Annotated in this window: 104 protein-coding genes and 1 tRNA gene (2 of these 105 cut by a window edge); 52 read left to right on the top strand and 53 right to left on the bottom strand. The window is 71.7% G+C overall.

Annotated features, from left to right (window positions below):
• The 3 genes from QBL25_RS10505 to QBL25_RS10495 all read right to left on the bottom strand — a co-directional run.
• On the bottom strand, positions 1-717 hold the 5' portion of the coding sequence (locus QBL25_RS10505) for an MFS transporter (RefSeq protein WP_409062605.1). 537 nt of this gene lie to the left of the window's left edge; the window shows 717 of its 1,254 coding nt (coding positions 1-717); the start codon lies at positions 715-717; the stop codon falls past the left edge of the window.
• 131 nt (positions 718-848) lie between these two features.
• Positions 849-2,177: an erythromycin esterase family protein gene (locus QBL25_RS10500; protein ID WP_409056748.1), complete on the bottom strand. Its 1,329-nt coding sequence runs from the start codon at positions 2,175-2,177 to the stop codon at positions 849-851.
• A gap of 128 nt (positions 2,178-2,305) precedes the next feature.
• Positions 2,306-3,574 (bottom strand): exo-beta-N-acetylmuramidase NamZ domain-containing protein, encoded by a 1,269-nt coding sequence (locus QBL25_RS10495; RefSeq protein WP_409056747.1) that lies wholly within the window; start codon positions 3,572-3,574, stop codon positions 2,306-2,308.
• A gap of 167 nt (positions 3,575-3,741) precedes the next feature.
• Between QBL25_RS10495 and QBL25_RS10490 the strand changes: the two genes are divergently transcribed.
• The 3 genes from QBL25_RS10490 to QBL25_RS10480 are packed head-to-tail and all read left to right on the top strand — an operon-like array spanning position 3,742 to position 6,843.
• The gene (locus tag QBL25_RS10490; protein WP_409062604.1) at positions 3,742-4,509 is read left to right on the top strand and encodes an SDR family NAD(P)-dependent oxidoreductase; all 768 of its coding nucleotides are present in this window, start codon (positions 3,742-3,744) and stop codon (positions 4,507-4,509) included.
• Entirely contained in the window at positions 4,506-6,224 is a 1,719-nt protein-coding gene (locus tag QBL25_RS10485) for a class I adenylate-forming enzyme family protein (RefSeq protein WP_409056746.1), read from the top strand. Before QBL25_RS10490 ends, QBL25_RS10485 begins: the two co-directional genes overlap by 4 nt.
• 25 nt (positions 6,225-6,249) lie before the next feature.
• The gene (locus QBL25_RS10480; protein ID WP_361834050.1) at positions 6,250-6,843 is read left to right on the top strand and encodes a TetR/AcrR family transcriptional regulator; all 594 of its coding nucleotides are present in this window, start codon (positions 6,250-6,252) and stop codon (positions 6,841-6,843) included.
• Between the two features lie 27 nt (positions 6,844-6,870).
• Here QBL25_RS10480 and QBL25_RS10475 read toward each other — a convergent pair whose 3' ends face one another.
• The 3 genes from QBL25_RS10475 to QBL25_RS10465 form a co-directional block, all read right to left on the bottom strand.
• Entirely contained in the window at positions 6,871-8,094 is a 1,224-nt protein-coding gene (locus QBL25_RS10475; protein ID WP_409056745.1) for an acyl-CoA dehydrogenase family protein, read from the bottom strand.
• A gap of 7 nt (positions 8,095-8,101) precedes the next feature.
• On the bottom strand, positions 8,102-9,136 hold the full coding sequence (locus QBL25_RS10470) for a phosphotransferase family protein (RefSeq protein ID WP_409056744.1): 1,035 nt from the start codon (positions 9,134-9,136) through the stop codon (positions 8,102-8,104).
• Positions 9,137-9,362: 226 nt separating this feature from the next.
• A complete protein-coding gene (locus QBL25_RS10465) occupies positions 9,363-9,659 on the bottom strand; it encodes a hypothetical protein (RefSeq protein ID WP_409056743.1) in 297 nt (98 codons plus the stop codon).
• A 134-nt stretch (positions 9,660-9,793) separates the two neighbouring features.
• Between QBL25_RS10465 and QBL25_RS10460 the strand changes: the two genes are divergently transcribed.
• Entirely contained in the window at positions 9,794-10,750 is a 957-nt protein-coding gene (locus QBL25_RS10460; protein ID WP_409056742.1) for an NADP-dependent oxidoreductase, read from the top strand.
• Positions 10,751-10,814: 64 nt separating this feature from the next.
• Here QBL25_RS10460 and QBL25_RS10455 read toward each other — a convergent pair whose 3' ends face one another.
• From QBL25_RS10455 to QBL25_RS10435, 5 genes are read right to left on the bottom strand one after another with little or no spacing between them, the layout of a single operon-like run.
• Positions 10,815-11,159, bottom strand: coding sequence for a DUF202 domain-containing protein (locus QBL25_RS10455; protein ID WP_409056741.1), 345 nt, complete (start codon positions 11,157-11,159; stop codon positions 10,815-10,817).
• On the bottom strand, positions 11,156-11,548 hold the full coding sequence (locus QBL25_RS10450) for a YidH family protein (RefSeq protein ID WP_409056740.1): 393 nt from the start codon (positions 11,546-11,548) through the stop codon (positions 11,156-11,158). The genes QBL25_RS10455 and QBL25_RS10450 overlap by 4 nt, the downstream gene beginning before the upstream one ends.
• A 20-nt stretch (positions 11,549-11,568) precedes the next feature.
• Positions 11,569-12,105, bottom strand: coding sequence for an NUDIX hydrolase (locus tag QBL25_RS10445; protein WP_409056739.1), 537 nt, complete (start codon positions 12,103-12,105; stop codon positions 11,569-11,571).
• A gap of 49 nt (positions 12,106-12,154) precedes the next feature.
• The gene (locus QBL25_RS10440; protein WP_409056738.1) at positions 12,155-12,934 is read right to left on the bottom strand and encodes a glucose 1-dehydrogenase; all 780 of its coding nucleotides are present in this window, start codon (positions 12,932-12,934) and stop codon (positions 12,155-12,157) included.
• The gene (locus QBL25_RS10435; RefSeq protein WP_409056737.1) at positions 12,931-13,602 is read right to left on the bottom strand and encodes a TetR/AcrR family transcriptional regulator; all 672 of its coding nucleotides are present in this window, start codon (positions 13,600-13,602) and stop codon (positions 12,931-12,933) included. Before QBL25_RS10435 ends, QBL25_RS10440 begins: the two co-directional genes overlap by 4 nt.
• 151 nt (positions 13,603-13,753) lie before the next feature.
• On the opposite strand from QBL25_RS10435, the gene QBL25_RS10430 reads away from it, so the two are divergent.
• The 5 genes from QBL25_RS10430 (at position 13,754) to QBL25_RS10410 (ending at position 19,577) form a co-directional block, all read left to right on the top strand.
• The gene (locus tag QBL25_RS10430) at positions 13,754-15,409 is read left to right on the top strand and encodes an FAD-binding dehydrogenase (protein WP_409056736.1); all 1,656 of its coding nucleotides are present in this window, start codon (positions 13,754-13,756) and stop codon (positions 15,407-15,409) included.
• A 210-nt stretch (positions 15,410-15,619) separates the two neighbouring features.
• Complete coding sequence (locus tag QBL25_RS10425) at positions 15,620-16,579, top strand: hypothetical protein (RefSeq protein WP_409056735.1); 960 nt, start codon at positions 15,620-15,622, stop codon at positions 16,577-16,579.
• A 42-nt stretch (positions 16,580-16,621) separates the two neighbouring features.
• Positions 16,622-18,187, top strand: a complete 1,566-nt coding sequence (locus QBL25_RS10420) for an APC family permease (protein ID WP_409056734.1) — start codon at positions 16,622-16,624, stop codon at positions 18,185-18,187.
• Between the two features lie 141 nt (positions 18,188-18,328).
• Positions 18,329-18,994 carry a molybdopterin-dependent oxidoreductase gene (locus tag QBL25_RS10415; RefSeq protein ID WP_409062603.1) on the top strand — a complete coding sequence of 222 codons (666 nt, stop codon included), beginning with the start codon at positions 18,329-18,331 and terminating at the stop codon, positions 18,992-18,994.
• Entirely contained in the window at positions 18,966-19,577 is a 612-nt protein-coding gene (locus tag QBL25_RS10410) for a cytochrome b/b6 domain-containing protein (RefSeq protein ID WP_409056733.1), read from the top strand. Before QBL25_RS10415 ends, QBL25_RS10410 begins: the two co-directional genes overlap by 29 nt.
• 156 nt (positions 19,578-19,733) lie before the next feature.
• Here the strand turns inward: QBL25_RS10410 and QBL25_RS10405 are convergent, their stop codons facing one another.
• Both QBL25_RS10405 and QBL25_RS10400 read right to left on the bottom strand, forming a co-directional pair.
• Positions 19,734-21,131, bottom strand: coding sequence for a gluconate:H+ symporter (locus tag QBL25_RS10405; protein WP_409056732.1), 1,398 nt, complete (start codon positions 21,129-21,131; stop codon positions 19,734-19,736).
• Between the two features lie 51 nt (positions 21,132-21,182).
• The gene (locus QBL25_RS10400; RefSeq protein ID WP_409056731.1) at positions 21,183-21,692 is read right to left on the bottom strand and encodes a gluconokinase; all 510 of its coding nucleotides are present in this window, start codon (positions 21,690-21,692) and stop codon (positions 21,183-21,185) included.
• 169 nt (positions 21,693-21,861) lie between these two features.
• On the opposite strand from QBL25_RS10400, the gene QBL25_RS10395 reads away from it, so the two are divergent.
• The 4 genes from QBL25_RS10395 to QBL25_RS10380 all read left to right on the top strand — a co-directional run bounded on the left by QBL25_RS10395 (position 21,862) and on the right by QBL25_RS10380 (position 27,623).
• The gene (locus QBL25_RS10395; RefSeq protein ID WP_409056730.1) at positions 21,862-22,563 is read left to right on the top strand and encodes a FadR/GntR family transcriptional regulator; all 702 of its coding nucleotides are present in this window, start codon (positions 21,862-21,864) and stop codon (positions 22,561-22,563) included.
• A gap of 111 nt (positions 22,564-22,674) precedes the next feature.
• The gene (locus QBL25_RS10390; protein ID WP_409056729.1) at positions 22,675-23,076 is read left to right on the top strand and encodes a YchJ family protein; all 402 of its coding nucleotides are present in this window, start codon (positions 22,675-22,677) and stop codon (positions 23,074-23,076) included.
• A gap of 280 nt (positions 23,077-23,356) precedes the next feature.
• Positions 23,357-26,233: a peroxidase family protein gene (locus QBL25_RS10385; RefSeq protein WP_409056728.1), complete on the top strand. Its 2,877-nt coding sequence runs from the start codon at positions 23,357-23,359 to the stop codon at positions 26,231-26,233.
• Entirely contained in the window at positions 26,220-27,623 is a 1,404-nt protein-coding gene (locus QBL25_RS10380; RefSeq protein WP_409056727.1) for a hypothetical protein, read from the top strand. The genes QBL25_RS10385 and QBL25_RS10380 overlap by 14 nt, the downstream gene beginning before the upstream one ends.
• Positions 27,624-27,709: 86 nt before the next feature.
• On the opposite strand, the gene QBL25_RS10375 is transcribed toward QBL25_RS10380, so the two are convergent.
• Positions 27,710-27,794: transfer RNA gene (locus tag QBL25_RS10375), tRNA-Leu, on the bottom strand.
• Between the two features lie 262 nt (positions 27,795-28,056).
• On the opposite strand from QBL25_RS10375, the gene QBL25_RS10370 reads away from it, so the two are divergent.
• The 3 genes from QBL25_RS10370 (at position 28,057) to QBL25_RS10360 (ending at position 30,654) form a co-directional block, all read left to right on the top strand.
• Positions 28,057-29,328, top strand: coding sequence for a M20/M25/M40 family metallo-hydrolase (locus QBL25_RS10370; protein WP_409062602.1), 1,272 nt, complete (start codon positions 28,057-28,059; stop codon positions 29,326-29,328).
• A gap of 184 nt (positions 29,329-29,512) precedes the next feature.
• Positions 29,513-29,746: a chaplin ChpH gene (gene chpH / locus QBL25_RS10365; protein WP_371530112.1), complete on the top strand. Its 234-nt coding sequence runs from the start codon at positions 29,513-29,515 to the stop codon at positions 29,744-29,746.
• 140 nt (positions 29,747-29,886) lie between these two features.
• Positions 29,887-30,654 carry a chaplin family protein gene (locus tag QBL25_RS10360; RefSeq protein ID WP_409056726.1) on the top strand — a complete coding sequence of 256 codons (768 nt, stop codon included), beginning with the start codon at positions 29,887-29,889 and terminating at the stop codon, positions 30,652-30,654.
• 106 nt (positions 30,655-30,760) lie between these two features.
• Here QBL25_RS10360 and QBL25_RS10355 read toward each other — a convergent pair whose 3' ends face one another.
• A complete protein-coding gene (locus QBL25_RS10355; RefSeq protein ID WP_055544534.1) occupies positions 30,761-30,949 on the bottom strand; it encodes a DUF5703 family protein in 189 nt (62 codons plus the stop codon).
• 47 nt (positions 30,950-30,996) lie between these two features.
• On the opposite strand from QBL25_RS10355, the gene QBL25_RS10350 reads away from it, so the two are divergent.
• Positions 30,997-31,812 carry a hypothetical protein gene (locus tag QBL25_RS10350; RefSeq protein ID WP_409056725.1) on the top strand — a complete coding sequence of 272 codons (816 nt, stop codon included), beginning with the start codon at positions 30,997-30,999 and terminating at the stop codon, positions 31,810-31,812.
• 89 nt (positions 31,813-31,901) lie between these two features.
• On the opposite strand, the gene QBL25_RS10345 is transcribed toward QBL25_RS10350, so the two are convergent.
• Together QBL25_RS10345 and QBL25_RS10340 are read right to left on the bottom strand one after the other, a co-directional pair.
• On the bottom strand, positions 31,902-34,244 hold the full coding sequence (locus QBL25_RS10345) for a helix-hairpin-helix domain-containing protein (protein ID WP_409056724.1): 2,343 nt from the start codon (positions 34,242-34,244) through the stop codon (positions 31,902-31,904).
• A complete protein-coding gene (locus QBL25_RS10340) occupies positions 34,241-35,221 on the bottom strand; it encodes an aldo/keto reductase (protein ID WP_409056723.1) in 981 nt (326 codons plus the stop codon). Before QBL25_RS10340 ends, QBL25_RS10345 begins: the two co-directional genes overlap by 4 nt.
• Before the next feature lie 199 nt (positions 35,222-35,420).
• On the opposite strand from QBL25_RS10340, the gene QBL25_RS10335 reads away from it, so the two are divergent.
• Positions 35,421-36,470: an LLM class F420-dependent oxidoreductase gene (locus tag QBL25_RS10335; RefSeq protein ID WP_409056722.1), complete on the top strand. Its 1,050-nt coding sequence runs from the start codon at positions 35,421-35,423 to the stop codon at positions 36,468-36,470.
• A 224-nt stretch (positions 36,471-36,694) separates the two neighbouring features.
• Positions 36,695-37,483: a ferritin-like domain-containing protein gene (locus QBL25_RS10330; RefSeq protein WP_409056721.1), complete on the top strand. Its 789-nt coding sequence runs from the start codon at positions 36,695-36,697 to the stop codon at positions 37,481-37,483.
• A 21-nt stretch (positions 37,484-37,504) separates the two neighbouring features.
• On the opposite strand, the gene corA is transcribed toward QBL25_RS10330, so the two are convergent.
• Positions 37,505-38,503, bottom strand: a complete 999-nt coding sequence (corA, locus tag QBL25_RS10325) for a magnesium/cobalt transporter CorA (protein WP_409056720.1) — start codon at positions 38,501-38,503, stop codon at positions 37,505-37,507.
• Positions 38,504-38,565: 62 nt separating this feature from the next.
• Here corA and QBL25_RS10320 point away from each other — a divergent pair, with 62 nt between their 5' ends.
• The 4 genes from QBL25_RS10320 (at position 38,566) to mshC (ending at position 42,118) form a co-directional block, all read left to right on the top strand.
• Positions 38,566-39,252, top strand: a complete 687-nt coding sequence (locus tag QBL25_RS10320) for a histidine phosphatase family protein (RefSeq protein ID WP_409056719.1) — start codon at positions 38,566-38,568, stop codon at positions 39,250-39,252.
• A gap of 81 nt (positions 39,253-39,333) precedes the next feature.
• Positions 39,334-39,924: a DUF3090 domain-containing protein gene (locus tag QBL25_RS10315; protein ID WP_409056718.1), complete on the top strand. Its 591-nt coding sequence runs from the start codon at positions 39,334-39,336 to the stop codon at positions 39,922-39,924.
• On the top strand, positions 39,888-40,745 hold the full coding sequence (locus QBL25_RS10310) for an SCO1664 family protein (RefSeq protein WP_409056717.1): 858 nt from the start codon (positions 39,888-39,890) through the stop codon (positions 40,743-40,745). Before QBL25_RS10315 ends, QBL25_RS10310 begins: the two co-directional genes overlap by 37 nt.
• 143 nt (positions 40,746-40,888) lie before the next feature.
• A complete protein-coding gene (mshC, locus tag QBL25_RS10305) occupies positions 40,889-42,118 on the top strand; it encodes a cysteine--1-D-myo-inosityl 2-amino-2-deoxy-alpha-D-glucopyranoside ligase (protein ID WP_409056716.1) in 1,230 nt (409 codons plus the stop codon).
• A 141-nt stretch (positions 42,119-42,259) separates the two neighbouring features.
• On the opposite strand, the gene QBL25_RS10300 is transcribed toward mshC, so the two are convergent.
• The 3 genes from QBL25_RS10300 to QBL25_RS10290 all read right to left on the bottom strand — a co-directional run bounded on the left by QBL25_RS10300 (position 42,260) and on the right by QBL25_RS10290 (position 46,121).
• On the bottom strand, positions 42,260-44,050 hold the full coding sequence (locus tag QBL25_RS10300; RefSeq protein ID WP_409056715.1) for a S8 family peptidase: 1,791 nt from the start codon (positions 44,048-44,050) through the stop codon (positions 42,260-42,262).
• 212 nt (positions 44,051-44,262) lie between these two features.
• On the bottom strand, positions 44,263-45,309 hold the full coding sequence (locus tag QBL25_RS10295) for a PAC2 family protein (RefSeq protein WP_409056714.1): 1,047 nt from the start codon (positions 45,307-45,309) through the stop codon (positions 44,263-44,265).
• A gap of 140 nt (positions 45,310-45,449) precedes the next feature.
• The gene (locus tag QBL25_RS10290; protein WP_409056713.1) at positions 45,450-46,121 is read right to left on the bottom strand and encodes a FadR/GntR family transcriptional regulator; all 672 of its coding nucleotides are present in this window, start codon (positions 46,119-46,121) and stop codon (positions 45,450-45,452) included.
• A 193-nt stretch (positions 46,122-46,314) separates the two neighbouring features.
• Here QBL25_RS10290 and QBL25_RS10285 point away from each other — a divergent pair, with 193 nt between their 5' ends.
• On the top strand, positions 46,315-46,857 hold the full coding sequence (locus tag QBL25_RS10285) for a MarR family winged helix-turn-helix transcriptional regulator (RefSeq protein WP_409056712.1): 543 nt from the start codon (positions 46,315-46,317) through the stop codon (positions 46,855-46,857).
• 73 nt (positions 46,858-46,930) lie between these two features.
• On the opposite strand, the gene QBL25_RS10280 is transcribed toward QBL25_RS10285, so the two are convergent.
• The 11 genes from QBL25_RS10280 to QBL25_RS10230 form a co-directional block, all read right to left on the bottom strand.
• The gene (locus tag QBL25_RS10280) at positions 46,931-47,950 is read right to left on the bottom strand and encodes a Rieske 2Fe-2S domain-containing protein (RefSeq protein ID WP_409056711.1); all 1,020 of its coding nucleotides are present in this window, start codon (positions 47,948-47,950) and stop codon (positions 46,931-46,933) included.
• 5 nt (positions 47,951-47,955) lie between these two features.
• A complete protein-coding gene (locus QBL25_RS10275; protein WP_409056710.1) occupies positions 47,956-48,180 on the bottom strand; it encodes a recombinase-like helix-turn-helix domain-containing protein in 225 nt (74 codons plus the stop codon).
• A gap of 79 nt (positions 48,181-48,259) precedes the next feature.
• A complete protein-coding gene (locus tag QBL25_RS10270; protein ID WP_409056709.1) occupies positions 48,260-49,201 on the bottom strand; it encodes a PDR/VanB family oxidoreductase in 942 nt (313 codons plus the stop codon).
• A gap of 70 nt (positions 49,202-49,271) precedes the next feature.
• The gene (locus QBL25_RS10265; protein ID WP_409056708.1) at positions 49,272-50,960 is read right to left on the bottom strand and encodes a thiamine pyrophosphate-binding protein; all 1,689 of its coding nucleotides are present in this window, start codon (positions 50,958-50,960) and stop codon (positions 49,272-49,274) included.
• 11 nt (positions 50,961-50,971) lie between these two features.
• Positions 50,972-51,757 (bottom strand): SDR family oxidoreductase, encoded by a 786-nt coding sequence (locus QBL25_RS10260; protein ID WP_409056707.1) that lies wholly within the window; start codon positions 51,755-51,757, stop codon positions 50,972-50,974.
• 19 nt (positions 51,758-51,776) lie between these two features.
• Positions 51,777-52,535: an SDR family oxidoreductase gene (locus tag QBL25_RS10255; RefSeq protein ID WP_409056706.1), complete on the bottom strand. Its 759-nt coding sequence runs from the start codon at positions 52,533-52,535 to the stop codon at positions 51,777-51,779.
• On the bottom strand, positions 52,528-53,049 hold the full coding sequence (locus tag QBL25_RS10250; protein WP_409056705.1) for a cupin domain-containing protein: 522 nt from the start codon (positions 53,047-53,049) through the stop codon (positions 52,528-52,530). Before QBL25_RS10250 ends, QBL25_RS10255 begins: the two co-directional genes overlap by 8 nt.
• Positions 53,040-53,840, bottom strand: a complete 801-nt coding sequence (locus tag QBL25_RS10245) for an alpha/beta fold hydrolase (protein WP_409056704.1) — start codon at positions 53,838-53,840, stop codon at positions 53,040-53,042. The genes QBL25_RS10250 and QBL25_RS10245 overlap by 10 nt, the downstream gene beginning before the upstream one ends.
• Entirely contained in the window at positions 53,837-54,634 is a 798-nt protein-coding gene (locus QBL25_RS10240; RefSeq protein WP_409056703.1) for an aspartate dehydrogenase domain-containing protein, read from the bottom strand. The genes QBL25_RS10245 and QBL25_RS10240 overlap by 4 nt, the downstream gene beginning before the upstream one ends.
• Positions 54,631-55,599, bottom strand: coding sequence for a VOC family protein (locus tag QBL25_RS10235; protein WP_409056702.1), 969 nt, complete (start codon positions 55,597-55,599; stop codon positions 54,631-54,633). Before QBL25_RS10235 ends, QBL25_RS10240 begins: the two co-directional genes overlap by 4 nt.
• 47 nt (positions 55,600-55,646) lie before the next feature.
• The gene (locus tag QBL25_RS10230) at positions 55,647-57,134 is read right to left on the bottom strand and encodes an aldehyde dehydrogenase family protein (protein WP_409056701.1); all 1,488 of its coding nucleotides are present in this window, start codon (positions 57,132-57,134) and stop codon (positions 55,647-55,649) included.
• Between the two features lie 329 nt (positions 57,135-57,463).
• Here QBL25_RS10230 and QBL25_RS10225 point away from each other — a divergent pair, with 329 nt between their 5' ends.
• Positions 57,464-58,843 (top strand): MFS transporter, encoded by a 1,380-nt coding sequence (locus QBL25_RS10225; protein ID WP_409056700.1) that lies wholly within the window; start codon positions 57,464-57,466, stop codon positions 58,841-58,843.
• A gap of 206 nt (positions 58,844-59,049) precedes the next feature.
• On the opposite strand, the gene QBL25_RS10220 is transcribed toward QBL25_RS10225, so the two are convergent.
• Genes QBL25_RS10220 through QBL25_RS10185 form a run of 8 tightly spaced genes read right to left on the bottom strand, consistent with a single transcriptional unit; the run spans position 59,050 to position 67,236 of the window.
• Positions 59,050-59,805 carry a ferredoxin reductase gene (locus QBL25_RS10220; protein ID WP_409056699.1) on the bottom strand — a complete coding sequence of 252 codons (756 nt, stop codon included), beginning with the start codon at positions 59,803-59,805 and terminating at the stop codon, positions 59,050-59,052.
• Positions 59,798-60,409 carry a sulfite oxidase-like oxidoreductase gene (locus QBL25_RS10215; RefSeq protein ID WP_409062601.1) on the bottom strand — a complete coding sequence of 204 codons (612 nt, stop codon included), beginning with the start codon at positions 60,407-60,409 and terminating at the stop codon, positions 59,798-59,800. Before QBL25_RS10215 ends, QBL25_RS10220 begins: the two co-directional genes overlap by 8 nt.
• Before the next feature lie 2 nt (positions 60,410-60,411).
• Complete coding sequence (locus QBL25_RS10210; RefSeq protein ID WP_409056698.1) at positions 60,412-61,800, bottom strand: amidohydrolase; 1,389 nt, start codon at positions 61,798-61,800, stop codon at positions 60,412-60,414.
• Positions 61,801-61,839: 39 nt separating this feature from the next.
• Positions 61,840-62,613, bottom strand: coding sequence for a nucleoside phosphorylase (locus QBL25_RS10205; RefSeq protein WP_409056697.1), 774 nt, complete (start codon positions 62,611-62,613; stop codon positions 61,840-61,842).
• Entirely contained in the window at positions 62,610-63,515 is a 906-nt protein-coding gene (locus QBL25_RS10200) for an ABC transporter permease (protein ID WP_409056696.1), read from the bottom strand. Before QBL25_RS10200 ends, QBL25_RS10205 begins: the two co-directional genes overlap by 4 nt.
• Positions 63,512-64,618 carry an ABC transporter permease gene (locus QBL25_RS10195; RefSeq protein ID WP_409056695.1) on the bottom strand — a complete coding sequence of 369 codons (1,107 nt, stop codon included), beginning with the start codon at positions 64,616-64,618 and terminating at the stop codon, positions 63,512-63,514. The genes QBL25_RS10200 and QBL25_RS10195 overlap by 4 nt, the downstream gene beginning before the upstream one ends.
• Position 64,619: 1 nt before the next feature.
• Positions 64,620-66,194 (bottom strand): ABC transporter ATP-binding protein, encoded by a 1,575-nt coding sequence (locus QBL25_RS10190; protein ID WP_409056694.1) that lies wholly within the window; start codon positions 66,192-66,194, stop codon positions 64,620-64,622.
• On the bottom strand, positions 66,178-67,236 hold the full coding sequence (locus QBL25_RS10185; protein WP_409056693.1) for a BMP family ABC transporter substrate-binding protein: 1,059 nt from the start codon (positions 67,234-67,236) through the stop codon (positions 66,178-66,180). Before QBL25_RS10185 ends, QBL25_RS10190 begins: the two co-directional genes overlap by 17 nt.
• Positions 67,237-67,597: 361 nt before the next feature.
• Here QBL25_RS10185 and mtnA point away from each other — a divergent pair, with 361 nt between their 5' ends.
• Complete coding sequence (gene mtnA, locus QBL25_RS10180; protein ID WP_409056692.1) at positions 67,598-68,656, top strand: S-methyl-5-thioribose-1-phosphate isomerase; 1,059 nt, start codon at positions 67,598-67,600, stop codon at positions 68,654-68,656.
• Between the two features lie 50 nt (positions 68,657-68,706).
• On the opposite strand, the gene mtnB is transcribed toward mtnA, so the two are convergent.
• The 8 genes from mtnB to QBL25_RS10140 form a co-directional block, all read right to left on the bottom strand.
• The gene (gene mtnB / locus QBL25_RS10175) at positions 68,707-69,321 is read right to left on the bottom strand and encodes a methylthioribulose 1-phosphate dehydratase (RefSeq protein WP_409056691.1); all 615 of its coding nucleotides are present in this window, start codon (positions 69,319-69,321) and stop codon (positions 68,707-68,709) included.
• On the bottom strand, positions 69,318-70,058 hold the full coding sequence (gene mtnC, locus QBL25_RS10170; protein WP_409056690.1) for an acireductone synthase: 741 nt from the start codon (positions 70,056-70,058) through the stop codon (positions 69,318-69,320). The genes mtnB and mtnC overlap by 4 nt, the downstream gene beginning before the upstream one ends.
• A complete protein-coding gene (locus tag QBL25_RS10165) occupies positions 70,055-70,639 on the bottom strand; it encodes a 1,2-dihydroxy-3-keto-5-methylthiopentene dioxygenase (protein ID WP_409056689.1) in 585 nt (194 codons plus the stop codon). Before QBL25_RS10165 ends, mtnC begins: the two co-directional genes overlap by 4 nt.
• A 71-nt stretch (positions 70,640-70,710) precedes the next feature.
• Positions 70,711-71,775 (bottom strand): LLM class flavin-dependent oxidoreductase, encoded by a 1,065-nt coding sequence (locus QBL25_RS10160; protein ID WP_409056688.1) that lies wholly within the window; start codon positions 71,773-71,775, stop codon positions 70,711-70,713.
• Between the two features lie 116 nt (positions 71,776-71,891).
• Positions 71,892-73,499 (bottom strand): FAD-dependent oxidoreductase, encoded by a 1,608-nt coding sequence (locus QBL25_RS10155; protein WP_409056687.1) that lies wholly within the window; start codon positions 73,497-73,499, stop codon positions 71,892-71,894.
• 5 nt (positions 73,500-73,504) lie between these two features.
• Positions 73,505-75,049: a glycerol kinase GlpK gene (gene glpK / locus QBL25_RS10150; protein WP_409056686.1), complete on the bottom strand. Its 1,545-nt coding sequence runs from the start codon at positions 75,047-75,049 to the stop codon at positions 73,505-73,507.
• Between the two features lie 61 nt (positions 75,050-75,110).
• Complete coding sequence (locus QBL25_RS10145) at positions 75,111-75,902, bottom strand: MIP/aquaporin family protein (protein WP_409056685.1); 792 nt, start codon at positions 75,900-75,902, stop codon at positions 75,111-75,113.
• A gap of 330 nt (positions 75,903-76,232) precedes the next feature.
• On the bottom strand, positions 76,233-76,997 hold the full coding sequence (locus tag QBL25_RS10140; protein WP_409056684.1) for an IclR family transcriptional regulator: 765 nt from the start codon (positions 76,995-76,997) through the stop codon (positions 76,233-76,235).
• A 303-nt stretch (positions 76,998-77,300) separates the two neighbouring features.
• Between QBL25_RS10140 and metH the strand changes: the two genes are divergently transcribed.
• From metH to QBL25_RS10120, 4 genes are all read left to right on the top strand, one after another.
• Positions 77,301-80,828 (top strand): methionine synthase, encoded by a 3,528-nt coding sequence (gene metH / locus QBL25_RS10135; RefSeq protein ID WP_409056683.1) that lies wholly within the window; start codon positions 77,301-77,303, stop codon positions 80,826-80,828.
• 98 nt (positions 80,829-80,926) lie between these two features.
• Positions 80,927-81,628 carry an HAD-IA family hydrolase gene (locus QBL25_RS10130; protein ID WP_409056682.1) on the top strand — a complete coding sequence of 234 codons (702 nt, stop codon included), beginning with the start codon at positions 80,927-80,929 and terminating at the stop codon, positions 81,626-81,628.
• A gap of 321 nt (positions 81,629-81,949) precedes the next feature.
• A complete protein-coding gene (locus tag QBL25_RS10125) occupies positions 81,950-83,557 on the top strand; it encodes an ABC transporter substrate-binding protein (protein ID WP_409056681.1) in 1,608 nt (535 codons plus the stop codon).
• A 70-nt stretch (positions 83,558-83,627) separates the two neighbouring features.
• A complete protein-coding gene (locus QBL25_RS10120; RefSeq protein WP_409056680.1) occupies positions 83,628-85,214 on the top strand; it encodes an ABC transporter substrate-binding protein in 1,587 nt (528 codons plus the stop codon).
• Positions 85,215-85,295: 81 nt separating this feature from the next.
• Here QBL25_RS10120 and QBL25_RS10115 read toward each other — a convergent pair whose 3' ends face one another.
• Both QBL25_RS10115 and QBL25_RS10110 read right to left on the bottom strand, forming a co-directional pair.
• On the bottom strand, positions 85,296-85,967 hold the full coding sequence (locus QBL25_RS10115; protein ID WP_135332738.1) for a response regulator transcription factor: 672 nt from the start codon (positions 85,965-85,967) through the stop codon (positions 85,296-85,298).
• A gap of 14 nt (positions 85,968-85,981) precedes the next feature.
• Positions 85,982-86,863: a RecB family exonuclease gene (locus QBL25_RS10110; protein WP_409056679.1), complete on the bottom strand. Its 882-nt coding sequence runs from the start codon at positions 86,861-86,863 to the stop codon at positions 85,982-85,984.
• A 128-nt stretch (positions 86,864-86,991) separates the two neighbouring features.
• Between QBL25_RS10110 and QBL25_RS10105 the strand changes: the two genes are divergently transcribed.
• The 3 genes from QBL25_RS10105 to QBL25_RS10095 all read left to right on the top strand — a co-directional run bounded on the left by QBL25_RS10105 (position 86,992) and on the right by QBL25_RS10095 (position 90,253).
• Positions 86,992-88,515: a site-2 protease family protein gene (locus QBL25_RS10105; protein ID WP_409056678.1), complete on the top strand. Its 1,524-nt coding sequence runs from the start codon at positions 86,992-86,994 to the stop codon at positions 88,513-88,515.
• Positions 88,516-88,562: 47 nt separating this feature from the next.
• The gene (locus QBL25_RS10100) at positions 88,563-89,474 is read left to right on the top strand and encodes a tRNA (adenine-N1)-methyltransferase (protein ID WP_409056677.1); all 912 of its coding nucleotides are present in this window, start codon (positions 88,563-88,565) and stop codon (positions 89,472-89,474) included.
• Positions 89,475-89,674: 200 nt separating this feature from the next.
• Positions 89,675-90,253, top strand: coding sequence for a hypothetical protein (locus QBL25_RS10095; RefSeq protein WP_409056676.1), 579 nt, complete (start codon positions 89,675-89,677; stop codon positions 90,251-90,253).
• A 91-nt stretch (positions 90,254-90,344) separates the two neighbouring features.
• On the opposite strand, the gene QBL25_RS10090 is transcribed toward QBL25_RS10095, so the two are convergent.
• Positions 90,345-90,659, bottom strand: a complete 315-nt coding sequence (locus QBL25_RS10090) for a ferredoxin (protein WP_409056675.1) — start codon at positions 90,657-90,659, stop codon at positions 90,345-90,347.
• 254 nt (positions 90,660-90,913) lie between these two features.
• Here QBL25_RS10090 and arc point away from each other — a divergent pair, with 254 nt between their 5' ends.
• From arc to prcA, 5 genes are all read left to right on the top strand, one after another.
• On the top strand, positions 90,914-92,680 hold the full coding sequence (gene arc, locus QBL25_RS10085) for a proteasome ATPase (protein WP_409056674.1): 1,767 nt from the start codon (positions 90,914-90,916) through the stop codon (positions 92,678-92,680).
• Between the two features lie 213 nt (positions 92,681-92,893).
• A complete protein-coding gene (gene dop / locus QBL25_RS10080) occupies positions 92,894-94,405 on the top strand; it encodes a depupylase/deamidase Dop (protein WP_409056673.1) in 1,512 nt (503 codons plus the stop codon).
• A 124-nt stretch (positions 94,406-94,529) separates the two neighbouring features.
• A complete protein-coding gene (locus QBL25_RS10075) occupies positions 94,530-94,748 on the top strand; it encodes a ubiquitin-like protein Pup (RefSeq protein ID WP_249590985.1) in 219 nt (72 codons plus the stop codon).
• Positions 94,749-95,029: 281 nt separating this feature from the next.
• Positions 95,030-95,875: a proteasome subunit beta gene (gene prcB / locus QBL25_RS10070; RefSeq protein ID WP_409056672.1), complete on the top strand. Its 846-nt coding sequence runs from the start codon at positions 95,030-95,032 to the stop codon at positions 95,873-95,875.
• A 53-nt stretch (positions 95,876-95,928) separates the two neighbouring features.
• A complete protein-coding gene (gene prcA, locus QBL25_RS10065) occupies positions 95,929-96,705 on the top strand; it encodes a proteasome subunit alpha (RefSeq protein ID WP_409056671.1) in 777 nt (258 codons plus the stop codon).
• Between the two features lie 69 nt (positions 96,706-96,774).
• Here the strand turns inward: prcA and QBL25_RS10060 are convergent, their stop codons facing one another.
• On the bottom strand, positions 96,775-97,800 hold the full coding sequence (locus QBL25_RS10060) for a LacI family DNA-binding transcriptional regulator (RefSeq protein WP_409056670.1): 1,026 nt from the start codon (positions 97,798-97,800) through the stop codon (positions 96,775-96,777).
• Positions 97,801-97,932: 132 nt separating this feature from the next.
• Between QBL25_RS10060 and QBL25_RS10055 the strand changes: the two genes are divergently transcribed.
• From QBL25_RS10055 to QBL25_RS10000, 12 genes are all read left to right on the top strand, one after another.
• Complete coding sequence (locus QBL25_RS10055; protein ID WP_409056669.1) at positions 97,933-99,192, top strand: MFS transporter; 1,260 nt, start codon at positions 97,933-97,935, stop codon at positions 99,190-99,192.
• 9 nt (positions 99,193-99,201) lie between these two features.
• Positions 99,202-100,563, top strand: coding sequence for a Pup--protein ligase (pafA, locus tag QBL25_RS10050; RefSeq protein ID WP_135334215.1), 1,362 nt, complete (start codon positions 99,202-99,204; stop codon positions 100,561-100,563).
• Positions 100,564-100,693: 130 nt separating this feature from the next.
• The gene (locus tag QBL25_RS10045; protein WP_409062600.1) at positions 100,694-101,695 is read left to right on the top strand and encodes an FKBP-type peptidyl-prolyl cis-trans isomerase; all 1,002 of its coding nucleotides are present in this window, start codon (positions 100,694-100,696) and stop codon (positions 101,693-101,695) included.
• 43 nt (positions 101,696-101,738) lie between these two features.
• A complete protein-coding gene (locus tag QBL25_RS10040; protein ID WP_409056668.1) occupies positions 101,739-102,113 on the top strand; it encodes an FKBP-type peptidyl-prolyl cis-trans isomerase in 375 nt (124 codons plus the stop codon).
• A gap of 138 nt (positions 102,114-102,251) precedes the next feature.
• Positions 102,252-103,205 (top strand): helix-turn-helix transcriptional regulator, encoded by a 954-nt coding sequence (locus tag QBL25_RS10035; RefSeq protein WP_409056667.1) that lies wholly within the window; start codon positions 102,252-102,254, stop codon positions 103,203-103,205.
• A 14-nt stretch (positions 103,206-103,219) separates the two neighbouring features.
• Positions 103,220-104,209, top strand: a complete 990-nt coding sequence (locus QBL25_RS10030) for a helix-turn-helix transcriptional regulator (RefSeq protein ID WP_409056666.1) — start codon at positions 103,220-103,222, stop codon at positions 104,207-104,209.
• On the top strand, positions 104,206-104,472 hold the full coding sequence (locus tag QBL25_RS10025; protein WP_409056665.1) for a hypothetical protein: 267 nt from the start codon (positions 104,206-104,208) through the stop codon (positions 104,470-104,472). Before QBL25_RS10030 ends, QBL25_RS10025 begins: the two co-directional genes overlap by 4 nt.
• Positions 104,473-104,481: 9 nt before the next feature.
• On the top strand, positions 104,482-104,679 hold the full coding sequence (locus QBL25_RS10020; protein WP_409056664.1) for a hypothetical protein: 198 nt from the start codon (positions 104,482-104,484) through the stop codon (positions 104,677-104,679).
• Between the two features lie 249 nt (positions 104,680-104,928).
• Complete coding sequence (gene tatA / locus QBL25_RS10015) at positions 104,929-105,222, top strand: Sec-independent protein translocase subunit TatA (RefSeq protein ID WP_409056663.1); 294 nt, start codon at positions 104,929-104,931, stop codon at positions 105,220-105,222.
• 47 nt (positions 105,223-105,269) lie between these two features.
• Positions 105,270-106,241 (top strand): twin-arginine translocase subunit TatC, encoded by a 972-nt coding sequence (tatC, locus tag QBL25_RS10010; protein WP_409056662.1) that lies wholly within the window; start codon positions 105,270-105,272, stop codon positions 106,239-106,241.
• 42 nt (positions 106,242-106,283) lie between these two features.
• A complete protein-coding gene (locus QBL25_RS10005) occupies positions 106,284-107,192 on the top strand; it encodes a diacylglycerol kinase (RefSeq protein ID WP_409056661.1) in 909 nt (302 codons plus the stop codon).
• A gap of 52 nt (positions 107,193-107,244) precedes the next feature.
• Positions 107,245-110,055: a DEAD/DEAH box helicase gene (locus tag QBL25_RS10000; RefSeq protein ID WP_409056660.1), complete on the top strand. Its 2,811-nt coding sequence runs from the start codon at positions 107,245-107,247 to the stop codon at positions 110,053-110,055.
• A 143-nt stretch (positions 110,056-110,198) separates the two neighbouring features.
• Here QBL25_RS10000 and QBL25_RS09995 read toward each other — a convergent pair whose 3' ends face one another.
• Positions 110,199-111,299, bottom strand: coding sequence for an LLM class flavin-dependent oxidoreductase (locus QBL25_RS09995; protein WP_409056659.1), 1,101 nt, complete (start codon positions 111,297-111,299; stop codon positions 110,199-110,201).
• Between the two features lie 491 nt (positions 111,300-111,790).
• Here QBL25_RS09995 and QBL25_RS09990 point away from each other — a divergent pair, with 491 nt between their 5' ends.
• Together QBL25_RS09990 and QBL25_RS09985 are read left to right on the top strand one after the other, a co-directional pair.
• Positions 111,791-113,428 (top strand): ATP-binding protein, encoded by a 1,638-nt coding sequence (locus QBL25_RS09990; RefSeq protein WP_409056658.1) that lies wholly within the window; start codon positions 111,791-111,793, stop codon positions 113,426-113,428.
• A protein-coding gene (locus QBL25_RS09985) for a roadblock/LC7 domain-containing protein (RefSeq protein WP_361834221.1) crosses the window boundary here: on the top strand, positions 113,425-113,527 show its beginning. The gene runs 305 nt beyond the window's last position; the window shows 103 of its 408 coding nt (coding positions 1-103); its start codon is at positions 113,425-113,427; its stop codon lies off the right edge, out of view. Before QBL25_RS09990 ends, QBL25_RS09985 begins: the two co-directional genes overlap by 4 nt.

The following is a 113,527-nucleotide window of genomic DNA, read 5'->3' as shown; positions in this document are numbered from 1 at the left end:
GATCATCCCGCCCGCGCCGAGCAGCAGTTCGCGGGGGTGGCGCCGCAGCACGTCGAGGGCGGGGACCTTGCTGGCCTCCCGCGCGTCCATGACCTTCGCGAAGACCGGTGTCTCGCTGATGCGCAGCCGGACGAAGAGACCGACGCCGACCAGCAGGAAGGAGAGCAGGAACGGCACGCGCCAGCCCCAGGACCTGAACGCGTCGTCGGAGAGGACGGAGGAGAGCAGCCAGAAGACGCCCGTGGCCGCGAAGAAACCGACGGACGGGCCGAGTTGCGGGAAGGCCGCGTACAGGCCGCGTTTCTGCTGCGGCGCGTGCTCCACCGCGAGCAGCGCGGCCCCGCCCCACTCGCCGCCGAGCCCGATGCCCTGGAGGAAGCGCAGCAGGATCAGCAGGACGGGTGCCCAGACCCCCAGCGTGCCGTAACCGGGCAGGAGTCCGACCAGCGCGGTCGAGAGCCCCATGAGCAGCAGCGAGGCCACGAGCACCGACTTGCGGCCGACCCGGTCGCCGAAGTGCCCGAAGACCACGGACCCGATGGGGCGCGCCGCGAACGCCACCGCGTAGGTGGAGAAGGAGGCGAGGGTCGCGTTGACCGGGTCCAGGGTCGGGAAGAACGCCTCGTTCAGGACGAGCGCGGCCGCCGTGCCGTAGATGTAGAAGTCGTAGAACTCGATGGCCGTCCCGATGAACGACGCGACGGCCACCCGGCGCATGCTCTCGGGGCGCGCGTCCGGTTCGGGGCTGCTGTCCGGCCGGGTCCCCGCCGGTGAGATTTCGCTGTGCACGAGCGGCACTCAAGCGGTGGATGTATGGGGCAGTCAATACCTGGGACGGCCTGTCTCGGTCATTGAGACTGGCGGTGAGCTGCGGTGACGCGGTGCAGATGGACGAGGATGTCGTGCGTGGGCGCGAGCCGGATCGTGTGGGGGCCGTCGGGGTAGGCCGTGCCGATGCTCTGGGTCGGGCGGCCCTTCCGCAGCCACGTACGGGCGGGCGCGGGCGCGGTGCGCAGGTCGAGGAAGTAGTCCTCGTGCCCGACCTTGTCCAGGGTGTACTCGTTCATGCCGGGCGCCGCCGCGCCCACCGAGCGCGGCTTCCAGGTCTCGGACCCCGCGCTCTGCGCCATGAACGAGCCCTGGTCGAAGGTGAACCCGATGCTGACGTAGCGCGCGCCGAGCCGGTCCCGGAGGAAGGCACCCTGCATCTTCGGGTAGCGCGGGTCGTAACTCTCGTACCCCACATGGGCGTTGTGCGCCGACAGGAGGACCTTCTCGCCGGTCTGCCGCTGCCACCAGGCGGTGTTCTCCGCCATGAGGCGGTCGCGGTACAGCATGGCGTCCTTGGCTCCCTCGGGGGTGTCGAGGGGGAAGGCGTAGATCGTGGCGGTCTGCGAGACGGACCGGGCGTGGTGCAGCACCGTGGCGAACTCCCGGTCGCGGGAAGCGGGTTGCAGACCCTTCAGGAGCTTCAGGGCCTCCCGTGCCCCGTCGGCCAGCTTCCGCCGCTCCTCCAGGGGCCTGGCCATGTACGCGTCCCCGTCCGCGAGGCGGCGGATCGGCGCGTACAGCTCGGTGATCCTCGGCAGCAGGCCGGGCTCGTGCGCCCGGACGTGGTCCTCCACGCCGTCGAACAGCTCGTGCCCGAGCTCGGGGTAGTTGAGGTCGTCGCCCAGGAAGCGCACCGGACGGTCCGGGTGCTTCTCGTTGTACGCGCGCATCCACGTCAGGAGGTCGACGTACTCCTCGGTGTCCCAGGGTGTCTTGGCGAGCTCCCGGTGGACGAGCTCGCGGACGTTCCCCTTGCCCGTGCGCACATAGGCGTCGAAGCGCAGGCCGGTCGTCCAGCTCACCTCCTGCGCGAAGGTGGTGAACCCCTTCTCCTCGACGAGGTAGCGAAAGACGCGGTCCTTCATCGTGAAGAACTCGTGCGAACCATGTGTGGCCTCTCCCAGGCCCACCACCGAAGCGTCACCGATCATCCGGCCCATCGGCCGCAGGTCCCGCGCGGAGCCGCCCGGACCGGTCGCGCGCAGGGGGTGGGCCGCCCGTTCGAGCGCCGGGACCGGATCCGCGGGACCCGGCCGGGCCTGGGCGGCCTGCGGGGCGACCAGCGCCCCCAGGCCGAGCGTGCCGATCAGTGCCAGGGGGACTGCGCGGCGTGCGGTCCGTGCCATGCGGGATCTCCTCGACTCGGGTGTACGCAGCGTGCGTACGGAGTTGAAGATCACGATCCCGCCCGGGCCGGGGCGCCCGCCATCCGGCAGGCACCCCTCCCGCGGGTGGGGGCTGCCCCCGGTCCGGCCTAGGGGTAGCGCAGGTACCGCTTGCGCACGGCACGGAAGCGCGCCAGGTCCTCCTGCCAGCCGCCCACCACCTCGTCGGTGTCCGCGCCCGCGTCGATCATCGTGCGGACCCGGGTGGTGCCGGTCAGCTTGTCGATCCAGTTGTCGGAGCGCCAGGCGAAGCCGCTCCAGGTCTTCTTGGCCGTCACCAGGAGCGCGATGCCGGTGCGCACCGGGTCGTACGCCTCGCGGTCGTGCACGTGGAGCTGGACGCCGCCGATCGTCTTGCCCTGGAACTTGGAGAAGGTCGGCGCGAAGTAGGCCTCCCTGAAGTGCACCCCGCGCAGCCCCGCGTCGTTGGCGGCGGCCGCCCACTTCCGGTCGATGCCCTCGGCGCCGAGCAGCTCGAAGGGGCGGGTCGTGCCGCGCCCCTCGGAGAGGTTCGTGCCCTCGAAGAGACAGGTGCCGCCGTAGACGAGCGCGGTCTCGGGGGTCGGCATGTTCGGGCTCGGCGGCACCCAGGGCAGCCGGGACGCGTCGTAGAAGTCCGAGCGCTTCCACCCGGTCATCCGTACGGTCTCCAGCTCGGCCGGGCGCTCCAGGAACTCGCCGTTGAACAGCAGCGCCAGCTCCGTCACGGTCATGCCGTGGGCCTGAGCTATCGGCTGCCGGCCGACGAACGTCGCGAACTCCTTGTGCAGGACGGGCCCGTACGCCCCGCGCCCCGTCACCGGGTTCGGCCGGTCAAGGACCACGAACCGCTTGCCCGCGAGCTCGGCCGACTCCATGCAGTCGAAGAGCGTCCAGATGTACGTGTAGAAGCGCGCCCCCGCGTCCTGGATGTCGAAGACGATCGTGTCCACACCGGCGGCCGTGAAGATGTCGGCCAGGGCCTTGCCGCTCTTCTGGTACGTGTCGTAGACGGGCAGCCCGGTGGCCGGGTCGTCGTGGCGGCCCTCGGAGCCGCCCGCCTGGGCCGTCCCGCGGAAGCCGTGCTCGGGCCCGAACACCGCGACCAGGTCCACCCGGTCGTCGGCGTGCATGACGTCCACGATGTGGCGGACGTCCCGGGTGACGCCGGTCGGGTTGGTGACGACGCCGACCCGCTCGCCGTCCAGGAGCGCGTAGCCGTCCGCGGCCAGCCGCTCGAAGCCGGTGCGCAGCCGTCGGCCGCCGCCCGAGCCGCCCCCGCCCGACGCGGCGGCGGCCGGAGCCGCCGAGGTCAGGGCCGTGGCGGTGGTGGCGGCCAGCAGGCCGCGTCTGGACAGGCTGCGTCGGGACAAGTTCATGCAGAGACCTCCGTGAGCGCGGTGGCTGTCATGGCCACGCACGCTAGCGCGCGCACCCCCGCCGGGGAACGAACCTGGCGCTCCGACCCCCTTCCCTCTGAACATACCGACTGGTTAGTCTGCGATCACAGCGGAGCCGCAGCCGAAGGAGACCGATCGTGGAGAGCCTGAGGGACACCCTGGTGGACAAGGGAGTCGTCGTCACCGGTGCCGGAGGCGGGATCGGGGCCGCGCTGGCCCGCCGGTTCGCCGCCGCCGGGGCGCGCGTCGTGGTCAACGACCTGGACGCGGCCAAGGCCGAGGCGGTGGCCGCAGAGATCGGTGCCGTCGCCGTGCCGGGCGACGCGTCCACGATCGTGCCCGCGGCCAGAGACGCCCTGAGCGGCACCGTCGACGTCTACTGCGCCAACGCGGGCCTCGGCTCCGGCGGCTCGGAGGCCGCGCCGGAGGAGGTCTGGGCCACGGCCTGGGACGTCAACGTGATGGCCCACGTCCGGGCGGCCCACGCGCTGCTCCCCGAGTGGCTGGAGCGCGGCAGCGGACGCTTCGTCTCCACCGTCTCGGCGGCCGGACTGCTCACCATGATCGGCGCCGCGCCCTACAGCGTCACCAAGCACGGCGCGTACGCCTTCGCCGAGTGGCTCTCGCTGACCTACCGGCACCGCGGGATCGACGTCCACGCGATCTGCCCCCAGGGCGTGCGCACCGACATGCTCGCCGCCACCGGCACCGCGGGCGACCTCGTGCTCACGCCCACCGCGATCGAGCCGGACGCCGTCGCGGACGCGCTCTTCGCCGGTATGGCCGAGGGCCGCTTCCTGATCCTGCCGCACCCCGAGGTCGCCGAGTACTACCGCATCCGGGCCGCCGAACCCGACAAGTGGCTCACCGGCATGAACCACCTCCAGCAGAAGTGGGAGGCGGCGGAGCGGTGAGCGAGGCGATCCCGAGCGCGTCCGGCGCCGCCCCGGCCGCGTCCCGCTACGCGGCCAAGCCCTGGCTCGGCCGCCTGAGCGAGGCCCAGCGCGCCCCCGTCGAACCCGCCGCCACCGTCGTGCACGCCTTCCGCGCCGCGGTGCTCAAGGCTCCCGGCCACACCGCGCTGGCCTACTTCGACGGGCGCCTGAGCTACCGCGAGGCGGACGCCCTCACCGACTCCGTCGCCGGCCACCTGGCCGCCCGCGGGATCGCGCGCGGCGACCGGGTGGCGATCCTGCTCCAGAACACCCCGCACTTCGTGATCGCGCTGCTCGGCGCGTGGAAGGCGGGCGCCACGGTCGTGCCGGTGAACCCCATGTACAAGTCGGCGGAGGTCCGGCACGTCCTCGCGGACGCCGACGTGACCGCGCTGATCTGCTCCGACCGCGCCTGGGAGACCTATCTGCGCGACACGGCCGCGGCCTCGTCCGTACGCGTCGTGCTCACCGCCTGCCAGCTCGACCTCCAGACGCGCGACGACACCCGCGTACTGGACTTCGAACGCCTCCCGCAGGCCGCCGACGCCGACGACCTGCTGGCCGTCGCCCGGCAGGGGCTCCCGGCCCCCGCGGACCGGGTGCTCGGCCCGTCCGACATCGCGCTGATCAGCTACACCTCGGGCACGAGCGGCACCCCCAAGGGCGCCATGAACACCCACGGCAACATCACCTACAACGCCGAGCGCCAGCGCACCGGCTCCGGCATCCCCGAGGGCGCCTGCTACTTCGCGATGGCGCCGCTCTTCCACATCACGGGCATGGTCGCGCAGGTCGTGGCCTGCCTGACCAACGCGGGCACCCTGGCGCTCGCCTACCGCTTCGAGGCCGGGGTCGTCCTCGACGCCTTCGCCGAGCACCGGCCCGCGTACACCGTGGGCCCCTCCACGGCCTTCATGGCCCTCGCCGCCCACCCCTCCGCGACCCGGGAGCACTTCGACTCCTTCGTGCTGATCTCCTCGGGCGGGGCGCCGCTGCCGCCCGCCCTGGTGGAGAAGTTCCGTACGGACTTCGGCCCCTACCTCCACAACGGCTACGGGCTCACCGAGTGCACCGCGCCCTGCGCCTCCGTGCCGCCGGGCCGGGAAGCGCCCGTCGATCCGGTGTCCGGCACGGTGGCCGTCGGCGTCCCCGGGCCCGAGACGGTCGTCAGGATCGTCGACGACCACGGGGCGGACGTGCCCTTCGGGGAGCAGGGCGAGATCACCGTGCGCGGCCCGCAGGTCGTGCCCGGCTACTGGAAGCGCCCCGACGCCACGGCCGAGACGTTCCCCGGCGGCGAGCTGCTCACCGGCGACATCGGCTTCATGGACGCCCAGGGCTGGCTCTACGTGGTCGACCGCAAGAAGGACATGATCAACGCGTCGGGTTTCAAGGTCTGGCCGCGCGAGGTGGAGGACGTCCTCTACAGTCACGCAGCCGTCCGTGAGGCGGCGGTGATCGGCGTCCCCGACAGCTACCGCGGCGAGACGGTCAGGGCCTTCGTCAGCCTGCGCCCGCGGGCCGAGGTGGCCCCGGACGAGCTGGCGGCGTACTGCAAGGAACGGCTCGCCGCGTACAAGTACCCCCGCGCGGTCGAGATCCTGCCCGAGTTGCCGAAGACGACAAGTGGGAAGATCCTCCGGCGGGAGCTGCGTTCCCGCACCGACACGAGCTCTCGGCCCGACGAGAGCTAGAACCCTCGAAAGGCAGGTGGCGGCAGTGGCCAGGACGACGGACGGTGACGGCACGCCCGTCCCTCAGCGGCTGCTCGCCGCCGCCACGCGGCTCTTCGCCGACCGCGGCTACGACCGCACGTCGGTGCAGGAGATCGTGGAATCGGCGGGCGTCACCAAAGGCGCGCTCTACCACTACTTCGGATCGAAGGACGACCTCCTGCACGAGGTGTACGCCCGCGTCCTGCGCGTGCAGCAGGAGCGCCTGGACGCCTACGCGGACTCCGACGCGCCCATCGAGCAGCGGGTGCGGGACGCGGCGGCGGACGTGGTCGTCACGACGATCGACAACCTCGACGACGCCTCGATCTTCTTCCGCTCCATGCACCACCTGAGCCCGGAGAAGAACAAGCAGGTGCGCTCCGAGCGCCGCCGGTACCACGAGCGGTTCCGCGCGCTGATCGAGGAGGGCCAGGAGGCCGGCGTCTTCTCCAAGGCGACCCCGGCGGACCTGGTGGTGGACTACCACTTCGGCTCCGTCCACCACCTGTCCACGTGGTACCGCCCGAACGGCCCGCTGACCCCCCAGCAGGTGGCCGACCATTTGGCGGACCTCCTGCTGAGGGCGCTGCGGCCGTGATCCGAGGCGGAGCGCCCCGCAGGGCCCCTACAGGTACTTCTTCAGCTCCCGCCGGGCGAGCGACCGCTGGTGCACCTCGTCGGGCCCGTCGGCCAGTCGCAGCGTCCGCGCCGCGGCCCACAGCTCGGCCAGCGGGAAGTCCTGGCTGACGCCCCCCGCGCCGTACAGCTGCACGGCCTGGTCGAGGATGCCGACCACCGTGCGCGGGGTGGCGATCTTGATGGACTGGATCTCCGTGTGCGCGCCCTTGTTGCCCACGGTGTCCATCAGCCACGCGGTCTTCAGGACGAGCAGCCGCAGCTGCTCCACCGCGACCCTGGCGTCGGCGATCCACTCCTGGACGACGCCCTGCTGGGCGAGCGGCTTGCCGAAGGCCGTACGCGCCACCGCGCGCTGGCACATCAGCTCGATGGCCCGCTCGGCCATGCCGATCAGCCGCATGCAGTGGTGGATGCGGCCCGGGCCCAGGCGTGCCTGGGCGATGGCGAAGCCGCCGCCCTCCTCGCCGATCAGGTTGCTCACGGGGACCCGGACCCGGTCGAAGACGACCTCGGCGTGCCCTCCGTGGTAGTGGTCCTCGTACCCGTACACCCGCATCGCGCGGCGCACTTCGAGGCCGGGGGCATCGCGCGGCACGAGCACCATGGACTGCTGGCGGCGCGGGTCGCTGCCCTCGGGGTCCGTCTTGCCCATCAGGATGAAGATCTGGCAGTCGGGGTTCATCGCCCCGGAGATGTACCACTTGCGCCCGGTGATGACGTAGTCGTCTGTGCCATCGGAGGCACGCTCGATGCGCGTGGTGATGTTGGTGGCGTCGGACGAGGCCACATCCGGCTCGGTCATCGCGAACGCCGAGCGGATCTCACCGGCGAGCAGCGGCTGGAGCCACTGCTTCTTCTGCCGCTCGTCGCCGAACTGGGCGAGGACCTCCATGTTGCCGGTGTCCGGGGCCGCGCAGTTCAGCGCGGTGGGCGCCAGCTGCGGGGAGCGGCCGGTGATCTCGGCGAGCGGGGCGTACTGGAGGTTGGTGAGGCCCGCGCCGTGCTCGGCGTCCGGCAGGAAGAGGTTCCACAGACCCTGCTTGCGGGCCTCGGCCTTCAGCTCGTCGACGATCGCCGGGGTGTCCCAGGGCGAGGCGAGGTGGGCGCGCTGCTCCTCGGCGGTCCGCTCCGCCGGGTAGACGTGCTCGTCCATGAAGGCGAGGAGCTTGGCGCGCAGCTCTTCGGTGCGGGCGTCGAATGCGAAGTCCATGGCTGTCTCAGCCTTCCTGTCGTCCCTGGAGGGTGGTGAGGCCGTGCTCGATGAAGACGGGGACCAGCTCCCCGATGCGGTCGAAGCCCGCGCCGACCGTCTGGCCGAGGGTGTACCGGTAGTGGATGCCCTCCAGGATCACGGCGAGCTTGAACCACGCGAACGCCGTGTACCAGGAGACCGCCGAGACGTCGCGCCCCGAGCGCGCGGCGTACCGCTCGATCAGCTCGGTGGCCCGCGGGTGGCCCGCCGCGCCCGCGGTGGTGCTGATGGGGGAGTCCGGCAGCTCGAGCTTGGTGCTGTACATGACCAGCAGACCCAGGTCGGTGAGCGGATCGCCGAGGGTGGACATCTCCCAGTCGAGGATCGCCTTGATCTGGTCGTCGCCGCCGATCAGGACGTTGTCCAGGCGGTAGTCGCCGTGCACGACGGTCGGCGCGGGGGAGACGGGCAGCTGCCGCCCCAGGGCGGCGTGCAGCTCGTCGATCCCCGCCAGGTCGCGGTTGCGCGAGGCGTCGAGCTGCTTGCCCCAGCGGCGCAGCTGCCGGTCCAGGAAGCCGTCGGGGCGCCCGAAGTCGCCGAGGCCGACCGCTTCGGGGTCCACGGAGTGCAGGTCGACGAGGGTGTCCACGAGGCCGATGACCGCGGCCCGGGTGCGCTCGGCGCCCAGCGGCGCCAGCTCGTCGGCGGTGCGGTACGGCGTGCCCTCCACGAAGTCCATGACGTAGAAGGGCGCCCCGATGACGGAGTCGTCCTCGCAGAGCAGCACGGGGGTCGGCACCGGCACGTCGGTCCCGTGATGCAGGGCGCTGATCACGCGGTGCTCGCGCTTCATGTCGTGCGCGGTCGCCAGCACGTGCCCCAGCGGCGGCCGGCGCACGACCCAGCGCGTGGTGCCGTCCGTCACGGCGTACGTGAGGTTCGACCGGCCGCCCTCGATCAGCCGGGCGGTGAGCGGTCCGCCCACGAGGCCCGGCCGCTCGCGGTCCAGGTGGCCGCGCAACTGGTCGAGATCGAGGCCTGGCGGATGGTCTGAGCTCATCTTCGCTCCTGGTCGGACGGTCGTCGTCGAATGCCGCGCTGCGTCGCGCTGACGTTCATGATGCCGACCAGTCGGTATGTAGTCCAGAGCGCAGGGAGAACGTGATCAGGATCGCGGCGGGGCGAAGCGGCCCGTACGGACCGGTCCCCCGCCACAGACTGCCAGTTGGCGCCCGTGCGGGGGAAGACGGCGGGGCCGGGGGCCCGGTGGGCTCAGCGGCCCGTGCTCAGTGGTCGTCCCAGTGGCCGTCGTGCGCCGCGTGCCGGTGGCCGTCGTGGACGTAGTCCACGTGGTCGCCGTGCAGCACCGAGCTGTGGCCGCAGCCCTCGCCGTGCCGGTGGTCGTGCCCCTCGTGCACCGCGTGCTCGTCCGCCTCGCACTCGTCCCAGTGGCCGGAGTGCAGGCGGTGCATGTGGCCGTCGTGCGCGTAGTCGACGTGGTCGCCGTGCGGGACCTCGGGGTGGCCGCAGGCCGGGCCGTGGACGTGCTCGTGGACGGGGTGTTCGTGGTGGAGCGTGGTCATGGCGCGTGCACCTTCTGTGGGGGCTGCGAGCGGTGGGTGACTCTCTCAGGCTAGTACTCGATGCCCCTTTGGTGGGGATATGGAAGCCTTGTTGATGTTTCCACCACCGAAGGCACTCCCCTGGAGCCGACCCCATGAAGGCGATCAGCTACCGCCGGTACGGCGGCCCCGAAGTCCTCGAGTACGGCGACGTGCGCGACCCCAAGGTCGGCCCCGACTCCGTCCTGGTCAAAGTCCGCGCCGCGTCGGTGAACCCCGTCGACTGGAAGTGCATGGCCGGATACCTCGACTCCGTCCTCGACCCCGTCTTCCCGGTGATCCCGGGCTGGGACGTCGCGGGCGTCGTGGTGCAGCCGGGCGCATCCGTGCCGGAGTACGTGGTGGGGGACGAGGTCATCGGCTACGTCCGCGAGGACTTCCTCTCGCGCGGCACCTTCGCGGAGTACGTCGCCGCCCCGGTGCGCACCCTGGCCCGCAAGCCGCGCAACCTCAGCTTCGAGGAGGCGTCGGGGCTGCCGCTCGCCGGGCTCACCGCCTATCAGGTGATGGTCAAGACGCTCGCGGTGGCGGAGGGCGACGTCGTCCTCGTGCACGCGGCGGCCGGGGGCGTCGGCTCGATCGCCGTCCAGCTGGCCCGCCACGCGGGCGCCCGCGTCATCGGCACCGCGAGCGAGCGCAACCACGACTACCTGCGCGAGCTCGGCGCGGAACCGGTCACCTACGGCGAGGGTCTGGCCGAGCGCGTACGGGCCCTGGCCCCGGAGGGCGTGGACGCCGCCTTCGACACGGTCGGCGGCGACACCCTCAAGGTCTCGGCCGAGCTCCTCGCGCCCGGCGGCCGGCTCGCGTCGATCGCGGACGGGGCGGTGATCGGCCTCGGCGGCCACTACTGCTGGGTGCGTCCGGACGCGGAGGACCTGGGGCGCCTGACACAGCTCGTGGAGCAGGACGTCGTCACGGTCCACGTCTCCGAGACGTTCCCGCTGGAGCGGGCGGCCGACGCGTACCGCCTGAGCGCGGAGGGCCGCACCCGGGGCAAGATCGCGGTCACCGTGGACTGGACGACCGAGGAGGGACCCGCGGAGCACTGAGGACGCCTGCGGCCGCCGGGGGCGCCTTCTGGGGCGCCGCGGGCGGCTCCGCGGGGACGGAGCCTCAGAACACCATGGCCGTCGCGCAGACCGCGAGCGCCATCGTGCACAGGGCCGCCGTCGCCGCGGCCCGCGCCGGGAGCCGGAGCGGCCTGCTGCTGGCGGCGAGCTCGGTCATCCTGCGGTGCGCCACGGCCAGGAAGCCGAGCCACAGCAGCAGGCACAGGGCGCAGGCGACGACGCCGACGGCCGTGGTCCCCTCCTGGAGGGCGGCCCGCGCCGCCAGGACCGCCGCGACGGTGCAGGACAGGGTCGTACGCCGCCACGCCAGCCGGGTGCGCTCGGGCTGGAGCCCCGGGTCGCGCTCCGCCGCGCCCGATCCGCCCCGGTCCCGGCCCCGGTCCGTCACCCCTCCCACCCGAAGAGCACGACGACGACCATGGCGAGCGCCACGATCGCGACGGCCAGGCTCAGGACGGTCGGGAAGCGTGAGACGGGCAGATCCTCGCCGCGCCGCATGGCCCGCTCGCAGCGCACCCAGTGGTTGACCGCGCGCAGCGAGCTGAGCACACCGGCGGCCAGCAGGGCGAGGGCCAGGCCGATGCGCCACCCCCAGCGCAGGTCGGGCAGGAACTGGTCCACCGCGAAACCGCCGCCGATGAGGGCGAGCGCGGTGCGCAGCCAGGCGAGGAAGGTGCGTTCGTTGGCGAGCGAGAAACGGTAGTCGGGGGTGTCGCCCTCGTCGCGGATCCGCTGGGGCGCGAACCACAGGCGCAGGCTCTGTACGAAGTTGCTCACTCGCCGCACCCTAACCGGCTCTAACCTGCGCGGAACTCCCGCAGGCGCTCGTACGCCGCGCGTCCGTCCGGCACCCAGTCCCACGTGTCGAGCCGCTGGTCCAGCTCCGCGTCGGTGAGGAAGGCGTGCCAGGCGACCTCCTCGGCCTGGGGGTGCACCGGCAGGTCGCAGCGCACCTCGTAGAGGTGGGACCACCAGGTGTGCCCCGCGCCGTCGTCGTAGAGGAACTTGAACAGCGGCGTGGGGCGCGGGAGCTCCTCGACGCCGAGCTCCTCCTGGGCCTCGCGCAGGGCGGCGTCGTCGTAGGACTCGCCCGCGCCGACGACACCGCCGACGAACATGTCGTACATCGAGGGGAAGACCAGCTTGACCGGGGTGCGCCGGTGCACGAAGACGCGGCCTTCGGCGTCCCGCGCCTGGATGAACACACAGCGGTGGCGCAGACCCCGCGCGTACGCCTCACCGCGCGGGGTCTGGCCGACGACCTCGTCGTTCTCGTCGACGATGTCCAGGATCTCTTCGCTCGGGTCGGGCACGGGCCGGCTGTTCGTCGTCATGCCGCCCATCCAATCCCAAGGCCCGGCGGTCCGGTTCAGTGCCCCGTGTTCACTGCCCCATGACGTACTTCACCGTGGGTCCGGCCGTCCAGCCGCCGTCGACGGCGAGCTCGGCGCCCGTCACGTACGAGGCGGCGTCCGAGAGCAGGAAGACCATGGCGCCCGCGATCTCGTGCGGCTCGCCGACCCGGCCCATCGGGGTGTTGGGGTACTTGCCCTCGCCCTTCTCGATGCCCACCTGCGCGGTCATCGGGGTGTACGTCATGCCCGGGTGGACGGAGTTGACGCGGATGCGGGCGGTGCCGAGCTCCACCGCGCCGATCTTGGTGAGACCGCGGACACCCCACTTGGACGCGCCGTAACCGGCGGTCAGCGCCAGGCCCATGAGCCCGGCCGCGGACGAGATGTTGACGATGGAGCCGCCCCCGGCCTCCTTCATGGCCGGGACGACGCTCTTCATGCCGATGAAGACGCCGGTGAGGTTGATGTCGAGCACCTTGCGGAAGTGCTCGACCGACTCCGACTCCAGGAACTGGCCCGTGGATATGCCGGCGTTGTTGACCAGGCCGTGGACCCCGCCGAACTCGGTGACCGCGAGTTCCACGACGCGCCGCCAGTCCTCCTCGGACGTCACGTCGTGGTGCGCGAAGCGGGCGCGCGCGCCGAGTTCGGCGGCGGTGGCCTCGCCCTCCGCGTCGAGCACGTCGGTGAGGACGACGCTGGCGCCGGCGGCGACCGCCTGGCGGGCGGCCTCGGCGCCCAGGCCGCGGGCGGCTCCGGTGATGACGACGGTCTTGCCGGTGAGGTCGTGCGGGTTCGCTTCGGTCATGGCGTTTCTCCAAGTGCGGGAGGTACGGGGGGTGCGGGAGGTACGAGGGGTACTACGGGTCGAGGGGCGTGCAGCAGGGCCGCGGAGGTCTCGACGAGGTCGGCGAGGAACAGGCCCTCGTCGGTCAGGGGGGTGGTGCCCGCCAGGTACTGGCCCGCGCGGTCGGCCATGGCGGCGCCGACGAGGGTGAGGGCCAGGTCGAGGCGTTCGAGCCGGAGGGGTTCCGGCAGCGCGCTGAGGCAGTCCTCGACGCGGCCGATCAGCTCCCAGTAGACGGTGCCGGCGAGGGTGGGGTGCGGGGTGCGCGAGCGCACCCCGCTCTCGTGGCTGAGCTGGGCGGAGACGCGCAGGCAGCGCAGCCCCCGCTCGGTGCGCAGCTCGGAGGCCTCCGCCGCCACCAGGGCGCCCAGCAGTCCGCGCAGCCCCTCGGGGGCCCGCGCGAGCTCGGCGCTGAGCACCTTCTCCGTACGGGTCTGGCGCTCGGCCATGACGGCGTCCAGGAGGCCGGACCGGCTGCCGAAGTGGTACTGGACGGCGGAGGGATTGCTCTGCCCGGCGAGCCGGACGATGTCCCGCAGCTGCGCGCCGTGCACGCCCTGCGAGGCGAACACTTCCTCGCCCGCGCGGATCAGTTTCTCGCGGGTCTCGGGTCCTGAGGTCCTCGGCATGCATCCATTGTAATGCCCGACATTATTAAACGCCGGTCCGCCTCCGGGGCGCCCCCCACCACGAGTCACCCCGGTCGAATGGTTGACGCCGGTCGCTTCGCTGCCCAGGATCTGACTCACCAGTAAGCCCCTGCTTAGGAGGAACCCCCGGATGGCCTACGACGCAGACGTCATCGTGATCGGCGCCGGCCTCTCCGGCCTCGCGGCCACCGCGGAACTCGTCGACGCGGGCCGCCGGGTCATCCTCGTCGACCAGGAGCCCGAGCAGTCCCTGGGCGGCCAGGCGCACTGGTCCTTCGGCGGGCTCTTCTTCGTCGACTCCCCCGAGCAGCGCAGGCTCCGCATCAAGGACTCGCACGCCCTGGCCCTCCAGGACTGGCTGGGCACGGCCGCCTTCGACCGCCCCGAGGACCACTGGCCGCGCAAGTGGGCCGAGGCGTACGTCGACTTCGCGGCCGGCGAGAAGCGCTCCTGGCTGCACGGCCAGGGCGTGCGCTTCTTCCCCGTGGTGGGCTGGGCCGAGCGCGGCGGATACGACGCGCAGGGGCACGGCAACTCCGTGCCGCGCTTCCACATCACCTGGGGCACCGGCCCCGGCCTCGTCGCCCCCTTCGAACGCCGCGTCCGCGAGGGCGTGGCCCGCGGCCTCGTCCAGCTCAAGTTCCGCCACCGCGTCTGTGGCCTCTCGCGCAGCGCGGGCGGCGTCGACACCGTCAGCGGCGAGGTCCTCGAACCCTCCGGGGCCGAGCGCGGCCGGCCCAGCAGCCGCGAGGTCACCGGGTCCTTCGAGTTCCGCGCCCAGGCCGTGATCGTCACCTCCGGCGGCATCGGCGGCAACCACGACCTCGTCCGGGCCAACTGGCCCGAGCGCCTGGGCACTCCGCCGCAGCGGATGGTCTCCGGGGTGCCCGCGCACGTCGACGGACGGATGCTCGGCATCACCGAGGAGGCCGGCGCGCGCCTCATCAACCGCGACCGCATGTGGCACTACACCGAGGGCATCCAGAACTGGAACCCCATCTGGGACAACCACGGCATCCGCATCCTGCCCGGCCCCTCCTCGCTCTGGCTCGACGCGCGCGGCGACCGGCTGCCCGTGCCGCTCTTCCCCGGCTTCGACACCCTCGGCACGCTCGAACACATCATGAAGTCCGGGTACGAGTACACGTGGTTCGTGCTCAACCAGCGCATCATCGGCAAGGAGTTCACGCTCAGCGGCTCCGAGCAGAACCCCGACCTGACGGGCAAGTCCGTGCGCGGCGTCATCGACCGGGCGCGCGCCGACGTCGCCGCCCCCGTCAAGGCGTTCATGGACAACGGCGCCGACTTCGTCGTCGAGAAGGACCTCTCCTCCCTCGTGCGCGGCATGAACGCGCTCACCAAGGAGCCCCTCATCGACGAGGGCGCCCTGCGCCGCACCATCACCGCGCGCGACCGCGAGATCGCCAACCCCTTCACCAAGGACCTCCAGGTGACGGCGATCCACGGCGCCCGCAAGTTCCTCGGCGACCGGCTGATCAGGGCCGCAGCCCCGCACCGCATCCTCGACCCCAAGGCGGGCCCGCTCGTCGCGGTGCGGCTCAACATCCTCACCCGCAAGACCCTCGGCGGCCTGGAGACCGACCTGTCCTCGCGCGTCCTGACCGAGGGCGGCGAACCGCTCCCCGGTGTGTACGCGGCGGGCGAGGCCGCCGGATTCGGCGGCGGGGGAGTGCACGGTTACCGCTCGCTCGAAGGCACCTTCCTCGGCGGCTGCCTCTTCTCGGGGCGCGCGGCGGGCCGGGCGGCCGCCAAGTCGGTCGGCTGACACGTGTGTTCACCGTGGCGCGGACCATCCGCCGTCATGTGGCCGAATCGTGTCCTCGTGGGCAACGGCGCAGGTAGGGGTTGAAGTCTGAGGATTCTGAAACGAGTTGGTGAAGGCAGGGATGTAGGCGGCCCTTGACTGGAGCGCCGCCTACCGCTTTGCTGTGCGTGATCATCCGCACGCGAGCCGCGCCGGGGAGGAAGTCCCGCGGTGTCACCACCCCCACCCCCCTTGGGCCGTTCCCGCAAGCGAGCGGCCTACGCCTTCGACCCCGCACTCGACGACGGCGAACTCATGGACGCCCGCGCCGCGATGGCGCAGGGCCGCTGGACCGAGGTCCGCGCGCTGCTCGCCGCCACCGGCGACGACTGGGACCGCAGGGGCCACCGGTTCGACGTCCTCGCGCAGGAGCACACCACCACCGCGTGGGCCCGTGACTGGCGGCTCGCCGAGCCCGAGAGCACCGACGCCCTCCTGCTGCTCGCCCATGCCTCCGTGCATCTCGCGCTGCGCGGCAAGGGCCGCTCCGAGAAAGCGCGGGACGCCTGCCGCGAAGTGGCCGCACTGCTGCCCGCCGACCCGACGCCGTGGCTCGCCCTGCTCACCCTGGAGCGCTCCCTGGGCCGCGAGGAGGACGTCGTCCGGCTCTTCGACGAGGTCCGCCACCGGCACCCCGGCCACCACCACGCCCACCACCTGATGGTGGCCAGGCTCGCCGAGCGCCGCCCCGCCGCGGGCCAGGACCCGCTGCACGAGGTGTACGACTTCGCCGCCTGGGCGGCCGAACAGGCCCCCGAGGACTCGCCGTTGGCCGTCCTGCCCGTCATCGCGCACGCCGAGCGCTACCGCGTCCTGGCCGCCGCGGGCAGCGAGCCCGTCGACCCCGCCGCCTCCACGCACTGGACGGGCCGCCGGGCCCGCCAGGTCATGAAGGCCGCCTTCGACTGGTGGCTCGAATGGGAGATGCCCGAGAGCAGGGCCCACCCGCGCTGCCGGGTCGACCTCAACTTCCTCGCGCACGCCAAGTTCTGCGAGGGCCGGGCCGCCGAGGCGGCCGCCCTCTTCCACCGCATCGGGCGGCACGCGACCCGAGCACCCTGGTCGTACCCGGACCGGGACCCGTACAAGGCGTTCACCGCCGCGCGCGCCGCGGCGCTCGGCGCCGCCTGACCCACCGCACCAACCGGCTCACTTCGAAGGGACGACCGCGCCATGGCGACGGGCAGTTCGAGCAGCACGAGACCAGCGGGCAAGTCCGCCGACGGCAGCGGGATCAGCACCTACAAGGGGCAGGAGACGGCCCTGCGCGCGGGCCGCCTCGGCACGGCGGGGCTGCTGCTCTCCGTGCTCGCGGCGACCGGTCCGCTCATGGTCGTCGCGGGCGTCATGCCCACCACGTACGGCGTGATGGGGGTCGTGGGGCAGCCGCTGCTCTTCCTCGTCCTCGGCGTGGTCCTCGGCCTGTTCAGCTTCGGGTACGCCGAGATGAGCCGGCACGTCCACAACGCCGGCGCCTTCTACGCGTACATATCGAGGGGCCTGGGCGGTACCGCGGGCGCGGGGGCCTCGCTGGTCGCCCTCGTCGCCTACAGCGTGCTCCAGGCGGGCCTCTACGGCCTCCTCGGCTTCGAGGTCTCCGGGCTGCTCCACACCTACTTCGACGTCGAAGTCGCCTGGTGGATACCGGCCCTGTTCACCGTCGCCCTCGTCGGCGTACTGGCCTGGCTGAAGATCGACCTGAACGCGCGCGTGCTCGGCGTGCTGCTGCTCATCGAGGTGGCGCTCGTCGTCATCTTCGACGTCGCGGCCATCGCCGACCCCGCCAAGGAAGGCCTGTCCCTGCACGCCTTCAACCCCGACACCCTCACGGGCGCGGGCGTCGCCACCTCGCTCTGCTTCTGCATCGCCGCCTTCACCGGCTTCGAGCAGGCCCCCGTGTACGCCGAGGAGACCAGCCGCCCGCAGGTCGTCGTCGCCCGCGTGATGTTCTTCGCCGTGGGCTTCGTCGCGATCTTCTTCGCGATCAGCTCCTGGGCGCTCACGGTCGCGGCGGGACCCTCCGGCATCGTGCCGGCCGCCCAAGAACAGAGCGCGGGCCTGCTCTTCGGGCTCACCGAGTCCCGGCTCGGCGGCACCTTCACCGACGTCCTCCACGTCCTGTTCGTGACCGGCATGTTCGCCGCGATCCTCTCCTTCCACAACGTGGTCGCGCGGTACGCCTTCGCCATGGGCCGCGAGGGTCTGCTCCCCGCGACGTTCGGCAGGACCAACACCTCGACCGGCGCCCCCGGCACCGGCTCGCTGCTCCAGACGGTCATCTCCGTGCTGGTCGTGGTGGCCTTCGCGGTCACCGACGACGGCGCGTTCGGCGACCCGACCGCACCGGTCCTGCACCTGTTCACCTGGGGCGGCAACATCGGCGCCCTCGGCGTCATCCTCCTGATGGCCACCGCGTCCGTCGCGGTCATCGTCTTCTTCGTGCGGCGCGGCGCCGCACGCGCCCAGGCCTGGCGCATCACCGCGTCGGCGCTTGCCGCGGCCGGTCTGCTCGTCATCGCGGGCTACACCGTCAAGGACTTCGACGTCCTGGTCGGCGCAGGCCCCGACTCGTCCCTCAGCTGGGTGCTGCCCGGCATCATCCTGCTGGCCGCCGTGATCGGCGTGGTCTACGGCGCGATCCTGCGCTCGACCAAGCCGGAGGCCCACGCGCGCATCGGCCTGGGCAACGAGGCGTTCCAGCTGGAGAAGGCGGCCGAGGAGCCGTCCGGCCAGGTGTGACGGAACGCTGACGGATTCCCGCGGCCCCTGTACCCCGGGGGCCGCGGGTGCTCGAATCGAAGGGTGACAACCTCCCCTCGACATCCACCAGAAGAGGACCAGGACCGGGGCGCGCCGGTCGGCCGCCGGCTGGTCCTCGGCATGCTCGGCCTCGGCATCGCGGGCGTGGCCGCGGCGCCACCCCTCCAGCGGGGCCTGGAGTCCTTCCTGGGCGCCGCGTCCGACAAGGACCCCACGGGCCTGACGGACCTGCTCCCCAACGGCGGCGGCTTCCGCTACTACTCGGTGGCCTCCTCCGTCCCGCACCGGAGCGCGTCGGCGTACCGCCTGAAGATCGACGGCCTGGTCGACCGCCCCACCTCGTACACCCTCGCCCGGCTGCGCGCCCTGCCGCAGACCCGCATGGTGCGCGACGTCCAGTGCGTGACGGGCTGGCGGGTGCCGGACACGCCCTTCGAGGGCGTACGCCTCTCCCGTCTCCTGGACGCGGCGGGAGTGCGCCCCACGGCCCGCGCGGTCCGCTTCACGTGCTTCGACGGGACGTACAGCGAGAGCCTCACGCTGCGCCAGGCGCGGCGGGCCGACGTCCTGGTGGCGCTGCGCATGCAGGACGAGGACCTGGGCCACACCCACGGCGGCCCGGTCCGCCTCTATGTGGCCCCCATGTACTTCTACAAGTCGGCGAAGTGGCTCTCCGGGATCACGCTCACGGACGAGGTGGAGCCGGGGTACTGGGAGAAGCGCGGGTACGACGTCGACGCGTGGGTGGGTGATTCGAATGGCAGGGACGACGAGCCCACGGCCTGAGACGGCCGTGCGGGTGCGGAGGTTCAGCCCGGCCGAGCGCTGGGTGCACCGGATCACGGCGCTCCTGATGCTGGTCTGCATCGCCACCGCCGCCTGCCTGTACGTCCCGCAGCTGGCCGAGCTCGTGGGGCGCCGCGCGCTGGTGGTGACCGTCCACGAGTGGTCGGGGCTGCTGCTCCCCGCGCCGTTCCTCGCGGGTCTCGCGTCCCGTGCCTTCCGCGGTGACCTGCGCCTCCTGAACCGCTTCGGCCCGCACGACAGGGCCTGGCTGCGGCGGGGCGCCGCACGGCGGCGGCAGGCGGGCAAGTTCAACGCGGGCCAGAAGCTCTACGCGGGCTGGCTCGCCGGGGCGGTCCTGGTGATGCTGGGCACGGGCCTGCTGATGTGGTTCACGCACCTGGCCCCGCTCGCCTGGCGCACGGGGAGCACGTTCGTCCACGACTGGCTGGCCCTGGCCCTGGGCGTGGTGATCGGCGGGCACGTGGGGATGGCGTGGGCGGACCCGGAGGCGCGGCGCGGGATGCGGACCGGGTCGGTGGACGAGGAGTGGGCGCGCAGGGAACACCCGTTGTGGCGGAGATAGGCACGCCGGAACACGCCGGAACACGCCGAAAAACGCCAACACGCCGGACGGGCCGGGGAATTCGGCCCGTCCGGCGTTTGAGGCCGGTCTTCTGTGGGACCCGGGGGGGGAGTCAGAGAACTGGAGAACCTCTGAACTAGAGAACCCCTAGACAACCTAGAGCACTAGGGACAGGAGCAGCACGAGGCCACCGGCGACCACGGAGATGATCGTCTCCATGACCGACCAGGTCTTGACCGTCTGGCCGACGCTCAGCCCGAAGTACTCCTTCACCAGCCAGAATCCCGCGTCGTTCACGTGCGAGAAGAAGAGCGATCCCGCTCCGATGGCCAGCACCAGCAGCGCCGTGTGCGCGTCGGACATGTCCGCGGCGAGCGGAGCCACGAGGCCCGCCGCCGAGATGGTGGCCACCGTCGCCGAACCCGTGGCGAGCCGGATCACCACGGCGATCAGCCACGCGAGCAGCAGCGCCGGGATGGACCAGTCCTTGGAGATCTCCAGGACCATCTTGCCGACGCCCGAGTCGATGAGGGTCTGCTTGAAGCCGCCGCCCGCACCGACGATCATCAGGACACCCGCGATGGGCGCGAGCGACTTCTCGACCGTGGTCGACAGGCGCTCCTTCGTGAAGCCGGCCGCGCGGCCCAGCGTGAACATGCCCACGATCACCGCGGCGAGCAGCGCGATCAGCGGCGATCCGACGACGTCGAAGACGCGCTGCACCGTGTGGTCGGGGTTGTCGACGATGATGTCGACCAGGGCCTTGGCCAGCATCATCACGACGGGCAGCAGGACCGTCGCGACCGTCACGCCGAAGCCGGGACGCTTCTCCAGGTCCTCCGAAGGACGCTGCGGCATCATCTTCTCGGGGGCGGGGACGTCCACCCACTTCGCCGCGTACTTCGAGAAGACGGGGCCGGCGATGATCACCGTCGGGATGGCGACGAGCACGCCGAGGGCGAGGGTGAGGCCGAGGTTCGCGTCCACCGCGTCGATCGCGACCAGCGGACCGGGGTGCGGCGGGATGAGGCCGTGCATCACGGACAGCCCGGCGAGGGCCGGGATGCCGATCCGCATCAGCGAGTAGTTGCCGCGCTTGGCGACCATCAGGACGACCGGGATCAGCAGCACGATGCCGACCTCGAAGAAGAGCGGAAGGCCGATCACCGAGGCGATCAGGACCATCGCCCACGGCATCGAGCGCCCGCCCGCCCGGGCGAGGATCGTGTCGACGATCTGGTCGGCGCCGCCGGAGTCGGCGAGCAGCTTGCCGAGGATCGCGCCGAGCGCGATCAGTACGCCCACCCCCGCGACCGTCGAGCCGAGACCCGTGGTGAAGCTCGCGATCGCCTTGTCGAGCGGGGCGCCCGCGAAGGCGCCCAGAGCGAGCGAACCGATGGTCAGGGCCAGGAACGCGTGCAGCTTGAACTTCGTGATGAGCAGGACGATGACGGCGATGCCCGCGAGGACGGCGACACCCAGCTGGGCATGGCCAGCGGAGGTGATCGGCTCGACGGCGTCCGCTGCCAGCATCTCAACGCTGAGACTGGTCACGGTGTCTTCCTTGTACGTCAGGGGAGGGGGGGGGTGCGGGGGACGGGGGTGTTACTGGCCGAGCTCGCCCAAGGCCTGGAAGGCGCGCTCGGAGATCTCTTCGGGGCCGCCGGTGACGTCGACCGCGACGCCCGCCTCGTCCGCGCCGAGCGGCTGGAGCGTGGCGAACTGCGAGTCGAGCAGGGCCGTCGGCATGAAGTGGCCCTGCCGGTGGGACATGCGGTCCTCGATGAGGGCGCGGTCGCCGGTGAGGTGGACGAAGACGACGCCGGGAGCCGCGGCCCGCAGGCGGTCGCGGTAGCTGCGCTTCAGCGCCGAGCTGCTGACCACGCCGCCGAGCCCGGCCCTGCCGTGGGCCCAGGAACCGATGGCATCCAGCCACGGCCAGCGGTCGTCGTCGGTCAGCGGGGTCCCGGCCGACATCTTGGCGATGTTCGCCGGGGGGTGGAAATCGTCGCCCTCGGCGTAAGGAACGCCGAGCCGTGCCGCGAGCAGGGGGCCGATCGTGGTCTTGCCGGTCCCTGCCACGCCCATCACCACGACGACGTGGGGGGTGCTCATCGCTGTCCTGCCTCGCTGTCCTCTTCGACATCGGTGTCACGAGCCACGGGACGGGGGAGACCCGTGGCTCGTTCACGTCACTGAAACCCATTAGGTCTGATGAATTCAAGAGTCTGTGACACAAAAGTCTGACTTTTTGTTCCCGCGGGTCCCCACATACCCTGACGACATGACCGATCAGGCCCGTGGGCTGCACGCTCGCGTACTGGAGAGCCTCGGGCCCGCCATCACGGCCGGGGAGTACCCGCCGGGCAGCGTGCTGCGCACGGACGAGCTGGCCCAGCGCTTCGAGGTGTCACGCTCCGTGGTGCGGGAAGCCGTGCGGGTCCTGGAGTCGATGCACCTCGTCGAGTCCCGCCGCCGGGTCGGTGTGACCGTGCGTCCCACCGAGGAGTGGAACGTCTACGACCCCCAGGTCATCCGGTGGCGGCTGGCCGGCGCCGACCGGCCCCGCCAGCTGCGCTCCCTCACGGTCCTGCGCTCGGCGATCGAACCGGCCGCCGCCGGGCTCGCCGCCCGGCACGCCACCCCCGAGCAGTGCGCGGCCCTCACCGAATGCGCCCTCGGCATGGTCGCCACCTCACGGGGCCAGCAGCTGGAGGGTTACCTCTTCCACGACATCAACTTCCACCGCATCGTCCTGAACGCCTCGGGCAACGAGATGTTCGCGCGCCTGGGGGACGTCGTCGCGGAGGTCCTCGCGGGCCGCACCCACCACCAGGTCATGTTCGAGGACCCGGACCCGGCGGCCGTCACCCTGCACGTCAGGCTCGCGGAGGCGGTGCGTGAGGGGGACCCGGTGCGGGCGGAGGAACTGACGCGGGAGATCGCGGTGGGCGCGCTGCACGAGCTGGACATCCTCGCCCCGTAGCGGCCGTCTCCCTTCCCTGGGTGCGATGTCTTCCGCAGGCGCTTCGTGGCTTGTCGGGCCGTTCCCCGCGCCCCTTCGGGGCGCTCCCCGCCGTCGGGGACAATGGTCACCATGTCTCGACGCGTCCCCCGTACCCAGTCCTGCCCCTGCGGCCACCCCGAGCCGTACGAGAAGTGCTGCGGCAGGCTCCACCGGGGCGAGGCCACCGCCACCGTGCCCGAGGAGCTGATGCGCTCCCGCTACTGCGCCTTCGCCGTGCGGGACGAGGCCTACCTCCTGCGCAGCTGGCACCCGCGCACCCGGCCGCCGCGCGTGGAGTTCGACCCGCAGATCCGCTGGGCCGGCCTGGAGATCCTGGACACGGCCGACGGCACCGCGTTCCACACCACCGGCACGGTGGAGTTCCGGGCCCGCTACACCGACGGGGGCCGCACGGAGTCCCTGCACGAGCGGAGCCGCTTCGAGCGGCTCGACGGGGCCTGGGTGTACGTGGACGGCGCTTTCATCGACTAGCCCGTCGCGGACCGGCCATCCGCGCGCACCGCTTCTGAGGTTGCTGGGGGAAGAGACCCCAGAGGGACACCGGGACGATCACCCGGGGCGTCCCGCACGGCCGCCCCAGGGCGCCCGACAGGCCCAAATACCGCCGCCCGCCTGCGTGTTCGACGCCCGGGCGGTGCCCCGCACATAGGCGGGAACGCACGCTGCGGACGTCCGGTGCCGCCAGTAGCGTCCTAGGACCTGTCGCGAACAGGGCCCCGTCCCGTATGCCTGCGTGCGAAGGAAGCGCCTGATGGCCGACACCGGACAGTACGAGCAGACCTACGAGCGCTACATGGGCGGCAGCCCCGAGGCGGAGCACCGCCTCTTCGAGCGCCTGGCCCGCGAGCTCATGAAGGTCCAGGCGACGAACATGCGCACCAGCGGCGCCGGTTCCCTCGCCCGCACCCAGCACGCGAAATCCGCGCTCGGCGTGGAGAACGCCCGCCTCACCTTCCGCGAGGACCTGCCCGACGACCTGCGCACCGGCTTCGCCCGGCCCGGCGCCGAGTACCGGGCGACCGTGCGGCTGTCCAACGCGAGCGGGACCCGGCAGCCCGACGCCGTGGCCGATCTGCGCGGCGTCGCCGTGCGCGTGACGGTGTCGGACGAGGAGAGCCACGACCTGCTCGCCACCAACTTCCCGGTGTCGCACGCCCGCGACGCCCGTGAGTTCGTCGCCTTCGCCAAGGCCCTCGCGGGCGCGAACAGCCCGCTCCAGAAGGCCTTCGGCCTGCTCGTGAAGCTGCCGCTCGCCGTCGGCTTCTCCACCGCGACCCGGATGCGGCGCAACATCCAGGCCGCCACCCGGCACAAGGTCAACAGCCTCGCCAAGGAGACGTACTGGAGCCGCGGCGCCATCCTCTGGGGCGAGGCGGGTCCCGTCCGCTACCTCCTGCGCCCCGCCCCCGGCAGCGGCCCCGAGCCGAAGCCCGAGCGCCGCGACCCGAACTTCCTGCACCGCGAACTGGCGCACCGCCTGGTCACCGCGGACGTCTCCTTCGACCTGTGCGTCCAGCGGTACGTGGACGAACAGCGCACGCCCGTCGAGGACGCCTCCGTGGAGTGGAAGGACGCCATCACGCCCCCGGAGCCCGTCGCACGCCTCACCGTGCCGCGCCAGGACCTGACCACCGCCGACGCGCGGGCCGCGGCGGGCCGCGTCGAGGAGCTCGCCTTCAACCCCTGGTACACCACCGACGCCTTCCGCCCGCTCGGCAACCTCAACCGCGCCCGCAAGGCCGCGTACGAAGCGAGCGCCGCGCACCGCCAGGGCCTGCGCTTCACCACCGGGGAGCCGCTGCGCAACACGCTCCTGGGCATCCCGGTCGGCCGGTTCTTCGACGCGCTCAACCGCTATGTGCCCTGGTACAAGCTGCCGTTGGAGCCGAGCCTGCTGAACCTGGTCTTCCTGCGCAAGGTGCTCCGCCGCCGCAACCTCATCGACACCGACGTCCACGAGACGCCCCCGAAGGCCGGCCGGGTCCCGGCGCCTGCCGCCGAACGGCTGCGCACCGCCCGGTCCTACGACGGGACGTACAACGACCTCTCCGCGCCCGCCATGGGATCCGTCGGCGCGGCCTTCGGGCGCAACCTCAAGCCGGACTACCGGCCCGACCTCTTCGACACCCCGAACCCGGTCACGGTCAGCCGCCAACTGCTGGCGCGCGACACCTTCATACCCGCGACCTCGCTCAACGTCCTGGCCGCCGCCTGGATCCAGTTCCAGGTGCACGACTGGGTCAACCACCGCCGTTACCCGGCCGGCACCAAGACCGTCGAGGTCCCGCTGCCGCCCGGCAGCACCTGGCACAACACCCCCGGCGGCCCCGCCGAGAACGTGATGCGCTTCGCCGAGAACGAGGGCATCCGGCTCCCCGGCAACCAGCCGCCCGTCCTCTTCGCCAACACCGCGTCCCACTGGTGGGACGGCTCCGAGGTGTACGGCGCGGACGAGCGGACCGCGAAGTTCCTGCGCGAGGCGGGCGGCAGCGCCGATCTGCGCCTGGAGGACGGCCACCTGCCCGCCGGCCCGAACGGCATCCCGCTCACCGGCTTCAACGAGAGCTGGTGGCTCGGCCTCAGCGCCATGCACACGCTCTTCGCCCGCGAACACAACGCGGTCTGCGCGGCCCTGCGCAGCGCGTACCCGGCGATGAGCGAGGACAGCGTCTACGACACGGCACGCCTGGTCGTCTCCGCCCTCATCGCCAAGATCCACACGGTGGAGTGGACCCCGGCGATCCTGGCCACCAAGGCCATCGACCTCGGCCTGCACACCAACTGGGAGGGGCCGCCCGACAACTGGCTGAACAAGCTCGGCCTGTGGCTCCTGGAATCCCACTCGCTGACCGGCATCCCCAAGACGCTGCCGGACCACCACGCGACGCCGTACTCCCTCACCGAGGACTTCGTCACCGTCTACCGGATGCACCCGCTGATCCCCGACGACTACGTGATGCGCGAGCACCACTTCGGGCAGCGCCTGGAGACCCTCGGCTTCCAGGACATCCAGGGCGCCGCCGCCGAGGCCGCCATCCGCAAGACCGGCCTCGCCGACACCCTGTACTCGTTCGGCGTCGCCCACCCCGGCGCGATCACCCTGAACAACTTCCCGCGCGCGCTCCAGCGCTTCGAACGCGACGGCGAGATCATCGACCTGTCGGTCGTCGACCTCGTCCGCACCCGCAGGCGCGGCGTGCCGCGCTACAACGACTTCCGGGCCGGCCTGCACAAGCCGCGCATCCGCCGCTTCGAGGAACTGAGCCAGGACCCCGAGACCGTGGCGCGCCTCAAGGACGTCTACGGCTCGGTCGACGACATCGACACCGTGGTCGGCCTGTTCGCCGAGAACCCGCCGACCGGCTTCGGCTTCAGCGACACGGCCTTCCGCATCTTCATCCTGATGGCCACGCGGCGCCTCCAGAGCGACCGCTTCCTGACCGTCGACTACCGCCCCGAGATCTACACGCCGCTCGGCATGGACTGGGTCGAGCGCAACGGCATGAAGTCCGTGATCCAGCGGCACGCACCGGACCTCGCGGGCCTGCTGCCGCGCGGCGCGAGCGCGTTCGCCCCGTGGCGGCAGGTCAAGCCGGTGCGGGACGGAGGCAGTGATGCCACCGCGTGACGGCGGACCCGACAGCCGGGCGGACGGCCACCACCCCGGGCTCGCCGACCTCTTCGTCCGTCCCCTCCTGGAGACGCTCTGGCGCCGCCGCACCCACCGGGTGAGCCGCGGCGCCGGCGTCCCGGCCGGATCGATGAGTCACGTCTCCACCGCCCAGCCGCAGCCGCTGACCGAGCTGGAGGAGGCGGTCCTGATCGCCGTCACCGGCTGCACCGGCCTGACCATGCCCGACCGCCCCTTCGAGGACCCGCGGAACGGCCTGCCGATCATGGCGAAGCCCAACCTGACCATGGCGGGACGCACCGCGGGCAGCCCCGACAACGCACAGGGCACGCACTTCTTCCTCCTCAACGACACCGGCACCTACTACCTGAGGAAGCTGCCGCCCGCCCCTCAGGAGCCCTTCGACGACGCCACCCTGACCGCCCGCGCCCGGGAGGCCAAGGTCAAGATCCTCGACCACCGCCTCGACGTGGCCGAGGGCCTGCGGGACTTCCCGGCCTACCTGGACTCGAACCGCTTCCTGTCCAACCTGCCGGGCACGACGGTCCTCTTCCCGGTGGTCGACCTCTCCCACCAGTACATCAACGCCCTGATGTACCTCCTCACCCAGCCGGACGGGGCCCGTCCCACGCTGGTGGACGACCGGAACTTCTACCGCCCCGCGGGCGTCAAGAAGTGGATCAAGAACGGGTTCCTCAACGAGAAGCTGAAGCTGCCGCTGGGCGCCCTCGGCCCGCTGCGCACCCAGATCGAGGCGGACCTGCTGCTCCAGAACCTGATGCTGGTGGCGGAGGCGATGGGCCTCGGCGCCTGGATCCACGCCTCCCTCAACCCCCAGATAGCCCTGGGGGACCCGAAGTTCTCCCGCGCCTACGGCCGCATGCTCGGCTTCACCTTCGTCACCCCGCGCTGGCGCCCGGCCGACGTGTGGCGCTGGCACGTCCCGCTGCCCCGGTACGGCTCCCTGCGCTCCCATCCGGTGGGCCTGAAGGCGCCGGGCGGCGAACCGCTCATCGCCGCCGCGTGCCCGCCCGTGTACGCGTCGATGTCGGACGCCGTGGACGCGGTGATCCGGGAGAAGTTCGGCCCCGGCGGCGTCTACGGCGACAAGGACGTGTTCAGCCGCATCTACCGCGAGGACTACGGCCAGCGCTACCTCGCCGAGGCGAGCGAGTACGAGGAGCGGGTGATCGAGTGCGCCCGCGACATCTGTACGTACATCCTGCGGACGCACCGCCGTTTCCCCGCCCACACGGACGCGATCCACGTCCCCGGGGTCTGGCTCCAGGCCCACCACGTGGAGAGCGAGTACTACGACAAGTACTTCACGCACGGCCTCACCCCGGCCCACCGCCGCCACGGCGACCTGTGGGACCGCAACCACTGACCTCGCGCACCACGGCGCCATGGCCCGGCCGCGCAACGCGAAGAGCGGGCCAGGAACCCTGGCCCGCTCTTCGCGGTACTGCTCTGTGTCCGAGGGGGGACTTGAACCCCCACGCCCGATAAAGGGCACTAGCACCTCAAGCTAGCGCGTCTGCCATTCCGCCACCCGGACCGGTGGTCTCTCGCGGTTTCCCGCGGCGACGTGGAAAACCATAGCAAACATTCGAGGGCCTCTGATCACACAGGTCAGGTGCGTGAACGGCGCATGACGGCGGGTGCCCGGCCTTGGGTGTCCGAGGGTGGACGCGGGAGGATGAGGAGAACCACCAGCAGCGACAGCGGGAGGAACCATCGTGAGCGAGCCGAGCAGGGCCGACAGGGCGGGCGAGGCGGACCGGGCACGGCCCGTCACCGGTGAGGACGAGGTCGTCGACATCTGCCGCGACCTGATCCGCATGGACACGAGCAACTACGGCGACCACTCGGGCCCCGGAGAGCGCAAGGCCGCGGAGTACGTCGCCGAGAAGCTCGCCGAGGTGGGGCTCGAACCGCGGATCTTCGAATCGCACCCGGGCCGTGCCTCCACGGTGGCCCGGATCGAGGGCGAGGACCGCTCCCGGCCCGCGCTGCTCATCCACGGGCACCTCGACGTCGTACCGGCGAACGCGCAGGACTGGACGCACCACCCCTTCTCCGGGGAGATCGCGGAGGACTGCGTGTGGGGCCGCGGCGCCGTCGACATGAAGGACATGGACGCGATGACCCTCGCGGTCGTCCGGGACCGCATGCGCACCGGCCGCAAGCCCCCGCGCGACATCGTGCTGTCCTTCATGGCCGACGAGGAGGCCGGCGGCACGTACGGCGCGCGCTACCTCGTCGACAACCACCCCGAGCTCTTCGAAGGCGTCACGGAGGCCATCAGCGAGGTCGGCGGCTTCTCCTTCCAGGTCAACGAGGACCTGCGGCTCTACCTCATCGAGACGGCCCAGAAGGGCATGCACTGGATGAAGCTGACCGTGGACGGGACCGCGGGCCACGGCTCGATGATCCACAAGGACAACGCGATCACCGAGCTGTCCGAGGCCGTGGGCCGGCTGGGACGGCACAAGTTCCCGGTGCGCGTGACCAAGACGCTGCGGCACTTCCTCGACGAGCTCGGCGACGCCCTGGGCACCGAGCTCGATCCCGAGAACATGGACGCGACGCTCGCCAAGCTCGGCGGCATCGCCAAGCTCATCGGCGCCTCGCTTCAGAACACCGCCAACCCGACCCAGCTGGGTGCGGGCTACAAGGTCAACGTCATCCCGGGGCAGGCCACGGCGCACGTCGACGGCCGCTTCCTGCCGGGGTACGAGGAGGAGTTCCTCGCCGACCTCGACCGGCTGCTCGGCCCGCACGTCAAGCGCACGGACGTGCACGCGGACAAGGCCCTGGAGACCACCTTCGACGGCGCGCTCGTGGACGCCATGCAGACCGCGCTCCAGGCCGAGGACCCGATCGCCCGCGCCGTGCCGTACATGCTCTCGGCGGGCACCGACGCCAAGTCCTTCGACGACCTCGGCATCCGCGGTTTCGGGTTCGCGCCGCTGAAGCTGCCGCCGGAGCTGGACTTCGCCGGCATGTTCCACGGCGTGGACGAGCGGGTGCCGGTGGACGGCCTGAAGTTCGGGGTGCGCGTGCTCGACCGGTTCATCGACGCGTCCTGAACGCCGGTCCGTACGCCCCCGTGCGAGCTAAAAGCGTGCTGAAACGACACTCCAATAATCGTCAGCGCGTGCGTACTTGACTGAAAAGAGTGAAAGGGACCATACGCTCGTAGCCCCATTACTTCCCCCTCGTTACAGGTGGTGCGGTCCGCGGCTGGGATCGCATTGCCAACAAGGAGGAATAATGATCAAGAAGGTCGTCGCTGCTGCGGCTGCCACTGGTGGTCTCGTGCTCGCGGGTGCGGGTATCGCTGCTGCCGACGCCGGTGCTCAGGGTGCCGCCGTGAACTCCCCCGGTGTGCTCTCGGGCAATGTCGTTCAGGCACCCATCCACGTGCCGGTGAACGTCTGCGGCAACACGGTCTCCGTGATCGGGCTGCTGAACCCCGCCTTCGGCAACACCTGCGCCAACGTCTGACGTTGTTGTGCCTCACCCCATGAGGGTCTGAGTCTGTCGGCCCCGGAGTGCGAGCCACGCACTCCGGGGCCTTCGGGCATTCCGTGTGCGCGCCCCGAGGCGCGTACGCATTCCTGAAGGTCATAAGGCAGGGAAAACCTATGCGACAGGTCACTCGTAAAGGCCTGATCACGGTGGCGGCCGCGACGGGCGTGCTCGCCATCAGCGGTGGCTACGCGCAAGCCGACTCGGGCGCCCAAGGGGGTGCCTCGAACTCCCCGGGCGTGCTGTCCGGCAACTCCGTCCAGATTCCGGTGCACGTGCCGGTCAACGTCTGCGGCAACAGCGTCAACGTCGTCGGGGTGCTGAACCCCGCGACGGGCAACAGCTGCGCCAACACCTCCCAGCACGGCGACAGCGGCTCGCACAAGCCCTCGGGCGGCGGGTCGTCGGCGGACGGGCACACCAGTGACTCGCCCGGTGTCGGCTCGGGCAACCATGTCCAGCTGCCGGTCGATGTGCCGGTGAGCGCCTGCGGCAACACCGTCACCATCGGCGGCCTCGGCAACGCGGCCACCGGCAACGAATGCGCCAACGACTCGGACGGTGTGCCTCCGGGCAAGCCGCCCACGAAGCCTGAGCAGCCCCCGGGCGGCCCGCAGACGCCGGAGAAGCCGGGAACGCCCCAGACCCCGGAGGAGCCGGGCCAGCCCCAGACGCCGGGGAAGCCCGGGACGCCGGGCGAGAAGCCGGTGGACGACCGGGCGGTGCCGAACCAGCCGGGGACGCAGACCGTCGCGCAGGCCAAGGGCTCGGAGACGCTCGCGCAGACGGGCAGCGAGCTGCCGGTCGGCGTCGTGCTGCCGGTGGGCGCGGGCATGCTGCTCGCGGGCACGGTGCTGTACCGCAGGACGCGGTCGGCCGCCTGATCAGCGGGCGCGGCACCGCTTGACGCGGCGCGCGAACGCTTGATCCGGTACGCGGAAGGGAGGGTGCCCGTCTGGTCGGGGCACCCTCTCTTCTCGTCCTCTCATCTCACCACGTGGCCCGCAGCTGGCGGATGATCCGGCGCTTCAGCCGCACGCGGCGGCTGCCGTCCGAATGCAGGCTCAGGCGGTCCAACTCCCAGTGTCCGTACTCTGCGTGGTCCGTCAGCAGGCGCGTTGCTTCCTTGCGGGTGACCCCGCGCGGCACATACACGTCGACAAATTCGTATTCCGGCATCGCATCTATTGTGCAAGTACCGGCCCGGTACGGATAGCGTCTGCACTATGTCTGATGCTGCGCAGCCCACCGCTGCCGAGGTACGCGCCGCCGCCGAGGCGGTCAAGACCGCGCTCGACCGTCACCTTGCCGCGGTCGAACGCAGGTCGGGTGAGGACGACCCGGCCGTCTACGAAGCGTTCAACGAGCTGGCCGCCGCGGCCGAGGAGTACGACGAGCTTCTCTACGACCGCTACGACGAGGTCACCCCCTTCGAGATCCCCGGTTCGGACAGCGGCGTGCTGCCGCCGTACCAGGGCCCGGACGAGGCGAACGCGCTCAGCGTGCTGATCCGCAGGGACTACGCCGTCGCGGAGCCGCAGCGGCTTCTCGCGCAGGCCCAGCGGGTCGCGGACCTCGACGCGGGGACGGCGGGCGAGAGCCCGGCGGCCGCCGCGGCAGGCAGCAGTGTGCACGCCGCGCTCGGCGTCCTCTTCGGTGAGTTCGAGCCGGACGAGATCGCCTCCCGGCACAAGGAGTTCGGCCTGGAGGAGGGCGACTCCACGCTCTGGGTCACCGCGGCGGACGAGCCGGCCGAGCCGGGGGAGTGGCTCGACACCCCCTTCGACCAGGCGGACCCGCACCGGGTCGTGTGCCGGTTCGACGTCAGCGCGGTCTTCGACGACGAGCCGGACGACGACGGCCTGGACATCGACGCCGACGTCCACGTCCACGCCGATCCCGACGCGGTGGCGGTCCTCGAGGAACTCGACGACGCCGACGACACCGAAGACGCCGATGAGCTCGACGAGATCGACGACATCAACGAAGCGGACGTGGTGGACGTCGACGACGACAGAAGGCCCCTGGACGCGGATCGCTGAGCCCGTGGGGTGCCGGTGGTCCTGACGGCCACCGGCACCCGGCGGGACGGGGGCCCGCGTCCCGGTCCGCCCGGTCCGCTCGCCCCGGCTCAGGCCGTGGCGGGGACCTGGGGGCGCAGGAGGGTCTGCAAACGCGTCGTACGGGGCTTGGCGGGGATCTCCGCCACCGCGCGCGGCAGCGCCTGCTCGGCGCCCTGGACCACCGACAGGTGCCGCTCGCCGCGGCTGAAGGCGGTGTAGACCCAGGGCCTGCTCAGGGCCGCGGTCGCGTCGCCGGGCAGCACCACGACGGCGGCCGGCCAGCTCAGCCCGACGGCCTGGTGCGCGGTGAGCGCCCAGGCGTGCCGCACCGTCTGCTCCACCTGCTCCTTGGCCACGACGACGGGGGCGCCGTCACACTCCAGGTGCAGCCCCTCCGCGTCGGCCCGCAGGACCCGGCCCAGGGTCGTCCGGCCCGGTGCCGGGACGTGGGCGACGCGGTCACCGGGGTCGAAGCCGCCGAACCGGCCGGGGCCGGGGTTCAGCCGCTCCTTGAGGGCGGTGTTCAGCGCGCGTGTGCCCGCGGCGCCGCCGTGCCCCGGAGTGATCACCTGGGTGGCCTCCGGGGGGACCCCGATCGCCCGGGGCACCGAGTCCGCCACGAGCTGCACCGTGCGGTGGACCGCCTCGCCCGCGTCGCGCACGGGGACGATCACGACTTCCTTGCCCGGTGCCTCGACCTGGTGCAGCTCGCCGATGCCGATGCCGGAGACCAGCTCCCCGATGGGCCCCGGGTCCGGGACGCGGGAGACGATCTGGGGGCAGCAGCGCGCCGCGAGAAGGTCCGCGAAGACCCTGCCCGGGCCCGCCGACCACAGCAGCCCCGGATCGCCGCTCAGCACCAGGCGGGCGCCGTCCGGGAGGGACTCCACCAGCATCGCGGCGCTCTCCACGTCCAGCTGCGGCGCGTCCAGGACCACCAGGAGGTCCAGGGCGAGCGCGCCGTCCCGGTCCCGCCCGGGCCCCTCGGCCCCGGAGAGCAGCCCCGCCACGGTGGCGGCGCCCGCCTGCTCCGAGCCGGTCTGCAAGGCGCCCGCCTGCTGGGAGCCCGTCTGCTCCGCGCCCGCCTCGCCGGTGCTCGTCCCGTCCGTGCCCGTGAGCCCGGCGACGCGGCGCCGGCCCGTGGAGCCGTGGGTGGCCGCCCAGGCCCGCAGCCCGAGCCCGGCCGCCGCCTTCACCAGCGCGGCGGGCTCGGCACGTGCCGCCTCGCCGCCGGTGTGCAGGACCAGGCCGTGCCCGGCCACCGCGCGGATCAGCTCGGCGGTGGAGCCCGACGCCCCGCTCGCGGCGGACTCCCAGTCGGCGGCCCGCGGGCCCGAACCGTCCTCCTTGGCCAGGGAGTTGATCACTCGGGCGAGCCCGTCGGCGAGGCTCTCCTCCGCGAGGGCGTACTGCTCAAGGCCGACCAGGACGCGGACCGGCTGCTCGGGCTCCTCGCCCTCGCCGTCGCCCTCTTCCTGGACGGGGGCCGCGGGGGCCGGGACTCCCGGCGTCTCGACGGCGTCCTGGAAGACCAGGATGTCGCCCTCCGCGATGGCGCTCTGCACGGCCGCGTCCGGGTCGGGCACGGCGCGCTGGCCGAGCGCCGCGGTGAGCGCCGCCGCGTCCAGGGCCGTGTGCCCCGCCACGGCCGCCTGCTCCAGGAGCCAGGCGGTGATCGCGCGTCCCCTGCGCTCGTCGTCGGGCCGGCACTCCGCGCCGAGCAGCGCCCGCGCGAACCCGTCGGCCTGCTCCGTGCGCACCCCGCCCACCCGCAGCAACTGCCAGGGGTCCTCGCGCAGCAGCGTGTCCGCTCCTTCGCCCAGGGCCGCCGCCGTGCGCGCGGCGAGGGCGGCGGGCGCCCCGCCGTCGGCGAGCACGGCACGGACCGCTTCCACGGCTTCGTCACCGGGTCCCGCGGCGGCCGCCGCGACGGGCTGGGGCCTGCGCACGGGCTCCGGCGCGATCCTGCGCGGTGTGGGCTCGGGCTCGGTGAAGGCGCTGACCACCGGCTTCTCGCCGCTCTCCACCGCGCGCACCGCGGCCAGCAGGTCGGCGGCCTTGCCGCTGAGCTTGGCCCCGGCGTCCACCGGCCCCTGCTTGGCGGCCTTCCGCTCGGCGATCCGCTCCTGGAGCTCCCGCTGGGCGGCGATCTCCGCCTCGGTCTCCGACAGTTCCTTGCTCTCTGCGGCGGCCTCACCCCCGGTGGCGGCCTCACCTTCGGCGGTGGCTTCGCCGTCCGCGGTGGCCTCGGGAGCGGCGTCGGAGTCCTCGGCGAGGGCTGTGCCGGGGGCTGTGTCGGGGGCGTCGTCCGTGGCGGTGGTGCCCTCGGTCCCGGGCGCCTCCGCCCCGGTCTCCTCCGGGGCAGCGGGCTCCGCTTCCTCCGCGGCAGCGGTTTCCGGCTCCGTACTCACAGCGTGCTCCAGTCCTGGTCGGGGTAGCGGTGCACGGGCGCCGACACGTCGTCGAGCGCCTGGCAGATCTCGTCAGGAAGACTAAGGGTCTCCACTGACAATGCGGCCGTGAGCTGCTGCGCGTTGCGCGCGCCGACGATCGGCGCGGTCACTCCGGGGCGGTCGCGCACCCAGGCGAGGGCGACCTGGAGCGGCGTGACCGCGAGGCCGTCCGCCGCCGTGGCGACCGCGTCGACGACGCGGCTCGCGGCGTCGTCCAGATAGGGCGCGACGAACGGCGCGAAGTGCTCGGAGCCGCCGCGCGAGTCGGCCGGGGTCGAGGTGCGGTACTTCCCGGTGAGCACCCCGCGGCCGAGCGGCGACGAGGGCAGCAGGCCCACCCCGAGGTCCATCGCTGCGGGCAGCAGCTCGCGCTCGACGCCGCGCTGGAGCAGGGAGTACTCCATCTGCGTGCTGGCCAGGCGGGTCCGGGTGCCCGGGGCGGCCAGCTGCCAGGTCGCCGCCTTGGCGAGCTGCCAGCCGGAGAAGTTCGAGATGCCCGCGTAGCGCGCCCGGCCCGTGCTGACGGCGATGTCCAGGGCCTGGAGCGTCTCGTCCAGGGGCGTGCAGGGGTCGAAGGCGTGCAGCTGCCACAGGTCCACGTAGTCCGTGCCCAGGCGGGTCAGCGAGGCGTCGAGCGCGTACAGGAGGTGGCCGCGGGAGCCGTCGAAGCGGCGGTCGGGGTCGGGCACGCTGCCCGCCTTGGTCGCGATGACCAGGTCGCGGCGGGGCACGAGCCGTTCTATGAGTCGGCCGAGGAGGTATTCGGCCTCCCCGTCGCCGTACACGTCGGCCGTGTCGACGAGGCTGCCACCGGCTTCCCAGAACACCTTCAACAGATCGGCGGCGTCGCTCTCCTGGGTGTGGCCCCAGGTCAGGGTGCCGAGTCCGATCCGGGACACGCGAAGGCCGGTACGGCCGAGATGCCTCTGCTCCATGGGCGCTGAGATTACTGGCCGTGCTCCGGTGGCGTGAGGGGCTGTGGACAAACCCGTGACCGTGGACAACCCCGTCACCCGGGACGGCCCGCGGCGGCGGCGGACCCGGCCACCCGCACGCCCGCCGCTGACGGGCCGCGCACCCACGCGCTACAGTCCCCGGCACAGGAACGTTACTGCTCAGTAAGGGGATTCGGCCATGCAGCTCGGGATCAACCTCGGCTACTGGGGCGCGGGGATGGACGCGGACAACCTCGCCGTCGCCAAGGAGGCCGACAAGCTCGGCTACGCGGTCTGCTGGGCCGCCGAGGCCTACGGCTCGGACGCCGCGACGGTGCTGTCCTGGGTGGCCGCGCAGACCGAACGCATCGACATCGGATCCGCGATCTTCCAGATCCCGGCCCGTCAGCCGGCGATGACCGCCATGACGGCCGCGACCCTCGACTCGCTCTCCGGCGGCCGCTTCCGCCTGGGCCTCGGGGTGTCCGGACCGCAGGTCTCCGAGGGCTGGTACGGCGTCAAGTTCGACAAGCCGCTGGCCCGCACCCGTGAGTACGTCGAGATCGTCCGCAAGGCGATGACGCGCGAGCGCCTGAGCTACGCGGGCGAGCACTGGACGCTGCCGCTGCCGGACGGCCCGGGCAAGCCCCTCAAGCTCACCGTCCACCCGCAGCGCGAGCACATCCCGCTGTACGTCGCCGCGATCGGCCCCAAGAACCTGGAGCAGACCGGCGAGATCGCCGACGGCGCCCTGCTGATCTTCCCCGCGGCCGAGCACCTGGAGGAGACCGCGATCCGCCACCTGCGCGCGGGGCGCGAGAAGGCGGGCAAGACGATGGAGGGCTTCGACGTCGTCCCGACGGTGCCCCTTGCGGTGGGCGACGACGTCAGCGCCCTCGCGGACATGTTCCGCCCGTACACCGCGCTCTACGTGGGCGGCATGGGCAGCCGCAAGCAGAACTTCTACAACCAGCTCGCCCAGCGCATGGGCTACGAGAAGGAAGCGGCCGAGATCCAGGACAAGTACCTGTCCGGCGACAAGGAGGGCGCGGCGGCCGCGATCCCGCGCGAACTGATCGACTCGACGACGCTCCTCGGTTCCGTGGAGCGCATCGCCGAGCGGATGCAGGCCTACGCGGCCGCCGGGGTCACCACTCTGACGCTGGCGCCGGCCGGCTTCACGCTGGACGAGCGGATCGCGGCCCTGCGCGCGGGTACCGAAGCGCTGGAGCGCGCTGGACTGGCGTAACCCGGAGGGAGAAGTTCTGCGGCCGTGGTGGGGGCTCGGGGGTCTTCCCCGCCACGGCCGTCACGGGGCACAACGCGTCAGGGAGCCCCTCGGTTACGGCCCCGTCCGGGGGCAACCGTCCTTCATTCGGCGGAGCTGCCCGTGACACCTGTTGCCACATGCGCGTCCCCGCATTTGACTTGTTCTTTGCGGAGGTTCGCGCTGAGGCCATGGAGGTGCCACGGATGCTGTCGGCCAGGAGTGTCTTCGAGGAGATCCTCGACAACGACGAGTCGTTCCAGCTCTTCTGTTCCATCGCCGCCAGCGGGGAGTCCCAGGGCGGCTGGGAGAACGGGCGCATCGCCGCCCTGCTCCCCGAGGGCCAGCGCGCCCTCACCGCCAAGGTCACCCGGCACGGCGCCGACGAGGACAAGCACGGGCGGATCTTCAACGCCCTGTTGAAGAAGCGCGGCCTGGAGCCGGTCCCCATCCCGCCCGAGACCGACTACACCATGCTCCTGGAGCAGCGCGGCATCGGCCTGGCGCACGACAAGCTGCGCCGCGACGAGCCGCTGACCGAGCGGGACGTCGTCGTCTACCTCGCGCACAGCCGCGTCACCGAACAGCGCGCCGCCGACCAGATGGACATGCTCGTCACGTACTTCGGCGACCACCCCGAGGTCGGCAAGGCCATAAGGATGATCTGCCACGACGAGGACAACCACCTGGCCTACTGCCACGAGGAGTTGCTGCGCCTGGCGGCGGCGGGGCACGGGCGGACGATCCTGGACACCCTGCGCGAGTGCGCCCGGGCCGAGACGCGCGTGTACCGGGACGTGAGCATCGCCGTGATGGGCCACATGGGCCGCATCCTCGACTGGCCGAAGCCCAAGTCCGCGGTGCTCGCCTCGGGCATCCACGCCGTCTACGGGTACGAGCGGTTCGGCGGCTGGCGGCGCATGGTCTCCCTGAAGCAGCCCGAGCGGCGCGACGCCCTGGGCGGGCCCGCCACCTCGGCGGCCGGCTTCGCGTGAGCCGGCCGGGCCGCCCGTCCGCTAGAGCCAGCCGCGGCGCTTGAACAGCCGGTAGAGGAAGAACTCCAGGGCCACCATCAGCAGGATCACGGCGGGGTAGGCCCACACCCAGTGCAGCTCGGGCATGTGGTCGAAGTTCATGCCGTAGATTCCCGCGATCATGGTCGGGACCGCGGCCATGGCCGCCCACGCCGAGATCTTCCGCATGTCGTCGTTCTGCCGCACGCTCATCTGCGCCAGATGCGCGGAGAGGATGTCGGACACCAGGCGGTCGAGGCTGTCCACCCAGTCGTTCACGCGCGTCAGATGGTCGTTGACGTCCCGGAAGAACGGCCGGGCGCTGTCCTTCACGAACGGCACGTCGGGCGCGAAGGGACCCGTCCCGGACAGGCGCATCATGGGCAGCGCCAACGGCCCCGTGGCACGGCGGAACTCCACGATCTGCCGCTTGAACCGGTAGATCCGCGACGCCGTGTTGCGGCTGCCCCCGCTGTCGGGCGAGAAGACCTCCGCCTCCAGCTCCTCCAGGTCGGTCTGCAGCTCGCCCGCGACCTCCAGATAGTGGTCGACCGTGGCGTCGGAGATCGCGTACAGGACGGACGTCGGGCCGTGCTTGAGCATCTCGGGCTCGGCCTCCATGCGGTGGCGCACGACCCCGAGGGGCGAGCCCTCGCCGTGCCGGACCGTCACCACGAAGGCGTCGCCGATGAACACCATGACCTCGCCGGACGACACGGAGTCGCTGTCCGGCTCGTACACCACCGGTTTCAGGACGACGAACAGCGAGTCGTCGTACACCTCCAGCTTGGGCCGCTGGTGCGCCTTCAGGGCGTCCTCCACGGCCAGCGGATGCAGCCCGAACTCCCGGCTGACCTCGTCGAACTCCTCCTCGGTCGGCTCGTGCAGTCCCACCCAGACGAACGCGTCTCCCGCCTTGCGCGCCTCGTCCAGCGCATCGGAGTAATCCGCCCCGCACTCGCTGCGGCGGCCGGCCCGGTACATCGCGCAGTCCACGATCATTGAGCGCATTCTTCCTAACCTGCGCTCGGGGCGCACCCCCTCGGCGGCTTAGGCTGGCCCGCATGCCCACGCTGATCCTCGTCCGGCACGGACGATCCACCGCCAACACCGCGGGTCTGCTCGCCGGGTGGACCCCCGGCGTGGCCCTGGACGAGCGGGGCGCCGCACAGGCCGCCGCGCTCCCCGGACGCCTCGCGGACCTGCCGCTCGCCGAGGTCGTCACGAGCCCGCTCCAGCGCTGCGGGGAGACCGTCGCACCGCTCCTGGCGGCCCGCCCCGGCCTGCGGGCGCACACCGACGACCGCATCGGGGAATGCCACTACGGCGACTGGTCGGGCCGCAAGCTGGCCGAGCTGTCCGACGAGCCGCTGATGGAGGTCGTCCAGCAGCATCCGTCGGCCGCCGCCTTCCCGGGCGGCGAGTCCATGCGCGCCATGCAGACCCGGGCGGCCGAGGCGGTACGCGAGTGGAACGCGCGCGTGGAGCGCGACCACGGCCCCGACGCGGTCTACCTGATGTGCTCGCACGGCGACATCATCAAGTCCCTCGTCGCGGACGCCATCGGCCTCCACCTGGACCTCTTCCAGCGCATCTCCGTGGAGCCCTGCTCCGTCACCGCGATCCGCTTCACGCGGCTGCGCCCCTTCCTCGTACGCCTGGGGGACACCGGCGACTTCGGTTCGCTCGCGCCCCGCGCGGAGCCGCCGGGCAGCGACGCGGCGGTCGGGGGCGATGCGGGAGCACCGTGATCGTCACCCGCAGTAGGGTGCAGTCGTCGCGCCGTACCGGCGCAAATGATCAGCCGCAGTCGATCCCAATGGAGACAGGACGTGTCGCGTCAGGTGTTCCTCTACGACCCGCCGGAACGCTTCGTGGCCGGAACGGTCGGACTCCCCGGACGGCGTACCTTCTTCCTCCAGGCCTCCGCAGGGGTCCGGGTGACCAGCGTCGCCCTGGAGAAGACCCAGGTGGCCGCGCTCGCCGAACGCATGGAAGAACTGCTCGACGAGGTGGTGCGCCGCAGCGGCGGCAACACTCCCGTGCCCGCGGTGGCCCCCTCGGAGGTCAGTGACAGCGCGCCCCTGGACTCGCCCGTCGAGGAGGAGTTCCGCGTCGGCACGATGGCGCTGGCCTGGGACGGCGAGGAAGAGCGGATGATCGTCGAGGCGCAGGCTCTGGTGGAGCTCGACGCCGAGTCCGACGAGGACCTCGCCGAAGCCGAGGAAAGGCTTCTGCAGGACGAGGAGAACGGGCCGCCGATGCTGCGCGTGCGGCTCACCGGGGCGCAGGCGCGCGCGTTCGCCAAGCGCGCCCTGGACGTCGTGAACGCGGGCCGGCCGCCGTGCCCGCTGTGCAGCCTCCCGCTCGATCCGGAAGGACACGTATGCCCGCGGCAGAACGGATACCGGCGGGGCGCGTGAGCGTGGCCACCGGCGCCGACGCCATGGAGTTGCTCGCCCGGGGCGAGCTGACCGTCCGGGGCCGCATCCGCGAGGCCTCGAACGCGGTGCTGTACTGCACCGTCGCGTACGAGGGGCGGGAAGCCGCCTGTGTGTACAAGCCGGTCGCCGGGGAGCGCCCCCTGTGGGATTTCCCCGACGGGACGCTCGCCCAGCGGGAGGTGGCCGCGTACGAGGTCTCCGAGGCGACGGGCTGGGGCCTGGTCCCGCCGACCGTCCTGCGGGACGGGCCGCACGGCGAGGGCATGTGCCAGCTGTGGATCGAGGGCTCGGAGACCGACCCGGAATCCGCCGAGGACGGCGGGGAGCTGCTGGCCCTCGTCGAGGGCGCGGAGCCCGGCGAGGGCTGGAAGGCGATCGGCTTCGCCGACGTGGGGGAGGGCCGCACGGCGCTCCTGGTGCACGCGGACGACGAGCGGCTGCGGCGGCTCTCGGTGCTCGACGCCGTGATCAACAACGCGGACCGCAAGGGCGGCCACCTGCTGACCGACGCGGACCGCCTGTACGGGATCGACCACGGGGTCACGTTCAACGCCGAGGACAAGCTGCGCACGCTCCTGTGGGGCTGGGCGGGTGAGCCGCTGACCGACGAGGCGGTGGCGGTCCTGAAGTCCCTGCGGGACGGGCTGGCCGGGGACGCGCCCCTGGCCCTGCGCCTGGGCAAGCTGATCACCGCGACCGAGCTGGACGCGCTGCGCGCGCGGGTCGGCGCCCTCCTGGCGTCCGGCAAGCACCCGGTGCCCGGCGGCCAGTGGCCCGCCATCCCGTGGCCGCCCGTCTAGCCGCCCGTCCGGCCGGACGGCGGCCAGACGGGCCGCCCGGCGCCGCCGCAGGCGGCCTGAGCAGCGGTGTCAAGAATGTCTCCTCGGCCATAAACCTTGATCCCCGCTCGTATACGGACGCCGCGTCCGGTTAGGCTCATGGCATGCATGCCTGGCCCGCTTCTGAGGTCCCCGCCCTGCCCGGCAAGGGCCGCGACCTCCGGATCCACGACACAGCGACCGGTGGTCTCGTCACCCTTGACCCCGGTCCCGTCGCCCGTATCTACGTCTGCGGCATCACTCCGTACGACGCCACCCACATGGGTCACGCGGCGACCTACAACGCGTTCGACCTCGTGCAGCGCGTGTGGCTCGACACCAAGCGGCAGGTTCATTACGTCCAGAACGTGACCGACGTGGACGACCCGCTCCTGGAACGAGCCATCCGCGACGGCAAGGACTGGGTCGAGCTCGCCGAAGGCGAGACCGCCCTGTTCCGCGAGGACATGACCGCCCTGCGACTGCTCCCGCCGCAGCACTACATCGGAGCCGTCGAGGCGATACCCGGCATCGTGCCGCTCGTCGAACGGCTCCGGGACATGGGTGCCGCCTACGAACTCGAGGGCGACGTCTACTTCTCCGTGGAGTCCGACCCGCACTTCGGTGAGGTGTCCGGCCTCGACGCCGCCGCGATGAAGCTGCTCTCCGCCGAGCGCGGCGGGGACCCGGAGCGTCCGGGCAAGAAGGACCCGCTCGACCCGATGCTCTGGATGGCCGCCCGCGAGGGCGAGCCGAGCTGGGACGGCGCCTCGCTCGGCCGCGGCCGACCCGGCTGGCACATCGAGTGCGTGGCCATCGCCCTCGACCACCTGGGCATGGGCTTCGACGTGCAGGGCGGCGGGTCCGACCTCGCCTTCCCGCACCACGAGATGGGCGCCTCGCACGCCCAGGCGCTCACCGGCGAGCACCCGTTCGCCAAGGCGTACGTGCACGCGGGCATGGTCGGCCTGGACGGCGCGAAGATGTCCAAGTCCAAGGGCAACCTCGTCTTCGTGTCGAAGCTGCGGCGGGACGGGACCGACCCGGCCGCCATCCGCCTCGCGCTCCTGGCGAACCACTACCGCTCCGACTGGGAGTGGACCGGCGGGGTCCTGACCGAGGCCGAAGAGCGCCTCGGCCGCTGGCGCGCCGCCGTCTCGCGGCCCGACGGACCGTCCGCCGACGCCCTCGTCGAGGAGATCCGCGAGGCCCTGGCCGACGACCTGGACTCCCCGGCGGCGCTGGCCGCCGTGGACCGCTGGGCCGCCCGCCAGGCCGCCGAGGGAGGCACCGACGAGGGCGCACCCGGCGTCGTGTCGCGCGCCGTGGACGCCCTGCTCGGCGTCGCCCTCTAAACCGGGCGGGCCGCTGGGCCACCGCCCACCGCGTGGGCCGCTCCGGACATCCAGGAGCGGCCCGGCAAGGTCCATGGCGCCGCGCGCCGCCGGTCCGGCTGCCGCCGCCCTGGTCGCCGCAGCGGCCGACGTCGTGGTGCGTCAGCCCGTGACGACCAGGCCGACGATCTCGTCGTCCGAGAACCAGACGCGTACGTCGGGGTGTCCTGCCGCGAACGCCGCGCGCACCGCCTGGCGGATGTCGGGGGACGGGTCGTTCAGGTTCCGCCACTCCCCGGCGACGAACAGGCGCAGGCGCGAGGGGAGTTCGGGGGGATAGGGGATCAGCTCGTCCCAGTAGCGCTCGGCCCGGCCCGAGCCCACCGCCGACGGCAGCAGATTCGTGACGGCCGCCCTGATGTCGGGGCGGTTGCCGATCCGCTGGGCGGCCGGGCGGCCCGGCGCGTCCTGCTGCGGCGAACCCGTCGACCGCAGCATCGCGCGCGCCCGGTCCGGGGTCATCGGCTGCTGGCCCGCGGCCTTCAGCATGCCCTGGAGACACGCCAGGGCCCCGGCCACGACCGGCGCGGCGGCCGAGGTGCCGCAGAACGTGTCCGTGTACCAGGCGATCTCCTCCGGACCGCCCTGGAGATCGCCGGGCCGGTCCCAGGAGCCACCGGTCGTGGTCGTCTCCTGGCCCCAGCCCTGCGCGTCCACGCGGGTGCCGTAGTTGGAGAAGGCCAGGCGCGAGCGGTCCGGGCCGTGATCGCGGCCGTGGGTGCCGGGCGGCGGCGCGCCCGCCCCGACCAGGACGGCGCGCGAGGGCCGCTCGGAGGGGTTGAAGGGGTTGCGCCACCACGCGGGGAACCCCTCGGGCCCGCGCTCGTACACCGGGTCGTCCAGGGACTCCGCGCCGTTGCCCGCGGCCTCGACGACGATGACGCCCCGCGCGGTGGCGTGCCGGATCGCCGCGTAGTCGTCCGGCCACCACTCCAGGGCGATGTGGCCGCGCTGGTCGTCACGCGGCGCGAAGGCGAACCGGGGCCCCGGCCGGTGCAGTCCGACCAGCACGATGTCGCCGGGACCGAGCCGCTCCGCCGCCGCGTGGAGGGTGGCCGCGGTGCCGAGCGGCTGGACGGAGGCCGTCGCGGTCACGGCCTCGGGGGCGATGCCGGTGATGCCCAGGTCGTTGCGGTCGCCGCCGATCACGCCGATCACCGCCGTGCCGTGGCTGCGCCAGGCCACGTCCTGCACGGGGGTGCCGATGACCGGGTCGGCGAGCTTGCCGGTCAGGTCCTCGTGGCTCGGCTGCCAGGCGCCCTCGACGTCGATCACCGTGACGCCCTCGCCCGAACCGCCGAGCCGCTGCCACGCCCACCGCGCGTCCACGCCCTCGGGCGCCGGGCGCAGATAGCCCTGGCGGCCGGAGTAGTCGGGGGTGGCGGGGGCGCCTTCCGTGCGGCGCCCGGACTCGTCCGCGCCGGGCGGCCCGAGCGGCTCCCGCGTCCGCTGGGGCGGGGGCCGGTCCGTCGCACCGAGCGTCGCCGGCAGGGCGCCGGGCTTGACGTACGCCGTGTCGATCCCCGGCAGCTCGGCCAGCCGCGCGCGAAGCTCCCGCGCCCTGCTCCCCGCGCCGCGCACGCGGTGGAAGAGCGCGAGGTCGGGAAGGTCGGGGAGGCCGCCCGCGGGGTCCCGCCCGCCCGTGGGCCGCAGCCGTTCCTCGTTGCCGAACAGCGGCTCCAGGGTGAGCTGTTCGCCCTCCAGGAACCCATTCAGGGCCGACACGTCAAACCCCGCCGCCGAGCGGACGCCGTCCGTACCGGCCCGCAGCCGTGGCTCCGGCCGCGCGACGACGATCAGCTCCTCGTCGCACGCGCGGTAGGCGAATCCGGCCCCGTCGGGGCCAAGGCCGCTCGCGCCCGGGCCTTCCGACGGTTCTGCCTGGTCGGTCATCGCTCACCGCTCCCTTCGGTCCTCCGGGGTGCCGCGCGTTCAGGGGCACACCTTGCTACCGCCGGGCCCGGCCGTCCACCCTCTTTGCCCCAAGTCCGCTGGGAATCGAGGAGTTCGGTGAACCTCGCGCGCTTCGTCCGGAAGGCACGGTGGGGCGGCACCCTCGCGGATGCCGCCCCACGTCGCCGTGCGCTGTCGCCGTGACCTGCCGTTCAGTCCTCGGCGGAATCGGAGGCTCCCGATTCGCCGCCGCTCTCCTCGTCGGAATCGGTCCCGGTACCGGACTCCGATGCCGGTCCGGGCTCCGGACGCGTCTGCGGTTTCGGCGGCCGGGTGCGGTCGCCGCCGGGGGTGTCCCGGAGGTACGGGGACGTGTCGCCGCCCTCCGTGGCGTGCCCGCCGGGCTGCGGCGGACCGCCGCCGTCGCGCCGGCGCAGATAGCGCTCGAACTCGCGGGCGATCGCCTCGCCGCTCGCCTCGGGCAGCTCCGCGGTGTCCCGGGCCTCTTCGAGTGACTGCACGTACTCGGCGACCTCGCTGTCCTCGGCCGCCAGCTGGTCCACGCCCACCTGCCAGGCACGCGCGTCCTCGGCCAGGTCGCCCAGCGGGATCCGCAGGCCGATCAGGTCCTCCAGGCGGTTCAGGAGGGCGAGGGTGGCCTTCGGGTTCGGGGGCTGCGAGACGTAGTGCGGCACGGCGGCCCACAGGCTCACCGCCGGGACGCCCGCGTGCGTGCACGCCTCCTGGAGGATGCCGACGATGCCCGTCGGGCCCTCGTACTTGGTCTCCTCCAGGTCCATCGTGCGGGCCAGGTCCGGGTCGGAGGTGACGCCGCTGACCGGAACCGGACGGGTGTGCGGGGTGTCGCCGAGCAGCGCCCCCATGATCACGACCAGCTCCACGCCCAGCTCATGGGCGAAGCCCAGGATCTCGTTGCAGAACGACCGCCAGCGCATCGACGGCTCGATCCCGCGCACCAGCACGAGGTCGCGCGGCTTGTCGCCGCCCACGCGGACCACCGAGAGCCGGGTCGTCGGCCAGGTGATCTTGCGGACACCGCCCTCCAGGAAGACCGTGGGGCGGTTGACCTGGAAGTCGTAGTAGTCCTCGGCGTCCAGTGCCGCGAAGACCTCGCCCTTCCACTCCTTGTCGAGATGCGCGACCGCGGTGGAGGCGGCGTCGCCGGCGTCGTTCCAGCCCTCGAACGCGGCCACCATGACCGGGTCGACCAGCTCGGGAACCCCCTCGAGCTCGATCACCCAGGCCTCCTTCCGACGTCCTTTACGTACGCCCCAACCTTACGGCGTCCGGCGGGGCCCTCCGCAGCCCCCTCGCGCGGGCTCCGATGCCTCGATCACTGCCCCGCGGGAGAGCCGCGCACTCCCTCGGCGGGAGTGCTTCACAGCGTCGAGCGCAGCCACTGCTCCACGCTCGCGACGTGCACCGTCGCCCACGACCTGGCCGCCTCGGCGTCGCGGTCGCGCAGCGCGGTGAGGATCGCCCGGTGCTCGTGCAGGGTGCGGCTGACGGCGTCCTCCTGGGTGAGGCCGCGCCAGATGCGGGCCCGGGTGGTGGGTCCGGAGAGGCCGTCGAGGAGCGAGCAGAGCACGGAGTTGCCGGACGACTGCACGATGCCGCGGTGGAACTCCAGGTCGCAGGCGACCAGCTCCTCCACCGAGGGCGCCGCGCCCAGGGCGTCCAACTGCGCCGTCAGGACGTCGAGTTCGGCCTCGGTGATGTGGGCGCTCGCCATGGCCGTGGCGGCCGGCTCCAGGATGCGGCGCACCGCGAGGAACTCCAGGACCGTGTCGTCGCGGTGGAAGTCGACGACGAAGCTCAGGGCTTCGAGCAGGAGCTGCGGGTCCAGACTCGTCACGTACGTGCCGTCGCCCTGCCGGACGTCGAGGATGCGGATCAGCGAGAGGGCGCGCACCGCCTCGCGCAGGGAGTTGCGGGAAAGGCCCAGGTCGGCGGCGAGTTCGCTCTCCTTGGGCAACCGGTCGCCGGGGCGCAGCGCGCCGGAGACGATCATGCCCTTGATCTTTTCGATGGCTTCGTCGGTGACAGCCATGGGGACCTCGCCTCACGAGACAGAAGACATCCGATGTATCGGACGATTATGGCGTGTCCTGGGGCCGTTGCGCACGTGAGTCCGGGGAATCCCTCCGGCGGCGGCCGGGGGACGGGCCGTGCGGGGCGTACTTCTCTCAGGGCTAAGATTTCCCGTACTGACCGCGGTACGGGCGAGAGGGAGGCTACGGCACATGGCCGGGAAGAAGTCGGCGGGGGCCCAGCGGGACGCGGTCGCATCGATCATCGAGGACTGGGCGAGGGAGCGGCCCGATCTCGACACCTCGCCCCTGGAGGTCCTGGCGCGGCTGCACCGGACCTTCCTGCGCTACAACACCAGGCTCACCACGGCGATCGAGCGGCACGGCCTCGCCGTCGCCGGGTTCGACGTCCTGACCGCGCTGCGCAGGGCCGGGGCGCCCTACCGGCTCACGGCGGGCCAGCTCGCCGACTCCGGTCTGGTCTCGTCGGCCGGGGTGACGCTGCGCATCGACCGTCTGGAGAAGGACGGCCTCATCGTGCGCGAGCGCGACGCGGAGGACCGCCGCGTCGTCTACTCACGGCTCACCGACACGGGTCTGGCCAAGATCGACGAGGTGTTCGCCGAGCATCTCGACAACGAACGCCGGATGCTCGACGGACTCTCCCCGGCCGAATGCCGCCAGCTGGCCCGGCTGATGTCCAAGCTGGAGCGCTCCATCACCGACTCCGACACCCCTCACGAGCCGCAGGCCTGAGCCGTCACGGGACGGACGGCCGACCCGGCATGAGACGGACGGCCGAGCCGTCACGGGACGCGGGCCCGGCCCGTCACGCCCCGGCGGCCTGGGCCTCGGCCTCCGCGCGGTACATCCGGCGCAGCCGGACCACGCCCAGGTCGTGCTGGTAGAGGTTCTCGCGCTGGTCGGCGTCGGCGGGCATGGCCTCCAGCATCACCCGGTCCTGCTCAAGGACCTGCCAGTGGCGCTCCTCGATGAGGGTCTTGTAGAGGAAGCGCCAGGTGTCGCGCTGCCAGCCCCGCACACGGCGGTAGCGCCAGAAGAAGACACCGGTGCGGTTCTCGTCGACCGGGCAGACCATGCCGACGATCCCGAACGGCCCGCCGGGCCCGGCCGACGGCGGGTACGGGATGGTCAGGTCCACCCAGTCCACGCCCGTGCGGCACAGCTCGACCCAGTCGAAGTTGACGCCCCGCTGGTCGGTCTTCTCGAAGAAGTAGCCGCGGTCCGTCTCCCGGATGCGGAACTTGGCGGTGGTGTCGCCGTCGTACATCGTGTGCGACTCGTGGTGCAGGAAGGCGCCGTGCATCGGGTCGAGGAGGTTCTCCACCGCGAACCGCCAGGGGCCGTTCCACTCCGCGTAGCAGAGGATCGCGTCGACATCGGGGTCGGTGAGCGGCTCGGGCAGCGTCAGCTCGGCAGGCTCCGGGTGCTCCTCGTCGCCGAAGTACGCGAGGACCGCGCCGCCGATCTCCCGCACGGGCAGCGACGTGACGAGTTTCTTGCCCTCCAGATTGCAGCCGGGCAGCCCCGGTACGGAGGAGACGGTGCCGTCGGTCTCGACCTCGACCCCGTGGTACCAGCAGGCCACCCGGTCGCCCAGGTGTTTGCCCAGGGAGAGGGGCGCCCCCCGGTGCGGACAGCGGTCGGCGAGCATGGACAGGGCGCCGTCCGAGCGCCGGAAGAGCAGCCACTGCTCGCCGAGCGCGGTGACCTTGCGCATGGCGCCGGGGGCGACGAAGTCCGAGGGGACGACGGGGTGCCACTGGTTGCGCAGACCGGTGGCGTAGATGTGGTCGGCGCTGGCGGCGGGGCCGGCAAGAGGGGTCATCGGGGTCACGCTCCCAGTCGGTTCATCTCGGCACGGAAGGACGCTTCGGTCCACGGGGTCCCGTCGGGGGCGTGGACCTGACGGCTGTTCAAGCCGCGCACGACGTCGGAGAGTTCGTGGCCCTCCTTGGTGAAGACCTCTTCGAGGGTGGCGGCGAGCTTGTACTCGTAGGGAGTCGGCTCGTGCGTACGGGACTGGTGCACGTCCAGGTACGGCCAGGCGGTGGTCACGGGTGCCTCCGGTGGGGAATCACGGATCGGGGGGTCGCGGATCGGGGGGTCGCGGATCGGGAGATCGCGGATCGGGGGATCACAGGTCGAGGACGAGAGGACCGGACGCGCAGCGCGAGACGCAGATCATCATCGAGGTGTTCGCGGCGTGCTCGGCCTCGCTGAGCAGGAAGTCGCGGTGGTCGGGCGTCCCGTCGAGCACGCGGGTCTCGCAGCTGCCGCAGATGCCTTCCTGGCAGGAGCTGGCCACGGTGATCCCGGCCGCCTCGGCGGCCTGGAGGACCGAGGTGTCCTCGTCGACGGAGAGCGTCACGCCGGAGCGGCGGCACTCCACCTCGAACGCGGAGTCGTCGCCGGTCCGCTCCACGACGGGCGCCGAGAACCGCTCCACGCGCAGCCGGTCGGCGGGGCAGCGCGCCTCCACGGCGGCGAGCAGCGGCTCGGGCCCGCAGCAGTACACGAGCGTGCCCTCGGGCAGGTCGTCCAGGGCCGCGGCGAGGTCGATGTGCCCGTGCTCGTCCTGCGGGACGAGGGTCACCTCGCCACCCAGCGCCGCCAGTTCGTCGGTGAAGGCCATCGACCCCCGGGTGCGGCCGCCGTACACCATGCGCCAGTCGGCCCCGCGCCGGGCGGCCTCGCGCGCCATGGCGAGGAGCGGGGTGATGCCGATGCCGCCCGCGACGAAGAGGTAGCCGGGCGCGTCCTCCAGGGCGAAGTGGTTGCGGGGCTCGGACGCGGTGACGCTCTGGCCGGGCCGCAGCGTGGTGTGCACGTGCCGCGAACCGCCGCGCGAGGACGCCTCGTTGAGGACGCCGATGCGGTACGCCGACCCGTTGCGCGGGTCGCCGCACAGGCTGTACTGGCGTACGTGTCCGCCCGTGTGCAGGTCGAGGTGCGCGCCCGGGGTCCAGGCGGGCAGCGGCTTGCCCTCGGGGTGGGTGAGCTCGACGGAGAGCACTCCGTCCGCCTCCCAGGTCATGCGGCGCACCAGCAGGGTGTGTGTGCTCTCGTGCTCGCTCATGCCGGGTCGGTCCTCCTCACTGGCCTTGCCGGCCTCACTGGCCTTGCCGGCCTCACTGGCCTTGCCGGCCTCACTGGCCGGGGATCTTGACGGGCGGGGTGAACGGGTTCTTCATCGGTCCCAGGCGGGCCAGGTCGACCTCGACGAGGGTCGGCCCGTCGGACGCCACGGCGTGGGAGATCACCGGCTGCGCGTGCTCCTCGGCGGCGATCCGCGCGTAGGTGAGTCCGCAGGCGCGGGCGAGGAGTTCGAAGTCGGGCGTGGCGAGGTCAACGCCGGAGCGGCGCTCGGCGTAGCGGTCCTGCATGTTGCGCAGCACCCCGTACCCGCCGTCGTTGAAGACGATCAGGGTCAGCCGGGGCCGCTCCTGGGCGAGCGTGAGCAGTTCGCCCAGGTGGACGGCGAGCCCGCCGTCCCCGGCGAGGACGACCGTGGGCGCGTCGGGCCGGGCGAGGGCCGCGCCGATGCCCATGCCGAGCCCCTGCCCGATGCCGCCGCCGCGGGGGAAGACGTTGGCGCGGGGGTCGTACATCTCCAGGAGCCGGTTGCCCCAGCTGCTGGACGGGATGGTCACGTCGCGGGCCACGACGGCATCGCGGGGCAGCGCGGCCCGCAGGGCGTCGCAGATGGCGGCCTGGGGGCCGATGCTGTCGTGCAGGGTGGCGCGGACCTCCTCGCGGACGGCGGCGACCCGCCGCGTCCAGCCCTCTTCGGCCCGGCGCGCGTGCGGCAGCAGGGCCGCGAGCACGCCCGACGCGTCGCCGTGCAGGGCGTGCCGTGCCGGATACACCCGGCCCAGGGCGGCGGCGTCGACGTCGATCTGGATGTGCGCGCCGGGCAGCGTGAGCCCGTAGTCGGCGGTCTCGTTGGACCGGAAGTGCGTGCCGACGGTCAGCAGGACGTCCGCGTCGGCGAGGAGGGCGCGGGCGGCCGGCGTGGTGGCGAAGTTCCCGACGACCTGCGGGTGGTCCTCGGGCACGGCGCCCCGGCCGGAGTTCGAGGTGAGCAGCCCCGCGCCGGTGGCGTGCAGCAGCCGGCCCAGCTCGGCACCCGCGGAGGTGGCTCCCCCGCCCGCCCAGACGAGGGGCCGCTCGGCCGACCCCAACAGGGCCCGCGCGGCAGCCAGTTCCGCATCACCGGGTACGGGGAGGTCCGCCGCGGGTGCTTCGAGCGCGAGGTCCGTCTGGGCCGCGTACTGGAGGTCCACCGGCCACTCCACGCTCGCCGGGCCGCCCGGCGACGCGAGGGCGGCCCGCGCCGCCTCGCGCAGGATCCGCCCGGCCGCGTCGGCGGACGGCACCGTCGCCGCGTACGCGGAGACCGCCCGGAGCATGCCCAGCTGGTCCTTGGTCTCGTGGATGAAGCCCCGGCCGCTGCCCAGGAACGCGCTCTCCACCTGCCCGGTGACGTGCAGGACGGAGGTGCCCGCGCTCAGCGCCTCGACGAGTGACCCGGCCGCGTTGCCCGCGCCCGTGCCCGTCGAGGTGAGCGCGCAGCCCAGGGAGCCGCGGGCCCGCCCGTAGGCGTCGGCCGCGTTCACGGCGGTCGCCTCGTGGCGGACCGGCACGAAACGCAGCTCCCGGTCGACGGCTTCGACCAGCGGCAGATTGTGCACGCTGACGATCCCGAAGACCGTGTCGACGCCGAGTTCCCGCAGGACGGCGACGAGGAGGTCGCCGCCGGTGGCGTGGTGCGCGGGTGCCGTGGCCGGCTCGGAGGGAGTGGCCGCCACGGATGGGGTGGGAGGCAGGGCTGACATGGGTGAGCTCCTCAGAGGATGCCGCGGCCGACGCCGCCGCAGACGTCGATGCTGGTGCCGGTGGTGTACGAGGCGCGGGGCGAGAGCAGCGCGACGATCGCGTACGCGACCTCCTCCGCGCGGCCGAGCCGGCCCAGCGCGATGCCGCGGTCCGCGGCGAGCTCCGCCTGCCAGTCCGCGTAGCTGAGCCCCGAGCCGGCGGCCGCGTGGCGGCGGGTCCACTGGCCGGTGTCGATCAGGCCCAGGCAGACCGAGTTGACGCGGATGCCCTCCGGGGCGAGCTCCGTGGCCAGGGACTTGGAGAGGTTGAGGATGCCCGCGCGGGCCGCGCTCGTGGTGATGAGGCGGGGCTCGGGCTGCTTGGCGAGGACCGCGTTGACGTTCACGACGCTCGCCGCGTCCGAGGCCGCCAGATGCGGGCGGGCCGCGTGCAGGGGGTTGAGGACCCCGGCGAACTTCAGCTCCAGCTCGTCGCGCCAGTCCTCGGCGGTCGAATCGGCCAGGCCCTTCATGCGGGACTGCCCCGCGTTGTTGACGAGTCCGTCGAGCGAGCCGAAGGCGGCGGCCGCGCGCTCGGTGAACTCCCGTACGGCGTCGGCGTCGCGCACGTCGCACACCCCGGTGAGGAGGCGGTCGCCGCCGCCGGTACGTGCTGCCGCCCTGGCCAGGCGGTCGGCGTCACGCCCGCAGGTCGCGACGTTCGCGCCCTCGTCGAGCAGGGCGCGGACCGTGGCCAGGCCGACGCCCGAGCTGCCGCCGGTGACCAGGACGGTCCGGTCAGAGAGGCCCAGATCCATGAGTGGTGGCTCCGTTGCGTCAGTTCATGGTGAAGCCGCCGTTGACGGCGATCACCTGTCCGGTCAGATAGCGGGACTCCTCGGAGAGGAGGAAGGAGACGAGCCCGACGAGGTCGTCCGGCTGCTGCGGGCGCGAGATGGCCCGGTTGCCCCGGTAGAGCGCGTGCCGCTCGGCGGGCACCGTCTCGGTGGCCTCGACCTCGGTGAGGCCGGGCGCCACCGCGTTCACGGTGATGCCCTTGTCGCCGAGCTCGCGTGCCATCGCCCGGCTCAGCGCGATGACCGCGCCCTTGGAGGCGATGTAGTGGGCCAGGCGCGGCGACCCGTAGAGGGCCGCGTCCGAGGCGATGTTGACGATCCTGCCGGGGGCGGCGAAGAGCGGGTGGAGGGCCTTGGCGACCAGCCACGGGCTGCGGGCGTTGACCGCCATCAGGCGGTCCCACACCGCGACGTCGATGTCCTGGAACTCCTTGCCGCCGACGCCGTTGGCGAGCGCGGCGTTGTTGACCAGGCCGTACAGCGGCCCCAGGTCCCGTACGAAGGAGGCGAGGCCGGCCACCGACGCCGGGTCCGCCACGTCGCACCGCACGAAATGCGCGTCGAGGCCCTGCGCGCGCAGCCCGGCGACGGCCTCGCCGCCGAGCCCCGCGTCCACCTCGGCGACGACGACCCGGAAGCCGTCCTCGCCCGCCCGGCGGGCCATGGCCAGTCCCAGGCCACGGCCCGCGCCGGTGACGACGACGGTGCGGCCGTCCGTCACGGGGGACGGGTCAGTCACGGGTGACGCCGTGCATGGGCGAGTGCTCGGGGTAGGTCGGCACCTGCGGCTTCCGGGTGCCGATGACGACGCAGAACAGCGCGTCGGTGTCGCCCTCGTTCTTCAGGGAGCGCGCCACGCCCGCCGGGACGACGATCATGTCGCGGTAGCCGAGGGTGCGGTACTCGGCCTCGTCGGCGCCGCGGTGGATGCCCACCTTGACCTGGCCCTCCAGGACGAAGAAGGCCTCCTCGACGTCGTGGTGGGTGTGCTCGGGGCCCTCGGCGCCGGGCGGAAGCAGCATGTTGGAGAAGGTGAAGCCGCCGGACGGCAGGATGCGGCTGTCGTTCTCGTGGTTGCCGGTAGCGCCGGAGCCGACGTAGCGGATCTGGCCGCGGCGGTACTGCGGGCCGGCCTTCTCCTGGAAGGAGAGCGTGCTGAAGTCCGCGACCCGGGAGTCCTTGGTGGCGATCAGCGAGTCGGTGTACGTGCCGAGGTCGCCGCCGTTGTCGTAGTCGGTCGTGGTCAGAGGCATGAGGAAGGCTCCTGTTCGGGGATGCGGGCGGTGATGCGGAGGTGGGAGAGGACCCAGGCGTTGAACGCCTCGGGCCGCTCCTGGTTGGCCAGGTGACCGGCGTCCTTGACGATCACGTAGGCGGATCTGTGCAGGGCCCCGGCGAGGGCCTGGGAGGCCTCGACGCCGGTGACCCGGTCCAGGTCGCCGCAGAGGACGAGGGTGGGAGCGCCGATCGAGGGGATCTCGGGGCGCAGGTCGGCGCCGGCCATGGACGCGGCGGCGTACGCGTATCCGGGCAGTCGCACGGAGGCGGCCATGGTGTCGACGACGCGCCGGACGAGCCGAGGGGGCGCGTCCGGCGAGACGAGCCGTGGCCCGCGCCGCTCGGCGAAGGCCCGCGGCCCCAGCTCCGCGAGCTCGTCGGCCCGCCGGCGCATGGCGTCGGCCTTGGCGGGGTCGGTGCCGGAACCGGCGCTGGAGTCCGCGACGATCAGCGAGTCCACGAGCTCCGGGTGCCGGGCCGCGAGCCGCAGCGCGATCACCCCGCCCCAGGAGACGCCGAGGACGTGGGCGCTCGCGCCGCGCTCCCGGATGAGGCCGGCCGCCGCGTCCACGAAGCCGTCCAGGTCCAACGGGCCCTCCGGATCGGGGGACTCGGCGTACCCGGGAGCGTCCCAGGCCACGACCCGTACGTACGCGGACAGCTCGGCGAGCTGCGGTGCGAAGGCGGCGGAGGAGGAGCCGATGCCGTGCAGGCAGAGCAGCAGCGGCCCGGCGGAACCCGCCTCCGTCACGTGGAGGGCGGTCACAGGATCTGCCCCGAACGGCCCGCGAGCGCCGCGAGGCTGCGCAGCACCGCGTACGGCACGACCTGGCTGGTCGCCGGGTTGCCCGGGTCCGGCAGATGCGCGACCTCGAAGCGGTACGAGCCGTGCGCGCCGGACGCCTCGACGACGTGCCGCGTGTGGTGGGCGCCGGGATCGGCGACGACCTGGACCCGCACAGCGTCCAGGTCGCCGACGGCGAGGGCGACCGAGGCCGCGACGTTCGTCGACTTGGGGAACTTGACCGGGACGTCGCGCGCGGTCCCGGACATGACCTCGACCGGTCCGGTCGCCGTCCGCATGCGCGCCAGCAACCCGGCGTCCATCCACGGCTGTTCGAGGGTCGAGGGCAGCTTGGTGGTGGTGAGCCTGACCTCGTCGAGCGGCCCGAGGGAGCGCACCGCCTGGAGCAGGTCGAGCCCGCCGACCGCGCCCCCGGTGAAGTACACCCGGCCGGGACCGGCGGCCAGGAGCCGTTTGGACAGCTCCTCGTCGGTGAGCGCGCCGGTCGAGGCGATCAGGAGGTCGGTCCCGGAGGCCAGGACGCGCTCGCCCCACTCCCGTACGACCCCTTGGCCCGCCGCCTCGACGAGGAGATCGCAGCGCTCCATCGCCTCGTCGAAGGAGACCTGCGGGGCCGGGGCGCTCTCGCCGAGCGGGCGGTTGTCGACGAGGCACGTCAACTCGGCTCCGCCGACCCGCCGTTCGGCGAGCGCGGCGCCCACGACCCGTCCGATGGCACCCCAGCCGACGATGCCGACCTTGCGTACGGCACTCATGCCGGGACCTCCGGTTCGTCGCGCGGGGAGAGCGGGCCGGGGTCGGGGGACCCCGCCATGTGGCAGCGGATCTCCTTCGACGGCGGCCCCGCCGTGCCCCACAGGTCGGACAGCTCGGGCACCCGCCGCCACACCCGGGCGATCCACGCGTCCTCGACGATCTGCGCGACCTCGGAGGTGTACTCGCAGACCAGCCCGGAGGGATCGGTGAAGTAGGAGAAGGTGTTGTTGCCGGGGCCGTGGCGGCCCGGACCCCACTGCGGGTCGACGCCGTGGTGCCGGAGCCGGCCGAGGCCCCGCATGAAGTGGTCGACCGAACTCATCTCGTACGCCACGTGGTTGAGCGAGGCCCACTCGGCCTGGTTGAAGGCGATGCAGTGGTGGTCGGCGTTGCAGCGCAGGAAGGCCATCTGGTGCTCGGACCAGTCGGAGACGCGCAGGCCGAGGACCTCGCGGTAGAAGGCGACGGAGGCGTCGATGTCCGCGGTGTTGAGCACGGCGTGCGTGACGCCGACCGGCACGGCCCCGTCCCGGCCGCGCGGCGCCACCGCGTGGACCTCGGCGCTGATCTCGATCAGGCGGTGCTCGGGGTCGGTGAACCGCAGGCCGTAGCCGCCGCCGACCTGGTCGAGGGGGCCCGGCCCGGCGACCGGCGTGATGCCGCGGGCCAGGAGCCGGCGGGCGGCCTCGTCGACCTCGGCGGGCGTGCCCACCGCGAAGGAGAGCCTGCCGAGGCCGACGCGGTCGGCGCGGGTGAGCTGGAGGGCGTGGTGCTCGGTGCCGGTGCCGCGCAGCCAGGCGGCCGTGCCGCGCTCGGCCTCCACGGTCTCCAAGCCCCAGACCTCCTGGTAGAAGTCGGCCGCCTCGGTGAAGGAGGGCGTGAGCAGCTCCACGGAGCGCAGGGCACGCAGCCGGGCGATCGGGGGCGCGGCGCCGCGGGACGGCGCGGGAGGGGGTGGGGACATGACCTGCTCCAGAGGTACGGGGTTCGGGTGGCCCAGCAGCCGGTCCATCAGCCGGCCCAGGGGAGTGGCGCGTCGGACACGCCCCAGTACAGGGACTTCTGGCGCTGGTAGGCGCGGATGCCGTCGCGGCCCTTCTCGCGGCCGAGGCCGCTCTCCTTCATGCCGCCGAAGGGCGTGGCGATGCTGAACTGCTTGTAGGTGTTGATCCAGACCGTGCCCGCGTCGACGCGGCGCGCGATCCGCCGGGCGGCTTGGTGGTCGCGGGTCCAGATGCCGCAGGCGAGCCCGTAGACGCTGGAGTTGGCCTGCCGCACGAGGTCGTCCTCGTCGTCGAAGGGCAGCGCGACCAGGACGGGTCCGAAGATCTCCTCCTGGCAGGTCCGCGAGGTGTTGGCGAGGCCGTCCAGGACGGTGGGCAGGTAGTACGCCCCGTCCCGGTACGCGGGGCCTTCCGGCGCGCCGCCGCCGCACAGCACCCGTGCGCCTTCCTCGCGGGCGAGGTCGACGTACGCGGCGACGGAGTCGCGGTGCTCGTGGTGGACGAGGGGCGCGACCTGGGTGTCGGGGGCGGTGCCGGGGCCGACCCGCAGCTTCTGCGTGCGCCGCACCAGTTCGCCGACGAAGTCGTCGTACAGCTCGCGGGCGACGAAGAGCCGGGAGCCCGCGACGCAGGACTGGCCGCTGGAGGAGAAGATCCCGAACAGCACGCCGGCCAGGGCCTGTTCGACGTCGGCGTCGGCGAGGACGACCGTCGGGGACTTGCCGCCCAGTTCGAGCGAGAGCGGCATCAGCTTCTCGGCCGCCGCGTGGGCGAGGGTGCGGCCCGTGCTCGTGCCGCCGGTGAAGGTGACCTTGCCGACGTGCGGATCGCGCACGATCGCGTCCCCGACGACGCTGCCGCGGCCGGTGAGGACGGACAGCAAGGCGGCCGGGAGCCCGGACTCCGCCAGGGCGCCGCTGATGAGGCGGCCGAGCGCCAGGGAGACGAGCGGGGTCCACTCGGCGGGCTTGAGCAGGACCGCGTTGCCGGCCGCGAGGGCCGGGGCGAGCTTCTGGGCGTCGCTGGCCACGGGGGAGTTCCAGGGGTTGATCGCGCCGACGACGCCGATCGGCTCGTGCACGCTCAGCGTCACGTAGTCCCCGCGCGCCGGGGTGAGCGTCTCCTCGGCGGTCTCCAGGACGGCGGCCGTGTAGCGGAAGGTGGCCGCCGCGCTGGCCACCAGGGCGCGGGTCTCGGTGAGCGCCTTGCCGGTGTCGGCGGTCTGCAGGGCCGCGAGGTCATCCGCCGACTCCTCGATCAGGGCGGCGATCCGGTGCAGGAACAGGGCGCGCCGGTGGGGCAGCAGGTCGCGCCAGCGCGGGTCGGTGGCGGCCTCGGCCGCCCCCCGTGCCGCTTCGGCGACCTCGTCGCGGGAGACGGCGTGGACGGTGGCGAGGACGCGGCCCGTGGCGGGGTCGACGGTGTCGGCCGGGGCGCCCGCGCCGCGTCGCCACTCGCCCGCGATGAGCGCTTCGTCGGCTGGGATGCGGGGCATGGGGGCCTCCTGGCGGAACGGGGCGTGAGCGAACGGGGCGTGGCGGGACGGAACTTGAGGGACGGGTTCCGGGTGAGCGCCATCCGGTCTTCGGTAAGCGCTAGAAATCTAAGGGCTTAAATATCTGAAGCGCAAGACCTGTCCGTCGACGTTCTTCCTGGATTTCCCCTGCGGAGACTCTTGACGCGCTCCGGTGCCGGGGCGGTACAACTTAAGCGCTTAGAAACTTTGCGCTTACCCGCTTCTTGGCTTGAGTTTCCCCAGACTCCGTGGCCGTCGCGTTCCCCTGCCCCCGCTCATCCCCGCCCCCTCAGCAGCGGAGTTCCCGCATGACGATCGACGCTTCCCCGGACCGAGCGGTCCGGGCCGCCATAGCCGCCCGCTTCGAACGGCTCCCCCTGTGCCGCTGGCACGTCACCGTCCGGCTCATCGTCGGCGCGGTCACCTTCTTCGAGGCCTTCGACCAGCTCCTGATCGCCTATGCCCTGCCGGACCTGCGCCGCGAGTGGGACCTCAGCACCTCGGCCGCCACGCTGCTGCTCACCGTCGGCTCGATCGGCATGCTGATCGGGGCGCTGCTCTCCGGGCGCCTCGCGGACCGGATCGGCCGCGTGAAGGTCATCGCGCTGTGCATCGCGCTGTCCAGCGTCGCCAACCTGGCCCTGTCCGTGTCCACCTCACCCGACGCCTTCATGGCCCTGCGGTTCCTCCAGGGCCTGGCGATCGGCGGCGAGGTGCCGGTGGCGGCGACCTTCATCGCCGAGATCACGCGCAGCCACCGGCGGGGCCGCTTCGTGCTCCTGTACGAGCTGGTGTTCCCGGCGGGACTGACCGTGGGCGCGCTGGTCGCGGCCTGGGTGGTGCCGATCCTCGGCTGGCGCTGGATGTACGCCCTGGCCGCGCTGCCCGGCCTGCTCTGCATCCTCGTCCAGCGGAAGGTCCCCGAGTCGCCGCGCTGGCTCGCGGACCACGGCCGGCTGGACGAGGCGTCCGATGTCATGTCCGGCATCGAGGCGGAGGTAGAGCGGATCACGGCCAAACCCCTGCCGCCCGTTCCCGAAGCGCTGCCCGTCGCGGCCCCCGGGGAGTCGGCCTCCGGCCTGCGCGGCTTGTTCACCGGGCGCTACCGGCGCCGGACCCTGGTCATCGGCGTGCTCTGGTTCACCGGGTACTTCGTCAACTACGGCATCACGTCCTGGCTCCCGACGATCTACCAGAACCGCTACGACCTCTCCCTCTCCGACGCGCTCCTCTTCTCCACCGTCACCTCCTGCGCGGGCCTCGTCGGCTGCCTCGTGGCCGCGCTCACGGTCGACGGCCTCGGGCGGCGGAAGGTCATCGCGGGGTGCCTGGGCGGGGCGGCGCTGATGCTGGTGGCGCTCGCGGCGGTCGGTGCGGACACGCCGGTGCAGGTCCTGGTCTGGACGTCCCTCGCGGCGGTGTTCTTCTTCGGCTCCAACATCTGCCTGTACCTCTACACGCCGGAGCTCTTCCCCACCCGCATGCGGGCGCTGGGCAGCAGCCTCGGCGGGGCGATGAACCGGCTCGGGGTCATCCTCGGCCCGATCGTGGTGGGGGTCGTGTACGCGGGCGGGAACGTGTCCACGGTGTTCGTGATGCTGGGGGCCGTGGCGCTGGTGGGGTCCGTGGTGGCGGCGGTCGGCGCGGAGGAGACGGCGGGGCGCAGGCTGGAGGAGGTCTCGCCGTGAAGGCGCCGGACGGGCTGGACATGTCCAGCCCGTCCGGCGTTCGAGGACGAGCTCGGCGCAGCCGGCGATGACGGTCACCAAGGCCCCTGCGCCGGAGCAGGTTTTCGGGAAGGGGCGGGGTCGGGGAAAGAATCGCCGACGGCGCCACCCGTCATGTCAGGGGCACCTTGTACGGGACTCGGGGCGAAGCCCCGGTTGCGAGACCCCTACCCGAACCGCTCGATCCGGATCCGGTCGACCGGCTGGCCCCCGGCCACCAGCAGGCGCGAGGCGTGCTCGGCGAAGCCGTTCGAGCCGCAGATGTACGCCTCCCAGCCCCCCTCGGGCTGCGCGGGGCCCAGGAGCGGGGCCAGGTGCTCGGCCCGCAGCCGCCCCTCCGCCCGCGTCAGGACCACCGTCGTCTCGTCCCCGTACTCGTCCGCGTAGATGAGATCCTCCCGCGTCCGCGCCGAGACAAGCAGCCGCAGCGGCACCGGCCGCCCCGCCCCCCGCCAGTGCCGCAGCATCGACATCAGCGGGACCACACCGGACCCGGCCCCGAGCAGCAGCGCGGGACGGTCGCCCGGCCACGCGAAGAAGCCCGACAGCGGACCCCGCACCTCCACCACGTCACCGACGCGCGCGACCGTGTGCAGATGCCCGGACACCTCGCCCCCCGGCACGTGGTCCAGGGTCAGCTCCACCTCGCCGCTCGCGGCGGCGTCCCGGGGCGCGGAGGCGATCGAGTAGTGGCGCTGGGCGACATACCCGTCGGGAGCCGTGAGCCGCAGCATCAGGTGCTGGCCCGGCAGATGCCCCTGCCAGTCGGGCACCTTGAGGCGGAAGCTCGACACCGTCCCCGCGGCGTTCTCCCGCCGGACGTCCACCACCACGGCCCGCTGCCACACCGCCGCCGCGCGATTGCTCACCGCGATCCGCCCGGGCACGGCGAAACGCGTCGGGGGCACGAAGGTCTCAGTCACCGGAGTAACGCTCCTCCCGCCAGGGATTTCCCCGGTGGTGATAGCCGTTCTGCTCCCAGAAGCCGGGCTCGTCGTGGTCCAGGAGCCGCAGCCCCGCGACCCACTTCGCGCTCTTCCAGAAGTAGAGGTGCGGGACGATCAGACGCGCGGGTCCGCCGTGCTCGGGCGGCAGCGGGCCGTCCCCGTACTCCCAGACGATCCACGCCTTCCCGCCCGTCACGTCCGCCAGGGGAAGGTTCGTGGTGTACCCCGTGTGGGAGTACGCCACGACGTGCGTCGCCTCGGGACGCGGCCCGGCGGCGGCCAGGAACGCGTCCAGGCTCACCCCGCCGAAGCGCACCCCGAACTTGGACCAGCTGGTCACGCAGTGGATGTCGCCGCGGTACTCGGACGCGGGCAGCGCGTGCGCCTCGTCCCACGTCCAGGTGCGCGGGGTGGTGACGAGGCCGTCCACGCGGAACGTCCAGTCCGCGGGCGCGAGCTCGGGCGTCACCTCGGCGGACAGGACGGGCCAGCCGTCGGCCGCGTCGTACTGCCCGGGAGGCAGGCGCGGGTCGCGGTCGGCCGCGCGGGCGCGGCCGGTGAAGCCGCGGGTGGGTTCGATGGTCATACGGTGTGTGCCACTTCGGAGGTGCTTGTCGGGCTCGTCGGGACGGGCGCCGCGGAGTCGGCCGCGTCCTGGAGGGCGCGCAGCGCGTCCCGCTCGTCCATGGTCACCAGCGTACGGTCCCGCATCAGGACCCGGCCGTCCACGACCGTGTCCCGTACGTCACCGGCCGCGGCGGCGTACGCCAGCATCGACCACGGGTCGTGCCGCGGCGTGAGGTGCGGCTTGGCCAGGTCGAGGACGATCAGGTCGGCGCGCTTGCCGGCCTCCAGGGAGCCCAGCTGGTCGCCGAGGCCGAGCGCCCGCGCGGACTCGATGGTCGCCATCCGCACGGCCTGCTCGGCGCCGACCGCCGTCGGGTCGCCGCCCGCCTTGTGCACGAGCGCCGCGATTTTGACCGCGCCCAGGAGGTCCAGGGTGTTGGAACTCACCGCGCCGTCCGTGCCCAGGCCCACCGTGACGCCCGCGTCCAGCAGGTCGGGGACGCGGGCGATGCCGCAGCCCAGCTTGAGGTTGGACACCGGGCAGTGCGCGACCGCCGTGCCGGTGCGGGCGAGCGTCGCGATCTCCGCGTCCGTGAGGTCGACGGCATGCGCCAGCAGCGTGTCCGGGCCGAGCACGCCGAGCGAGTCGAGCAGCTCCACCGGCCGCATGCCGTGCTGCTCGGCGACCATCGCCACCTCGCCGGCGTTCTCGGCGGCGTGGAGGTGCAGCAGGGCCCCGTGCTCGCGGGCCAGCGCGCCGATCGCCGTCAGCTGCTCGGGCACCAGGGTGTACGCGGAGTGCGCGAAGACCACCGGGCGGGTGCCCGGCACGGGGGTGCGCCCGGCCAGGTCCGCCGCCGCCCAGCCGAGCCGCTGCGCGTAGGGGCGGCCGTCCGGCGGGCCCGGCACGTCCATGAACGTGGGGCCGGTCAGCAGCCGCCACCCGGCGTCGCGGGCCACGGCCTCGGCCGCCTCGTGGAACCAGTACATGTCGAGCGCGGTGGTGACCCCGCCGCGCACGGACTCCGCGACCGCGCCCCGGATGCCCGCCGCCACCGTCTCGGGCGAGAGCCCCGCGGCCTCGGCCGGGATCACCCGGGCCAGGAAGCCCTGGAGCGTGACGTCGTCGGCGATCCCGCGGAACAGCGTCATCGCGAGGTGGGTGTGCGTGTTGATCAGACCCGGCAGGACGAGACAGCCGCGGGCGTCCAGCTCCTCGGCGGCGTCGTAGGCGGCCCGCAGCCGATCGGCCGGGCCGACCTCGACGATCCGGCCGTCGCGCACGGCGACCGCGCCCTCCCGCACGACGGTGCCCGCCGCGTCGACGGTCAGGACGTCGCCGCCGTGGACGAGGAGATCCAGAGGGCCGCCCCGGTCCTGGGCCGGCAGGTCAGTGGAATGCATCGGTTCCGTTCTCCACGAGGTCGTCCGGATGTCGTGTCTTCAGTGCTCCGCCGCGCTCAGCAGGCGCAAAGCGTCCAAGGCTACCCGCGCGCCCCGGGCGACCCCTTCGGCCACCACGTCGCGGTGCGGGTCGTAGCCGCCGGTGCTCTCCTTGTCCACCAGCTCGTCCGCGTTGGCGCCGTCGACGACGAGCGCGCCGCCCGCCGTGAGGCCGTGCGTGGCGGCGAAGACGAGCAGCGCCGAGAGCTCCATCTCGATGGCCGCGATCCCGGCGGCCGCGTAGGCCTCGCCCGGCAGCGGCAGGAACCCCGGCTGGAACGCGGCCCGCGTCCACACCACGCCGCGGTGGTACGGGGCGTTCGCCGCGCGGGCCGCGCGCTGGAGCGCGATGACCGCCTCCGGGGTCGCGAACGCCGGGTACTCGGCGGGGATCAGCTGCTGCGTCACGCCGTCGTCGCGTACCGCCGCGTCCGCCACGACCAGGTCGCCGTCGCGGATGCCGGGGCGGATCGCGCCCGCCGTGCCGAGGCGCAGGATGGTGGTGACGCCCGCCTCCGCGAGCTCCTGGAAGAGGAGGATCGCGCCGGGCGCGCCGACGCCGTGCGAGGCGACGACGACGGGGGTGCCCTGCCAGGTGCCGGTGAAGGTGCGGTACTCGCGGTGGTACGACACCTCCTTCGCGTCCTGGAGCAGATCGGCGACGGCGCTCGCGCGCGCCGGATCGCCCACGACGACCGCGTGGGCCGGCAGACCGGTGCGGGGGACGCGGGTGATGGGCAGCGCGTCGAGGGGCGTACGGGCTTCGGTCGTCATGAAGGTGCTCCTACCGGGGACTGCGGGGACTGCTTGCGGCGGCGCCTGCGCGCCGTGGACAGGAAGAGGGCGGCCAGCGTCACCACGTACGGGGCGGCGTCGGTGGCCTGCTGCGGCATGCCGAGCCCCTGGAGCCGGAAGCCGACGGCCTCCGCGACGCCGAAGAGCAGCCCGGCGAGCAGGACGCCGAGCGGCAGGGCGCGGCCCAGCATCACGGCCACCACCGCGATCCAACCACGCCCGGCGGTCATGTTCTCCGAGAACAACGTGACGTTGCCGAGCGCGAGTTGGGCCCCCGCGAGGCCGCACAGGACACCCGAGGCGAGCACGGCCGCGTACTGGTACTTCGCGGGGCTGACGCCCAGCGTCGCCGCCGCGTCGGGCGCCTCGCCCACCCCGCGCAGCCGCAGGCCCCACGGATGGCGGGCCAGGAACACCGCGGCGACCGCGACGGCCGCCCACGAGAGGTAGACGAGCGCGGAATGCCCCGAGAGGACCGCCCCGACGAAGGGGACGTCGATGCCGTCGAGACCGGCGAGTCCCGGGTCGGAGAAGGTGCCCTGCACGCCGAAGACCGTACGCAGCAGGAAGCCGGTGAGCCCGACCGCGAGCAGGTTCAGCGCCACGCCCAGGACGACCGCGTCCCCGCGCAGACTGATCGTCCCGACGGCCAGGATCATCGAGTACGCCGCCGAGGCGAGCGCGGCGAACACCACGCCGAGCCAGGCGCTCCCGGTGAACCAGCTGCCCGCGACGCCGCTGAAGCAGCCGATCAGCATCATGCCTTCGAGGCCGATGTTGAACACGCCCGCGCGCTCGCAGATCGCGCCGCCGAGTGCGGCGAGGAGGATCGGGGTGAGGGCGAGGAGCGCCGAGTGGAACAGCGCGGAGTCGATGCTCATCGCACGCTCACTTCCTTGGCTTCGGTCGCTTCGGTCTCGGTGGCGGGCCGCTTCCGGGCCCGCCGCCAGGTCAGGTTGAGCCGGGCCGCCAGGAAGACGATGACGACGGCCTGGAGGACCTGCGTCAGCTCGCGCGGCACCTCGGTGGTGCGCTCCATGGCGAGCCCGCCCACTTCGAGCGCCGCGAAGAACAGGCCGGCGAGCACCGTCCCGACGGGCGCGGCGGCGGCCAGCAGCGCGGCCGTGAGGCCCGTCCAGGTGTGCCCGGCGGCGGTGAGCGACCCGTCGATGAAGCGGTAGGGGAAGCTGAGCACCCCGATGGCGCCGACCAGGCCCGCGACGGCCCCGGACAGGGCCATCAGCCGCAGCGTGAGCCGGGGCCTGTCGACGCCCGCGTACGCCGCGAACCGCGGATTGAGCCCCGTCATGCGGATCTCGTAGCCGGTGGCGGTGCGGGCGTCGGCGAAGACGAACACGGCGGCGGCGACGGCCACGAGGAGCAGTCCCACGGTGACGGTCGACGACCCGAAGGCGGGCAGCTCGACCCCGTCGGGCAGCCGCCGCGTCTGCGGGAGGCTCGACCCCTTCTCCTTCAGCGGGAAGCGCGCCAGGTAGGAGGCGAAGGACATCGCCGGGTACCCGAGCAGCAGGCTGCTGACGAGGAGCGGCACCCCGAACCGGTTCTGGCACACGGCGGCCAGCGCCGCGTAGGCCGCGCCGGCCGCCATCCCCGCGAGCAGCGCGGCGAGGACGGTCAGCGGGGCGGGCAGCGGCGAGTAGAGCCCGGTGGTGGCGGCGGCGATCCCGCCGAGCACCAGCTGTCCGTCCCCGCCCAGGTTGAGGAGGCCCGCCCGCATGGGGATGGCGAGCGCGACCGCGAGTCCGATGATGCCGGTCCCGGTGGTGAGCGTGGACCCGATGCCGTCGGGCCCCAGGGCGCCGCTGACGACGGCGCCGTACGCCCCGAGGGGATCGGCCCCCGTGCCGACGAGGAAGAGCGCCCCGACGAGCACGGCGGCGATGACGGAGTGCAGTGCGGGCGCGCGCAGGACGCGCGCGCCGAGTGATGCCCCGGAGCCGGGGGTCTGGGTCTCGGCGGCCATCTCAGAGGCCCTCCTTCACGGGGGCGGGGCGCTCGCCTTCGCGGGAGGACTCGCGGGGAGACTCGCTGGGGGAGGGGACGAAACCGCCGGCCATGGCCAGGCCGAGGGTGTGCTCGTCGGCGTCCTCGCGGGCGTACTCCGCGGCCACCTCGCCCTCGTACATCACCAGGACGCGGTCGGACAGGCCGCGGATCTCGCTGAGTTCCGCGGAGACCAGGAGGATCGCGTGGCCCGCGTCGCGGTGGGCGATCAGCTGGTCGTGGATCGTCTGGACGGCGCCGATGTCGACGCCCCGGGTGGGCTGCTCGACGATCAGCAGCGGTGACTCGTGGGCGAGTTCGCGGCCGATCACCAGCTTCTGGAGATTGCCGCCGGACAGCGAGCCCGCCGTGTGGCGCGGTGAGGCCGCCTTGATGCCGAAGCGGTCGATCAGGACCCGGGCGTGCTCGCGCAGCCAGGACGGGCGCAGCAGACCGTGCCCCCGGTGGTGGCCCATCGCGAGGTTCTCCGCGATCGTCGCGGCCGGTGCCGTGCCGACCGCCACGCGGTCCTCGGGCACGTAAGCGAGCCCGGCCGCGCGGCGCTCGGCGGCCGACGCGTCCGTGATGTCCTGCCCGGAGAGCGTGACCCGCCCCGCGGAGAGCGGGCGCAACCCGGCGATCGCCTCGACGAGTTCGCTCTGGCCGTTGCCCGCGACGCCCGCGATGCCCACGATCTCGCCCGCGCGGACGCTGAGCGAGACCCCGCGCACCGCGTCCGTCGACAGGGCGGCGACCGACAGGACCTCGCCGCCCGGCGCACCCGCGGGATGCACCCGGTCCAGCTCCACGGACCGGCCGGTCATCGCCGCGGCGATCGCGTCGGCATCGGTGTCGGCGGTCCGCATCCGGGCCGCGACCCGGCCGTCCCGCAGGACCGTCACCGCGTCGCTGCCCTCGACGACCTCGCGCAGCTTGTGCGTGACGAGCAGGACCGTGCGCCCGTCGTCCGCGAGGGAGCGCAGGACGCCGAACAGGGCGTCGGCCTCGGCCGGGGTCAGGACCGCCGTCGGCTCGTCGAGGATCAGCGTACGGGCGCCGCGGTACAGGAGCTTGAGGATCTCCACGCGCTGGCGGACGCCCACCGGCAGGTCCCCGACCTTCGCCGCCGGGTCCACCGCGAGCCCGTACTCCTTCGCGAGCGCGCCGACGCGCCGCAGCGCCTCGGCCCGGTCCGTCAGACCGAAGCGGCGCGGCTCGGCGGCGTACACGACGTTCTCGGCGACCGTGAAGGACGGGAAGAGCTTGAAGCTCTGGTGCACCATGCCCAGGCCCGCCGCGATCGCCTCGCTGGGGTTCGCGAACGCCACCTCGCGCCCGTCGAGCAGGATCTGCCCGGCGTCCGGCCGCTGGAGCCCGTACAGGACGGACATCAGGGTCGACTTGCCGGCGCCGTTCTCGCCCATCAGGGCGTGGATCTCGCCGCGCGCGACGGACAGGTCCACCCGGTCGTTGGCGAGGGTGCCGGGGTACTCCTTGGTGATGCCGCGCAGTTCCACCGCGGGGGTGGTGGCGGCGGGATCAGGCCGCGGGGTCATTGACCTTCAGCTTCCCCGCGACGATCTCGTCCCGCAGCGACTCGACGCGCTTCAGGACGTCCTTGTGGCCGGCGATCAGGCACTTGGAGTCCGCGACGCCGGGCTCCAGGCCGGTCAGCGACATGCCGCCCTCCTTGAGGCCGTAGGACACCGTGGTGCCGCCCTTGCCCTTCAGGATCTGCGCGATGCCCTTCTCGACGGCGACGTCGGTCTTCTTCAGGACGTTGTCGACGACGACCCCGGGGTTGCCGACGCACTGGTTCGCGTCGACGCCGTACGCCTCGAAGCCCTTGGCCTTCGCGGCCTGGAAGACACCGGTGTTGCCGCCCGCCGCGGCCGCCATCACCTGGTCGGCGCCGCCGGAACCGATCGTGGCGGCCTGGTCCTTGGCGCGCGCCGCGTCGCTGAACGGGGACTGCCCGCCGACGAACAGCGTGCGGGAGGTGATCCCCGCCCGCGCCTTCTTCGCACCGGCCGCGAACGGCTCGCTGTAGCGGCGGAACTGCACGCTGTCGAGGACGACGACGGCGCCGACCTTCTTGCTCTTGGACAGCAGCCCGGCCTCGGCGCCCGCGAGGTAGACCGCCTCGTGCTCGCGGAAGACGGCACACGTGACGTTCTCGAACGTCTTCTTCGTGCACGCGTCGACGAGCAGGAACTGCTGCTCGGGGTGGGCCTCGGCCTGCTGCGCCGCGATGTCCGCGAACTCGAAGCCGACCAGCGCGATCACGTCGGGCGCCGAGTCCACGGCCGACTGCACGTTCTGCTGCTGCGAGGAGGGGTCGCTGCTCTGGAAGACCTTCGGCGCCCCGGCGCCCTGCGCCTTCGCCGCCGACTTGACCCCGCTCACGGCCAGCTTGAGGAACTCGTTCTGTGCCACGGGGTCGGGCGTGACCAGCGTGAACGACGTGGCCCCGGAGGAACCGTCACCGTCCGAACCGCCCTTTTTCGCCGCGGCGTTGCAGCCGGTGGCGAGCAGGGCGGCCCCGACGGCGAGCGAGGACAGCCGGAGCGACGTACGGCGGGATATGCGAAGCGGCATGCGCAGGGACATACGGGAGCGCCTTCTCGAAGGTGCCTGGGAGCCCAGGCGGTGGCAGGGAGGTCGGACGTGCGGAGCGCGGTCGCTCAGCGACAACAGCGGCGACAGCGGCACATTCGGCGGCCGTCGGTCGCGGCGTCGGTCACGGCGGGGCAGCACATGGAGCCGGCGGTCCGCTGGGTTTTCATGGCCGTCCTCCTCGCACCGTGGGTCGATCCGTCCTGGGTGGCGGTGAGGGTAACACCGGATTTCGGACAGCCGCACGAACGTCTCGAAATATGGTTCGAGCACGTCAGGTACGGTGTCGGCACCCCTCCCCGCATGGCCGCAAACGCCCCTATTCTCCCGGAGTTGAAGACCCATGAGCAGCCAGGAACTGCGTGCCGTCCAGTGGCGGGAGGCCACGGAGGGCGGCACACCGGCCCTCTCCCTGATCGACCAGACGGCGCTGCCGCACGCCCTGAACCGCCTCGACGTCACCACCGTCGACCAGCTGATCGACGCGATCGTGCGGCTCGTGGTCCGCGGCGCGCCCGCGATCGGCGCGGCCGGCGGCTACGGCGTCGCGCTCGCGGTGGTCCAGGGCGAGCGCGAGGGCTGGGACCGCGCACGCCTCGACGCGGAGGTCGCGCGCATCCGCGCGGCGCGGCCCACCGCAGTGAACCTGATGGTGTGCGTCGACCGGGTGGCCCCGCTCGTCGACGCGGGCCTGCCCGCGGTGCTCGCGGAGGCGGACGCCGTCGTGCGCGAGGACCTGGCGGCGAACCGGGCGATGGGCGAGTACGGCGCCGACTGGCTGCTCAAGCACACCACCGCCGACCGGCCCCTGCGCGTCCTGACGCACTGCAACACGGGCGCGCTCGCCACGGCGGGCTGGGGCACGGCGCTGGGCGTCATCCGCGAACTGCACGGCCGCGGACTCCTGGAGAGCGTGTACGCCGACGAGACCCGCCCCCTGCTCCAGGGCGCCCGGCTCACCGCGTGGGAGCTGGCCCAGGAGGGCATCGCGCACTTCGTCCAGGCGGACGGCGCGGCGGCGGGCACGATCCTGCGGGGCGAGGTGGACGCGGCGATAGTCGGCGCGGACCGGATAGCCGCGAACGGCGACACCGCGAACAAGGTGGGCACGGTGGGCATCGCGCTGGCCTGCGCGTACGCGGGCATCCCCTTCGTGGTGGCGGCTCCCACCACGACGGTGGACCTCGCCACGGCGACGGGTGCCGACATCCACATCGAACTGCGGGGCGAGGAGGAGATCCTGGAGTGGGCGGGCGTGCGGACCGCCCCCGCGGGCTCGCGGGGCCACAACCCCGCCTTCGACGTGACACCGGGTTCGCTGGTGACGGGGCTGGTGACGGAGCGGGGCGTGCTGGAGGTCGCCGCGGGCGAGCTGCCTTCGGCGGGGCTGCGCCAGGCCTGACCGTCGTCCTCAGACGTCGGACGGGCCGAGATGCCCGGCCCGTCCGGCGGTCAGCCCCGCGTCAGCTCAAGCTCCAGCAGCCACTCCACGACCTCCGTGCGGTGCCGGGCCTGGCGGGGGTCGGCGCCCCACACGTAGAGCCCGTGCCCGGCGACCACGACGGCGGGCATGCCGGGCTCCAGGGCCGCCTCGAGACGATCCCCGAGCACCGCCATGTCCTGGCTGTTCTCGATCACCGGCAGCGTCACCGCCACCTCGTGCGTCGGGTGCCCGAGCCCCTTCAGCATCTCCAGGTCCGAGAACGCCACACCCCCCGGCTTGCGGTGGCCCATGGCCACCGATGCCACGGTGTGCACGTGCACCACGGCCCCCGCCCCGGTGAGCGCCGCCACCCGGGCGTGCAGCGCGGCCTCCGCGGAGGGCCGCCCCGCACCGAGCGCCGCACCGGACGCGTCCGTCAACACCACGTCGGCGGAGGTCAGTTCACCCTTGTCCCGCCCGCTCGCCGTCACGGCGAGCTGGAGCGGCGTACGCGAGAGGACCACGGACAGGTTCCCGGACGTGCCCCGCATCCAGCCGAACGACGCGAAGCGCGCGGCCTCGGCGGCGAGCACCGCGCCCGCCTCCTCCAGGTCGAGCACGGACGTGGTCTCGGTCGAACTCATCGAACGCTCCTTGCCAGGCTGATCTCGTCGAAGGCCGCGGCCTGCGGATGGCCGCCGACCCCGGCGGCGAAGTAGGGCTCCCCGGCCCGCCGGACCCCGACGGTCCGCCAGCCCGCGTCCCGCGCCGCGTCCAGCTCCCCGAGCCGGTCGGAGAGGAACAGCGTGCGGTCGGCGGCCACGCCGATGGCGGCCGAGATGGCCCGGTAGGAGTCCGCCTCCTGCTTCGGGCCCGCGTTCTCGGTGTCGTAAAAGCCGCTCACCAGGTCCATCAGGGAACCCTCGGGGGAGTACGTGAACCACGCCCGCTGCGCGGCGACGGACCCCGACGAGTACACGTACAGCCGCGTCCCGTCCGCGGCCCAGGCGCGCAGCACGCCGATCACCTCGGGGTAGAAGTGCGAGACCAGCTCGCCCCGCGCGAAGCCCTCGGCCCAGAGGACGCCCTGGAGCGTCTTCAGGGGCGTCGCCTTGCGGTCGGCGTCGGCCCATTCGCCCAGGATCTTCTCGACCCGTCCGGCGTCCGCGTCCGGCTCGGCGGCCAGTTCGCGCACCTGCGCGACGGCCCGCGCCACCTCAGGCTCCTCGCCCCGCGCGGCGAGGAGCGCCCCGAAGCGCTCGCGCGCGTAGGGGTACAGCACGTCGACCACGAACCCCGTGGCGCTCGTGGTGCCCTCGATGTCGAGCACCACGGCGTCCACGTCGAACTCCGTGCGGGTGGTCCCCGGACCCGACGTCACGCGGCGTACCCCGCGTGGATGGCGTCGAAGTCCGGGAAGCGGTCCGCGATCGGGCTGCCGGTGAACGTGCCGATCCAGCCGTCCTCCTCGTGGAAGAAGCGGATCGCCGTGAACGAGGGGGAGGTGCCCATGTCGAACCAGTGCGTCGTGCCGCGCGGCACGCCGAGCAGGTCGCCCTTCTCGCAGTAGACCGCGTGCACTTCGCCGCCCACGTGCAGATAGAAGATGCCGGAGCCCGCGACGAAGAAGCGCACCTCGTCATCGTCGTCGTGCGTGTGCTCGGCGAGGAACTTCTGCCGGGCCGCCTTGGCCTTCTCGGGCCACTCGGGGTCGTCGCTGGGGTGCAGCCCGACCACGTCGACCGTACGGAAGCCCTCCTCGGCGTTCAGCAGGTCGATCTCCGTGCGGTACGCGGCGAAGACCGTCTCGCTGTCCGCGTCGGCGGGCACGTCGTCGCGCACCGGCCACTGCTCGTAGCGCACGCCGACGGGGGCGAGCGCGGCGGCGATCTCGACCGGGTCGGCCGTGCGGCGTATGACGGTCTCGGGGCCGGACTCCGGCCAGGTCGTCAGGAGGGTCATGGCTCGCTCCAGAAGGGGACAAGGTGGGTACGGGGGATCGTAACTCCCAGGTCAGCAGACGTCAGCCGCGGTCACGCGCCGTCCCACAGCGTGGACGGCGCGGCCCTGCGGACCGCCGGTGCGACCTCCTCCGCGAACCGCTGGAGGGTCTCGATCTGCTCGCCCCGCTCCAGGCCGAAACCGTCCACGGTGATCGACTGGAGGTCGTGCCCGTACACCTCGTGGTAGCCGAGGATCTTGTCGATGATCTGCTGCGGGGACCCGATGAGCTGCGGCCCGTCGGCGATCGCGTCCTCGATCGTGCGGAAGGGCGTGTTGTAGCCCGCCTTGCCCTCCAGGTGCGGTTTGAAGGTCTGGCGCACCTTCGCCTCGTACAGCTCGCCGTAGCGCGCGACCGCCTGCTCGGCGGTGTCCGCGATCAGCAGCCCGCCCGAGCCCGCCGCGACCCGGGCGCCCGCCGGGTCGTGCCCGTACTCCGCGAACTTCTCCCGGTAGTGCGCGATCAGCTTCGCGTACGCGGCACGCGGCTGGATCGCGTTGGCGGTGAAGAGCGGATCACCGTGCCTGGCCGCCAGCTCGGGGGAGTTGAGGGACGTCGCCGAACCGTGCCAGATCCGCGGCAGGCCCGCGTACGGGCGCGGCACCGTCGTCACGTCCTTGAGCGCGGGCCTGAACTCGCCCTCCCAGTCGACGTTCTCCTCGCTCCACAGCCGGCGCAGCAGCTCGTACTTCTCCTTCTGCAGATCCCACTGCCGCTCCTCGTCGAGCCCGAAGAGATCGAAGTGGCCGGCCTCCGCGCCCTTGCCGATCACCAGCTCGATGCGGCCGCGCGAGAGCTGGTCGAGCGTCGCGTAGTCCTCGGCGACCCGCACCGGGTCGAGGATCGCCACGACGGTGACACCGGTGAGCAGTCTGATCCGGGTGGTCCGCGCGGCGAGCGCGCCGAGGACGACCGTGGGGCTGGAGGAGAGGAAGGCGCCCGCGTGCCGCTCGCCCACCGCGTACGCGTCGTAGCCGAGCCGTTCGGCGGCCACGCCGACCTCGATCACGTCCGCCAGCCGGTCGGCGGCGGAGGGGAGGTGGCCGGTCAGCGGGTGCGGGGCGTGACCGATGATCGACAGTACCTGGAACTTCATGGATCCACTCTCCCCGCGGCCTGTTGCGCGCGTATGTACGCGGGATGGCGGCCCGCCCGGGCACGCCGAAGGGCGGCCCCCGGTGGGGAGCCGCCCTTCGGTACTTCCTGCCGGACCTACTTGCCGTCGAGCACGTCCTGGACCTTGGCGCGGACGTCGTCCGTGGCCAGGCCGCGGATCGTCAGCGTCGTACGGCGGCGCAGGACGTCGTCCGCCGTCTCGGCCCACTCGTGGTCGCGGGCGTAGACGACCTGCGCCCAGATCTCCGGTGCGTCGGGCGAGACGCGCTCGGCCAGCTCCGGGTTCTCGTTCGCCAGGCGGGCGATGTCGAAGGAGAGCGAGCCGTAGTGCGTCGCCAGGTGCTTGGCGGTGTCGGCGGCCATGCGCGGGCCGGGCGCCGGACCGTCGACGAGCAGGCGGTGCGCGACCGCGCGCGGGTTGGCGATGCCGGGCAGCGGCAGCCGCTTCTGCAACTGCGAGATCGGCTCGTAGTCGTCGCCCAGCGGGTGGCCCGGCAGCGACTCCAGCTTCTTCATGACCGTACGGCCGATGTGGCGGAAGGTCGTCCACTTGCCGCCCGCGACGGACAGCATGCCGCGCGCGCCCTCGGTGACGACCGTCTCGCGCTTGGCCTTCGAGGTGTCGCCGGGACCGCCGGGCAGCACACGAAGACCCGCGAAGGAGTACGTGATCAGGTCACGGGACAGCTGCTGGTCGCGGATGGAGAACGCGGCCTCGTCCAGGATCTGCGCGGTGTCGGCCTCGGTGACGGCGACGTCCGCCGGGTCGCCCTCGAACTCCTCGTCCGTGGTGCCGAGCAGGAGCATGTCCTCCCACGGCAGGGCGAACGTGATGCGGTACTTGTCGATCGGCGTGGCCAGCGCGGCCTTCCAGGGGGCGGTGCGCTTGAGGACCAGGTGCGCGCCCTTGGACAGGCGGATGGAGGGCGCCGCGTCCGGGTTCTCCATCTTGCGCAGGTGGTCGACCCACGGGCCGGTCGCGTTCAGCACGAGGCGGGCGTTGACGCCGAACTCGTCGCCGCTCAGGCGGTCCTTGAGCTCCGCGCCCGTGACCCGGCCGCCGGTGAAGCGCAGGCCGGTGACCTCGGCGTGGTTGAGGACGGCGGCGCCGGCCTCGACGGCCGCGCGGACCGTCATCAGGGCCATGCGCGAGTCGTTCATCTGGTCGTCGCCGTACACGGCGACGGCCTTGAGGTTGTCCGTGCGCAGCTCCGGCACGTCCTGCGCGGCCTTCGACGGCGAGAGCAGGTGGCCGACGCCGTCACCGAACGCGGAGAGCGCGCTGTAGGCGAAGACGCCCGCGCCCAGCTTGGCGGCGCCGTGCGGGCCGCCCTTGTAGACGGGCAGGTAGAAGGTGAGCGGGTTCGCCAGGTGGGGGGCCACCTGACGCGACACCGCGCGACGCTCGAAGTGGTTCTCCGCCACCAGCTTCACCGCGCCGGTCTGGAGGTAGCGCAGACCGCCGTGGAGAAGCTTGGAGGAGGCGGAGGAGGTGGCGCCGGCGAAGTCGCCGGCGTCCACCAGGGCCACCCGCAGTCCCGACTGCGCGGCATGCCAGGCGGTGGAGATGCCCAGGATCCCGCCACCGATCACCAGGAGGTCGTACGTCGCCTTGGAAAGCTGCTCCCGGGTCTCGGCGCGGCTCGGGTTGGAACCGGCAGCCGGATGCGTCCCGAGGGCAGGGACGCTCTGCAGGGTGGTCATGTTGTTTACTCCTCGCCACTTTCGTCGAGCCAGCCCATGGACCGCTCCACGGCCTTGAGCCAGCTCTTGTACTCACGGGCGCGGGTGTCCGCGTCCATGCGGGGGGTCCACTCCGCCGCGCGGCGCCAGTTGGCGCGCAGCTCGTCGGTGCCGGACCAGAAGCCGACGGCGAGACCGGCGGCGTAGGCGGCGCCGAGGCAGGTCGTCTCGGCCACCATCGGGCGCACCACCGGCGCGTCGAGGAAGTTCGAGAGCGTCTGCATCAGCAGGTTGTTGGAGGTCATGCCGCCGTCGACCTTGAGGGCCGTGAGCTCGACGCCGGAGTCCTTCGTCATGGCGTCGGTGATCTCACGGGTCTGCCAGGCCGTGGCCTCCAGGACGGCGCGCGCGATGTGCGCCTTGGTGACGTACCGGGTCAGACCGGCGATCACACCGCGGGCGTCGGAGCGCCAGTACGGGGCGAAGAGGCCGGAGAAGGCCGGTACGAAGTAGGCGCCGCCGTTGTCCTCGACCGAGGACGCGAGCGTCTCGATCTCGGCGGCGGAGTTGATCAGGCCCATCTGGTCGCGCATCCACTGCACCAGCGAACCGGTGACGGCGATGGAACCCTCCAGGGCGTAGACCGGCTTCTGGTCGCCGATCTGGTAGCCGACGGTGGTCAGCAGGCCCGAGTACGAGTTGATGGCCGACTCACCGGTGTTCATCAGCATGAAGGTGCCGGTGCCGTACGTCGACTTGGCCTCGCCCTTGGCGAAACAGGTCTGCCCGAAGAGGGCCGCCTGCTGGTCGCCCAGCGCGGAGGCGACGGGGATGCCGGGCAGGATGTCGCCGAGCTTGCCGCCGGTGACCTCGCCGTAGACCTCGGCGGAGGAGCGGATCTCGGGGAGCATCGCCAGCGGGACGCCGATGGACTCGGCGATCTTCTCGTCCCACTTCATGGTGTGCAGGTTCATCAGCATGGTGCGCGAGGCGTTGGTGACGTCGGTGACGTGCTTGCCGCCGTTCACACCGCCCGTCAGGTTCCAGATGACCCAGGAGTCCATGGTGCCGAAGAGGATGTCGCCCGCCTCGGCGCGCTCGCGCAGGCCGTCGACGTTGTCGAGCAGCCAGCGGGCCTTGGGCCCGGCGAAGTAGCTGGCGAGCGGCAGGCCCGTCTCGCGGCGGAAGCGGTCCTGGCCGACGTTGCGGCCGAGCTCCTTGCACAGGGCGTCGGTGCGGGTGTCCTGCCAGACGATGGCGTTGTGCACCGGCTCGCCGGTGTTCTTGTCCCACAGCAGCGTGGTCTCACGCTGGTTGGTGATGCCGATCGCCTTGATGTCGGCGTGCGTGATGCCCGCCTTGGAGATGGCGCCGGCGACGACCTCCTGGACGTTGGTCCAGATCTCGGTCGCGTCGTGCTCGACCCAGCCCGGCTTCGGGAAGATCTGCTCGTGTTCCTTCTGGTCGACCGAGACGATCCGGCCGTCCTTGTCGAAGACGATGCAGCGGCTCGACGTCGTGCCCTGGTCGATGGCCGCGATGAAGGGGCCGGTGTGCGCGTCGTTGGTCACGGTGTGCTCCTGGTTTCGTGCTCGGCGGTCTGTCTCAGCGGTCGTCGGTGGCTTCGCGGTCCTACTTGAACGCGAGGTTGTAGAGGCCACCCGCGATGGCGCCGCCGATCAGCGGCCCCGCGATCGGCACCCAGGCGTACGCCCAGTCCGAGCTGCCCTTGTTCGGCAGCGGGAGCAGGGAGTGCACGATGCGCGGACCGAGGTCGCGGACCGGGTTGATCGCGTAGCCCGTGGGGCCACCGAGCGAGAGACCGATCCCGACCACGACGAGCGCGGTGATCAGGGCGCCGAGGACGCCGATGCCGTTGCCGCCGTCGTTCAGGCCCTGGGTGAGGATCGCGAGGACCAGCACGGTCGTCGCGATGATCTCGGTGAGGACGTTCTGCGCGTAGTTGCGGATCTCGGGTCCGGTGGCGAACACGCCGAGCACGGGGCCGGCCTTCGGTGCGGCCTTCTGGTCTACCAGGCCCTCCTCCATCGGCTGCGCGGCGAGGATCGCCGGGTCCGTGAGGTGGGCCTTGAACTGGCCCAGGTACGCGAGCCAGACCAGCACGGCGCCGATCATCGCGCCGAGCAGCTGCGAGCCGAGGTAGAGCGGAACATCGCTCCACTTGGTGCCGCCCTCGATGGCGAGGCCGATGGTGACCGCCGGGTTGAGGTGGGCGCCCGAGGGGCCACCCGCCAGGTAGGCGCCGGTGAGCACCGCGAAGCCCCACCCGAAGGTGATCGCGAGCCAGCCGGCGTCCTTGGCCTTGGAGGCCTTGAGCGTGACCGCGGCGCAGACGCCGCCGCCGAGCAGGATGAGTATGGCGGTACCGATGGTCTCGCCGATGAAGATGTCGGAGCTGGACACCCGCGACTCCTTTGTCCTTCGTCCAGGGGAAGGCGAACCCCGGGTCCCTCCGGTGGTCCGCGACCTCAGGTGAGGTCGTTGCCGGCCCTTGGCCTTGTCACACTCTAGCGCGTAATGCCGGTAGGTGTTCGACAATGCCGACCGATGGACGCGAGTCTCACCCCGGGGTTACTTGCCCGTCAAGAGCTCTGTTATTGAAAACACGATCGTTATTGATCGTTTCGGGTTATCGGTCCCCGTCGGGGTGAAACACGTGAATCGATGGTCGCGCAGAAGAGTGCCCCCTGCATGTTGAGCAGGGGGCAGAGAGCAGAGGGCAGGCGCGGAAGGTCAGAAGCGCCCGGCGCCCAGGTCCCGCGACACGGCGCGGGCGCAGTCCCGTACGGCCGCGATCAGATCGGGGCGCAGCTCCCCGTCCTTCTGGACGCGCTCGACCGCGCCGGTGATGCCGACCGCGCCGACCGGCATGCGGCGCCGGTCGTGGATGGGGGCGGCCACCGAGGCGATCCCTTCCCACGTCTCCTCGACGTCGGAGGCGTACCCCCGCGCGCGGGTCAGGTCCAGGACGCCCTCGAAGGCCTCGGGGTCCACCACGGTGCGCGTGGTGAAGGTCTGCCAGTCCGCCTCGGCGGCCTCGCTGTGCGCCACCGGGTCGTACGAGGCGAGCACCTTGCCCAGGGCCGTGGAGTGCAGCGGCTGCATGGCCCCCACCTCCAGGACCTGGCGGCTGTCGTCGGGCCGGAAGACGTGGTGGACGATCAGGACGCCCCCCTGGTGCAGGACGCCGAGGTAGACGCTCTCGCCGCTGGAGCGGGCCAGGTCGTCGGTCCACACCAGGGCGCGGGCCCGCAGCTCGTGCACGTCCAGGTAGCTGTTGCCCAGGCGCAGGAGCTCGGCGCCGAGCTGATAGCGGCCCGAAGCCGACTCCTGCTCGACGAAGCCCTCCGCCTGGAGGGTGCGCAGGATGCCGTGGGCCGTGCCCTTGGCCAGGCCAAGGGCGGACGCGATCTCCGAGAGGCCGAGCCGGCGCTCTCCGCCCGCGAGCAGCCGCAGCATCGCGGCCGCCCGCTCGAGCGACTGGATGTTCCGTGCCATCGCAGCCCCTTCCTCCGTCCCCTCTGACTCAACGTTCGACAATGCTGAACACTATCGGTCGTTGTCGACCTCCCGCGACAGAGCGGCAGACGGTGTTTCTCGCCGTTTCCCGCCGTACCTCTCCCTACACCCCGCAGCGGGGTGCGACCGCGCACCACGAGGCGGCGCTGGACCGGACGGGGTGTCCGGGCGTCCGGGTCGTGAACACCCGAGCGCTGTGGACCTTCGTCCCGTTACCCTGACCGAGTGCGCCTTCCTCCGAAGCGCAAAGCCGACAGCCGTCGCACCTCAGGGAGCTCTTTCATGGCCTCGTTGCCGACCCCCTCGTCCGGTACCTCGGATTCCCCGAACGGAACCCGGGCCGACGCCCTCCGCGAAGCCCTCGCCACCCGCGTGGTGGTGGCCGACGGCGCGATGGGCACGATGCTCCAGGCACAGGACCCCACGCTCGAGGACTTCCAGAACCTCGAGGGCTGCAACGAAATCCTGAACGTGACCCGCCCGGACATCGTCCGCTCGGTCCACGAGGAGTACTTCGCGGTCGGCGTCGACTGCGTCGAGACGAACACCTTCGGCACGAACTTCGCCGCCCTGAGCGAGTACGACATCCCCGAGCGGAACTTCGAGCTCTCCGAGGCCGGCGCCCGCATCGCCCGCGAGGTCGCCGACGAGTTCACCGCCTCCACCGGTCAGCAGCGCTGGGTCCTCGGCTCGATGGGCCCCGGCACCAAGCTGCCCACCCTGGGCCACGCCCCGTACCGGGTGCTGCGCGACGCCTACCAGACCAACGCCGAAGGCATGATCGCGGGCGGCGCCGACGCGCTCCTGGTGGAGACCACCCAGGACCTGCTCCAGACCAAGTCCGCGATCCTCGGCGCCCGGCGCGCCCTGGAGGCCACCGGCGCGAACCTCCCGCTGATCTGTTCGGTCACCGTGGAGACCACCGGCACGATGCTGCTCGGCTCGGAGATCGGCGCCGCGCTGACCGCCCTGGAGCCGCTCGGCATCGACATGATCGGCCTGAACTGCGCGACGGGCCCGGCCGAGATGAGCGAGCACCTGCGCTATCTGGCCCGCCACTCGCGCGTCCCGATCTCCTGCATGCCCAACGCCGGCCTGCCGGTCCTGGGCAAGAACGGCGCCCACTACCCGCTGACCGAGGCCGAGCTGGCCGACGCCCAGGAGACCTTCGTCCGCGAGTACGGCCTCTCCCTGGTCGGCGGCTGCTGCGGCACCACCCCCGAGCACCTGCGCCAGGTCGTCGAGCGGGTGCGCGGCCTCGAGGTCTCCGCCCGCGAGCCGCGCCCCGAGCCGGGCGCCGCCTCGCTCTACCAGACCGTGCCCTTCCGGCAGGACACCTCGTACCTGGCCATCGGCGAGCGCACGAACGCCAACGGCTCGAAGAAGTTCCGCGAGGCCATGCTGGACGGCCGCTGGGACGACTGCGTGGAGATGGCCCGCGACCAGATCCGCGAGGGCGCCCACATGCTCGACCTCTGCGTCGACTACGTGGGCCGGGACGGCGTCAAGGACATGGAGGAGCTCGCGGGCCGCTTCGCCACCGCCTCCACCCTGCCGATCGTCCTGGACTCCACCGAACTCCCCGTCATCCAGGCCGGCCTGGAGAAGCTGGGCGGACGCGCCGTCATCAACTCCGTCAACTACGAGGACGGCGACGGCCCCGAGTCCCGCTTCGCGAAGGTCACCGCGCTGGCCAAGGAGCACGGCGCCGCGCTGATCGCGCTGACCATCGACGAGGAGGGCCAGGCCCGCACCGTCGAGCACAAGGTCGCCATCGCCGAGCGCCTGATCGACGACCTGACCGGCAACTGGGGCATCCACGAGTCGGACATCCTCATCGACGCCCTGACCTTCACCATCTGCACCGGCCAGGAGGAGTCCCGCAAGGACGGCATCGCCACCATCGAGGCGATCCGCGAGCTCAAGCGCCGCCACCCGGACGTGCAGACCACCCTGGGCCTGTCGAACATCTCCTTCGGCCTCAACCCGGCCGCCCGCGTCGTGCTCAACTCCGTCTTCTTGGACGAGTGCGTCAAGGCCGGCCTGGACTCGGCCATCGTGCACGCCTCGAAGATCCTGCCCATCGCGCGCCTGGAGGAGGAGCAGGTCAAGGTCGCCCACGACCTGATCTACGACCGCCGCTCCGAGGGCTACGACCCCTTGCAGAAGCTCATGGAGCTCTTCGAGGGCGTCAACATGAAGTCGATGAAGGCGGGCAAGGCCGAGGAGCTCATGGCCCTGCCGCTGGACGAGCGCCTCAAGCGCCGCATCATCGACGGCGAGAAGAACGGCCTGGACGCCGACCTGGACGAGGCGCTCCAGACCCGCCCCGCCCTCGACATCGTCAACGACACCCTCCTGGAGGGCATGAAGGTCGTCGGCGAGCTGTTCGGCTCCGGCCAGATGCAGCTGCCCTTCGTGCTCCAGTCCGCCGAGGTCATGAAGACCGCGGTCGCGCACCTGGAGCCGCACATGGAGAAGTCGGACTCCGAGGGCAAGGGCACCATCGTCCTGGCCACCGTGCGCGGCGACGTCCACGACATCGGCAAGAACCTCGTCGACATCATCCTGTCGAACAACGGCTACAACGTGGTCAACCTCGGCATCAAGCAGCCGGTGGCCGCGATCCTGGACGCCGCCGCCGAGCACCGCGCGGACGTCATCGGCATGTCCGGTCTCCTGGTGAAGTCGACCGTGATCATGAAGGAGAACCTGGAGGAGCTCAACCAGCGCAAGATGGCCGCGGACTTCCCGGTCATCCTGGGCGGCGCCGCCCTCACCCGCGCCTACGTCGAGCAGGACCTGCACGAGATCTACGAGGGCGAGGTCCGCTACGCCCGCGACGCCTTCGAGGGCCTGCGCCTGATGGACGCCCTCATCGCGGTCAAGCGCGGCGTCCCCGGCGCCACGCTGCCCGAGCTGAAGCAGCGCCGCGTGGCCAAGAAGGACACCCCGGTCCTCGAGGTGTCCGAGGACGAGGGTCCCGCCCGCTCGGACGTCTCCGTCGACAACCCGGTCCCGACCCCGCCGTTCTGGGGCACCCGCGTCGTCAAGGGCATCCAGCTCAAGGAGTACGCGTCCTGGCTGGACGAGGGCGCCCTGTTCAAGGGCCAGTGGGGCCTCAAGCAGGCGCGGACCGGCGACGGCCCCTCGTACGAGGAGCTGGTGGAGAGCGAGGGGCGGCCCCGGCTGCGCGGCTGGCTGGACGAGCTGCACACCAAGAACATGCTGGAGGCGGCCGTCGTGCACGGCTACTTCCCCTGTGTCTCCAAGGGCGACGACCTGATCATCCTGGACGACCAGGGCAACGAGCGCACCCGCTTCTCCTTCCCGCGCCAGCGCCGCGGCCGGCGCCTGTGCCTGGCGGACTTCTTCCGCCCGGAGGAGTCCGGCGAGACCGACGTGGTGGGCCTCCAGGTCGTCACCGTCGGCTCGAAGATCGGCGAGGCCACGGCCGAGCTGTTCGCCGCCGACTCCTACCGCGACTACCTCGAACTGCACGGCCTGTCCGTGCAGTTGGCCGAGGCGCTGGCCGAGTACTGGCACGCGCGCGTGCGCGCCGAGCTCGGCTTCGGCGGCGAGGACCCGTCCGACGTCGAGGACATGTTCGCCCTGAAGTACCGCGGCGCGCGCTTCTCGCTGGGCTATGGCGCCTGCCCCGACCTGGAGGACCGCGCGAAGATCGCCGAGCTCCTGGAGCCGGAGCGGATCGGCGTGCAGCTCTCCGAGGAGTTCCAGCTCCACCCGGAGCAGTCCACGGACGCGATCGTCATCCACCACCCCGAGGCGAAATACTTCAACGCGCGCTGAGCGGTCACGTCGTACACTGGTCGGTCCAGTGCAGGCCGGTTGCCCTCCCGTCACCAGGGGGCAGCCGGCCTTCTCGTCCCTCATGGAGGTGTGACCGGATGACCAGTACGGTTCCCGCGCTCGGTACCCGAACGGCCGAAGGCTCCGCCTTGCAGGCGGTGCTCCTCGACATGGACGGAACTCTCGTGGACACCGAGGGGTTCTGGTGGGACGCGGAGGTGGAGGTCTTCGCGGCACTCGGACACACGCTCGACGAATCCTGGCGGGACGTGGTCGTCGGCGGCCCCATGACGCGCAGCGCCGGATTCCTGATCGCGTCCACCGGAGCCGACATCACGGTCCCCGAGCTCACCGTGCTGCTCAACGACGGCTTCGAGAACCGCATCAGCCGCACCCTGCCGCTCATGCCGGGCGCCGCCCGGCTGCTCGCCGAGCTCGCCGCGCACGAGGTGCCCATGGCGCTGGTCTCCGCCTCGCACCGGCGCATCATCGACCGCGTCCTGGACTCGATCGGATCCCACCACTTCGCGCTCACCGTCGCGGGCGACGAGGTCTCCCGGACCAAACCGCACCCCGACCCATACCTCCTCGCGGCGGCGGGGGTTGGCGCGGAACCGGCCAGATGTGCCGTCATCGAGGACACCGCGACCGGCGTGGCGGCGGCCGAGGCAGCGGGCTGCCGGGTGGTGGCCGTGCCGTCCGTGGCGCCCATCGCACCGGCCACCGGCAGGACCGTCGTGCCGTCACTCGAACACGTCAACCTTCCCTTCCTGCAAGGATTGATGGCCGGAAAACGCTGAACAGTTGAAGTTGTGACGTTTCCCACTCCCCCGGGGGTCGACAGCCGATCACGGTTGTGCCGGGCCCCCGATTTGGGCGAGTTGTGGAGTGACGTTGTGTCCTGATTGAGGCGAACCTCACGAAACCTTCCCGTGTCGGGTTATCGGTGCGTCCGCGCCCGGTTTCGCTGCGTGATTGAGGGTCAACTCCAGTCCCTTCCAGCCCTCCTGGCGGCGCGGACTAATGTCATCGCGAGAACATCGCCACGACCCCACGGCCCGACTGACCCCACCCCTCGTTGTCGGTCCGGACGGGACCAACAGCTCTGGAGAACGTCGAGCATGAACCGTAAGACTTTGGTGCTGCCGGCCGTCGTAGGTCTGCTCGCTCCCGCGCTCGCGGCGTGCGGCGGGACGGGCAACGGTGGGGGAGACGACGCGATCATCGTCGGCACCACGGACCGGTTCGCCACCTCGCCCGAGATACCGGCCCCCTTCGACCCGGCGTACGCCTATGACGCGGGTTCCTGGAACGTCGTGCGCCAGACGGTGCAGACGCTGATGGCGGCCCCGCGCGGCGGCGGAGACCCGGAGCCCGACGCGGCCGAGAAGTGCGGCTTCACCGACACCGGCAACGAGCGCTACGAGTGCACGCTGCGCAAGGGCCTGAAGTTCGCCGACGGCGAGGCGCTGACCGCCACCGACGTGAAGTTCTCCATCGAGCGGGTGCGCGACATCAAGATCAAGGACCCCAGCGGCTCCGCCGGCATGGTGTCCAACGTCGACGCGATCGAGACGCAGGGGGACCGCGGCGTCGTCTTCCACCTCAAGAGCCCCGACGCGACGTTCCCGTACAAGCTGGCCACGCCCATCGCGGGCATCGTCAGCTCGGAGCACTACGCCAAGAACAAGCTGCGCGACGGCTTCGCCCTGGACGGCTCGGGCCCCTACACCGCCAAGCAAGAGGTCGAGGGCAACGACCTCGTCAAGACGGTGTTCTCCAAGAACCCGAACTACAAGGGCGTCCTGAAGCCCAAGAGCGACAAGATCGAGATGCGGACCTACGAGTCCGCCGACGCGATGGGCGACGCCCTCAAGAGCGGCGACCTCGACATGATGACGCGCACCATGTCGCCCGAGCAGATCAAGCAGCTCGACGAGGACCCGGGCAACAACATCGAGCTGGTCGAGACGCCCGGCCTGGAGATCCGCTACCTCGGCTTCAACACGGACGCCACCACCGTCAAGTCCAAGGCCGTCCGCCAGGCCATGGCGCAGGTCGTCGACCGCGGCGCCCTCGCCGCCAGCGTCTACGGCGACGCGGCCGAGCCGCTGTACTCCCTGGTGCCCGCCACCATCACGGGCCACCGCAACTCGTTCTTCAACCAGTACGGCGACCCGAGCCGGGCCAAGGCCTCCGAGCTGCTCCAGAAGGCCGACATCAGCAGCCCGGTGAAGCTCACCCTGCACTACACGACGGACCACTACGGCCCGGGCACCAAGAAGGAGTTCCAGGTCCTGCAGAAGCAGCTCAACGCGAGCGGCCTGTTCGACGTGTCCATCAAGGGCACGGCCTGGAACACCTTCCGCCCCGCCGAGCAGAAGGGCGCGTACGACGTCTACGGGATGGGCTGGTTCCCCGACTTCCCGGACGCGGACAACTTCCTCACGCCGTTCCTCGACAAGGACAACATCCTCGGCTCGCCGTACGTGAACCGCACCATCAACGACGAGCTGCTGCCGCAGTCGCGCCGCGAGGCGGACCGGCTCACCGCCTCCAAGAGCATCCAGAAGATCCAGGACATCGTCGCCGAGGACGTGCCGGTGCTCCCGCTCTGGCAGGGCAAGCAGTACATCGCCGCCCGCGACGACATCACGGGCGTCGAGTGGGCCCTCAACGCCTCCTCGAACCTTCAGCTGTGGGAGCTCGGTCGCGGTGTGAGCGGCTGACCTCCGCGCACGCCGGCACGACAGCGCCGGGCTTCGCTCCACCGATTGACATCAACGACAAGGCACGTTCGTGAAATTGCGCAACCAGTGGCTGGCCCTTCCCCTCACGGGAGGGCTGGCCGCCGCCCTGCTGACCGGCTGCGGCACGGAATCAGGGGGAGCGGGGGAGAACGGCGACGCGGTGGTGATGGGGATGTCGGACGACGTCCTGGCCACCGACCCGGCATCCGGTTACGACCCCGGGTCGTGGCTCCTGTTCAACAACGTCTTCCAGTCCCTCATGAGCTTCCCGAACGGGGGCACGGAGCCGGAGCCGGAGGCCGCCAAGGAGTGCGGTTTCACCGACACGGAGACCAAGGTCTACGCGTGCACGCTGCGGGACGGTCTGAAGTTCAGCAACGGCAACGCGCTGACCTCGAAGGACGTCAAGTACTCCTTCGACCGCATGATGCGGATCAACGACGGCAACGGCCCGGCGATCATGTTCCCGATGCTTGACCGCGTCGAGACGCCGAGCGCCAAGAAGGTCGTCTTCAAGCTCAAGTACGCCGACGCGACCTTCCCCAGCAAGATCGCGTCCGGCGCCGGCTCCATCGTCGACCAGGCGTCGTACGACATGGACGCCCTGCGCGAGGGCGGCGAGGCCACCGGTTCGGGGCCGTACAAGCTCGACTCGTTCAGCGACGACCAGGCGGTCTTCTCGGTCAACCCCGACTACAAGGGCACCGCGAAGGTGAAGAACAAGGGCGTCACGCTCAAGTTCTTCCACGACGACCGCAAGGGCCTGAAGCAGGCGCTCCTGGACGACAAGATCGACATCGCCTACCGCGGCCTGGCCGCGTCCGACGTCGCGGACATCGAGCAGGACACCACCGACGCGAGCCAGAACATCGACGTCGTCGAGGGCACGAGCGCCGAGGTGCAGCACCTGGTCTTCAACATGAAGGACCCGGTCGCCGGCAAGCTGGGCGTCCGCAAGGCCATGGCCTACCTCCTCGACCGCGACGCGCTGGTCAAGGACGTCTACCGGGACACGGCGACGCCGCTGTACTCGATCGTCCCGGCCGGGATCGGCGGCCACAACACCGCCTTCTTCGACACCTACGGCGCCCGCCCGCAGCGCTCCAAGGCCGCGGCGGCCCTGCGTGACGAGGGCCTGAACGGCAAGGTCAAGCTCACGCTCTGGTCCACGCCCTCGCGCTACGGCCCCGCGACCGACCAGGAGCTGAAGGCGATCGCCAAGCAGCTCAACGCGAGCGGCCTCTTCGACGCCGACGTGAAGTCGGTCAAGTTCAGCCAGTACGAGCAGGACATCAAGGCCGGCAAGTACGGCGTGTACGTCAAGGGCTGGGTGCCGGACTACCCGGACCCGGACAACTTCACGCAGCCGTTCTTCGGCAAGGGCAACGTCCTGGACAACGGCTACCGGAACAGCGACATCACCGGGAAGATCATCCCCGGCACCGCCGCCGAGACCGACCGCACGAAGACCGACGACGACTACGCCGAGCTCCAGGACACCGTCGCCGAGGAGCTGCCGATCCTGCCGGTCTGGCAGGCCAAGCAGTACGCGGTCATCCGTGACGACGTGTACGGCGTGGAGTCCTGCCTCGACGCCTCGACCGTGTTCCGCTTCTGGGAACTCAGCAAGGCCTGATCACCCGGCGCGCAGACGACGGAAGGTGGCCGCCCCTCCAGGGGCGGCCACCTTCCGTCGTCTCTCGCCCTCTCGCCGCGCCTACTGGGCGCCGGGACGCACCAGACCGCTCTCGTACGCGTACACCGCGGCCTGCACCCGGTCGCGGAGCCCCAGCTTCGTCAGGACATGGCCCACATGCGTCTTGACGGTCGTCTCGCTCACGAACAGGTCCGCCGCGATCTCCGCGTTCGACAGGCCGCGCGCCACCAGCTTGAGGACCTCGACCTCCCGCTCGGTGAGCGTGTGCAGGGTGTCCGGCACCGGCTCGTCGCCCGAGGGGAGATGGCCGGCGTACTTGTCCAGAAGCCTGCGGGTGATGCTGGGCGCGAGCATCGCCTCGCCCGACGCGACCACCCGGATCGCCTGCACCAGCTCGTTCGCCGGGGCGTCCTTGAGCAGGAAGCCGCTGGCACCCGCCCGCAGCGCCTCCACCACGTACTCGTCGAGGTCGAAGGTGGTCAGGACCAGGACCTTCGCCGGTCCGTCCCGGCCCGGCCCGGTGATCTGCCGGGTCGCCTCGACGCCGTCCATCCGCGGCATGCGGATGTCCATCAGGACCACGTCGGGCTGGAGCGCCCGCACCTGGTCGAGAGCCTGCAGGCCGTCCCCGGCCTCGCCGACGACCGCGACGTCCTGCTCGGCCTCCAGAATCATCCGGAACCCCGTGCGCAGCAGTGGCTGGTCGTCGACCAGTAGGACACGGATCGCCACGTAACTCTCCTTCGCTAGCCCGGGGCCATTCTGCCCTGCTCGTCCTCTCCGGACTCGGGCACCCTCACCGCAAGGGGGTACGGCGGGGGAGTCCCGCCGAATTCCGGACATACGGCCTGGTGGTCGCACCAGCCGCACAGCTTCGTGGGCCGCGGCCGCCAGTCACCCGTCTCGGTGGCGAGCGTGATCGCCTCCCACAGCGCGTGCAGCTTCCGCTCGACCTGCTCCAGGTCCTCGATCCTGGGGTCGTACGTGATGACGTCGCCGCTGCCCAGATAGACGAGCTGGAGGCGGCGCGGGACCACGCCCTTCAGGCGCCACACCACCAGGGCGTAGAACTTCATCTGGAAGAGCGCGCCCTCCGAATACTCGGGGCGGGGGGCCTTGCCGGTCTTGTAGTCCACGATCCGCACGTCGCCGGAGGGAGCCACGTCCACGCGGTCGATGATGCCGCGCAGCTTCAAGCCCGACTCCAGCTCCGCCTGCACGAACAGCTCGCGCTCGGCGGGCTCCAGGCGCGTGGGGTCCTCCAGGGTGAACCAGCGCTCGACCAGCCTCTCCGCGTCCGCCAGCCAGCGCGCGAGCCGCTCGCCCCGCTCGTCGTCCGCGAACAGCTCCGTCAGCTCCGGCTTGGCCTCGCGCAGACGGTCCCACTGGCCCGGGATCAGGGACTTGGCGCGCGGCGCCGTCCGCTCGCCCGCGGGCGCGTCGAAGAGCCGCTCCAGGACGGCGTGCACCAGCGTGCCGCGGGTCGCCGCCTCGTTCGGCTTCTCGGGCAGCTTGTCGATCACCCGGAACCGGTACAGCAGCGGACACTGCATGAAGTCACTGGCGCGCGAAGGCGAGAGGGACGCCGGACGCACGGCCGTCACGGCACCGTCGGTGCTGGTTTCCATGAGGACAGACCCTACGACCCGCCACCGACAACGGCCGCATACCATCGACGACAGACCCTCTCGCCCTGCATGATCGTGCGTGTACCGCGCCGGACAGGGGCGAGGGACGCTTCGAACGAGGGGACATCGTGGACGAGAGCGGCGGGAGCGGCAGGCCGCGATCCGAGGGCACGGACGGCCGGCGGCCGGGTGCCGAAGAAGGCGCCGCGGCGGGCCCCGAGGCACCGCGGACGGTGCCCGGAGCCGCCGACGCCGACCGCCCGGCGGGTCCGGACGGCCCCGACGGCCCCGCGAGCCCCCGGCCCCCGGCACGCGAAGAGACGATCCGGCAGGCCCCCGAGGAGGAGCCGCGCCCCGCGGCCGACCCCCGGCCGGCCGCCGACCGCCTCACCAAGACCCCGCACGACACGCCCGGGGAGACACCGCGGGACACCCGTCCCGAGTTCGCGCACGCCACCCACGGACCCGCCCCCAAGGCCACCCCGCCCCAGGGCAAGAAGGGCCCCGGCGGAGGGCTCCTGATGGGGCGCCCCTTCGGCGTGCCCGTCTACGTGGCACCGAGCTGGTTCCTCGTCGCCGCCCTCATCACCTGGGTCTTCGGCGGCCAGCTCGACCGCGTCCTGCCCGAGCTCGGCGCCGCCCGCTACCTCGTCTCGCTCTTCTTCGCCGTCGCGTTCTACGCCTCCGTGCTCGTCCACGAACTGGCGCACACCGTCGTCGCCCTGCACTACAAGCTGCCGGTGCGCCGCATCCAGCTCCAGTTCTTCGGCGGCGTCTCGGAGATCGAGAAGGAGTCGGAGACGCCGGGACGCGAGTTCGTCCTCGCCTTCGTGGGCCCGCTGCTCTCCCTCGTCCTCGCGGGCGTCTTCTACGGCGGCATGCGCGCCGTCGAGCCCGGCACCGTGCCCGGCGTCCTGCTCGCCGGCCTGATGATCTCGAACCTCATCGTGGCCGCCTTCAACCTCCTGCCGGGCCTGCCCCTGGACGGCGGCCGCATGCTCCGCGCCGTCGTCTGGAAGATCACCGGCAAGCCCATGAGCGGCACCATCGCCGCCGCCTGGGTCGGCCGCGCGCTCGCCATCTCCGTCCTCATCGGACTGCCCCTGCTCAACCAGTCCGGCGCGCTCGGCGGCGACACCCAGGACATCGGCGGCATGGACACCGTCACCGACGCCCTGCTCGCCGCGATCCTCGCCGCGATCATCTGGACCGGCGCGGGCAACAGCCTGCGCATGGCCCGGCTGCGCGAGCACCTGCCCGAGCTCCGCGCCCGCGCCCTGACCCGCCGGGCCGTCCCCGTCGAGTCGGCCACCCCGCTCTCCGAGGCGCTGCGCCGCGCCAACGACGCCGGGGCCCGCGCCCTCGTCGTGGTCGACGCCGACGGCGATCCCATGTCGGTGGTCCGCGAGGCGGCCATCGTCGGCGTGCCCGAGCACCGCCGCCCCTGGGTCACCGTCAGCGGCCTCGCCCAGGACATCACCGAGGGCATGCGGATCTCCGCCGAGCTCGCCGGCGAGGAGCTCCTCGACACCCTCCGGGCGACACCGGCCACCGAGTACCTCGTGGTCGAGGCCTCCGGGGAGATCTACGGGGTGCTGTCCGCCGCCGACGTGGAGCGCGCCTTCGTCAAGGCGATGGCCCGCCCCAGCTGACGCCCACCCTGGTCCGCGGCCCGCGCGGGGGCCGGTAGGCTGTTCACATGTCCGAACCGACCGGTGCCGCCCGCCGACGCGGGCCCTTCAAGGTCGGGGACCAGGTTCAGCTGACCGACCCCAAGGGCCGCCACTACACGTTCACGCTCGAGGCCGGGAAGAACTTCCACACCCACAAGGGTTCCTTCCCCCACGACGAGCTGATCGGTGCTCCCGAGGGCAGCGTTGTCCGCACCACGGGAAACGTCGCCTACCTCGCGCTGCGCCCCCTGCTCCCCGACTATGTCCTGTCCATGCCCCGCGGCGCCGCCGTGGTCTACCCCAAGGACGCGGGGCAGATCCTGGCCTTCGCGGACATCTTCCCCGGCGCACGCGTCGTCGAGGCGGGTGTGGGCTCCGGCTCGCTCAGCAGCTTCCTCCTGCGCGCCATCGGCGACGAGGGCATGCTGCACTCGTACGAGCGCCGCGAGGACTTCGCCGACATCGCCCGGCAGAACGTGGAGCGCTACTTCGGCGCCCCGCACCCGGCCTGGCAGCTCACCGTCGGAGACCTCCAGGACAACCTGAGCGACACCGACGTCGACCGCGTCATCCTCGACATGCTCGCCCCCTGGGAGTGCCTGGACGTCGTCTCCAAGGCGCTCGTCCCCGGCGGCATCCTCTGCTGCTACGTCGCGACCACCACCCAGCTCGCCCGGACCGTCGAGTCCATCCGTGAGATCGGCGGCTTCAACGAGCCGACCGCCTGGGAATCGATGATCCGCAACTGGCACGTCGAGGGCCTCGCGGTCCGCCCGGACCACCGCATGATCGGCCACACCGGCTTCCTGCTCACCGCCCGCCGCCTCGCGGACGGCGTCGAGCCGCCCATGCGCCGCCGCCGCCCCTCCAAGGGCGCCTACGGCGAGGACTACACCGGCCCGAACGCCGACGGCGGGACCCCGCGCGCCGAGCGCTGAAGGACCGGCACCACCGCGACCGCGTACGCCGCGTGAACGCCCGGGCGCCGTCGCCGAGTTCCCCCGCAGACCGGGGAACTCGGCGGCGGCGCCTTTCCGTTCGCGGAAGACGCCGACCCCGGTGTTCCGCGGCGGTGTGAGGTATGGCACGATGCTGGCCACCTCCCCCACCGGCACAGCCCTCACAGGAGACCCTCCTCGTGCAGCACCCAGCCGTCCCGGAACTGGCACACAACACCACCCGTCCCATCCACTGGCTGGCCACCGCGGCCGCGCTCGCCGCCGTCGTCGCCGGCTCGTCCTTCCTGCAACCCGACCCCGCGACCGCCGCCCCTTCGGCCGCCGAGCCGTCCGGCAGGACCGCGGCCGCCCCCGCGCCCGCACCGGACCCGGCCACCGTCACGTTCCCCCTGGCCTGCGGGAACGTAAAACCCGTCGTGAAGAAGAAGGCCTCCGGGGACCTCGACGGTGACGGCAGCCCCGAGACCGTCGCGGTGGTGCACTGCGCCGCCGGATCGGGCACGCCGCCCGACGGGGTGTACGTCGTCACGCGCGCCACCGGGGGCAAGCCGCGGGTGGTCGCCACCCTCGTGGACCCGAAGGACCGCGAGAACGTCAGCGACTTCGCCGTACGTGACGGTGTGATCACCGCCACGCTCCTCGGCTACTCCTCGCCGAACGTGCCCAGCTGCTGCCCGGACCTCCAGGAGGAGGCCAAGTGGCGATGGAAGGACGGCACCTTCGCGCGGTCCACGCCGGCCGGGGCGCACAGCGTGTGACCCGGGAGACACGCAGAAGGGCCTGTGCCCGCCGTCCAGCGGCGGGCACAGGCCCTTCTGCGTGTCTCAGCGGGCGTCCGCGCCCACGGCCTCAGGCGGCGTCGGGCCCGTAGACCTCGACCCGGTCCGAGACGCGGCGCACGTGAATGCAGTCGCCCGGGCACTCCTTGGCCGAATCCACCACGTCCCGCAGAAGCGGCAGCGGAACGGGCGTTGTGGCGCCCGGAGCCTGCAAGAGCTCGTCGTCGCCGCTCTTCACGTACGCGAGTCCGTCGATGTCCAGCTCGAAGACCTCAGGCGCGTACTGCGCGCAGATGCCGTCGCCAGTGCAGAGGTCCTGGTCGATCCAGACCTCCAGCGGATCACGGCTCTCGGAGCCGTTCCCGGCCTCGTCTCCCACGGTCATCTCTCCTGCCGGTCGTCACGCCGAGTGAGCCGACTTTGCGGCAAGTCGGGCCAGCCCTGACGGGTGTTGAACGCTTCGACGATACAACCGCCCGCTTTCCGATGTTGTTGGGTGGGTAATGAGCAGACGTGAGGGAGAGCGCAAGGGTGAAGATCGGACACACCTCTACCGTCTTTGTGATCTAGGGGTTTCAATCGACACCCACCCAGGTAGGGTCTGGAAGCGTCCAGCTCCCCTTGGAGGAGGTGAGGACCGTGGCAGCCCACGACGACGACATCAACCGCGGCATCCGGCCGGGGCGAGGGTCTGAGGACCCCGCCGGTCAGGTTGCCTATCTCGAGCAGGAAATCGCCGTCCTGCGACGCAAGCTCGCCGACTCTCCGCGTCATACGAGGATTCTCGAAGAGCGGATCGTCGAGCTGCAGACCAACCTGGCCGGCGTGTCCGCCCAGAACGAGCGGCTCGCCAACACGCTCCGTGAGGCCCGCGACCAGATCGTGGCCCTCAAGGAGGAAGTCGACCGGCTCGCTCAGCCGCCGGCCGGCTTCGGAGTCTTCCTCGTGGCGAACGAGGACGGCACGGCCGACATCTTCACCGGGGGCCGCAAGCTCCGGGTGAACGTCAGCCCCGGCGTGGAGCTCGAAGAGCTCAGGCGTGGCCAGGAAGTAATGCTCAACGAAGCGCTCAACGTGGTCGAGGCCATGGAGTACGAGAGCGTGGGGGACATCGTCACCCTCAAGGAGATCCTCGAGGACGGCGAGCGTGCCCTGGTGGTCGGGCACACCGACGAGGAGCGGGTGGTGCGGCTCGCCGAACCACTCCTCGACGTCACCATCCGCCCGGGGGACGCACTCCTGCTCGAACCCCGCTCCGGCTATGTGTACGAGGTGGTCCCCAAGAGCGAGGTCGAAGAGCTCGTCCTCGAAGAGGTCCCGGACATCGGCTACGAGCAGATCGGCGGTCTGGGCAACCAGATCGAGCTGATCCGCGACGCGGTCGAGCTGCCCTACCTCTACCCGGACCTCTTCAGGGAGCACGAACTGCGGCCGCCCAAGGGCGTCCTGCTGTACGGGCCTCCCGGCTGCGGCAAGACGCTGATCGCGAAGGCCGTCGCCAACTCCCTTGCCAAGAAGGTCGCCGAGGTGACCGGGCAGGCGTCGGGGAAGAGCTACTTCCTCAACATCAAGGGCCCCGAACTGCTCAACAAGTACGTCGGTGAGACCGAGCGGCACATCCGCCTGGTCTTCCAGCGTGCGCGGGAGAAGGCGAGCGAGGGCACCCCCGTCATCGTCTTCTTCGACGAGATGGAATCCCTCTTCCGCACCCGCGGATCCGGTGTCAGCTCGGACGTGGAGAACACCATCGTCCCCCAGCTGCTCGCCGAGATCGACGGCGTGGAAGGCCTGGAGAACGTCATCGTCATCGGTGCCTCCAACCGTGAGGACATGATCGACCCGGCGATCCTGCGCCCCGGACGACTCGACGTGAAGATCAAGATCGAGCGCCCGGACGCCCAGGCGGCGAAGGACATCTTCGCCAAGTACCTCACCGAGCGGCTCCCGCTGCACGCGGACGACCTCGCCGAACACGGCGCCGACCGGCGCACCACCGTGGACGGCATGATCCAGTCCGTCGTGGAGCAGATGTACGCGGAGTCCGAGGAGAACCGCTTCCTCGAGGTGACGTACGCCAACGGCGACAAGGAAGTCCTGTACTTCAAGGACTTCAACTCCGGCGCCATGATCGAGAACATCGTCGGACGCGCCAAGAAGATGGCCATCAAGGCCTTCCTCGACGCCGACCAGAAGGGCATCAGGGTCTCGCACCTCCTCCAGGCTTGCATCGACGAGTTCAAGGAGAACGAGGACCTGCCCAACACCACCAACCCGGACGACTGGGCCCGCATCTCCGGCAAGAAGGGCGAACGGATCGTGTACATCCGTACGCTCGTCACCGGAAAGCAGGGCGCGGACACCGGACGCTCCATCGACACGGTGGCGAACACCGGTCAGTACCTGTAGAAGACAGGGCGGCTGCGGGTGTCCTTCGTGGGTACCCGCAGCTGTCTGTTTTTCAATGAAGGCAATGATCTCCCCACCAGCGCAAAGGCGCTCTAGGCTCTTCGGTACCGCCGAGTCGCGCAGTGCGGGGACGGGCACCGCACACGCACCGGAGAACCAGCGGTACTTGAGCGCCGCACCCGAACGGGAGCGCCGCCGGGCAAGGAGGGCCGCATGACCGTACGGCGAGTAATGGGCATCGAGACGGAGTACGGCATCTCCGTCCCCGGCCACCCGAACGCCAATGCCATGCTCACCTCGTCCCAGATCGTCAACGCCTACGCCGCGGCGATGCACCGGGCGCGACGCGCCCGCTGGGACTTCGAGGAGGAGAACCCCCTGCGGGACGCGCGGGGCTTCGACCTCGCCCGTGAGACCGCCGACGCCAGTCAGCTCACCGACGAGGACATCGGCCTCGCCAACGTGATCCTCACCAATGGGGCGCGCCTCTACGTGGACCACGCGCACCCCGAGTACAGCTCACCCGAGGTCACCAATCCCTGGGACGCCGTCCTGTGGGACAAGGCCGGCGAACGCATCATGGCGGAGGCGGCCGACCGCGCCGCCCAGCTGCCGGGCGCCCAGCCGATCCACCTGTACAAGAACAACACCGACAACAAGGGCGCCTCGTACGGCACGCACGAGAACTACCTGATGAAGCGGGAGACCCCCTTCTCGGACATCGTGCGCCACCTGACGCCGTTCTTCGTCTCCCGGCAGGTCGTCACCGGCGCGGGCCGGGTCGGCATCGGCCAGGACGGCCACGAGCACGGTTTCCAGCTCAGCCAGCGCTCGGACTACTTCGAGGTCGAGGTCGGCCTGGAGACGACCCTCAAACGGCCCATCATCAACACGCGCGACGAGCCGCACTCCGACGCCGAGAAGTACCGCCGCCTGCACGTCATCATCGGTGACGCGAACCTCTCCGAGATCTCGACGTATCTGAAGCTGGGCACGACGTCCCTGGTCCTCGCCATGATCGAGGACGGCTTCATCGCGGTGGACCTCGCCGTCGACCAGCCCGTGCGCACCCTCCACCAGGTCTCCCACGACCCGACCCTCAAGCGTCTGATCACGCTCCGTAGCGGCCGGACACTCACCGCGGTCCAGCTCCAGATGGAGTACTTCGAGCTGGCCCGCAAATACGTCGACGAGCGGTACGGCACCGACGCCGACGAGCAGACCAAGGACGTCCTCAGCCGCTGGGAAGACGTCCTGGGCCGTCTGGAGAGCGATCCGATGAGCCTGTCCGGTGAGCTCGACTGGGTCGCCAAGCGGGAGCTCATGGAGGGCTACCGCCGCCGTGACGGCCTGGACTGGGACGCGGCACGGCTGCACCTGGTCGACCTCCAGTACGCGGACGTACGGCCCGACAAGGGCCTCTACAACCGCCTGGTGGCCCGCGGCAAGATGAAGCGCCTCCTGGAGGAGCCCCAGGTCGAGCGCGCCCAGACCAAGCCCCCCGAGGACACACGCGCGTACTTCCGCGGCCGCTGCCTGGAGCAGTACGCGGACGACGTGGCCGCCGCCTCGTGGGATTCGGTCATCTTCGACCTTCCGGGGCGCGACTCGCTCCAGCGGGTGCCCACACTGGAGCCCCTGCGCGGGACGCGGAACCACGTCAAGGAGCTCCTTGACCGCTGCCGCACCGCGGAGGATCTGGTCCGGGTGCTCTCCGGAGGCTGAAAGACCCGGCGTGTGGGAATCATCGAGATGGCCCCCGGACGTTGCAGTAAGTACGGGGCCGATGTCGGACCTGGCTTATAGGGTCTGATCAAGTACATCGAACCGAACGAGCGGGGTGAGGTAGATGGCGACCAAGGACACCGGCGGCGGACAGCAGAAGGCCACGCGTTCCACCGAAGAGGTCGAGGAGCAGACAGAGGAAGCGCAGGGCTCCGAGGACCTCAAGGAGCGCCAGGAGAAGTTGAGCGACGACGTGGACTCCGTCCTGGACGAGATCGACGACGTCCTCGAGGAGAACGCCGAGGACTTCGTCCGGTCCTTCGTGCAAAAGGGCGGCCAGTAAGGCACGGCGGACGCGGCGGGTGCGAAGCCGGGAGTGCGTGGCGCGAGGCAGGGCCGCGCATGACCGGCGGTGCCGGAGCGGTCCGACGTGATCTGCCCCGATGCGCTCGACCGTCCTCGACTGCTCCCGACCGCACATGTGGATCACCGCCGCCAGACGGGTAGGGTCCTGACGTACCACCCTTCGGACGTACTGCGCATCAACTGCAATCCGGCCACCGGCGAGTTGGGACACGCTCCCGGCGTTCAGCGCCCGGCCGTCACTTACCTGGAAGGAAACGCGTGGAAGCCAACACTCGTAGCACCGGGCGTCTGCCGGCTGCCTTCCTGACGCCTGGTTCCTCGTCCTTCATGGACTTCCTGTCCGAGCACCAGCCCGAGATCCTGCCGGGCAACCGGCAGTTGCCGCCCACGCAGGGCGTGATCGAGGCGCCGCACGGCACGACCATCGTGGCGACGACGTTCCCCGGCGGCGTGGTGCTCGCCGGTGACCGGCGGGCGACCATGGGCAATGTGATCGCGCAGCGCGACATCGAGAAGGTCTTCCCGGCCGACGAGTACTCCGCGGTCGGCATCGCCGGCACCGCCGGTCTCGCGGTGGAGATGGTCAAGCTCTTCCAGTTGGAGCTGGAGCACTTCGAGAAGGTCGAGGGGGCCACGCTCTCCCTGGAGGGCAAGGCGAACCGTCTCTCCACGATGATCCGGTCGAACCTCGGCATGGCCATGCAGGGCCTGGCCGTCGTCCCGCTCTTCGCGGGCTACGACGTCGACCGCGAGAAGGGACGCATCTTCTCGTACGACGTCACGGGCGGCCGTTCCGAGGAGCACGGCTTCGCGGCCACCGGCTCCGGTTCGGTCTTCGCGCGCGGGGCGATGAAGAAGCTCTACCGCAAGGACCTCTCGGAGCAGGAAGCGACGACCCTCGTCGTCCAGGCGCTGTACGACGCCGCGGACGACGACTCGGCGACCGGCGGCCCGGACGTGGCCCGCCGTATCTATCCGATCGTCACCGTCATCTCCGACGAGGGTTTCCGGAGGCTGGCGGACGACGAGTCCTCCGAGATCGCCCGCTCGATCCTGGAGCGGCGTCTGGAGCAGCCCGACGGCCCGCGGGCCTCGCTGCTCTGACCGATCCGTATTCGCCACTGACTGAGTCACTGACAGAAAGGGACGGATAGCCGGTGTCGACGCCGTTCTATGTCTCACCCCAGCAGGCCATGGCCGACCGGGCGGAATACGCCCGCAAGGGCATCGCCCGTGGTCGCAGCCTTGTTGTGCTGCAGTTCGCCGATGGCATCGTGTTCGTCGGCGAGAACCCGTCCCGTGCGCTGCACAAGTTCAGCGAGATCTACGACCGGATCGGCTTCGCGGCCGCCGGCAAGTACAACGAATACGAGAACCTCCGGATCGGCGGCGTGCGCTACGCCGACCTTCGCGGATACACCTACGACCGTGACGACGTGACGGCCCGCGGTCTCGCGAACGTCTACGCCCAGACGCTGGGCACGATCTTCTCCAGCCAGGCGGAGAAGCCGTACGAGGTGGAGCTCGTCGTCGCCGAGGTGGGCGCGACGGCCGACGCCGACCAGATCTACCGCCTGCCGCACGACGGTTCGATCGTGGACGAGCACGGCTCGGTCGCGGTCGGCGGCAACGCCGAGCAGATCAGCACGTTCCTCGATCAGCGCCACCGGGACGGGATGTCCCTCGCGGAGGCGCTGAAGCTGGCGGTGCAGTCGCTGTCCCGCGACACCAACGGCAGTGAGCGGGAGATCCCCGCCGAGCGCCTCGAGGTGGCGGTCCTGGACCGCACGCGCCCGCAGCAGCGCAAGTTCAAGCGGATCGTCGGGCGCCAGCTCGCGCGGCTCCTCGAAGGCGGCGCGTCGGCTCCCACGGACGCCGCGTCGGACAACGAAGAGCCGGAGCCGGAGTCCACCGAGGACTCCACCCAGGAGTAGTCCCCTTCGTCGTACGCCCCGTGTCCCGGCCTGGTCGCCGGGGCACGGGGCGTTCGCGTGCCGGGCGGGTCAGCGGGGGGCGGGGGCCGTCGAGCCGCGGACCACCAGCTCCACCGGCAGGGTGTCGGTCAGGGGCGTGCGGCCGTCGAGCACGGCGAGCAGCGAGGCCATGCCGCGCTCGCCGAACCGCTCGGCGGGCAGCCGCACGGTGGTCAGCTCGGGTTCCACCGCGGTCGCCAGGGTGAGGTCGTCGAAGCCGGTCACGGAGAGGTCCTCGGGCACGCGCAGACCGAGGCGGCGGGCCGCCTTGCAGGCGCCGGCGGCCAGGATGTCGTCGTCGCAGACGAGCGCGGTGGGGCGGGGCCCCGGAGCGCGGAGGGCGGCTTCAGCGGCGGTGCGGGCGGCCTCGACGGTCAGGGGCGCCCGGACGGTGCGTACGGCCGTGTCCGTGCCCCTCAGGGCCGCCGCGAGGGCGTCGGCGCGGACGTCGAAGGTCCAGGAGTCGACGTCCGCGGCCAGGTGCAGGATGTCGCGGTGGCCCAGGGCCAGCAGATGCTCGGCCGCGCGGCGCATCCCGTCGCCGATGTCGAGGTTGACCGTGGCGGCGCCGAGGCTGTCCGCGGGGTCGCTGTCGAGCATGACCAGGGGCAGCGCGTCGCCCTGGATGGTGGCCAGCGCGTCGGCGGCCATGGACGAGGCGATGATGCCGTCCAGGGCCGCGCGCCCGGAGTCGAAGGGGTCGCGGGCGGGGCCGACGCCCTCGGGGGAGGGGTAGAGGACGACGCCGAAGCCGTGCTCGGCGGCGACGCGGGCGGCTCCGGTGTGGACGCGGGCGAAGAACTCGTTCGTGAGGGCGGGTACGACCAGGAGCGCCGTCCTGGTGCGGCCCAGGCGGAGGTTGCGCGCGGCGAGGTTCGGGCGGTAGCCCAGCTCGCGGGCGGTGGCCCGGACGCGCTCGGCGGTCCGCTCGGCGACCCTGCCCCGCCACTTCTCGCCGAACACGAGCGAGACGGTGGCCTGGGAGACCCCGGCGGCCCGCGCGACGTCACGGCTGGTGGGGCGTGGCCCCGCGGCCTCCTGCTGTGGCCCGGCCACTACTGGTACCTCCCGGATCGGTCCCGCGGGGCAAGAACGGGATGGACCCGCGGTGAGCGCTCATGGTACGTATGACCCTCGACGTTATACGTAAAACCTCGGCGCTTCGGCGCGGAGGGAGGGGCGGGAAGCATGGCTGCCGGATACGCGGAGATCCTCCGGACGAGACACGCCGGGCGGCTGCTCGCGGGCACGCTGGTGGGCCGGCTGCCCAACGCGACCGCGGCGATCGCGATCGTGCTGTTCATCCGCGCCGAGGGCGGGACCTACAGCCTGGCCGGCGCGCTCGCCGCGGTGTACGGCGTGGCCAACGCCGTGGGGCAGCCGCTGCTCGGCCGCCTGGTGGACCTCTACGGTCAGCCGCGGATCCAGCTTCCCGCGGCGGTCGTCTCCGCCCTGGGCATGGGGGCCTTCGCCTTCACCGGGCCCGACTCGCTCGCGCTCGCGTACGTCGCGGTGGGGGTGGCCGGTCTCTTCACGCCGCCCCTGGAGGGCGGCCTGCGCGCGCTGTGGCCGAGCGTCCTCGGCAAGGAGGAGCAGGTCCACACGGCGTACGCCATGGACGCCATCGCCCAGGAGGTCATGTTCACCGTCGGACCGCTGCTCGTGACCGGCTGCGTCGCGCTCTGGTCGGAGCAGGCCGCCCTGCTCGTCGTGAACGCCCTCGGTCTCCTCGGCGCCCTGTCCGTGGTGGTGTCGCAGCCCTCGCGCGCGTGGCGCTCGGCGCCCCGCGAGGCGCACTGGCTCGGCGCGCTGCGCTCACCCGGCCTCATCGCGCTGCTCGGCGCGTTCCTCTTCATCGGCATGGCGCTCGGCTCCATCACCGTCGCCGGCGTGTCGTACGCCGACGGGCACGGCGGCGACGCGGTGTACGGCTGGATGATGGCGGCCCTCGGCCTCGGCGCCCTCGTCGGCGGGTCCGTGTACGGGGCGCGGCAGTGGGCCGGCGTGCCCGAGAAGCGGCTGACCGTCCTGGTGGCCCTGCTCGCCCTCTGCTACTGGCCGCTGACGCTGACCCCCGGCGCCGTCGCCATGACGGCGCTCGCGGCCGTCGCCGGGGTCTTCCTCGCCCCGGCGCTCGCGTGCGCGTTCATCATCGTGGACCGGCACGCCCCGCGGGGCACCGTCACCGAGGCGTTCTCCTGGCTCGTGACCACGTTCACGGTCGGCGCGTCGCTCGGCACGGCGGCCGCGGGGCCGGTCGTGGAGTGGGGCGGGACGGTGTGGGGCTTCGCCGTTCCCGGGGCCGCCGGCGTCGCCGCGCTGGTGGTTCTGCTGGCCACGGCGCGGGTGCTCGTACTGCCCGCTGATTCGGCGGTCGTTGCGGGTTCATCGGAAAATGATCGAAACGGTGCCGTCGAACCCGGTTTCAGGGCAGGGCATCAGGCGTAATGTTCAGTCATGGACCGCCGCATTTTCGGGCTGGAGAATGAGTACGGCGTCACGTGCACGTTTAGGGGACAGCGCCGTCTGTCGCCTGACGAGGTGGCGCGCTACCTCTTCCGCCGTGTTGTCTCATGGGGCCGCAGCAGCAACGTCTTTCTGCGGAACGGCGCCCGCCTCTATCTTGACGTCGGGTCACATCCGGAATACGCAACACCGGAATGTGACAACGTGACCGAACTGGTCACGCACGACAAGGCGGGCGAGCGCATTCTGGAAGGCCTGCTCGTCGACGCCGAACGCCGCCTGCACGAGGAGGGAATCGCGGGCGACGTCTATCTCTTCAAGAACAACACCGACTCGGCGGGAAACTCCTACGGCTGCCACGAGAACTATCTGGTGGCCCGGCACGGGGAGTTCTCGCGGCTCGCGGACATCCTCATTCCCTTCCTCGTCACGCGACAGCTGCTGTGCGGCGCGGGCAAGGTGCTGCAGACTCCACGCGGCGCCGTGTACTGCGTCAGTCAGCGTGCCGAGCACATCTGGGAAGGGGTCTCCTCCGCGACCACCCGCTCCCGGCCGATCATCAACACCCGCGACGAACCGCACGCGGACGCCGAGCGCTACCGCCGGCTGCACGTCATCGTCGGCGACTCGAACATGTCCGAGACGACCATGCTCCTGAAGGTCGGCGCCACCGACCTCGTCCTGCGCATGATCGAAGCGGGCACGGTGATGCGGGACCTGACCCTGGAGAACCCGATCCGGGCCATCCGCGAGGTCAGCCACGACATCACGGGCCGCCGCAAGGTGCGTCTGGCCAGCGGCCGCGAGGCCTCCGCCCTCGAAGTGCAGCGCGAGTACTACGAGAAGGCCGTGGACTTCGTGGAGCGCCGCGGCATCCGCACGGGCACGGTCGAGCAGGTCCTGGAGCTGTGGGGCCGCACGCTCGACGCGATCGAGGCCGAGGACCTCGACCGCATCGGCACCGAGATCGACTGGGTCATGAAGTACAAGCTCATCGAGCGCTACCGCGCGAAGAACAACATGACCATGTCGCACCCCCGGGTCGCGCAGATAGACCTCGCGTACCACGACATCCACCGCCGTCGCGGGCTGTACTACCTCCTGGAGAGGAAGGGCCAAGCCGCCCGCATCTGCAACGACTTGAAGATCTTCGAAGGCAAGTCGGTGCCGCCGCAGACCACCCGCGCGCGGCTGCGCGGGGACTTCATCCGCAGGGCCCAGGAGCAGCGCCGCGACTTCACGGTCGACTGGGTGCACCTGAAGCTCAACGACCAGGCACAGCGCACGGTGTTGTGCAAGGACCCCTTCCGGTCGGTCGACGACCGGGTGGAGAAACTGATCGCCGGTATGTAACCCCCGATACAGCAGGTGCGTTGCGGGAACGCAACGCGGGGCGCCGTACGTTCCTCGTACGGCGCCCTTCTCCATGCGTAGAGTTGCGCGCACGCCAACCGACAAGATCGACCGATACGAGGCCCCCACCGTGCGCCGACGCTCACTTCTCCTTGCTGTTCCGGCCGGCCTGCTCACGCTGGCCGGGTGTGGTGACGACAAGAAGGCCGACAAGGCCAAGTCAAGCGACACCCCGTCCCCCTCCAACTCGTCCTCGGCCGCGCCGACGGCGAAGATCGTGGACGGGCCCCTGCCCGAGATCACGAAGGGGACGAAGTTCGGCCAGAAGCCGACCGTCGCGAAGGGGCCCGGCAAGCCGTCCTCCGACCTCGCGGTCAAGACCCTGGTCGAGGGCAAGGGCGCCGAGGTGAAGAAGGGCGACTACCTCCAGGCGAACTACCTCGGCCAGATCTGGGCCACCGCCAAGGTCTTCGACAACTCGTACGACCGCGGGAACCCCACCGTCTTCCCGATCGGCGTGGGACAGGTCATCCCGGGCTGGGACCAGGCTCTCGTGGGCAAGAAGCTCGACAGCCGCGTGCAGCTCGCGATCCCCCCGAAGATGGGGTACGGCACCGAGGGCAACAAGCAGGCGGGCATCAAGGGCGACGACACGCTGGTCTTCGTCGTCGATCTGGTGGGCACCTTCAGCGCCAAGAGCTCGGCCAAGGGCAAGGAGGTCGCGCAGTCCAACATCGACCTGCCCAAGGTCGGCACGAACACCGACGGCAAGGCCCCCTCGATCGACGTCCCGAAGAAGGACGCCCCCAAGAAGCTCGTCGCTACGTACATCCTCGAGGGCGACGGGGAAGAGATCAAGGAGACCGACAGCCTCCTGTGCCAGTACAAGGGCGTGCTGTGGGCCGACGGCAAGGAGTTCGACTCCTCGTACAAGAGGAACGAACTCGCCTCGTTCCAGCTCGCTCAGGTCGTCAAGGGCTGGGCGCAGGGCCTGACCGGCAAGAAGGTCGGCAGCCGCGTCCTGGTCGTCGTCCCCCCGAAGCTCGGGTACGGTGACCAGCCGCCGCAGGGCAGCACCATCAAGAAGGACTCCACGCTGGTCTTCACCGTGGACATCCTCGCGAAGATGTAACACTGTCCCGGCTGGTCATTCGTATCAAAGCAGGAGCATTGACGTGAGCATCGAGAAGCCCGAGATCGACTTCCCCGACGGTCCGGTCCCCACCGACCTTCAGATCGTGGACATCTGGGAGGGCGACGGCGCGGAGGCGAAGGCCGGCGACACCGTCCAGGTTCACTACGTGGGCGTTTCCTTCTCCACCGGTGAAGAGTTCGACGCCTCCTGGAACCGCGGCAACCCGCTCGCGTTCCAGCTGGGCGCCGGTCAGGTCATCGCCGGCTGGGACCAGGGCGTCCAGGGCATGAAGGTCGGCGGCCGCCGCAAGCTGACCATCCCCGCCCACCTCGCGTACGGCGAGCGGGGTGCCGGTGGCGGCGCCATCGCGCCCGGCGAGACGCTGATCTTCGTCTGCGACCTCGTCGCCGTCTGAGACACGACCGGGGCCAGGGTCTGACCGGACCTGTCCACCGAGGGTCCATGCCTGTTCGGGCATGGGCCCTCGGCTTTTGATACGACACCCGGGGGCGGTACCGTCGGCGGTCGGAAGTCATGCTGAGAAAGGGCGTCGATGGCCATTGCCAAGGCCGAGCGGCTGATGAACCTGGCGCTGTGCCTGCTCGGGACGCGTCGGCCGCTCAGCAAGCGCGAGCTGCGCGAGTCCATCGAGGCCTATCTGGAGGCGGGGTCGGACGACTCCTTCAACCGGATGTTCGAGCGCGACAAGGACGATCTGCGCGAACTCGGCCTGGTCATCGAGACGGTGGAGAACCTCGACGGCGAGGTGGGCTATCTCGCGCGCCGCGACAGCAACCGCCTGCCGCCCATCACCATCGACGCCGAGGAGGCCGCAGCGCTCGGCCTGGCCGCCAAGGTCTGGCAGCAGGCGCGCCTCGCCGGAGCCGCCAGCGGCGCCCTCCAGAAGCTGCGCGCCGCGGGCCTGCCCGAGGACGTCGACCCGTACGGGACCCACAGCGCCCTCGAACCGCGCATCCCCGTGCACGAGGCGTCCTTCGAGCCGCTGATGCTGGCCTGCCGCGACCGCCGCCCCGTGATCTTCGACTACCGCAAGGCCACCGCGGCCCGCCCCGAGCCCCGGCACGTCGAGCCGTGGGCCCTGGAGTGCTGGCGCGGCCACTGGTACCTCGCGGGCTGGGACCGCGACCGGGGGGCCGAGCGCGTCTTCCGGCTCTCCCGCATCACCGGGAAGGTCCGCGCCCGGGCCGGCAAGTTCACCGCCGACGTCCCCGACGTCGTGACGGTGCGCGAGACCGTCGCGGGCTGGGCGGGGGAGAGCGCCGACCGCTCCGCCCTGATCCGACTGCGCAAGGGCGCGGGCTATCCGCTGCGCGCCAAGGCCGCCCGCATACGCGAGGCGGGCGAGGGGTGGGACGAGTTGGAGATTCCTTACGGGCACGGGCTCGACGCCTGGCTGGTGGAGTTCGGGCCCGACGTGGTGGTCCTGGAGCCGGCCGAGCTGCGGGCCGACGTGGTGGACCGGCTGCGCGCCGTGGCCAAGGGCTGAGGGGCGGACCGACCATGGCATCGAACGCCATCGACCAGACCCGGCGGATGCTCTCCCTGGTGACGTATCTGCGCGAGCGCCCCGGCGCGCACGTCCAGGACGTGGCCCGCGCCTTCGGGATCACCGAGGACGAGCTGATCTCCGACCTGGACGTGCTGCCGCTGTGCGGGACCAGCTTCCGCGGCGGCGACCTCCTGGACATCGACACCGACGGCGACCGCATCTGGTGGCACAACCCGGACGACGTGGCGGCCCCCCTGCGGCTCGCCGCCGACGAGGCGACCGCGCTCCTGGTGGCCGCCCGCGCGGTCTCCACCCTCCCGGGGCTGCGCGAGAGCGACCGGCAGGCCCTGGTGCGCGCCACGGCCAAGCTGGAGACGGCGGCCGGTGAGAACGCGGGCGCCAGCGCGCGCCTGTCGGTGACCTTCGAGTCCGAGGGCGGCGTCTTCGCCGACGTCGACCGCGCGATCTCCGAGCGGCGCAGGCTCTGGCTGCGCTACTACTCCCCGGCGCGCGACGAGCTCACCGAGCGCGAGGTCGACCCGATCCGGCTCTTCGCCGTGGGCCACACGTACATGGAGGGGTGGTGCTACCTCTCCGAGGCGCGCCGCACCTTCCGTCTGGACCGGGTCGCCGAGATCAAGATCCTGGACGAGCCGTCCGCGCCGCCCGAGGTCGAGCTGCGCGACCTCTCCGAGGGGCTCGTGCAGCCCGCCGCCGAGGACCCCGAGGTGGTCATCGAGGTCGGGCCCGGCGGCCGCTGGGTGGCCGAGTACTACCCCCACGACAGCGCCGAGGAACTGCCCGACGGCGGTCTGCGGATCACGCTGCGCACCCCGGACCCGACCTCGCTGCGCAGGCTCGCCCTGCGGCTCGGCGGGGACGGCCACATCGTCTCCCCGGCGGACCTCGCGGACAGCGCACGGCTGGCGGCCCGCGAGGCGCTCGCCGCCTATGACCAGCACCCCGAGGGGTCGTACGACAGGCAGGAGCAAGGGCGATGAACACCAGCCTCATGTCCGAGATTCCCGGAATGTCGAGAATCGCCCCCGTGCTCTTCAAGGCCGCGTGCCCCGACTGCCGCGCCCGCTTCGAACTCTCCGCGGGCGCCCTGCGGTTGGCCATCGGCGCCTCCGCCCGCACCACCTTCTACTCGTTCACCTGCCCCGAGTGCGGCAACGCGGTGCGCAAACCCGCGGGCGAGCGCATCGTCGAACTGCTCACCGGCGGCGGGGTGCGGACACTGCGTCTGCACTCGACCGTCTAGGCTCGGCGCATGTTCTGGGCGATGGTGGCGATTGCCGCGGGGTTCTGTGGCCTCGCCGTGCTCGGCGTGCTGGCGATCCGGGTCTTCGTGGAGGCGCAGCGGCTCGGCGCGCAAGTGACGCAGACCACACAGCGGATCAACCGTGCGGCGGAGGACCTCGAAGCGGCGGCGACGGGTGCGGCCCGTGCGGGCCGAGATGTCCTGTAATTCCCGCGAACCGGCTGGACACGGCTGAGGCGCACATCGACGCCGCGGCCTGTCAACTTCGCATGCCCGGAAGGTACGCTTCTCAAGTGGCCCGGAGTGCGAGGCGCGGGCCGCAACTGGGAGTACGCACAGGGATTGCCCTGCGTTCACCCCTGAGCGTTACGATCGCTGCCAGCACGGTGGCCGGACAGCACGTCCGGCCTGTCCGGCAGCCCCGCCCCTGCCGCCTCGGTGAGAAGGTAAAGACCTATGTTCGGAAAGATCGGCGCCCCCGAGATCATTCTCATTCTCGTCGTCATCGTTCTGCTGTTCGGCGCGAAGAAGCTTCCCGACATGGCCCGGTCGCTCGGCAAGTCCGCGCGCATCCTCAAGAGCGAGGCCAAGGCGATGAAGTCGGACGGGAAGAAGGACGAGGCCGCCCCGGCCGACCCGCCCACCGACCCCGCCGCCACCGTCCAGCCGCGCACCATCCAGGCCGCGCCCGGCGACGTGACCAGCTCGCGCCCGGTCACCGAGCCCACCGACAGCACGACTAAGCGCTGATCCAAGGCCGGCGACGGCCGGCCTGCCGCACGAGATGAGGACGTGGGTTGCTCAAGTCTGCCCGCAAGAAGGAACAGGATCCCGAGGGGCGGATGCCTCTTGCGGAGCACCTGCGTGAGCTGCGCAACCGACTGGCCAAAGCCGTGCTGGCCATCATCGTCGTCGCGGTCGTCGCCGCCTTCTTCTACAAGGACATCATCGAGTTCTTCACGAACCCGATCCTGAGCTCCGTGGGGTGCGAGTCCAGCTTCGCCGAGCTGGCGGAGAAGGGCGGCGAGGAGACCTGCGCCCGCATCGTCCTGAACGGTCTGCTCACGCCGTTCACGCTCGCCCTGAAGATCTCCCTCATGGCCGGTGTGGTGCTCGCGTCCCCGGTCTGGCTCTACCAGCTGTGGGCGTTCGTCGCCCCGGGCCTGCACAAGAGCGAGAAGAAGTACGCCTACGGCTTCGTGGCCGCGGGCTTCCCGCTCTTCGTCGGCGGCGGCTTCTTCGCCTACAAGACGCTGCCGACCATGGCGCGCGTGCTGCTCGAGTTCTCTCCGGGCGGGGTGGACAACCAGCTGCCGCTCGACGAGCTGATCGACCTGGTCACCCGCATGGTGGTCGTCTTCGGCCTCTCCTTCGAGATGCCGCTCCTGCTGGTGATGCTGAACCTCACCGGGGTGCTCACCGGCAAGCGGATGCTCGGCTGGTGGCGCGGAATGATCATGGGCATCACGGTCTTCGCGGCCGTGGCGACGCCCAGCACCGACCCGCTGACGATGATCATGCTTGCCGGGCCGATCTGGGTGCTCTACTTCGCGGCCACCGCGTTCTCGCTCCTGAACGACCGGCGCAAGGCCAAGGTCGAGGCCGCCGGACCCGACGACGACGAGGCGTCCGAGCTGGACCTGACCCCCGAGGACGTCGGTTCGATCGAGCCCGTGGCCGCCCACCGGGCGCTGCCCGAGCAGGCGAGCGGCGACGGCTCCGGCCGGACCGACCGCGACCGCGTCAACGGTTTCGACGACGTCACCTGACCTTGTAGGGTCCTGCCTCAGACTCTGTCCGGGGGGACCCCAGTGACCAGCGACATCACCCTTTTCGTCAATCCCACCGCGGGCCGCGGCCGGGGCGCCCACGCGGCGCAGCCGGCCGCTTCGGCGTTGCGGGCCGCGGGGCACTCCGTGCGCACGGTCATCGGCGAGGACTCCGCCGACGCGCTGCGCCGGGCCCGGGACGCCGTCGCCGCCGGTACGGGTGCGCTGATCGCCGTCGGCGGTGACGGCATGGCGAGCCTCGCGCTCCAGGCCGTCGCGGGGACGGCGACGCCCCTGGGGGTGATCGCCGTGGGCACCGGCAACGACTTCGCGCGGGCCCTCGGGCTCCCGGTGCGTGATCCGGCCGCCGCGGGGAGGGTCGTCGCGCAGGCGCTGGACGCGGGGCGCACGCGCGCCGTCGACCTGGGCCAGGTGGGCAAGACGTGGTTCGGCACGGTGCTCGCCTCCGGCTTCGACTCGCGGGTCAACGACCGGGGCAACCGGATGCGCTGGCCCACCGGACGCTTCAAGTACGACCTCGCGATGGCAGTGGAGCTGGCGGCCTTCCGGCCCATCCCGTTCCGGATCACGCTCGACGACGAGCGGGTCCACGAGATCGACGCGACCCTCGTCGCCGTCGGCAACGGATCCTCGTACGGCGGCGGCATGCGGATCTGCGCGCGGGCCGACCTGGAGGACGGCCTCTTCGACGTCACCGTCGTCGGCGACTGCAGCCGTACGACGCTCCTGAAGGTCTTCCCGCGGGTCTACAAGGGCACGCACCTGGACCACCCCAAGGTCACCGTGTTCCGGGCCGCGAAGGTGGAGCTCGCCGCCCCGGGCGTCACCGGGTACGCGGACGGCGAACAGCTCGGCGGGCTGCCGCTGACGGCGCAGTGCGTGCCGGGAGCCGTGCGGGTCCTTGGGCCCGAGGGGCCGCACGAACCGTAAGACAGATAATGATCGTCCGTTGTCAGTGGTGGCCGGTAGGCTCGAAAGCACGATGACAGAGGACCTCTCACCGGCCGAGCGGTACGCGGCGGCGCGCGAGCGCGCTGTCGAGCAGGCCACCGCACTCGCCGGCTTCCGCGAGATGTACGAATTCGGCCTCGACCCCTTCCAGATCGAGGCCTGTCGGGCGCTCGAAGCGGGGAAGGGCGTGCTCGTGGCCGCCCCCACGGGTTCGGGAAAGACGATCGTCGGCGAGTTCGCCGTGCACCTGGCCCTGCTGCAGGGCAAGAAATGCTTCTACACCACGCCCATCAAGGCGCTCTCCAACCAGAAGTACGCCGACCTCTCCAAGAGATACGGCGCGGACAAGGTCGGTCTCCTGACCGGCGACAACAGCGTGAACTCCGATGCCCCGGTGGTCGTGATGACCACCGAGGTGCTGCGGAACATGCTGTATTCGGGCTCGCAGTCGCTGCTCAACCTCGGCTATGTCGTCATGGACGAGGTGCACTACCTCTCCGACCGCTTCCGCGGCGCCGTCTGGGAAGAGGTGATCATCCACCTCCAGGAGTCGGTGACGCTGGTCTCCCTGTCGGCGACCGTCTCGAACGCCGAGGAGTTCGGCGACTGGCTGGACACCGTGCGCGGCGACACCCAGGTGATCGTCTCGGAGCACCGGCCCGTCCCGCTGTTCCAGCACGTCCTCGCCGGCCGCCGGATGTACGACCTCTTCGAGGAGGGCGAGGGCCAGCGCAAGGCCGTCAACCCCGACCTCACGCGCATGGCGCGGATGGAGGCCAGCCGCTCGTACAACCCCCGGGACCGCCGCAAGGGCAAGATGGTCCGCGAGGCCGACCGCGAGCGCGAGCGCAGACAGCGGTCGCGGATCTGGACGCCGGGCAGGCCCGAGGTCATCGACCGGCTCGACTCCGAAGGCCTCCTTCCCGCGATCACCTTCATCTTCAGCCGCGCGGCCTGCGAGGCCGCCGTGCAGCAGTGCCTGCACGCGGGACTGCGGCTGAACGACGAGGACGCGCGGGCCCAGGTCCGCGAGATCGTCGAGGAGCGCACGGCCGCCATCCCGGACGAGGATCTGCACGTCCTCGGGTACTACGAATGGCTGGAAGGCCTGGAGCGCGGCATCGCCGCGCACCACGCGGGCATGCTGCCGACCTTCAAGGAAGTCGTCGAGGAGCTCTTCGTCCGCGGCCTGGTGCGTGCCGTCTTCGCCACCGAGACCCTCGCGCTCGGCATCAACATGCCCGCGCGCAGCGTGGTCCTGGAGAAGCTGGTCAAGTGGAACGGCGAGCAGCACGCGGACATCACCCCGGGCGAGTACACCCAGCTGACCGGCCGCGCCGGGCGGCGGGGCATCGACGTCGAGGGCCACGCCGTGGTCCTGTGGCAGCGCGCCATGAGCCCGGAGCACCTCGCGGGACTGGCCGGCACGCGCACGTACCCGCTGCGGTCCAGCTTCAAGCCGTCGTACAACATGGCGGTGAACCTGGTCGAGCAGTTCGGGCGGCACCGCTCGCGTGAGCTCCTGGAGACGTCCTTCGCGCAGTTCCAGGCCGACAAGTCGGTCGTCGGGATCTCCCGCCAGGTCCAGAAGAACGAAGAGGGACTAGAGGGCTACAAAGCCTCGATGACCTGCCACCTGGGCGACTTCGACGAGTACGCCCGCCTGCGCCGCGAGCTGAAGGACCGGGAGACCGAGCTCGCCAAGCAGGGCGCCAACCAGCGCAGGGCGGCGGCCGCCGCCGCCCTGGAGAAGCTCAAGCCCGGTGACGTCATCCACGTGCCGACCGGGAAGTACGCGGGCCTGGCGCTCGTCCTGGACCCGGGGATCCCGGCGGGGCGCGTGAACGGCCACCGCGGTTTCGAGCACCAGGACGGACCGCGCCCCCTTGTCCTCACGGCCGAGCGGCAGGTCAAGCGGCTGGCCTCGATGGACTTCCCGGTGCCGGTCGAGGCCCTTGAGCGGATGCGCATCCCGAAGTCGTTCAACGCCCGCTCGCCGCAGTCGCGCCGGGACCTGGCGTCGGCCCTGCGCACCAAGGCCGGGCACATCGTGCCGGAGCGCCACCGCAAGGGGCGCGCGGCCGCCGCCGACGACCGCGAGATCGCCCGGCTGCGCACGGAACTGCGCGCCCACCCCTGCCACGGGTGCGACGAGCGGGAGGACCACGCCCGGTGGGCCGAGCGCTACCACCGCCTGCGGCGGGACACCGTGCAGCTGGAGCGGCGCATCGAGGGGCGCACGAACACCATCGCGCGGACCTTCGACCGGATCGTCGCGCTGCTCACGGAGATGGACTACCTGCGGGGTGACGAGGTCACCGAGGACGGCAAGCGGCTCGCCCGGCTCTACGGCGAGCTGGACCTCCTGGCGAGCGAGTGCCTGCGGGAAGGAGTCTGGGAAGGGCTCAGCCCGGCCGAACTGGCCGCGTGCGTCTCGGCGTTGGTGTTCGAGGCGCGGATGGCGGACGACGCGCTCGCTCCCAAGCTGCCCTCGGGGAAGGTCAAGGCCTCTCTCGGCGAGATGGTGCGGATCTGGGGGCGGCTCGACGCACTGGAGGAGGAGTTCAAGATCAACCAGGCGGAAGGGGTCGGCCAGCGCGAGCCCGACCTCGGATTCGCCTGGGCGGCGTACATGTGGGCGTCCGACAAGGGCCTCGACGAGGTGCTCCGGGAGATCGAGATGCCCGCGGGGGACTTCGTCCGCTGGTGCAAGCAGGTGATCGACGTGCTCGGGCAGATCTCGGCGGCCGCTCCCCGCGAGGGCTCGACGGTGGCGAAGAACGCCCGCAAGGCCGTGGACCAGCTGCTGCGGGGCGTGGTGGCGTACAGCTCCGTCGGCTGACCCGCCCGTCGGAGCCCCGTCGAGCCCCGCCGGAGCCCCGACGGTTCACTCGACGGACCAGCCGACGGGAAAGCCGCGTGCGCCGGGGCCGGCCGGAAGTCTCCGGCCGGCCCCGGCGTCCGTTCGGTCAGGCGTCCGTGCGCTCAGGCGGCCGTTCGCACGGCGTCCCGCTTCGCGACCTCCTCGCGCACGATCGGGATCACGTGCCGGCCGAAGTCGATCGCGTCGTCCAGAAGGTCGTAGCCCCGGGCCGAGAGGATCTCGACGCCCAAGTCGTGGTAGTCGAGGAGCGCCTGGGCGACCGTCTCCGGAGTGCCCACCAGCGCCGTCGAGTTGCCCGCGCCCCCGGTCTCCGCGGCCGTCGGGGTCCACAGCGCGCGGTCGTGGCGCTCACCGGCCGCCGCCACCGCCAGCAGCCGCTGGGAGCCGGAGTTCTCGGGGTTCCTCAGCGGGTGGCGGCGGGACAGCGGGGCGCCCGCCTTGCGGGCCTTGATGCGGGCCAGCGTCGCGTGCGCCTTCTCCCAGGCCAGTTCCTCGGTCGGCGCGATGATCGGACGGAACGCCACCTGGATCCGGGGGACGTCGGTGCGGCCGGCCGCCTTCGCCGCCGCCTTCACCGACTCGATCTGCTCGGCGGTCTGTGCGAGGGGCTCGCCCCACAGGCAGTAGATGTCGGCCTCGGCGCCCCCGGCGGCGTACGCGGCAGGGGACGAACCTCCGAACGAGACCTGCGGATGCGGCTTCTGGAGCGGGAAGGTGTCGCTGACGAAGTCCTCGAAGCGGTAGAACGCGCCCTCGTGGTCGAAGGGCTCGTGCGAGGTCCACGCCTTCTTGATGATCTGGATGGCCTCGCGGGTACGGGCGTAGCGTTCGTCCTTGGTGCGGAAGTCGCCCTCGCGCCGCTGCTCGTGGTCGTTGCCGCCCGAGATGAAGTGCACCGCGAGCCGGCCGTCGCTGATGTGGTCCAGGGTCGCGAACGTCTTCGCGGCGAAGGTCGGGTAGGAGACGTTCGGGCGGTGCGCGACCAGGATCTGGAGCTTGTCCGTGCGGGCCGCGACGTAGGCGGCGGCGGGGGAGGGGTCGGGTGACCCCGAGCCGTAGGCGAAAAGGACCCGGTCCCAGCCGTGGTCCTCGTGGGCCCGGGCGAGCCGGAGCGTGTAGTCCTTGTCGAAGGAAGCGCCCGAGCGGGCGGTGACTTCGGAGCCTTCATTGGTCGCCGCGATGCCGAGAAACTCGACGGGCATGGTGGGGCCTCATCTCAACTGGTCCGGGTGTGCGCTGACTTGGGGGCAGTCAGGCGCAACACGCCGCGGACCACACACGACCGAAGTCGATGTGATCGCGGGTGACGAGACGCAGCCGGGGGCGCATGGGATCAGTGGAGCAGCCGTCCATGTGAGGCGTCAACCACGGCCTTCGCAGCTGTGTTCCCGGCTGTTCGGGACAATCACTCCGCGTGTTCGATTGATCGCCACGCGTGCAAATGGAGCCGAGTGTATGCCCGTGGCCAAGCGCCTTGCAGGGGGTTACTGAATATGACTCGGCGATGAATCCGGCGGACTAAGCTCGCCCGGAGCGCGGCGAGTTGAAACGAGTTGCGATAGATTCGCGCGCTTGTTCCCAGATCTTCAGATAGTTCCCCTACGTCCACTGCTTCCAACTCCCCGTAATCTCCCCACATTTCCTGGCATCACCCCCATTTCCTTCCCCCAAGACACATGTTCAGAGGGCATACATGGTGAGTGTTCAATCGCCTCCCGGTGGCCGACACACCCCTTACGCACGCGTGCTGTTGCTGCCCGCCACGCTGATGGCCGCGGCCACCGGAGCCGCGGTCGCCGCGGTGCCGGAGCCCGCGCGCATCGCGGTGGGCTGGTGCGGCGCGGTCGCGACCCTCGTGGTGGTCGCGGTCGCCGCCGAAGCCGTGCGCCGCGGCCGGACCATCCGGGAGTTGCACACCCAGTACGCGCAGCGGCTCGCTCATCTGGAGCGGCGCATCGCGTCCCATGACGACGAGACCATCCGCCTGGGCAGGGAGATCATCCCCGAGGCCGTCCTGCGGCTGCGGCAGGGCGAAGCGCCCTCGGAAGTGATCCGCCACCTCGTGGACGGCAACGAGACCTTCGCCGAACTCCCCGATTCTCAGCGGAAGATGCTCCGGAACGTCCTGGACACCCTGGACACCGGAGAGGCGATGCGCGAGTCCTCGCAGCGCGCCTTCGTCAACATCGCCCGGCGCGTCCAGTCCATCGTCCACCAGCAGGCCGCGGAACTGCGCGAGATGGAGGAGTTCCACGGACGCAACCCCGAGGTCTTCGACGACCTCCTGCGCATCGACCACGGCACGGCGCTGATCGGCCGGCTCGCCGACTCGATCACCGTCCTCGGCGGCGCCCGGCCGGGCCGCCAATGGCCCAAGCCCGTACCGCTGTTCAGCGTGCTGCGCGGCGCCATGTCCCGGATCCTGGAGTACCAGCGCGTCGACCTGCACTCGATCGCCAAGGTCGCGATCCGCGGCACCTCCGTGGAGCCGCTCATCCACGCCTGCGCCGAGCTGCTCGACAACGCCACGCGCTACTCCCCGCCGCAGACCCGCGTGCACGTCACCGCCGTCGAGGTGCAGACCGGCATCGCCGTCGAGATCGAGGACGGCGGCGTCAGCCTCAGCGAGGAGGCACGGGCGCGGGCCGAGCGCATGCTCGCCCAGGCCCAGGCCGGCATCGACCTGAACGACCTCGGCGAGAGCCCCCGCCTGGGCATGGCCGTCGTGGGACGGCTCTCGCAGATGTACAACCTCCAGGTCTCGCTGCGCCAGTCCGCGTACGGCGGCGTCCGGGCGGTGCTCATCGTCCCGCACGAGATGATCACCAACGCCCCGGCCCCCGGCCTCGCGCACGGCATCGGCGCCTCCGCGGTGCCCCGGGTGAACGCCGAGGGCGTGCCCATCGAGGAGGCCCGCGGCATCCGGCGCAAGAAGCCCCGCGTGATGACCGCGGGACCGCCGCTGCCCAAGACGCTCGACGCGACCATGGAGGACGACGTCCCCGAGGTCACCGAGTGGACGTCCAACGGCCTTCCGCAGCGCCGCAGCCGGGTCCGCACCCCGCTCGCCGAGCGGCTGGCCCAGGAAGCCGCGGACGAGCGGTACGCGGCGCAGCGCGCCCAGTACTCCCCGCGGGCTGTCGCACCGGTCGTACCCGAACCGGCGAAGAAAGAGGAGAAGGAACCCGGCCTCTGGATCGAGGCCTTCATGAAGGGCGTCAACGGCGACGAATCGGCGTCCGACGACCCGTTGTTCCCCAAGGGCCACAGCGAGAACGACCACGGCACCGCCGACAGTGCCGACAACGCCGACGAGGGGGGCTGGAAGTGATCCAGCAACGGGCCAATTTCGACTGGATGCTCAAGGAGCTCGCCGACGGCGTGCCGCAGACCCGGCAGATCGTGGTGCTCTCCGCGGACGGCCTGCGCA

It is taken from the genome of Streptomyces sp. SYP-A7185 (assembly GCF_046103685.1).
Classification (GTDB): domain Bacteria; phylum Actinomycetota; class Actinomycetes; order Streptomycetales; family Streptomycetaceae; genus Streptomyces.
Note: the sequence above shows the minus strand (reverse complement) of the source record. Positions and strands in the feature narration are given on the sequence as shown.

Coding starts and splice junctions, on each gene's coding strand:
- QBL25_RS10500 (WP_409056748.1), bottom strand. CDS start 2,177: ATGGCACGGACCGCACGCCGCGCAGTCCCCCTGGCACTGATCGGCACG.
- QBL25_RS10495 (WP_409056747.1), bottom strand. CDS start 3,574: ATGAACTTGTCCCGACGCAGCCTGTCCAGACGCGGCCTGCTGGCCGCC.
- QBL25_RS10475 (WP_409056745.1), bottom strand. CDS start 8,094: ATGGACTTCGCATTCGACGCCCGCACCGAAGAGCTGCGCGCCAAGCTC.
- QBL25_RS10470 (WP_409056744.1), bottom strand. CDS start 9,136: ATGAGCTCAGACCATCCGCCAGGCCTCGATCTCGACCAGTTGCGCGGC.
- QBL25_RS10465 (WP_409056743.1), bottom strand. CDS start 9,659: ATGACCACGCTCCACCACGAACACCCCGTCCACGAGCACGTCCACGGC.
- QBL25_RS10460 (WP_409056742.1), top strand. CDS start 9,794: ATGAAGGCGATCAGCTACCGCCGGTACGGCGGCCCCGAAGTCCTCGAG.
- QBL25_RS10445 (WP_409056739.1), bottom strand. CDS start 12,105: ATGACGACGAACAGCCGGCCCGTGCCCGACCCGAGCGAAGAGATCCTG.
- QBL25_RS10440 (WP_409056738.1), bottom strand. CDS start 12,934: ATGACCGAAGCGAACCCGCACGACCTCACCGGCAAGACCGTCGTCATC.
- QBL25_RS10435 (WP_409056737.1), bottom strand. CDS start 13,602: ATGCCGAGGACCTCAGGACCCGAGACCCGCGAGAAACTGATCCGCGCG.
- QBL25_RS10430 (WP_409056736.1), top strand. CDS start 13,754: ATGGCCTACGACGCAGACGTCATCGTGATCGGCGCCGGCCTCTCCGGC.
- QBL25_RS10420 (WP_409056734.1), top strand. CDS start 16,622: ATGGCGACGGGCAGTTCGAGCAGCACGAGACCAGCGGGCAAGTCCGCC.
- QBL25_RS10415 (WP_409062603.1), top strand. CDS start 18,329: ATGCTCGGCCTCGGCATCGCGGGCGTGGCCGCGGCGCCACCCCTCCAG.
- QBL25_RS10410 (WP_409056733.1), top strand. CDS start 18,966: ATGGCAGGGACGACGAGCCCACGGCCTGAGACGGCCGTGCGGGTGCGG.
- QBL25_RS10400 (WP_409056731.1), bottom strand. CDS start 21,692: ATGAGCACCCCCCACGTCGTCGTGGTGATGGGCGTGGCAGGGACCGGC.
- QBL25_RS10395 (WP_409056730.1), top strand. CDS start 21,862: ATGACCGATCAGGCCCGTGGGCTGCACGCTCGCGTACTGGAGAGCCTC.
- QBL25_RS10390 (WP_409056729.1), top strand. CDS start 22,675: ATGTCTCGACGCGTCCCCCGTACCCAGTCCTGCCCCTGCGGCCACCCC.
- QBL25_RS10385 (WP_409056728.1), top strand. CDS start 23,357: ATGGCCGACACCGGACAGTACGAGCAGACCTACGAGCGCTACATGGGC.
- QBL25_RS10380 (WP_409056727.1), top strand. CDS start 26,220: ATGCCACCGCGTGACGGCGGACCCGACAGCCGGGCGGACGGCCACCAC.
- chpH (WP_371530112.1), top strand. CDS start 29,513: ATGATCAAGAAGGTCGTCGCTGCTGCGGCTGCCACTGGTGGTCTCGTG.
- QBL25_RS10360 (WP_409056726.1), top strand. CDS start 29,887: ATGCGACAGGTCACTCGTAAAGGCCTGATCACGGTGGCGGCCGCGACG.
- QBL25_RS10355 (WP_055544534.1), bottom strand. CDS start 30,949: ATGCCGGAATACGAATTTGTCGACGTGTATGTGCCGCGCGGGGTCACC.
- QBL25_RS10350 (WP_409056725.1), top strand. CDS start 30,997: ATGTCTGATGCTGCGCAGCCCACCGCTGCCGAGGTACGCGCCGCCGCC.
- QBL25_RS10340 (WP_409056723.1), bottom strand. CDS start 35,221: ATGGAGCAGAGGCATCTCGGCCGTACCGGCCTTCGCGTGTCCCGGATC.
- QBL25_RS10335 (WP_409056722.1), top strand. CDS start 35,421: ATGCAGCTCGGGATCAACCTCGGCTACTGGGGCGCGGGGATGGACGCG.
- QBL25_RS10330 (WP_409056721.1), top strand. CDS start 36,695: ATGCTGTCGGCCAGGAGTGTCTTCGAGGAGATCCTCGACAACGACGAG.
- corA (WP_409056720.1), bottom strand. CDS start 38,503: ATGATCGTGGACTGCGCGATGTACCGGGCCGGCCGCCGCAGCGAGTGC.
- QBL25_RS10320 (WP_409056719.1), top strand. CDS start 38,566: ATGCCCACGCTGATCCTCGTCCGGCACGGACGATCCACCGCCAACACC.
- QBL25_RS10310 (WP_409056717.1), top strand. CDS start 39,888: ATGCCCGCGGCAGAACGGATACCGGCGGGGCGCGTGAGCGTGGCCACC.
- mshC (WP_409056716.1), top strand. CDS start 40,889: ATGCATGCCTGGCCCGCTTCTGAGGTCCCCGCCCTGCCCGGCAAGGGC.
- QBL25_RS10300 (WP_409056715.1), bottom strand. CDS start 44,050: ATGACCGACCAGGCAGAACCGTCGGAAGGCCCGGGCGCGAGCGGCCTT.
- QBL25_RS10290 (WP_409056713.1), bottom strand. CDS start 46,121: ATGGCTGTCACCGACGAAGCCATCGAAAAGATCAAGGGCATGATCGTC.
- QBL25_RS10285 (WP_409056712.1), top strand. CDS start 46,315: ATGGCCGGGAAGAAGTCGGCGGGGGCCCAGCGGGACGCGGTCGCATCG.
- QBL25_RS10280 (WP_409056711.1), bottom strand. CDS start 47,950: ATGACCCCTCTTGCCGGCCCCGCCGCCAGCGCCGACCACATCTACGCC.
- QBL25_RS10270 (WP_409056709.1), bottom strand. CDS start 49,201: ATGAGCGAGCACGAGAGCACACACACCCTGCTGGTGCGCCGCATGACC.
- QBL25_RS10265 (WP_409056708.1), bottom strand. CDS start 50,960: ATGTCAGCCCTGCCTCCCACCCCATCCGTGGCGGCCACTCCCTCCGAG.
- QBL25_RS10260 (WP_409056707.1), bottom strand. CDS start 51,757: ATGGATCTGGGCCTCTCTGACCGGACCGTCCTGGTCACCGGCGGCAGC.
- QBL25_RS10250 (WP_409056705.1), bottom strand. CDS start 53,049: ATGCCTCTGACCACGACCGACTACGACAACGGCGGCGACCTCGGCACG.
- QBL25_RS10240 (WP_409056703.1), bottom strand. CDS start 54,634: ATGAGTGCCGTACGCAAGGTCGGCATCGTCGGCTGGGGTGCCATCGGA.
- QBL25_RS10235 (WP_409056702.1), bottom strand. CDS start 55,599: ATGTCCCCACCCCCTCCCGCGCCGTCCCGCGGCGCCGCGCCCCCGATC.
- QBL25_RS10230 (WP_409056701.1), bottom strand. CDS start 57,134: ATGCCCCGCATCCCAGCCGACGAAGCGCTCATCGCGGGCGAGTGGCGA.
- QBL25_RS10225 (WP_409056700.1), top strand. CDS start 57,464: ATGACGATCGACGCTTCCCCGGACCGAGCGGTCCGGGCCGCCATAGCC.
- QBL25_RS10210 (WP_409056698.1), bottom strand. CDS start 61,800: ATGCATTCCACTGACCTGCCGGCCCAGGACCGGGGCGGCCCTCTGGAT.
- QBL25_RS10205 (WP_409056697.1), bottom strand. CDS start 62,613: ATGACGACCGAAGCCCGTACGCCCCTCGACGCGCTGCCCATCACCCGC.
- QBL25_RS10200 (WP_409056696.1), bottom strand. CDS start 63,515: ATGAGCATCGACTCCGCGCTGTTCCACTCGGCGCTCCTCGCCCTCACC.
- QBL25_RS10195 (WP_409056695.1), bottom strand. CDS start 64,618: ATGGCCGCCGAGACCCAGACCCCCGGCTCCGGGGCATCACTCGGCGCG.
- QBL25_RS10190 (WP_409056694.1), bottom strand. CDS start 66,194: ATGACCCCGCGGCCTGATCCCGCCGCCACCACCCCCGCGGTGGAACTG.
- QBL25_RS10185 (WP_409056693.1), bottom strand. CDS start 67,236: ATGCCGCTTCGCATATCCCGCCGTACGTCGCTCCGGCTGTCCTCGCTC.
- mtnA (WP_409056692.1), top strand. CDS start 67,598: ATGAGCAGCCAGGAACTGCGTGCCGTCCAGTGGCGGGAGGCCACGGAG.
- mtnB (WP_409056691.1), bottom strand. CDS start 69,321: ATGAGTTCGACCGAGACCACGTCCGTGCTCGACCTGGAGGAGGCGGGC.
- QBL25_RS10165 (WP_409056689.1), bottom strand. CDS start 70,639: ATGACCCTCCTGACGACCTGGCCGGAGTCCGGCCCCGAGACCGTCATA.
- QBL25_RS10160 (WP_409056688.1), bottom strand. CDS start 71,775: ATGAAGTTCCAGGTACTGTCGATCATCGGTCACGCCCCGCACCCGCTG.
- QBL25_RS10155 (WP_409056687.1), bottom strand. CDS start 73,499: ATGACCACCCTGCAGAGCGTCCCTGCCCTCGGGACGCATCCGGCTGCC.
- QBL25_RS10140 (WP_409056684.1), bottom strand. CDS start 76,997: ATGGCACGGAACATCCAGTCGCTCGAGCGGGCGGCCGCGATGCTGCGG.
- metH (WP_409056683.1), top strand. CDS start 77,301: ATGGCCTCGTTGCCGACCCCCTCGTCCGGTACCTCGGATTCCCCGAAC.
- QBL25_RS10130 (WP_409056682.1), top strand. CDS start 80,927: ATGACCAGTACGGTTCCCGCGCTCGGTACCCGAACGGCCGAAGGCTCC.
- QBL25_RS10125 (WP_409056681.1), top strand. CDS start 81,950: ATGAACCGTAAGACTTTGGTGCTGCCGGCCGTCGTAGGTCTGCTCGCT.
- QBL25_RS10110 (WP_409056679.1), bottom strand. CDS start 86,863: ATGGAAACCAGCACCGACGGTGCCGTGACGGCCGTGCGTCCGGCGTCC.
- QBL25_RS10100 (WP_409056677.1), top strand. CDS start 88,563: ATGTCCGAACCGACCGGTGCCGCCCGCCGACGCGGGCCCTTCAAGGTC.
- QBL25_RS10090 (WP_409056675.1), bottom strand. CDS start 90,659: ATGACCGTGGGAGACGAGGCCGGGAACGGCTCCGAGAGCCGTGATCCG.
- dop (WP_409056673.1), top strand. CDS start 92,894: ATGACCGTACGGCGAGTAATGGGCATCGAGACGGAGTACGGCATCTCC.
- QBL25_RS10075 (WP_249590985.1), top strand. CDS start 94,530: ATGGCGACCAAGGACACCGGCGGCGGACAGCAGAAGGCCACGCGTTCC.
- QBL25_RS10055 (WP_409056669.1), top strand. CDS start 97,933: ATGGCTGCCGGATACGCGGAGATCCTCCGGACGAGACACGCCGGGCGG.
- pafA (WP_135334215.1), top strand. CDS start 99,202: ATGGACCGCCGCATTTTCGGGCTGGAGAATGAGTACGGCGTCACGTGC.
- QBL25_RS10035 (WP_409056667.1), top strand. CDS start 102,252: ATGGCCATTGCCAAGGCCGAGCGGCTGATGAACCTGGCGCTGTGCCTG.
- QBL25_RS10030 (WP_409056666.1), top strand. CDS start 103,220: ATGGCATCGAACGCCATCGACCAGACCCGGCGGATGCTCTCCCTGGTG.
- QBL25_RS10025 (WP_409056665.1), top strand. CDS start 104,206: ATGAACACCAGCCTCATGTCCGAGATTCCCGGAATGTCGAGAATCGCC.
- QBL25_RS10020 (WP_409056664.1), top strand. CDS start 104,482: ATGTTCTGGGCGATGGTGGCGATTGCCGCGGGGTTCTGTGGCCTCGCC.
- tatA (WP_409056663.1), top strand. CDS start 104,929: ATGTTCGGAAAGATCGGCGCCCCCGAGATCATTCTCATTCTCGTCGTC.
- QBL25_RS10000 (WP_409056660.1), top strand. CDS start 107,245: ATGACAGAGGACCTCTCACCGGCCGAGCGGTACGCGGCGGCGCGCGAG.
- QBL25_RS09995 (WP_409056659.1), bottom strand. CDS start 111,299: ATGCCCGTCGAGTTTCTCGGCATCGCGGCGACCAATGAAGGCTCCGAA.
- QBL25_RS09990 (WP_409056658.1), top strand. CDS start 111,791: ATGGTGAGTGTTCAATCGCCTCCCGGTGGCCGACACACCCCTTACGCA.